This is a genomic window from Paraburkholderia sp. MM5496-R1, assembly GCF_050436205.1.
Lineage (GTDB): Bacteria > Pseudomonadota > Gammaproteobacteria > Burkholderiales > Burkholderiaceae > Paraburkholderia > Paraburkholderia tuberum.
In genome coordinates this window covers 3104053-3217495 of sequence record NZ_JBNDLT010000002.1, presented here as the reverse complement: position 1 = coordinate 3217495, position 113443 = coordinate 3104053, and the positions used below count along the sequence as shown (strand labels likewise).

Sequence of the window (113443 nt, the reverse complement as noted above, 5' to 3'; positions counted from 1 at the left end):
CAGGATCGCGCACAGCTCGGTGAGATGCGTGCAACCGGCCGTGCCGGCCAGCAAACGGGCAGCATCGCGACGGAAGTTGTGGAACAGATTGAGCCCGATGAGGGCACGGTAGGCGGGATTGCTGGCCTGGCACAACCCTGGATAGGGGACCCAGTCGGACGACGCCTCGGCGTTGACGACATTGAGCTTGCGATCGATGGTGATGCGAAGCCAGAGTTCATGGATCGGCTGACCATTGGGCCGGACACCCGACGCAAGCGCCACATCGCGTGGCTTTTCGTCGGTCAGGCACGCTTCCACATCCCACAGGCCATCGGCTCGCTCGTAAGCTTCCGCTCTGATTGCGCGACGATGGCGCAACTGACGGGACACTGGCGGGGAGAGCGACATGCGGGAAGGAAAGGCCGGATTGGGAAAACTTCTGGAGTTTAGCATAACGGGTATTTGGGACAGCCCCGATTGCGCACGGCCTGGCGCCAGGTTACGGCGCGGTAATTGCCCTACCCGTCGAGACTGGCGTGTTAGTCGCCGTCCCCGATGTCGTCGATACCCTTCAGGATCTTGCCGATCGTCGCGCCGGAGAAGCCGCGCGACGCGAGAAAGCGCGCCTGCTTCGCGCGCTCGGCCGGCGTTTGCGGCAACTGGCCGAACTTCTTGCGCCAGACCGCCTGGGCGCGCGCGAGTTCGGTTTCGCGCAATTGCGCGCTCGCCTCTTCGACGAGCGCCGGGTTGAGCGCGTGTTGCTTCAGTTCGCCGAGAATGCGGCTCGTGCCGAGCCGCGATGCGCGCCGATGGATCAGGCTTTCCGCGAAGCGCGAGTCGGATAGCCAGTTTTCGGCCTGCAGCGCGTCGAGCACCGTGTCGAGCGAATCGGTTTCCTCGACGTAAGGCTTCAGCTTGCGGGCGAGGTCGGCGCGGCTATATTCGCGGCGCGACAGATAGCCGAGCGCGCGCGCTTTCAGCGAACGGGCGGGGCGTTGGGATTTTCTGCTGTCGTCTTTGTCGGACTGGCCCGGCTTCTCTTCGCCGGGTTGGCGACGCGAGCGGGTGTAGGTGACCTCGGAGGGGATTGGGGAATCGAGTCCGGAGGAATCCCGGCTGGACGACGCTGCAGCGGGCGCAGACCGCGTACGCTGCGGGCCGCGGCCCGCAGCACGGTCATGTGCGTCGAACGGTTCGAACGGGTCGCCGGACTCAGGCGATCCGTCCGCCACGTCGCGCGGGCCGTCCGGATAGCGTCCGGAGTCGAAACCGGACAGCGGCCGGCCTTTGCGTATCACTTGATGCTTACTCTTCTTCGCCCGCGACTTCAGCGTCCGCGCCGGTCACGGCGTTCGCCATCGCGGTGACGCCCAGCGATTCGCGGATACGGTTCTCGATTTCCCGAGCGATATCCGGATTTTCGCGCAGGAATTCACGCGCGTTGTCCTTGCCCTGACCGATCCGCTCGCCGCTGTAGCTGTACCATGCGCCGGCCTTGTCGACGATCTTCGCCTGCACGCCGAGGTCGATGATTTCGCCCTGACGCGAGATGCCCTCGCCGTACAGGATGTCGAAAATCGCTTCACGGAACGGCGGCGCCACCTTGTTCTTGACGACCTTCACGCGGGTTTCGTTGCCGATCACTTCGTCGTTCTTCTTGATCGAGCCGATGCGGCGAATGTCGAGACGCACCGACGCGTAGAACTTCAGCGCATTACCGCCCGTGGTGGTTTCCGGGTTGCCGAACATCACGCCGATCTTCATGCGGATCTGGTTGATGAAGATCACGAGGCAGTTCGTGCGCTTGATCGTGCCGGTCAGCTTGCGCAGCGCCTGCGACATCAGACGCGCCTGCAGACCCGGCAGCGAGTCGCCCATTTCGCCTTCGATTTCCGCCTTCGGCACCAGCGCCGCGACCGAGTCGATCACGATCATGTCGATCGAGCCCGAGCGCACCAGCGCGTCGGCGATTTCGAGCGCCTGTTCGCCGGTGTCCGGCTGCGAGACCAGCAGGTCGGCGACGTTCACGCCGAGCTTGCCCGCGTATTGAATGTCCAGCGCGTGTTCCGCGTCGATGAACGCCGCGGTGCCGCCGAGCTTCTGCATTTCGGCGACGACCTGCAGCGTCAGCGTGGTTTTACCGGACGATTCCGGACCGTAGATTTCGACCACGCGGCCGCGCGGCAAACCGCCTACGCCCAGTGCGATGTCGAGGCCGAGCGATCCGGTGGAGACCACCTGGATGTCTTCGACTGCCTCACCTGCGCCGAGCCGCATGACCGACCCTTTGCCGAACTGCTTTTCGATCTGCGCGAGCGCGGCGGCGAGAGCCTTGCTCTTTTCAGCAGTCAGTCCAGCCGAGCCTTTCTTGCTTTCTTCCATGAATCGTCCTTTGCTATGATGAACGGCGTCTGAGGCAGGTGTGCACCCGTGGTTCCACTCGAATTGAGCGGAGTCTCCAGGACATCACACGAAACGCAGACACTGTATAAAAAAACAGTAGTTTTGGCAAGCGCGATTGTGATGCGAACGCGCATCTTTTACTGTCGCATCGCCCCAACTACCCACAAAATGTTCGGAGACCGCTGCGCGCCGGGGCCCCCCCCCACGGTGCCGGCAAAGCCAGGCTGGCGCATCATGCGAATTCTGATTGCCGAAGACGACAGCATACTCGCGGATGGTCTGGTTCGATCACTCCGCCAATCGGCCTATGCGGTCGATCACGTGAAAAGCGGCGTAGAAGCCGATACCGCGTTGTCAATGCAGACGTTCGACCTATTGATCCTCGATCTGGGCCTGCCGCGCATGTCCGGGCTCGAGGTGCTGCGCCGCCTGCGCGCGCGCAATTCGAACCTGCCCGTGCTGATCCTGACCGCCGCCGATAGCGTCGACGAACGCGTCAAAGGCCTCGACCTCGGCGCCGACGATTACATGGCCAAGCCCTTCGCGCTGAACGAACTCGAAGCGCGCGTGCGCGCGCTGACACGGCGCGGCGCGGGCGGCGGCCCGACCGTCGTGCGGCATGGCTCGCTGTCGTTCGATCAGGTGGGCCGCATCGCCTACGTCAACGACCAGGCGATCGATCTGTCCGCGCGCGAACTCGGGCTGCTCGAAGTGCTGCTGCAACGGATCGGCCGGCTGGTCTCGAAAGAGCAGCTCGTCGACCATCTATGCGAATGGGGCGAGGAAGTCAGCAACAACGCGATCGAAGTCTACGTGCACCGGCTGCGCAAGAAGATCGAACCGAGCGGCGTGCGCATCATCACCGTGCGCGGGCTCGGCTACTGTCTCGAAAAAGCGGCGCCGCCGGCGAATGCGGGCGCGCCCGCCACCCCGGCCGGCTCCGAGCCGCAGACGGCACAAGCGGCACAATCGTCCACCGCGCCGTCGTCCACCGCGATGCCGGCGAGCCACCACTACAAATAGAGGCCAGCGATGTCCGCACGCGCTGATCGCGCCACGGCGCACGCTGCGGACCTCGACGAGGCGCGCGACGCGCGCTACGCCAATCCGTTCGCCCCGCCCGACGAAACCGAAGCCGCGGCCGAAGCGCGTCCGCGCTCGCTGTTCGGCGAAATTCTCGACTGGATGCTCGCGCCGCTGCTGCTGCTGTGGCCGATGAGCCTCGCGGTCACCTATCTGGTCGCGAAGTCGATCGCGAACGGGCCGTTCGACCGCGCGCTCGAAACCGATGCCTACGTCCTCGCGCGCCAGATCCATCCGGTCAACGGCGTCGCGGAGCTGTCGCTGCCCGAGTCGACGCGCGATTTCCTGCGTGCCGACAACGTCGACAGCGTGTTCTTTCAGGTGCTCGGCACGCGCGGCGAGCTCGTGGCCGGCGAGCGTGACATGCCGCTGCCGCACGAGGAAGACCGCCCGCCACCGGGCCTCGTCGAATTCCGCGACGACGTGCTGCGCGGCAACGACATCCGCGTCGCCTACACGACCGTCGAGTTTCCGCAGACGCCGGGCGCGCAGGCCGTGCTCGTGCAGGTCGCCGAAACGCTCGACAAGCGCAGCCAGCTCGCCAACGACATCATCAAGGGCGTGATCCTGCCGCAGTTCGTGATCCTGCCGCTCGCGATCCTGCTCGTGTGGTTCGGACTGTCGCGCGGGCTCGAGCCGCTGCATGCGCTGCAGGCGCATATCCGCGCGCGCCGGCCGGACGATCTGTCGCCGCTCGAAGCGCGCCGCGCGCCGCCGGAAATCGAGCCGCTCGTCACGTCGTTCAACGATCTGCTCACGCGCCTCGAACAGAACATGGAGCTGCAGAAGCGCTTCATCGCCGACGCCGCGCATCAGATGAAAACGCCGCTGGCCGGCCTGCGCACCCAGGCCGAGCTCGCGCTGCGCCAGAACGCGTCGGCCGAGGTTCGTCGCTCGCTCGAACAGATCGCGACGAGCTCCGAGCAGGCCGCGCGGCTCGTCACGCAATTGCTCGCGCTGGCGCGCGCGGAGAACCGTCGATCGGGGCAGATCTTCACGCCGCTCGAACTGGGCGAACTCGCGCGCAGCGCGGTGCGCGAATGGGTGCAGGCCGCGCTCGCGAAGCAGATGGACATCGGCTACGAAGCGCCCGACGAGCCGGTCGAAGTCGCCGGCAATCCGGTGATGCTGCGTGAAATGCTGTCGAACCTGATCGACAACGCGATCCGCTATACGCCGACGGGCGGCCGCATCACCGTGCGCGTGCGGCACGACGCCCCCGCGCGGCTCGTGCACCTGGAAGTCGAGGACACCGGGCTCGGCATTCCGGCCAGCGAGCGCTCGCGTGTGGTCGAGCGCTTTTACCGGATTCTGGGCCGCGAGGGCGACGGCAGCGGCCTCGGCCTCGCGATCGTGCGCGAGATTGCGGCAATGCACGGCGGCGAGCTCGCCATCGACGACAACGTCTACCAGGAGTCACCGCGGCTCGCCGGCACACTGGTGCGCGTCAGCCTGCACGTGCTCGAACGGGACGGGACTTACCCTAACGCGCCTCGATCGTCAGCTTGACGGTCAGCGTTTTTTGAGATATTTCAGCGTGGATTGCGGGAACATACCAGCACATTGACGGAAATTGAACGCCTATTCGTCGGCTTACCGGACTACCCCCAGGTTCAGCGCCGAGTCAGAACGCCGTAAGTTTCCACTCCAATAATCGGTTGCACGGGAACGCCTGTGCCGGCGATCCGCGTGTATATCAATATTGGAGACGACAATATGGCTACCGTTGGCGGGCAAATCTCGCACGTGCCGATGACGCGCGATGAGAAGCGGGTGATCTTCGCATCGTCGCTGGGTACGGTTTTCGAGTGGTACGACTTTTATCTGGCCGGCTCGCTTGCGGCCTTCATCAGCAAGAGCTTCTTCTCCGGCGTCAATCCGACCGCGGCGTTCATCTTCACGCTGCTCAGCTTCGCGGCGGGCTTCGCGGTGCGGCCGTTCGGCGCGATCGTATTCGGGCGGCTCGGCGACATGGTCGGGCGCAAGTACACGTTCCTGATCACGATCATCATCATGGGCCTGTCGACGTTCCTCGTCGGCTTCCTGCCGGGCTACGCGGCGATCGGCATCGCTTCGCCGGTGCTCTTCATCGCGATGCGCCTGCTGCAGGGTCTCGCGCTCGGCGGCGAGTATGGCGGCGCCGCGACCTACGTGGCCGAACACGCGCCGGCGAACCGCCGCGGCTTCTACACCGCATGGATCCAGACCACCGCCACGCTCGGTCTGTTTCTGTCGCTGCTCGTGATTCTCGGCATTCGCACGTTCATGGGCGAAGACGCCTTCGGCGCCTGGGGCTGGCGCATTCCGTTCGTCGTGTCGATCCTGCTGCTCGCGGTGTCGGTGTGGATTCGCCTGCAACTGCATGAGTCGCCGGTGTTCGCGCGCATCAAGGCCGAGGGCAAGACCTCGAAGGCGCCGCTTTCCGAAGCGTTCGGCCAATGGAAGAACCTGAAGGTCGTGATTATCGCGCTGCTCGGCCTGACGGCCGGCCAGGCTGTCGTCTGGTACACGGGCCAGTTCTACACGCTGTTCTTCCTCACGCAGACGCTGAGGGTCGACGGTTCGAGCGCCAACATCATGATCGCGCTCGCGCTGCTGATCGGCACGCCGTTCTTCCTGTTCTTCGGCTCGCTGTCGGATCGCATCGGCCGCAAGCCGATCATCATGGCCGGCCTGCTGATCGCCGCACTCACCTACTTCCCGCTGTTCAAGGCGCTCACACACTACACGAACCCGGCGCTCGAAGCGGCAACCGCGAAGTCGCCGATCGTCGTGATCGCCGATCCGGCCGAGTGCTCGTTCCAGTTCAACCCGGTGGGCACGGCGAAGTTCACGAGCTCATGCGACATCGCGAAGGGCGCGCTGTCGCGAGCCGGCCTGAACTACGACAACGTCGCGGCGCCTGCCGGCACGATCGCGCAGATCCGCGTGGGCGATACGGTCGTCAACACGTTCGACGGCCGCGCCGGCGACGCGAAGGAGCAAGCCAAGACGTTCGAGAAGACGCTCGCCGCGACGCTGAAGGCCGCCGGCTACCCGCCGAAGGCCGATCCGGCTCAGATCAACTGGCCGATGAGCATCGTGATCCTGACGATCCTCGTGATCTACGTGACGATGGTCTACGGGCCGATCGCGGCGATGCTGGTCGAGATGTTCCCGACGCGCATCCGTTATACGTCGATGTCGCTGCCGTATCACATCGGCAATGGCTGGTTCGGCGGCTTCCTGCCGGCCACCGCGTTCGCGATCGTCGCGGCGAAGGGCAACATCTACTCGGGGCTCTGGTATCCGATCATCGTCGCATTGGTCACCTTCGTGATCGGCATGCTGTTCGTGCGCGAAACCAAGGACTCGGATATCTACGCGAAGGATTGAGTGGACCGACAGCCGGAGCTATCTGAAAAAGTTGTGAGCCGGGGGTTGACAGCCTCCGGTGGCCCCAGCATAATCTCGCTTCTTTCGGCGAATTAGCTCAGTCGGTTAGAGCGACGGAATCATAATCCGCAGGTCCGGGGTTCGAATCCCTGATTCGCCACCAAATGCGAAAGCCCTGTAAATCTTTGATTTACAGGGCTTTTTCACTAAGGGCTCTGCGGCCTCGCTGCGAGCCCTTTTCTTTTACCGGCCTCTCGCGGTGCAAATTCGGTGCAATACGCGGTGCAGACCTCAAGGAAGGAGCACCATGGCAGCACTGACAAAAACCCCCTCTGGCACGTGGAAGGCAACCATCCGACGCGTTGGTTGGCCGACCGTCGCCAAGACGTTCCGCACGAAGCGCGATGCCGAGGATTGGGCGCGGCGCACCGAGGACGAGATGGTACGCGGCGTGTTCATCCAGCGCGCGCCCTCGGAAAAGACCACGGTAGCCGATGCGCTCGACCGCTACGAGCGAGAAATCGTCCCCACCAAGAAAGCCAGCACGCAGCGCCGCGAAGGCGCGCGCATCCGCGAGCTTAAAGAGCACTTCGGCAAGTATTCGCTTGCGGCGGTCACGCCGGACCTCGTGGGCCGGTATCGAGACGACAGATTGGCTCAGGGCAAGGCGAACAACACTGTCCGCCTCGAGCTCGCCCTGCTCGGCCACCTATTCAACGTAGCGATTAAGGAATGGCACATCGGGTTGATCTTCAACCCTGTCTCGAACATCCGTAAGCCCAGGCCCGGCGAGGGGCGAAATCGGCGTCTGTCCGGCCGCGAACAAGCCACCTTGCTTGCAGCCGTCGATGAGCACACCAACCCGATGCTGGGCTGGATCGTGCGCCTGGCGATCGAAACCGGCATGCGGCAATCCGAGATACTTGGTCTGCGCCGTGGTCAGGTCGATTTGGAGCGCCGCGTCGTACGACTGACGGACACCAAGAACAATGCTGCTCGCACGGTGCCGCTGACCAAAGTCGCGGCATCAGTCCTGGAAAGCGCGCTCGCCAACCCCATTCGGCCAATCGACACCGACTTGGTGTTTTTCGGAGAGCCAGGCCGCGACAAGAAACGGCGCGCGTACCAGTTCACGAAGGTCTGGAACGGGATCAAGAAACGTACAGGGCTGGTCGATTTCCGTTTTCATGATCTGCGTCACGAGGCCGTGAGTCGGCTTGTTGAAGCCGGCCTCAGCGACCAGGAAGTAGCCTCGATCAGCGGGCACAAGTCGATGCAGATGCTCCGGCGATATACACACCTACGCGCCGAAGACCTAGTCGAGAAGCTGGACCGGCTTCACGCGATACGTTGAAAGGTCGCTCAGCAAACGATAGTGGTCTGCCAACCACGTATCTTCGCGTGACCTTTCCCACATTAGGAGGAATGGATCTTCGACGAAACTCGGGAGTTCGTCCGACCACTGGCCATTGAAGTAACGCTCTTCAATGAGCCTCGCATAGTGAGGATCGGTCCAGACCCGTTCACTCTCTAAACTGACCACGTATGTCGTCAGCTCATCCCATACGCCGAGCCATCGGAACGTTGGCGACAACTCAGCCATAGCCAGCCGAACGCACAGATAGAGTGCCAAGCCATCTTCTGGCCGCCCAGCCATTCCGGCCTGCTCAAGCCGATACAGCATGATTGCGCGACCAAGGTCTTCCTCTTCAATCTCGACCTCGCATCGCGAATTGCTCCACAGCTTCATTTCCAGCTGAGCCACCACATCGGAGAAGTCCGAGTCGCGCCCCCAACCATCAAGTCCCTCATCGGAATAGTGGCTCCATAGGTCAAGAAGCGCATCCTCGCCACCCCAGAGGGCCTGCCAGAGCCGCCCAGGGCCAACCTCGAACAGTTCGCTCACGCTTTGCTTACACGGCGAGCGACGCAAACTATATTCGACCTGGATTTCACGGGCATGCCTGCGAGTATCCGACGCGCTGTAGTAGCGATCGTCCGGAAAAAGCTCCCCCAAGTGCGCGATGGACTCCGCAGCCAATCCCACAGTGCCGGCAAAGTTCTTCCGCCACTTCCCGGATTCCTCGGTATCCCACCCCCTCAGCGGATGCCGCTTGCGCATCGCCTCATCGAACCAACGTGCAAATTGACTTGCGTTTTCAGCGCATGTGACGCGCACCAGCAGCTTGTTCAGCGTTGCGACAGTTCGGATGCGGTCGCGCACGCGCGCTCTGCGGTCCTTCACCGATCCTGGCGGCCGACCGCGTCTCGGTCGGACAGGTACAGCACTCAGCTGGGTCGAAAAAGCTTTGGGCATCGGCGGACTCGCGGCGAATTTCTTTTACCGCCCAATATAGCTGAGTTCAGCGAAAACTAGCGATACCAAACGTAACTTGCAGATGTCCCCGGAGCTACCGTGACAACGACGCTTGCCGCATTGAAGGAACGATATTCCGTATTGCTAACGCTGGATCAGCTCGCGGAGATTCTCGACCGCAGCCCGGAAGGCCTGCGCATCAGCTTGAGCACGTCGCGCGCCGATTGGGCACGCCACATCAACGCGACGAAGGTTCATATCGGACGGCGGATTTACTTCCGCACCGAAGCGATCGCGAAGTTGATCGACGAGCAGTTCTCGGTGCAGCCATGAAAGCCAACGTCATGCACGAGCAAGGCGACCTGTTTCGCGCGGAGACGACGTGGTTCCACGTGTTCCACTCCATGATCGAAACCGGCGATATAGCTCGCATGGGACCGTATGCGGTAACGGTCTATCTCGTCATCAAGGCTCACACCAATTTCAAGACCGGACGCTCGTTCCCGGCAATCGACACGATTTCTGCGGAGTCAGGCATCAGCCGCAGCCAAGTGATCCGCGAGCTGAAGACGCTTGAGGCATTCGGATACATCACCAAGACCCGCGACGGCCGGCGCAACGAATATCGGCTGCGCGAGAAAATTTGCATTCAGGACGGAGCCGGGCAGCCGGCCGCGGTGGCGACATGGGATTACCTCCCCTCGACGGTTCAGGCTGCGACGGCCGACCTGAGAAATGTCTTATTTTCGGGCGACTTCGCAGGGGCGAGGATTGTTCAAATCGAGCGGCTACAGGTCAACGTCACACACGCGAGCGGCAACGCCGTCGTGTTCAACGCTCAGGACATCGCCTGCCTGCCGCAGGACATGCGAGACATCCTGATGTCGCTGCGAACGAAGATCGAGGCTCGACGGCAGGAGGAAGTTGTACACAGCTCAGGCTGATACGTGTCTGCCTGACACCTGACATATCCACATTGGTGTCCGGCAGATACCGATTGGCCGCGAATCAGTGTCAGCCGGACACCCTAACAAGATAGATAAATCTATTTAACAAGAAGCGCAGCGGCCAGCAGCAGGCTGTGGACAACCTGCGAAACCTGAATTGAGGGACGCTCATGAAACGACTCACCGTCACCGTGAGTGACAAGACGGCAACCGAGCTCGACGAGCTCGTGAGGCTACTCAACGATCACCAAGAATCCGTCGACCAGTACAGCAGTCACGGCCGCCTCACCCGAGCGAGCCTTCTTGCCATGCTGGCTGAGGATGCCGGCCTGGTAGTCAGTCGGCCGGGAAGCTGGGAGGGGGCCACGTCTCACGGGTATACGGTCTGATGCCATGAAAACACTATCCGAGCGCATAGCAGAGAGGGCGCTGAAGCGCGCCGTTGGTCGCAACGCAAGAAACCGCGCAGCGTTTCTTCTCATGCGCACCGAAATTCAGGCAGCCATCGATGACGGACATTCGCTGATGAGCATCTGGGAAGCACTGGTGGAGGAAGGACACATCCACTACGGCTACCAAGCTTTCCGCAGATACGCCGACGAGCTGACGCGCAATCAGGAAGTGTCTCGGTAATGGTCAACAACCTTGCTGCACTCGGCCATTGCCTTCCTGGAGTCGAACAAAGCAGGTCTTTTTTCGACCAATGCGGCATTCGCACGTTGCTCTTTCGATTGATCGAAATGGATATGGCAAATCAACACCGGCATGTCAATCGCGGAAATGTCTGGTCTCAATTCGAAAGCGGTTGCATACCGGGCAGGATAGGTGAAGTTAGCTAACCGGCAAGCCGGCTATCTATCTTCACTCCCCTTATTCGCGCCCTCGGCGCTCAACGGGAATCCTGCTCTGCGAGGCAGCGGCTACCGCCGCTCAGTGCCGGTTCACACCGGCTTGGAGAAGCGATGAATGACGAGAAAAAGATGACAACGCGCAAGCATGGTCGTCACCTCCGCGTGCCCGTCTTGCCCGACGAGGAGGCAGCAATAAAGCGCAATGCGGCGGCCACTGGCTTGAGCATCGCCGCCTACTTGCGCAACGTGGGTGTGGGCTATGAGGTTCGCGGCATCCTCGATCTCGTTCAGGTCCAGGATTTAGCCCGAGTCAATGGCGACCTCGGTCGCCTCGGTGGCCTGTTGAAGCTCTGGCTGACGAACGATGAGCGGACGGCCGGGTTCACGCCCGCAACCATCCGTGCGCTGCTGGCGAAGATCGAAGCCACACAGGACGAATTGCGAGCTGTCATGAAGCGAATAGTGCTCGGATGATTTTTTTTAGCCGCTAAAACGAGCATCCCATCGCTACTGATGTTCGGTTCGCGGCGCGGCGTCTCACAAATCGAAGGAGAAGCAAGATGCGTAGAGCAACGCGCCAGGCCACCAAGATGGCACTGGCTATCGGAATCACCGCAGCATTCGGTGGCCCGGTACAGGCCGGCATCCCCGTTATCGACGCGACGAACGTTGTTCAAACGACCATCAGTGCCATGCAAAACGTGGCGGCGGTCACGAAACAGATTCAGCAGTACGAGACGCAGTTGCAGCAATACCAAAACATGCTGCAAAACACGCTCGCGCCGGCTGCCTACGTGTGGGATCAGGCAAACCAGACCATCAGCAAGCTCCTACAAGCACAGGACACGCTGAACTACTACAAGAACCAGGCTGGAAGCATCGACGGGTATCTGTCGCGTTACCAAGACGTGGCCTATTACCGCTCGTCGCCGTGCTTCACCTCGACTGGTTGCACAGACGCACAGCGGCAAGCATTGCTTGATGCGCAAGCGAACGGCTCTGAGGCGCAAAAAAAGGCAAACGATGCCGTATTGAAGGGCGTCGATCAGCAGCAACAAACGCTTGCGACAGACGCCGCGAACCTTCGCCAGTTGCAGTCACAAGCGACGAGTGCGCAGGGACAAATGCAGGCGCTGCAGGCTGCGAACCAGCTCGCTAGCGCGCAGACAAACCAGCTCCTGCAAATCCGGGGCATGCTGACAGCTCAGGCAACAGCGGCCGCCACCCGCGCACAGGTGATTGCAGATCGAGAGGCCCAGCAGGCGGCATCGGCAAAGCAGCTTCGTGATGGCAGCAACATCACCACCCCGACACCGAAAAACTGGAGCTTTCAATAAGGGGGCGACGATGAAATTCATTATCTCGCTCTCACTGATCGGGCTCCTTGCAGGCTGCAATGACAAGAGCACCCAGACCGATTCCCAGCGGGCTGCCGCAGCGAAACAACTGCATGATGGCAGCAACATCGTCATCCCGTCTCCAAAAAACTGGTCATGGGGCGATACGCCGTCACAACCGCAGAAAAACGATCAATGACGAAGGACAGCACTATGAAAACGATGTTTTCCAACGGCGGCAAACTCTCAGTGCTCGGCTTGATGGCCGTCGCGTACTCGGCGACTGTGACGGCCGCGCCGATGAATGCCGATGTGGTCGATTCGGTGATGGGGAAATACCAGGCCGCAGCCAGCGCGTGGGGCAGCGTCATGGTCAATTACGCATCGTGGCTCTTTTGGGGCCTCGCGCTGATAAGCATGGTGTGGACCTTCGGAATGATGGCGTTGCGAAACGCCGGCATTCAAGAGGCGTTTGCCGAAATCGTTCGCTTCTTCGCCGTGCTCGGCTTCTTCTGGTGGATTCTGTTCAATGGCCCCGCGATTGCCGACTCCATCGTCAAGTCGATGTGGATGATCGGTGCCAAGGCCATCGGCCAGTCAACCGATTTTACGCCAGGAGGTATCGTGCAAATCGGCTACGACGTTTTCACCAAGGCGCTCGATCAGTCGTCGGTCTGGTCGCCAACGGACAGCGTGGTAGGCCTTCTCATGGCGTTGGTGGTGATGATTGTCCTCACGATTGTCGGTGTGAACCTGCTGCTGGTCTTCGTGTCGGCCTGGATCATGATCTACGGCGGAGTGTTCTTCCTAGGCTTTGGCGGGGCGCGCTGGACGTCGGACATCGCAATCAGCTACTACAAGCATGTCCTGGCGATCGGTGCCGAGATGATGGTGATGCTGCTGCTCATCGGCATCGGCAGAACGTTCATCAACGAGTACTACGCCAGCATGCGAGCCGGCATCGACCTCAAGGAAATGGCGATCATGCTCATCGCCGCATTCGTGCTGATGTATCTCACGAACAAGGTGCCGCCGAGGATCGCAGGCATCGTTGGGGTTGGCGGCGCTGGGTCCATAGGTGGCGTAGGGGTTGGTTCGGTGATGGGTGCTGCCGCCATGACTGCGAGCGCGGCGGCTTCGGTCGGTTCTGCTGCGATGGCTGACGCGACAAGCGCGGCCGGTGGGGCGTCGGCGCTCAAGGCAGCGTTTCAGTCAGCGCAGCAGAACATGGCCGAGGGTCGCGGCATGTTCTCGGACGGCGGCAGCTCGAGCGGTATCAGCGGTGGTTCGGGCGGTGCTTCGCTTGGTGGTTCGAGTGGCAGCGGTGGCTTCGCATCGGCGATGAGCACGGCCGGTCGATTCGCCGCTGACATGGGTGGGAATCTCGCCAAGGGTGCAGGCGAAATCGCCAAGGGCAAGGCCGCGAACATCGCGGATACCGCCAAGGAACGAGTCGCGCTGACGACGGGCGGCAAAATCGCATCGGCAATTTCGAGCAAGAGCGGCGCCGGCATCGACGCCGGACCGAGTTTCGCCGGCGACAGTCTCGGTGGAGGTCAGCAAAATGCGACGGCCGGCACCACCACGAACGACGAGGTAGCCGCGTTCGTGAACAGGCAACGCCCAACGCAAGACGATGCTTAGAAAGCGCACCGACCGGCGGCAACCGGCCGGCACTTCCACGTATCAACACCTGCAAGAGAGGTGAAGCATGGCAACTACGCATAATACCGAAGCGCAGCAAGTTATCCATCACGCCGCAACGCAACTCGCTGACCTGGACTTCATGGACCAGTGCACCGCTCGGGAGCTATCGAAAATGGCCGAGGCAGTTGCGAACTTGTTCATGGTCGTTTTCTACCAGGCCGAAACTGGACGAGCGACGCGCCTGGATTTCAGTGAGGCAATGGCTGCTGTCCGCGAAACCTTGCAGCCCCAATGAGTAGCGGGCTAGCGGCATGCTATCGGCACGAGGAGTTTTCATGAAACACACCGATTTTCATATCGGCCTGACCTTCATGGATTGCACCGGATGGTGGCGTTGCACCGATGTCGGGGCGCGAACCATCTTGGCGATCCGGTTGGACCACGACGATCCGCACTGGTATGAAGGGCCGCCCTATATCGTCAAAGAAGAGGTGTTCGATGAAGAGGATATTGCACGTTGCCACCTTGCAGTCGAGGAATCGATTCGTGCGGCGGTCCACGCCGCGCATACTTCTGCGCACCCCGGCTTTCCCCACGAAGTCGTCATACGGATGATGGAGATTCGGCACGCACACCCGTACCCGCACGAAGGGGTTCTGCGATTTGACCGCAAGCGTCCAGATGGCGAAGTCCTTCACCCTTTTGCAGGGCGAAAAGAGGCCGATTCGTGGGTTGTGGAACTGTACCTACCCTTTCGAGGCACCTACGAGACAATGGCGGAGCGCGACTTCATCTCATTACCGAGAGCTACGCCCGATGACCTCCGAGCCAGAGCAAGTAGTTCGGTCGGCATGTGACGCGCGGGCTTCGGCCAGGAATGCCAGCGAGTCCAAGGTGGTACTGCGCATCAAGGTGATGTAAAGTGATGCATCCGACGAAACTGGCGGTTATCATGGGAAAATCTGTCCGAACCACTGTCTCTTTGCCCGCCGAACAGCTTACCGAGCTTGAGAAGATCGCCCGGGAAAGCCATGTTTCCACTTCGTGGGTGGTGCGGGAGGCGGTTCGGCAATATCTAGCCGGGCGATATCCACTTTTGCCCGAGCATAAGGCCCCCGAGCCGAAGATAAATAGCATTCAGGAAAACGAGAAAAGGCGCCATTGATGCAGCCCAACACTACTGCTTCTGTCAAGAAGGTGCTCCCCAATTCGTATATTCAATCTAGCACCTCGAAGCCAGAGCTTCCGCAAATTATCAGCCTCTTCTGTGGTGCTGGCGGCTTGGATTGGGGCTTTCACGCAGAAGGGTTTTGCATTCCCTTGGCGATCGATCTTTCTGAGGCCGCAATCCGCACCCATAAGAGAAATTTCGCCTGCACACATAGCGTAGCCGCGGATCTCATTGAACTGGGTCCGCAAGGCGTGCTGCGTCTAGCCAAAGAGCGGATTCCCGCAAAATCTAGTATTGGATTGATTGGTGGGCCACCGTGCCAAGGATTTTCTCGCGCCAACACTGGCTCTCAGCCGGATGACCCACGGAACGAGCTTCCCGCGCTGTATCTTGAAATCGTCCGGCAGTTGAAAAAGCACTATTCCGTCGAATTTGTTGTTTTTGAGAACGTTCTGGGCATCCGAGACAAGAAGCATGCTGACACGTATCAATCCATTTTGGACGGATTGGATGAGCTGGGCTTAGACGTTACAGAAAAAGAACTCTGTTCGCTAGACTTCGGTGTGCCGCAGAATAGGCGCCGTATTGTGCTTTCCGCTATGAGAAAGCGGCGCGGATACGCAAAAGTCGTGCCTCAAAAAAAGCGGGGATTGACTACGGTAAGAGAGGCGATTGGCCACTTGGCTCCCCCTGCTTACTTTGCTCGTGGTTTGGACCCCGCCGACATTCCCGTTCACCAGAACCATTGGACGATGCGACCGAAATCGCCGCGGTTCCTGAATCCGAGTGGACCACGTATCGACGGTAGAAGTTTTAAGCAGCTTGATTGGGATGAACCGAGCCCAACTATCGCTTTTGGCCATCGAGAGATATACGTCCACCCGACGGGAACGCGTCGGCTCAGCATCTATGAAGCTATGCTCCTGCAGGGATTTCCGAAGGGATTCGTCTTGGAGGGTAATCTGTCCGAGCAGGTTGAGCAGGTTTCGAATGCAGTTCCTCCTCCATTGGGCCGAAGCATTGCTGCGGCCGTAAAGCAGGCCTTATCAGGCATCTAGTCGCACATGGCCAACAGCTCCCAGACCATACCTGAGGTTCATACCGACGCCGAACTTGTGGCGCATATTCGGCAGAGCCAGGACAGTGAACACGTCGTCTCGACCACATTGAAGACGGACGAACGTGTTATCGCGCGGGTCACGGATGGCATATATCGCCAACCCGCGTCGGCGATAAGGGAACTTATCTCCAACGCGTACGACGCCGACGCAACTCGTGTTGTGGTCAAGACCGACGCACCGCGCTTCAGCCGTATTTCGGTTGAAGACGACGGACATGGAATGACTCCCGAGGTGCTCGCGCATCTCTTGCTCCACATCGGTGGCAGCGCAAAGCGCAGCGATGCCGGGAGAGAGTTGGGCGTCACAGCTCAGCATGATCCATCGAAAACACCAGGTGGGCGCAAGCTCATTGGCAAGATCGGAATTGGCCTGTTCTCTGTTTCTCAGCTGACCCACACGTTCCAGATAATTACGAAGGTAAAGGGTGACGCATTCCGAACAATTGCGACCGTCGCTCTAAAACAATACATCGATGAAGAAGTTTCCGCCGCGGAGCCGGACGAAAAAAAAAGATTCGAGTCCGGCAAAGTTAATATCTGGCGCGAAAAAGCGGCGGACCAGGATACTCACGGCACAACGGTTGTACTTACAGCAATCCGGCCTCAGGCGAGGGATACGCTGCGCAGCAGAGAAATATGGTCAGCAATCGCTCAGAACGAAAAAAATCCTGATCCGGAGGAACGCCAGTCGATCGAACCGCCTCGTTTTCATATCGGAAGAGTGGATGACGAAACTGGCGAGCTGCTCCAAAAGACCTCTGGCAAGTATTTCGTGCTCCCCTGGGAAAAGGCTGATGGCCCGGAGGAAGCATTCGGAAAATTAGTCCAATCGGTATGGGACGAGGCTGAACACTCGAACCCTAATCCTCAGCTTGATCGAATATTCGACTACTACTTAAGAATGGTGTGGCAATTAAGCCTTGCCGTACCGTTGCCGTATGTGGACGGGCATCTTTTCGACATGCCGCAAACCGAATGGGCAGATATATTCGCGCTAGCCAATTCACCGAAAGGTGCAGCCCGGCGTGTCGTGCCGGAAGAAGGGAAACGAATTCGCGATGCAATGGAACTCGCCGACCCCGTTGAGGACGTTGGCCGGTTCGACGTTTACTTTGACAATTTAAAGCTATCCCGGCCGATCAAGTATCGGGGACTGCCAACATCCAACAATGCGCTAAAAAGGCCATTGGTTTTTCTCGGGAAATGCCAAGAGCGATTCGAAAAACTTCCGAGGGAATTGAGCGGTGGCCCATTGGCCTTCGAAGCTTATCTTTTCTGGACGCCGAAGGTTGCCCCAACCGAACACCAAGGTGCGCTTGTGCGAATCCATGGATCCAGCGGCACGCTGTTCGATCCGACATTCATGCGTTACCAAGTTTCTGAGCAGACGAGGCTGAGGCAAATTACCTGCGAAATATTCGTCAGCGAGGGTCTTGACAGTGCACTGAACATAGACCGGGAATCGTTTAACAATGCGCATCCGCATGCGGTTTATATAACAAAATGGTTATATAGCGCATTGCGGCAACTCGCAACTGCGCAAAAGCGCCTTGCGAGCGAAGTCCGAGGGCAAATCCGCGACGAAAATAAGGGTGCTACGGTTTCGGAAATCCAAAGGGTTGCAGTCAACACCTGGAAACAGGAAACTGACGATCCAGCTTCTGAGCCACCCGCAATCGAGCTTTCTGACACCGGCCGAAAATCTACCGCGACAGCAGGTGATGCCTACGTATTCAGCCGTGCTTTAGTCGTCCCTGAGCGGACACGAGCCAAGACATCAAAATCCCGCGCACGCGATGCAATCCTCGAAGCGAAGCTGAAGGCTATCGCGCAGGTACTTGCTTCCTTCGGATTGCTCGATGCCGTTCCTAAACGAAAGCAGGAAAAGCTGCTGAAGGCTATTTTCGAGATACTTGAGGCCTCCGAAGAATAATGCAAAATCCGCCGCCTGACGAAGAGGGATTTGCTGACGGTATTGTAGCGACCGTCGCCTACGAGGCCCCGCTGCCCCAAAAAAAGGATTTCCTACCCTGGCATCGGCCGAGGAAGCAATTCGTGCGGCATCACCAGTGGTGCGAGCAAATTGAGGCGTTGCTTTCAGAAATCCAAGCAAATACCACCGCTCTGCGGTATCTGGGGCTACCCGGCGTTGATCTGCTGGACTTGCGCTATTTCCACGATCAAGTATGCCAGCCTAGACAGATCCCGCTCAAGTTTCTGGGTTTCAATAGCGGCGCGAATCCGCTAAGCAACGCTCAAACCGAACTCAACATATCGTTACACGAAGTGCGCAAGCTTCAATTTGTTGACCCGATTTCAGAGGTCATCGGCGACAATTTTTGTCTTATGGCAAATGAGAGTTCTTTTGCGTGGGACAGAACAAAGGAGTTTGGTCCATACGACGTAATCAACCTCGACCTTTGCGATGGTTTCGGTATTCACGCGCCGGGCGTTCTTGAAGACACGCACTACAACGCCGTCAGCCGCCTGCTATCGCTACAAGCGAAGAACAAGAATCCTTGGCTGATGCTTATCACCACGCGGACTGGACAGGAACATGTTCATGCGGATGTACTGCAAATCTTCTTGCAGAAATTCCTCGACAATCTGCAAGTCTGCCAGACGTTCCAGCAAGCATCGGCGGAAAAATTTGCGATTTCGGATGAGGCTGCGTTACGAGCTGCCGCCGACAGCTCTCGTGGCGTGGCCACGATTTTTCTAACTGGCCTGTGCAAATGGCTAGCGGGCCTCGCAATTGGCCACGCCTCAAAAATCGAAGTGAAAAGTGTGATCGGCTATCGCGTGTTGCCGGAGGCGGAACATGAAGACCTTGTGTCCATCGCGCTGAAGTTTGAACCGACTTTTGTGCCGGCGCCGGATGCACTTGGCCTCGCTAACCAACAACCCAATCCGCCCGATGAATGCACGCTAGCCACTCGAGCGATCAAACGTCTCGCCAAGTGCGTTGACGCAGACGCGGTGCTTGCAGCAAACGCGGACCTTAACAAAGCAATGACTGATGGGACCGCCCGACTTCTCGAACTGGCGCGATATGACGTGCAGGAATTCTATGCTTGGCTCGCAAATCCGGCTACGCCTGCATGAAATCCACGAGACGCTCAATCAGGCCCCTTCCAGCACGTATCTCGCACTCCCAAAGTTCGAGAACAGACCAGCCGGCGTCCTTGAGGGACGCCAGCGTACGTCTATCGCGCTCCTGATTCGATAGTATTTTTCGCGCCCAGTAGACTTGATTCGATTTGGGCTTCGAGGCCAAGCGGCATGTGTGGCCGTGCCAAAAACAGCCTTGGACCAAAATAATTTTGCGATATTTTGGCAAGACAATATCTGGCCGGCCAGGCAGATCCTTACGATGAAGCCTGAATCTGAAGCCCAATCGGTGAAGAATCGATCGCACAGCCAACTCAGGCTTTGTATCCTTGGAGCGGATGCGGGCCATTAGCTCGGATCGAGCTTCAACGGAGATCTTATCCACGATAGCAGCGGAGCCATGCACCGGTTCTGGATGCTTACGGAGGCTAGCGAGGCGCGCGCTCTGCCCCTTGTTATCCCTCAAGAGTCAACGAATCGCAACTTCGTAACCCAGCGATCAAATTGTAGCTGTTGAATCTGCCAGGTCGCAGCTCAGCAACGGCAGTACGGCTTAGAGCGTGTTAGGCACTTTCTGTCAGACCTGGTAACCTGGCGGGATGATAGAACGCAAGCCATACCCGACAGATGTTTCGGACGAGGAATGGAGCTTCGCCGCTCCGTATCTGACCTTGATGAACGAAGATGCACCGCAGCGCCGATACGAACTGCGCGAAATGTTCAACGCGCTTCGTTGGATGGCGCGCGCGGGTGCATCGTGGCGCATGCTGCCGACCAACTTTCCGCCGTGGGAAATGGTCTACCAGCAAACGCAGCGCTGGCTGAACGCGGGTTGTTTCGAGGCGATGGTCAACGATTTGCGCTCGGTGCTGCGCGTGGCGCAACAGCGTCAGGGCCAGCCCAGCGCGGTCATTCTCGATGGACGCACATTGCAGTCCACGTGTGAAAGCGGGCCACGTGCGGGCTACGACGGTTACAAGCGCAAGCGGGGCAGCAAGGTTCACATGGCTGTCGACACACTGGGGATGCTGCTCGCGGTGCACATTACGCCGGCCCACGAGCAGGAGCGCGCGCAGGTGGCCGAGCTTGCGCGTCAGGTTCAGCACGTCACCGGTCAGACGGTGAAACTTGCGTTTGCTGACCAGGGCTATACGGGCGACACTGCTGCACAGGCCGCACGTGATGAAGGCATTGAGCTGCAGGTCATCAAGCTGCCTGAGGCGAAGAAGGGCTTCGTGCTGCTGCCCCGCCGCTGGGTGGTCGAGCGCAGTTTCGGCTGGCTCAACCGCTTCCGGCGGTTGGCACGCGACTACGAGCGCCTGCCCGAAACCCTGGCAGGCCTGCACTTCGTCGTCTTCGCCATGCTCATGCTCGTTCATGCTGCACCGATTATGAAAAGTACCTAACACGCTCTAACCAGTCGTCCAGAACCGATGCCCCTAGACGGCAGATCTCATCGGATAAGGCTTGCGACGCGAATTCATTGACACATGAGGGATGGGTCGTCTGAGACCTCTGGCAATCGAAATTGCAGTGGCGCAGAGCGGCCCGCAAGCGGCCGCCGGTGCATCCTCGGTGCACCGCTCAGCTTTTCTGCTGTAGCTGAAATTACGCTAAACTACTGAGGCTAAACAACTTTCAGTTTCGGTTGTTTACTTGGATATTGCGTTTATTTTCAGCAACTTATCGCGTCACACGCCGAATCATAATCCGCAGGTCCGGGGTTCGAGTCCCTGATTCGCCACCAGTAAAATCAAAGGGTTAGCTTCGGCTAACCCTTTGTCATTTCTGCGCTCTGTCAACGACAGTGTCAACGGCGTTTTCGTCTCCTGCTAGGGTTTTGAGCACAAGCCGTTCGTAGTCGCCGTCCGGTATGATTTCGTACCGGACCCGAAGCGTCGTCTGGCCCGCACAAGCCCAAGACGAGAACAAGACCGAGTCGAAGCGACCGATACGAATCATGGCCGAGGCACAGATCAATCCCGCGATACTGACTTGGGCGCTCCAGCGCTCCGGTATAGACGCACTCGCGTTGGCCGACAAGTTGGGAACAGCCACTGCGCGGGTGGTATCTTGGGAAACTGGCGAACGGAAGCCAACCTTCCGCCAGGCTAAGCGCATTGCCGAGATCACTCACATTCCCTTCGGCTACTTCTACCTCCCTGAGCCGCCCGAGGAAGCCCTACCGATTGCCGATTTCCGAACGGTGGGGGACGATCCAGTGCGTCCGCTGAGTGCCGACTTCCGCGACATATTCAACGATGTTATGCGGAAGCAAACTTGGTTCAGAGAATATCGACGGCTGCAGGGCCAAGAGCCGTTGGCGTTTATCGGACGATTTAACGTTCGCGGTGCGCCAACCGACATTGCGGCTGATATTGGTCGCACGTTACAAGTCACGGCAGAGGACCGCATTAACTGCGCCAACTGGGAGGACTACCTTCGACTGTTGATCGCTCGGATCGAGGACGCGGGGATTCTAGTAATGCGATCTGGAATCGTGGGCAACAATACTCATCGTCCGTTGTCGGTCGATGAGTTTCGGGGTTTCGTGGTCGCAGATCAATATGCTCCGGTCGTATTTCTTAATGGCAAGGATGCGAAGGCCGCACAGATTTTCACGCTGATTCACGAGATCGCGCACTTGTGGCTTGGTGAGAGCGGAGTCTCTAACGAGAGGATTGGTATCGCTCAGCAGCACGGCGGCGACGTCGAGCGGCTGTGCAATGCCACGGCAGCAGAGTTTTTGGTTCCGGCGGCGGAGTTTCGAGCTCGGTGGAACGATCGAGCTGGGTTCGTGGCGCAAGTCCGCGAACTCGCTCGTACCTTTAAGGTTAGTGGCGTCGTTGTCGGCAGACGGGCCGTGGAACTCAGACTCGCGCCCTGGAATGAGTTCGCCGCTTTCTATCAAGCTGAACGCGAGGCATGGGCTGCGGCCGCTGCGCGGCAATCTAGTGGTGGAAATCCATATAAAACTTCGGCGGTGAGGAACGGAAAGCTGCTGACGAAGGCCGTTCTAGAAACCGCATTTGAGGGCCGAATGCTGCTGCGTGATGCGGGCAGCTTGCTCGGAGTCGCCCCTGCAAACTTGAAGAAGCTCGCAAGTAGCGTGTACGGGGAATAATAAGAATGTACCTGCTGGATACCAACATCTTTATTGAGGCGCAAAATCGTTACGATGCAAACGATATTTGCCCGGGCTTTTGGGACTGGCTGGATAACGCTAATGCGCAAGGGGTTATCGCGAGTATCGGAGAGGTGTACGACGAACTCGCGGGTCGTGGCGATCACCTTGCACAGTGGATAGAAGCCCGACGTGGTACCGGTTGGTTTCTCGACGTTGCCGATGTGCCGACCCAAGCCGCATTTGGTGAGGTTGTTCAACACGTTGAATCGGTCGCGCGCTACAGCCGCCCGAATAAAGATCTTTTCCTTGGTGGAGCAGATCCTTGGCTCATCGCGAAGGCCAGAACAATGGGATGGGGTATTGCAACTCATGAGCAATTCAGTGAGAACTCGACAAAAGTAAAAATTCCCAACGTTTGCCGAAATTTTGGCGTAGCTAGCCGCGATACGTTTGATGTTTTGCGTCAACTTCAGGCTTCGTTCGGGTGGGCAGCCAGAAACTGAGAAGCATGAGGTTCGCGTAGCGATATCTCTCAACAATCTATTTCTTCCAATTGGCGTAGGGATTTAAGCGTTTAGCCTCCTGCAAATGCTCTGGAGCAAGATGCGCATACCCGTCCTCTCACGCCCGAATCGAGTGCACTCCCTGACACACATCAGTGCACACCTTCCCCGCCCCAGGGCAAAAACTTGCCCTTCTCCGCACAAAGCTAGCGACCAACCCGCGGTATGGCCCCTGGCACACTTCCCGCTTTAAAGAGCGCGCAAGGAGCCGGCGCAACCTCCGGTTCGACAGACAATCTGGAAATGGACGGCTAGGGTTCCGGCCTGCTTCACGCAGGTGCTGGTCCGAGAGCTGTCGACCTCAGGCGAGGTTACACGGCGGGACAAAAGCCCGGGAGAGAACGCGATGTTTGCGCTGCTCCCTGCCGTCGCTAACCGTCCCCTCCGAGGTCAACCCATGTTCAAGCTCGTTCGCTGTCTTGGTATTGCCGCCGTCTCCCTCGCCACCTTCGCCTCGAGCCCCACGTTCGCCGCGGGCCGCAACGACTTCAAGGTCTGCTGGACCATCTACGCCGGCTGGATGCCATGGGGTGAGGCGAAAACCCAGGGCATCGTGTCCAAATGGGCCAGGAAATACGGCATCAATGTCGACGTCGTGCAGCTGAACGACTACGTCGAGTCCATCAATCAGTACACGGCCGGCAAGTTCGACGGCTGCGCGATGACCAACATGGACGCGCTCACGATTCCCGCCTCCGGCGGCGTGGATTCGACGGCACTGATCGTCAGCGACTATTCGAACGGCAACGACGGCGTGCTGATGAAGGGCAAGGGCAAGCAGATCGCCGACCTGAAGGGGCAGCAGGTCAACCTCGTGCAGTTTTCCGTCTCCCACTACCTGCTCGCACGCGCGCTCGAAAGCGCTCACATGAGCGAGCGCGACCTCAAGGTCGTGAACACCTCGGATGCCGACATCTCGGGCGCATTCGCGACCCCCACGGTTCACAACGCGGTCACCTGGAATCCGATGCTCGCCGATCTGAAGTCGCAGCCGAACGTCAGCGAAGTCTTCGACTCCAGCAAGATCCCCGGCGAAATCATGGACATGATGGTCGTCAACACGAAGACGTTGCAGCAGAACCCCGCCCTCGGCAAAGCGCTGACCGGTGCATGGTTCGAAATGGTCGCGCTGATGCACACCGACTCCGCGGCCAGCACGTCCGCGCTGAGCGCGATGGCGAAGGCCTCGGGCACCGATCTCGCCAACTTCAAGGGCCAACTGGCGACGACCGCCCTCTTCTATTCGCCGCAAGCCGCGCTCGACTTCGTCACCAGCGCCGACATGCCGAAGATCATGACGCGCGTCGCGAAGTTCTCTTTCGATCACGGCCTGCTCGGACAGGACGCGAAGAGCGCGGACGCGGTCGGCATGGCGTTCGACAAGGGCGTCGTCGTCGGCAACAAGAACAACGTCAAGCTGCGTTTCGATCCGACCTACGTCGCGATGGCGGCCGCGGGCAAGCTCTGACACGGACCGTCCAGGCACTCGCCGGGGGCTCGCCATGGCGGGCTCGCATCCCAGCTTTCCAACCAGGCGCTCACCATGCGACTCATCAATCGACATCCGAGCCGGATCGGCGGCTTGATGCTGCTTCTGCTGCCGTTCGTCGTGCTGTTCGCGGTCTACTTCACCGGGTCCTCGATGCGACTCTCGCTCAATCCCGATGACAAGCTGCTGCCGAGCGCGGCGCAAATGAGCGACGCGGTGAAGTCGGCCGCCTTCACCGAGGACAAGCGCACCGGCGAGTACCTGTTGTGGACCGACACGCTGTCGAGCTTGCGGCGGCTCGGCATCGGCCTTGTCGTCAGTGCCGTGATCGCACTGGTGGCCGCGATCGCGACCGGTTCGTTTCCGCTCGTCAGCGCGACGCTGTCGCCTTTCATCACCGTGATCTCAATGGTGCCGCCGCTGGCGGTGCTGCCGGTCCTGTTCATCGTGTTCGGGCTCGACGAGTTGTCGAAGGTCGTGCTGATCGTCGTCGGCATCACGCCGGTGATCATTCGCGATCTGCATGCTCGCGCCCGCGAGATTCCGGTCGAGCTGTGGGTCAAGGCGCAGACGCTCGGCGCCACCAGCTGGACGCTGATTCTGCGTCTGGTGCTGCCGCAACTGCTGCCGCGTCTGCTGGCGGCGACGCGTCTTTCTCTCGGCGCGGCGTGGCTCTTTCTGATCGCAGCCGAAGCGATCGCGTCGACCGATGGCCTCGGCTACCGCATCTTTCTCGTGCGCCGCTATCTGTCGATGGATCTGATCCTGCCGTACGTCGCGTGGATCACGCTGCTCGCATGGCTCACCGACGAGCTGCTGCGCCGGATCACGCAATGGTGCTTCCCGTGGTACGGAGGCGCGCGATGATCGAGGTCCGCAACGTCTGGAAAGAGTACGGCGACCAGGTCGTGCTCGAGCGTTTGAATCTGACCGTCAAGGAAGGCGAGTTCTGTTCGATGGTCGGCGCGTCCGGCTGCGGCAAGTCGACGTTTCTGCGCCTGCTGCTGGGTCAGGAGCGCGCGACGCGCGGCGAGATCCTGCTGGACGGCAAGCCGCTGCCCGGCGAACCGGACCGGCATCGCGGCGTCGTGTTTCAACGCTACTCGGTGTTCGACCATCTGAGTGTGTTGCGCAACGTGATGCTGGGGCTGGAGCTTCCACAGGCGAAGTTCACCGGCCGGCTATTCGGTGCCCGTCGGCGCGTGGCGCGAGACGAGGCAGCGGCCATGCTCGAGCGCGTCGGTCTGGGCGCTGCCTTGAACAAGTTTCCGCAGCAGCTGTCGGGCGGCATGCAGCAACGCCTCGCGATCGCGCAGGCGCTGATGATGAAGCCTCGCGTGCTGCTGCTCGACGAACCGTTCGGCGCGCTCGACCCCGGCATCCGCAAGGACATGCATGAGCTGCTCTCCGACCTGTGGCGCGAAGCGAAGCTCACGATCTTCATGGTCACGCATGACCTGAAAGAAGGCTTCACGTTGGGAAGCCGCGTGCTGGTTTTCGACAAGGTGCGCGTCGACCCGCAGGCGCCGGGCGCCTATGGCGCGCGCATCACCTACAACATTGCGCTCGACCGTAGCCGCGATTCCATGTCCGCCGTGCATATCGCCGAGGCTGCCGTGCGAGGCGCATCGCATATCGAACTGGTCTCCGACTGAAGGGAACTCAGGTATGAACTCAGATACGACCTTATTGCTTGAAGAAACCGTCCCAGGCGGCGGCCATACGTCGCTGATCGTCAAGCGTGGTCGATCACTGCGCATTACCGACCTGCGCGGCGGTGCGAACGTCAGCGTGATGATGGTCAACGCGACGGAAAAGAGCGAACGGCTCAATCTGCCGGATTCGTTGAAGTGCCAGCACACGGCCAGGCTCACGGTCGGGCACTGCCTGTACTCCGACATGGGCCGCGTGCTTGCCGCGATCGTTGCGGATACCTGTGGCTGGCACGACAGCATCGGCGGTGTGTCGAATGCCGACGAGGTTCGCGAACGATACGGCGCGGGCCGCTACCAGGAGCTGCGCAACGCGTTCTATCGCAACGGCACGGACAACCTGCTCGTCGAAATGGGCAAGTGGGGACTCGGCATCACTGACCTGCTGATGACGCTCAATCTGTTCAGCCGTGTCGATGTCAGTGACGACGGCGTTCTCAGTTTCGTGCCAGGAAACTCAAAAGCCGGCAACTACATCGAGCTCTACGCACCGATGAACACGCTCGTCGTGCTCACCGCGATCCAGCACCCGCTCGACCCGAACCCCGAGTACGCGCCGAGGCCCGTCAAGCTCGAGTTGAGCGACGCGCGGCCCGAGGTCGGCGAAGTTTGCCGCACCGCATGCGAAGAGAACGCACGCGGTTTCATCAACACAGAACGCTTCTTTCTTTGAGCGAAGGCCACGCTTATGACCAGCACGCTTATCGTCAGCGACAAACGTCCGGAAACCACGGTCTATCGCGAGACACTCGCCGCCGGCGACCCGTGGCTTCACGAGGTGAAGGCCGGGCAAACGCTGCGCATCGTCGATCTCGAAGGCAACCAGGCGGTCGACACGCTGTTCTACAGCCTCGCCGATCCGCGCGAGCGCTTCGACCCGCAACGCACGTTGCGCCGGCAAAAGAGCCTCTACCTGACGACGGGCTCGGTGCTGTACTCGAACCTCGGCAAGCCGATGCTGACGATCGTCGCCGACACGTGCGGCCGCCACGATACGCTCGGCGGCGCCTGCGCGCAGGAAAGCAACACGGTGCGCTACGCACTGGAGAAGCGCTACATGCACAGCTGCCGCGACAACTTCCTGCGTGCCTGCGCACATGACGGCCGCCTGTCGAAGCAGGACATCGGCGCGAACGTCAACTTCTTCATGAACGTGCCGGTCACGGCCACGGGCGGGCTCAGCTTCGAAGACGGCATTTCCGCGCCGGGCAAATACGTCGAATTGCGCGCGGAGATGGACGTGATCGTACTGATCTCCAACTGCCCGCAGCTGAACAATCCGTGCAACGCCTACAACCCGACGCCCGCGGAGCTGCTGATATGGAATTGAAGCGCATCCGCCACTGGCTTTTTCTCCTCATGCTGGTTCGCTCGGGCCGGTACTTCAGCCGTACGCGCGAAGAACTGACCCAGACGCATCGCTGACGCGACTTCGGCCGTGGACGACCACGGCCGGCCATTCCCACGGCGGGACGGCCCGCCTTCGAATCAACACACCTTCCATGTTCGAGAAGATTCTGATCGCCAATCGCGGCGCTATCGCGTGCCGTATTCTCAGGACGTTGCGCGAACTCGACGTCACCGGCGTCGCCATCTATGCGCAAGCCGACCGAGCGAGCCGCCACGTCAGCGAAGCGCCTGTCGCGCATGCGCTCGGCGAGGGTCCGGCCGCGCTGACTTATCTCGACGTGGCCAAGATCCTCGCGATTGCGCGTCGCGAAGGCGTGCAGGCGATCCATCCCGGCTACGGCTTCTTATCGGAGAACGCGGCGTTCGGCGAAGCCTGCGAAGCGGCCGGCATCGCGTTCATCGGACCGACACCCGCGCAGCTTCGCGCGTTCGGCCTCAAGCACACGGCCCGCGAAATCGCGGCCAACGAAGGGGTGCCGATGCTCGAAGGCACCGGGCTGCTCGCGGACTTGCCGGCGGCGCTCGCGGCGGCACAGGCCATCGGCTATCCGGTGATGCTGAAGAGCACCGCGGGCGGCGGCGGCATCGGCATGCGGGTGTGCTGGAACGCCGACGAACTCGGCGCCCATTTCGATGCCGTGAAGCGCCTCGGCGAAAACAATTTCAGCGATGCCGGCGTGTTTCTGGAGAAGTACATCGAACGGGCGCGGCATCTGGAAGTGCAGGTATTCGGCGATGGCAAAGGCGACGCGCTCGCGCTTGGCGTGCGTGACTGCTCGGTGCAGCGGCGCAATCAGAAGGTGCTCGAGGAAACGCCCGCCCCCTGCCTGCCGGACGGCATTCAGGCCGCGCTCTGCGAGGCAGCGGTCAAGCTCGCGAAAGCCGTCGACTATCGCTCCGCCGGCACCGTCGAATTCGTGTACGACAGCGCGGCCGAACAGTTCTACTTCCTCGAAGTCAATACGCGTCTGCAGGTCGAGCACGGCGTCACCGAACAGGTGTGGGGCGTCGACCTCGTGCGTTGGATGATCGAACTGGCGGCCGGCACGCTCGCGCCGCTGAAGGAGCTGGCGGCGAGTCTAACGCCGCGAGGGCACGCGATCCAGGCGCGACTCTACGCGGAAGATCCGGGGCGTGATTTCAAACCGAGTCCGGGCCTCTTGACCGAGGTCGCGTTCCCGCACGCTGACGGGCGCGCATTGCGCATCGATACATGGATCGAGGCCGGTTGCGAAGTGCCGCCGTACTTCGACCCGATGCTCGCGAAAGTGATCGCGTGGTCGCCGACTCGCGATGAAGCGCGCGATGCGCTCGACGATGCGCTGCGCAACACCCGACTCTACGGCGTCGAGACCAATCGCGACTATCTGCGCCAGATTCTGCGCGACCGGCCGTTTGCGTCGGGCGAACCGTGGACTCGATGTCTCGAAGGGCTCAGGTATCGGGCCAGCACGGTCGACGTCGTCAGCGGCGGCACGCAGACGACGGTGCAGGACTATCCCGGCCGCCTGGGCTACTGGGCAGTCGGCATCCCGCCGTCGGGGCCGATGGATGACCGGGCGATGCGGCTCGGCAATCGCCTGCTCGGCAATGCGGCCGACGCCGCCGCTCTCGAAGTCACGATGAGCGGGCCGACGCTGCGCTTCAACACGGATGCCGTGGTCGCCATCACCGGCGCGCAGATTCCGGTGCTGCTCGACGATGTCGCTCAGCCGCTGAACACGAGCCTCCATGTGCCGGCGGGTTCGACGCTCGCGCTCGGCACGATACGCGGCGCGGGCGCGCGCGCTTATCTGTGCGTGCGCGGCGGCTTCGACGTCGCACTGTATCTCGGCAGCCGCAGCACCTTTACGCTCGGCCAGTTCGGCGGACATGGCGGCCGCGCGATCCGCGCGGGCGACGTGCTGCATCTTTATCCGCTCGGCGATGCGCAAGCCGGCGCGGCGCTCGTCGACGCGCCGACGCTCGACGGCGTGCGCACCGTTCGCGTGATCTATGGCCCGCACGGCGCACCCGAATACTTCAGCGCCCGCTATATCGCGCAGCTGCTCGACACCGAGTGGGAGGTTCACTTCAACTCCAGCCGTACCGGCGTGCGCCTGATCGGACCGAAACCCGAGTGGGCGCGCGAGGACGGCGGCGAGGCTGGACTGCATCCGTCGAACATTCACGATAATCCGTACGCGGTCGGCGCCGTCGACTTCACCGGCGACATGCCCGTGATTCTCGGACCCGACGGCCCGAGTCTCGGCGGCTTCGTCTGTCCGGTGACGATCATCGAGGCGGACCTCTGGCAGATCGGCCAGCTGAAAGCAGGCGACAAGATCCGCTTCGCGCCCGTCGAAGTCGACGAAGCGCGTGAGGCTGCGCGTGAGCGTCGTCGGGAACTGGAGAGCCTCGAGATTGCACCGGGTGCGCCGAGCGAAAGAAGAGCATCGCTGACGTCGCCGATCGTGCTCGATACCGGGGCGGACCGCGACAGACTCGTCGCGCGTGTATCCGGCGACACACATCTGCTGCTCGAAATCGGTCCAGCGGAGCTCGACCTCGTGGCACGGTTTCGCGGACATGCGCTGATGCAGTCCCTCGAAGCGCAGCATCTGACTGGCGTCATCGATCTCACGCCGGGCATCCGTTCGCTGCAGATCCACTACCGGCCCGAGGATCTGCCGCTCGCCAGGTTGCTCGACATCGTCGCGCGGGCGTGGGACGAGGTCTTGTTGCACAAGGATCTGCGCGTGCCGTCGCGCGTCGTTCATCTGCCGCTGTCATGGGACGACCCCGCGTGCCAGCTCGCGATCGAAAAATATATGACCACCGTGCGCAAGAACGCGCCGTGGTGCCCGAGCAACCTCGAATTCATTCGCCGCATCAACGACCTCGACTCCATCGACGCGGTCAGGCAAATCGTCTTCGATGCGAGCTATCTGGTGATGGGCCTCGGCGACGTGTACCTCGGCGCACCCGTCGCGACACCGCTCGACCCTCGTCACCGGCTGGTCACGACGAAATACAACCCGGCCCGTACGTGGACCGCGGAGAACTCGGTCGGCATCGGCGGCGCGTATCTGTGCGTGTATGGCATGGAAGGGCCTGGCGGCTATCAATTCGTCGGCCGCACGTTGCAGATGTGGAATCGCTACCGCGAAGTCGTGGATTTCGCCGGACAGCATTATTTGCTGCGCTTCTTCGACCAGATTCGTTTCTACGAAGTATCGGCCGACGAACTGTTGCGCATCCGCGCGGACTTTCCGCTTGGGCGTTTTCCGTTGCGGATTGAAGAGTCCGAGCTTTCGTTGCCGGACTATCAGGCGTTTCTCGCTAGCGAATCCGCCAGCATCGAGCAGTTCCGTTCAAGGCAGCAGGCGGCCTTCCAGGCCGAGCGCGAGCGGTGGCGTGAAGCGGGCACCTCGGAAATCACGTTCGAGACGCCGGTCACCGAAGACACTCAGTTAGCTCCGCTTCACGACGGTGAAGTCGCCGTGGACAGCGAGATCGCCGGCAGCCTCTGGCAAGTCAAGGTGAAAACCGGCGACGCCGTCGACGCGGGCGACGTGCTGCTCATCATCGAGTCGATGAAGATGGAAATCCCGGTGTGTGCGCCGTGCGCCGGAACGGTCGGCGAGATCTACGTGGCGCCGGGTTCGCCCGTGCGCGCGGGGCAACGCGTCGCCGTCGTCGAACGTCACTAATTATCTGGACGCAAACCATGTCTTCATTCTCGTCATTCGATCTTCGCCTCCCAACGCTTCGTTCCGCATACCGTGCAGGAACGCTCACTCCGCGCGGGCTCGTCGCTGAACTGCTCGAAAAAGCTGCGGTGCTCAATCCGTCGTTCAATCTGTTCATCCATCTTCTGACCGAAGATGAAGTCGCGCCCTACCTCGACTGGCTCGACACCCAGGACGTCGAAAGCCTGCCGCTCTATGGCGTTCCCTTCGTGATCAAGGACAACATCGATCTCGCCGGCATTCAGACGACCGCCGCGTGCCCCGCGTTCGCGTACACGCCGTCGCGATCGGCGAGCGTCGTTGCGCAATTGATCGCGCTCGGCGCTGTGCCGCTCGGCAAAGCCAATCTCGACCAGTTTGCGACCGGTCTGAACGGCACCCGGTCGCCGTATGGCAAGTGTCGCAATAGCGTGCATCCCGACTATCCGTCGGGCGGCTCGAGCGCGGGGTCGTCACTCGCGGTCGCGCTCGGCGTCGCCAGTTTCGCGCTCGGGACCGACACGGCCGGTTCCGGTCGCGTGCCTGCCGCGCTGAACAATCTCGTCGGTCTCAAGCCGACTAAAGGCCTGCTGTCCACCGCGGGTGTGGTGCCCGCGTGCCGCACGCTCGATTGCGTCACGTTCTTCACGGCGACGGCGGAAGAAGCGAGCGAGTTGCTTGCGTTGAGCGCGCGCCCCGATCCTCGCGATGCATACAGCCGCGCGAATCCGCAATGGAATACGGCACGCGCGTTTGGCGAGCCCACGGCGTTCAGGTTCGGCGTGCCGGCGCAACTGGATTTCGCCGGCTGTTCCGAGAGCCCCGGGCTGTTCGCGAAGGTGCGCGCGTTGCTCGAAGAAGCAGGTGGTGAAGCTGTCGAAATCGACTTCACGCCGTTTGTCGAAACCGCCAATCTGCTCTATCAGGGGCCGTGGGTGGCCGAGCGTTACAGCGTGGCGGGCGAGTTGATGACGGAGAAACCCGCTGCGGTTTTGCCCGTCATTCGCGATGTGTTGGCGAAGGCACCCGGCGCGAGCGCGGTCGAACTGTTTCGCGCGCAGTACCGCTTGCAGGAATTGAAGGCCCTCTGCGATGCGTCGATCGATTCACTCGATTTCGTTCTGACGCCGACGTATCCGCGTGCCGTGACGCTCGACGAGTTGGAGCGCGACCCCATTGGTCCGAACTCCCTGCTCGGCTATTACACGAATTTCATGAATCTGCTGGACTATGCCGCCGTCGCTACGCCGACCGGTTTCATGAAGAATGGTCTGCCCTGGGGCGTGACCGTCTTTGGCCGCGCGTTCACCGACCAGTATCTGTTGGGTGTGGCCGACCTGCTGCAACGAAAGAGCGGCGTGCACTGCGTCGGAGGTCTAACCGTCGAGCCGGAGCCGCGCGGCGAACGATGCGCGGCGAGCCACGATCGCATGCGGATCGCGGTCTGCGGCGCACACATGCAAGGTTTGCCCCTCAACCGCGATCTGCTTGCCCGACGCGGGCGGCTCTTGCAGGCCACTCAGACTGCCGCGCAATACCGGTTGTCGGCGCTGCCTGCGTCGGCGGACGGCACGAGGCGTCCAGGCCTGTGGCGCGTCACCGATGGCGGCGCAAAAATTGCTGTCGAAGTGTGGGAAATGCCGAGCGCGGAGTTCGGCTCGTTTATTTCGACCGTTCCGTCTCCGCTGGTTCTGGGGAAGGTCGAACTCGTCGACGGTTCGTGGGTTACCGGTTTCCTCTGCGAGCCGTATGGCGTGCAGTCGGGAACCGATATCTCGGAGTTTGGCGGATGGCGAGGATGGCTTGCCAGCGAGCATTGCGCGAGTTTCTGATGGAACGAACGATGAGCAGCGGCGTCGCAGGGTATGGGCAGTGAAGCGCCGCGGGTTTGGTTGGCACCTCCGGCTTCCTTCCGCAATTCCGTCGCAACTTCGAGAGGTTCCTTAATGACGCTCCGCACCGTCGCGCTCGCCGCAACCACCGCTGCGCTCACGCTCGCCGGCACGACCGCCGCCCTCACCGCACAAGCTCAAACGCCGAGCACCGCCGACAGTCAATGGCGCGCCAGTTCCACCATGCTCGCGACGCTGCTGCAGGACGGCTACAAGATCGTCGCCGTGGTCAACAACGGTCCCGCCGACACGATCTTCGTGCAGCGCGATCAGAGCGCGTTCAAATGCATCGATACGCAGCATCCGGATGCAAAAGCAAAAACGTCGGTGGCGCCGGGCTGTTACGAGCTGGTACCGCCGAGCGGCGCCACGCCGGCGTCGGAATCCAGATAACGTGATTTGAAGCGCGAGCTCAACGTAACCCCGGCTCGGGCGAAAGACTTCGGCGTCGCGCCAACACCGCGACGCTTCAGCGATCCACGAGCCGGCTCAGATTGCCGCGCACCCGCTGCAGCAGCGCGATCAACCGCGCCGCTTCTTCATCGCTGAAACCATTGAGCGCTTCGAGCGCGACCTCGTCGCCGACCTTGCGCGCCTTGCCGAGCGTGCGCTCAGCCTTCGGCGTCATGCGCACCTGGCGCTCGCGGCGATCCTGCGGATTCGCGGTCCGCTCGATCCAGCCGCCCTCCTCCATCCGGTCGAGCAGCCGGCCCGCCGAGATCGGCGCGACCTCGAGCAGATCCGCCAGCCGGGCCTGATTGATGTCGCCGTAGTGGCCGAGATAGGCCAGCACACGACACTGCGCGCGCGTCAGATCGACCGACGACCTCGCGAGATCGTCGAACCGCTTGCCCGCCAGCCGGCCGACGTCGTAGATCAGAAAGCCGAAGCGCTCTTCGAATTGGGTTTTCATGCGCGGATTATACGGAAGCACTTCGGCGTACAGCGCGACTGCGTGTGCGTTCTATTCTCAGCACAACTCCCGATAGCGCCAACCCGTATCGTCGATATACTAAGCATGCTTACTATATCGAGCCTCCCCACCGTCCATGTCTTCCGCCTCCACGTCGGCGAGCGCCACTGAGCTGCTCAACCGGCCGATGATCACGATCTCGATCATGCTTGCGACGCTGATCCAGACGCTCGACAGCACGATCGCCAACGTGGCGCTGCCGCATATGCAAGGCACGCTGTCCGCGTCGCAGGACGAGATCACGTGGGTGCTGACCTCCTATATCGTCGCCGCCGCGATCGCCACGCCGCTCACCGGCTGGCTGGCGGATCGCCTCAGCGTCAAGCGGCTGCTGCTGATCGCGATCGGCGGCTTCACCGTGTCGTCCGCGTTGTGCGGACTCTCCGAGACGCTGTCGCAGATCGTCGTGTCGCGTCTGTTGCAAGGGATCTTCGGCGCGTCGCTGGTGCCGCTGTCGCAGTCGATCCTGCTCGACATCAACCCGCGCGAAAAGCAGGGCCAGGCGATGGCCGTGTGGGGCATGGGCGTGATGGTCGGGCCGATCCTCGGTCCGACGCTCGGCGGCTGGCTCACCGATAGCTACAACTGGCGCTGGGTGTTCTTCATCAACGTGCCGATCGGCGCGATCGCGCTGTTCGGCGTCGCGAGCTTCCTGCCGACTCGCGAGCCGAAACACGACGTGAAGTTCGACGCGTTCGGCTTCATCACGCTCGGCCTCGCGATCGGCGCATTGCAGGCGATGCTCGATCGCGGCGAGCAGCTCGACTGGTTTTCGTCGACCGAGATCGTGATCGAGGCGCTCGTCGCGGCAATCAGCTTCGCGTTTTTTCTCGTGCACACGGCGACGATCGGCGAGCGCTCGTTTTTCAAGTACAAGTTATTGAAGGACCCGAACTTCGCGACCGGCACGTTGTTCATCTTCGTGATCGGCGCGGTGATGTACGCGACCCGCGCGCTGCTGCCGCCGATGCTGCAAAACCTGATGGGCTATCCGGTCGCGACCACGGGCCTCGTCACCGCACCGAGCGGCGCCGGCACGATGGTCGCGATGCTGATCGCCGGCCGGCTGCTCAAGCGCGTCGATGCGCGGCTGTTGCTGCTCTGCGGTTTCCTGATATCGGCGTTCGCGCTGTGGCAGATGATGCAGTACACGATCGTGCTATCGGCATCGGACATCGTGTGGCCCGGCGTGATCCAGGGCTTCGGACTCGGCCTCGTGTTCGTGCCGCTGTCCACGCTGACGTTCTCGACGCTGTCGCCGGAGCTGCGCGCGGACGGCACCGCGACTTATAGCCTGATGCGCAACATCGGCAGCAGTATCGGCATTTCGATCGTGCAGACGCTGATGACGCGCAACACGCAGATCTCGCACGCGGACCTCGCTGCGAACGTCACCGCGTTCAATCCGGCGTTCCAGTCGATGCTCAACAGCGGCTCGAACTATGACATCGCGGCGCTGAACGCGTCGATCACGCAGCAGGCGGCGATGGTCGCGTATCTGAACGACTTCAAGCTGATGTTCGTGGCGACGCTGCTGGTCATCCCGCTGTTGCTGCTGATCCGGCCGTCGCACAAGGCACCGGATGCGTCGATCGCGCATGCGGCGATGGATTGAGACCGAATGCGCCGACGTCCGCCTCAGCCTTCGATTCGCCCGCGCGTCACGCCGAGCAATGACGCCATCGCCGCATACGCCGCGGCGGCATCGCGGGCGCGGATCGCCTCGAACACCGCCGTGTGCTCGGCGAGCGACGCGTTGAACACATCGGCGCGTTTCGCATTGAGCCGCAATTGTGCCTCGAGCGTGCGCTCGATCAGCGCGCCAAGCGGGATCAGCAGTTCGTTGCTGCACGCGGTGAGCACGCGCAGGTGGAACTGCAGATCCGCGCGCACCCATTCGTCGACGTTGCGCGCCGCCACCATCGCGGTATGCGCGGCCGCAAGCGCACCCAACGTATCGTCGGTGTGCGCGGCGGCCGCGAGGCCGGCGGCATAAGGCTCGATCATCTCGCGCATTTCCTGCAGCTTGAGCGCGAACGCCATCGGCTCGGCGACGCGTGAATACCAGTCGAGCAGATCGGCATCGAGCAGATTCCACGCGGACTTGACCCGCACGCGCGTACCCACGCGCGGCCGCGATTCGATCAGCCCTTTCGACGTCAACGTGCGCAGCGCCTCGCGCAGCACCGTGCGGCTCACGCCGAACATCTCCATTAACTCGGCTTCACGAGGCAGGATCGACTCCGGCGCATAGTCGCCGCGCAGAATCGCGGTCGCCAGCAGTTGGGCGACTCGCCCGTGCAGATCGTGCGTAATGGTTTTCTCCTCGCGGTCGATGATCCCGTCGCGCAACGCGGCGGTAAGTCGGCAGATCTCACCACTATGTGGCAAATAGTACTATTAATAGTATTTTAATGCAGTTTTGTTGTAGCATGGAATTCCCCGAAATTTTGCATGCCCGCAGACCTGCTTTGCATGGGTTCGGAGTAAGCGCCAACTTCGATCGACACCGGAGACACACACCATGAAAATCACCAAGCTCGAAACCTTTATCGTCCCGCCGCGCTGGTGCTTCCTCAAGATCGAGACCGACGAGGGCATCGTCGGTTGGGGCGAGCCGGTGGTGGAAGGCCGCGCGCATACGGTCGCCGCGGCCGTCGAGGAGCTGTCCGATTATCTGATCGGCAAGGACCCGCTGTTGATCGAGGATCACTGGCAGGTGATGTACCGCGCGGGCTTCTATCGCGGCGGCCCGATCACGATGAGCGCGATCGCCGGCGTCGATCAGGCGCTGTGGGACATCAAGGGCAAGCATCACGGCGTACCGGTGCATGCGCTGCTCGGCGGCCAGGTGCGCGACAAAATCAAGGTGTACTCGTGGATCGGCGGCGACCGTCCGAGCGATGTCGCGAACAACGCACGCGCGGTGGTCGAGCGCGGCTTCAAGGCCGTCAAGATGAACGGCTCGGAAGAGCTGCAGATCATCGACACCTTCGACAAGGTGCAAGGCGTGATCAACAACGTCGCGGCGGTGCGCGAGGCGGTCGGGCCGAACATCGGAATCGGCGTGGACTTCCACGGCCGCGTGCACAAGCCGATGGCGAAGGTGCTCGCCAAGGAACTCGACCCGTACAAGCTGCTGTTCATCGAAGAGCCGGTGCTGTCGGAAAACGCCGAGGCGCTGCGCGACATCGTCAATCAGACCAACACGCCGATCGCGCTCGGCGAGCGTCTCTATTCGCGCTGGGACTTCAAGCACATCCTGTCGGGCGGCTACGTCGACATCATCCAGCCGGACGCGTCGCACGCGGGCGGCATCACCGAGTGCCGCAAGATCGCCGCGATGGCGGAAGCCTACGACGTCGCGCTCGCGCTGCATTGCCCGCTCGGCCCGATCGCGCTCGCAACCTGTCTGCAGATCGACGCGGTCAGCTACAACGCGTTCATCCAGGAACAGAGCCTCGGCATCCACTACAACCAGGGCAATGACCTGCTCGACTACATCAAGAATCCGCAAGTCTTCAAGTACGAAGACGGCTTCGTGTCGATTCCGCAGGGCCCCGGACTCGGCATCGAGGTCAACGAAGAGAAAGTGCGCGAGATGGCGAAGGTCGGTCACCGCTGGCGCAATCCGGTGTGGCGTCACGCGGACGGCAGCGTCGCCGAATGGTGATCTGAACACCTGAGCGAAGCAGGCGGAACGCCGCCGGCGGGCCACGTGACGCGCGGGCCGTCGCAGTAACGTAACTTCCCGGACCAGCCGGCTCGAACCGGCGTTCGAGCGGTGCCCCCCGACCTGCATCACTCCGCGCCGAGCCTTATCCCGCCCCGCTTTCGCGACGTTTGTTCGGTATCGGACATACGTATGTCCTGCTCCTTGCTGAAATGCATGCCAACAACGCATGCAGCGAGGAGCACCATGGGCGAATTCCTTCCTGACTATCTGATCCGCGAACAGGCGGCGGTCGGCGCGCTGGTTGCGTTCGGCGTGCTGCGCATCATCGGCGCGATGCTCGCGTACGAGCGCGGATGGAACATCTCGGTAGTCGGGAAATGCTTTATCGCCGCGGCGGTGCTGTACTGCCTGCCGCAGGTCTTCGATCTGCTCACGCAGATGGTCGGCTCGCACGCGGCCGGCGCCGAACTCGAAGGCAAGGCCGCGGGCTGCGCGATCGCGTTGTTCTGCGCGCCGATTCTCGGTCATCGCCTCGGCTTCGAGTAAGCGGGCTTCGCAGTGCGGCGCTTTTTTACGCGGCGCGCATCCATCGCCGATTGGTCAATCGCCTATGCCGCGCCGCGCGTTCAACCGAGCGCAGCGAACGCCGGCACGGTGTGTGACAACGCGGCCGCGACGACGAACACGCCGATCATCACGAGCGCTTCCAAATACATCACGTTGACGAAGGTGTGCGCATCCATCGTCGATGCGGTGCGACGCAGGCGTGGCAGCGCCGATGTGCGGTTCAGCGCGCCGAGCACCAGCGCGAGCGCGACCAGCACGAGCTTCAACGTCAGCACATGACCCCACGTGCTCGCCTGAATCGCTTCGAACGAACTGCCCGAGTCGCGCACCGCATTGAAGACGCCCGACAGCAACACCAACGCGACCGCGACGATCGACACGTTCGACACCTGGGTCGCCGTGCGGATCAGCATGCCCCGCGCGGTGGATGCCCCGAGCGCCGGCAGCACCGCCAGGCCGGAGGCCATCGCGAGTCCGCCCCATACGCTCGTTGCGAGCACGTGCAGCGTCTGCATGCCGATCGCGGCCGACACCACGCCGGCATCGGCCGCATGACCGAGCGACGCCTTACCCGCCGCGATCGCGAGCACCGCGAGCCACAGCAGCGTATTGCGCAGCATGCCCGTGCCATGGCTCAGCGCGGTGCCGAGCAGCACCAGCGCGCCGCCGAACGCGACGCTCCAGCCATAGCCGACATGCGTTTGCGTCAGCACCGTCGGCACCACGCCGAACGCCGCGGACAATCCGACACCGCTCATCGACGCCGCCTGATACAGGAGCCAGCCGAGATCCGCGAGCACCAGCACGATGGTGGCCGCGAGCATCGAGCGTTGCGCGCGCATCCAGCCGGGACGCGCCGGTGAAGTGCGCTGGAGCCCGTCCCTCGCGAGCCATGCGCCGAGTAGCGCCGAGCCGACGGCGAAGCCGAACGAGACGTTCATGAGCGTGGCCATTGCGACCTGCCCGATCCACAGTCCGTCGAAGTTCATTTGACGTTGAACGCGAAGTCGCCATGGGTACGATGGCCGTCGGTGGCCACCGCGATCCAGTGCACCGCATAGCGGCCGCTCGTCAACTGAGGCAGCGCGAGGTGCATCACGCGGGCGTCCGCGCTATCGACCGTCGACGCGCCCGGCGTCGCGGGCTTGCCGCTTGCATCGGCGAGTGTGATCTTGCTGAATGCGGGCTCGAGCGGCTCGGTGAAATGGATCGTCAGGTCGGTAGGCGCGACGGCGTCGGCGTTCGCGGCCGGCACGCTCGAGATCAGATGCGCATGCGCGAACGCGGTGGACGACATGGCCAGCGCCACCGCGCCGGACATCAACGCTCGCAGCGTCGACGAGGAGAAATCGAATAGCTTCATGTAAGGCCGATAGCGGATGAGAACGAACGGAACATAGGCGGGCCGGCGAGGCGCATCGTCTGCACGACGGCCGGCGAGCCCGGAAGTGTACGCTTCGATGGCGCGCGCGGGGATCGGTTCAACCTGGCTTGATCGAATGCGTCACGCGGCATCACGCTTGCGGCGGCGACGCCGTGATTATTTTTGAGGCAAAGACGTCGACCACGATCCGTGACGCAACCAAAGTCCGAAACCGGCATAACGCGACATACTGTCGCATGGCGGTCACACCTGGAACCGTCTCTAATGCGGCAAATAGTCACGATTACCCTTCGATGATAGAATGCTGCGTCGCCGCAGCGACGGCTGTCCTTCACACCGAGCCGCCCGAAGTTCGGTCAGGTCCCCGATTCCGATGGAGTTACGCGTGTCTTCAAGACGCCTCTTCCGCCCGTTGCTCGCCCTTCTGTTGATCGGCGCCGCGGGCGTCTATAGCGCAGCGAAAGCGCAGACTCAACCGAAGGCCCCCGACACGATGGAAGCGCGCGTGCAAGCCTGCACGGCCTGCCACGGCTCGCATGGGCAAGGTACCGACAACGACTACTTCCCGCGCCTCGCCGGCAAGCCGGCGGAATATCTGTTCAATCAGTTGCAGAACTTCCGTGAGGGGCGCCGCAGGTACCCGCCGATGAACTACCTCGTCACGTATCTCTCCGACGACTACCTGCATCAGATCGCCACCTTCTTCTCGCAACAACGCCCGCCGTATCCGACGCCGGCCAAGCCGACGGTCTCGGCCGCCACGCTCGCGCGCGGTGAGCAGATCGTGCTGCACGGTGATGCATCGAAGCAGGTGCCCGCTTGCGCGGCCTGCCACGGCAAGGCACTGACCGGTATGGAACCGGCAATTCCGGGTCTCGTCGGTCTGCACGCCGACTACATCAGCGCGCAGCTCGGTTCATGGCGCTCGGGCACGCGTCACGCGATCGCGCCGGACTGCATGCACACCATCGCCACGCGCCTCAGCGACGAAGACGTGAACGCCGTCGCGGCCTGGCTTTCCACGCAGCAGGCTCCGCCAAACCCCGTGCCGGCTCCGGCCCGCTCCTTGAAGACTCCGCTTGCCTGCGGCAGCGAACCGCAATAAGGCGCCGGGAGAGACATTCAAATGAAACACAAGTCTTTGTTCGCCCTCTCGGCAGTCGTCGTGGTCGCGGCCGCCGCACTCGTTCCCGTCCTCTGGTCGGGCGGCGACAATCTGCATAGCAGCGGCGCAGCCGTGGCGGCAACGCCCGCGGACCAGGCCGACCTGATCAAGAAGGGCGAGTACCTCGCCCGCGCCGGCGACTGTATCGCCTGCCACACGGTGCGCGGCGGCAAGCAGTTCGCCGGCGGCCTGCCGATGGCCACGCCGTTCGGCACGATGTTCACGCCGAACATCACGCCGGACGACCAGTACGGCATCGGCAAGTGGACCCAGGACGACTTCTATCGCGCGATGCACACCGGCCGCTCGAAAGATGGCAGCCTGCTTTATCCGGGCTTCCCGTTCACGAGCTACACGAAGGTCACGCGCGCCGACTCGGACGCGATCTACGCGTACCTGCGCTCGGTCGCGCCGGTCAACGTGCCGAGCCGTCCGCACGAACTGAAATTCCCGTTCAACCAGCGCAACATGCTGATCGGCTGGCGCACGCTGTTCTTCCGTGAAGGCGAGTTCAAGCCGGATCCGACCAAGTCGGTCGAATGGAACCGCGGTGCGTATCTGGTCGAAGGCCTTGGTCACTGCGGCATGTGCCACACGTCGATCAATGCGATGGGCGCCCCGGTCAGCTCGGCCGCGTTCGCGGGCGGCCTGATTCCGCTGCAGAACTGGTATGCGCCGTCGCTGACGTCGAACCGCGAAGCCGGCCTCGGCGACTGGGACCTCAAGGACATCGCCGACCTGCTCAAGACCGGCGTGTCGAGCCGCGGTGCGGTGTTCGGTCCGATGGCCGAAGTGGTTCACAACAGCCTGCAGTATCTGTCGACCGAAGACATCAACGCGATGGCGACGTACCTGAAGACGATTCCGCAGAAGAGCGAAGCACCGGAACCGCTGCAGCTCGAAACCTCGGAAAAATTCGGCGGCGAACTGCTGAAGCAAGGTCAGAAGATCTACGCTGACAACTGCGCGAAGTGCCACGAGGATAACGGTCTCGGCCGGCCGCCGGCATTCCCGCCGCTCGCGAATAACCAGTCGATCCAGATGCCGTCCGCGGTCAACCCGATCCGCATGGTGCTGAACGGTGGTTATCCGCCGAGCACGGAAGGGAACCCGCGTCCGTATGGCATGCCGCCGTTCGCGCAGGCTCTGTCGAATCAGGAAGTCGCAGCGGTCGTGACGTACATCCGTATGTCCTGGGGCAACCACGGCACGGCCGTGTCGCCGCAGCAGGTGGCCGAACTGCGTTCGGCGCCGCTCGACTAAGCAGGGTTCGACGCACCCCGGGCGCGGCCTGCGAAATTCGCGGCCGCGCCCTTCGTTTTTTCAGGACCGGTATCATGTGGGCCTGTTTGTGTTGGTGGTCGCCCTCGCGGGACCGTGCAGGAGGAAAGAGTTGTGCCCTTCGGTGAGCGTTTGAACAGCATCACCCATCTCGTCGGCGCCGTGCTGTCGGTGGTGGGGCTGGCGGCGCTCGTCACGATGGGCGCGCTCGCCGGCGACGCGTACAAGGTCGTCAGCTTCGCCGTATATGGTGCGATGCTGTTCGTGCTGTACGCGATCTCTACGCTGTATCACAGCGTCAGCCATCCGCGTCTGAAGGCGATTCTGCAGAAATGCGATCATTCGGCGATCTACCTGCTGATTGCCGGCAGCTACACGCCGTTCACGCTCGTCACGTTGCGTGGACCGTGGGGCTGGTCGTTATTCGGCGTGAGCTGGGGGCTCGCTGCCCTCGGCATCGTGCAGGAACTCACGCTCGGGCGACGCACCCGCAGCGTGTCGATGGTGCTGTATGTGTTGATGGGATGGCTCGCGCTCGTAGCCGTCCACCCGCTGGTGCAGGCGTTGCCGGCCGCGGGGACCGCGTGGCTCGTGGCCGGCGGCGTCATCTATAGCGTCGGCATCTATTTCTTCATCAACGACGAGCGCATCCGCCACGGACATGGTATCTGGCACCTGTTCGTACTGGCGGGCAGTCTGTGTCAATTCGTCAGTGTCGCGCGCTATGTCGCGTGACATTCCACGGCGACGAATTGCAACTTAAGGCCAGTCGACGTGTCTGCATAGCGCGTTGAAACATTCGGCACATCTGTGAGCGTGCCGCCGATTTCTCCGTGAACGGAACCGGGCCTCGGCCTCGAACACGCCATGCGGGCGTGTCGATGCCGCGCTGGTTTTTCCGCGTTGGGGTCCTTTGGGCCCAGCGGGGCCGTTCGCGACACTGCATTGCAAAGAGCTTTTATGTCTTTTGATTCCCTCGGCTTGTCCGAACCGCTGGTCCGCGCTGTCAATGAACTCGGCTACACCAGCCCGACTCCGATCCAGACTCAGGCGATCCCGGCCGTGCTCAACGGCGGCGATCTGCTCGCCGGCGCGCAAACCGGCACCGGCAAGACCGCCGGCTTTACGCTGCCGATCCTGCAGCGCCTGAATTCGATGCCGCCGGCCGCCGGCGGCAAGCGCGTGGTGCGCGCGCTGATCCTCACGCCGACGCGCGAACTTGCCGCGCAGGTCGAAGAAAGCGTGCGCGCCTACGGCAAGTATCTGAAGCTGAAGTCGACCGTGATGTTCGGCGGCGTCGGCATCAATCCGCAGATCGATGCGCTCAGGCGCGGCATCGATATCGTCGTCGCGACGCCGGGCCGTCTGCTCGATCACATGCAGCAGAAGACCATCGACCTGTCGCATCTCGAGATCCTCGTGCTCGACGAAGCGGACCGCATGCTCGACATGGGCTTCATCCACGACATCAAGCGCGTGCTCGCGAAGCTGCCGCCGAAGCGCCAGAACCTGCTGTTCTCGGCGACCTTCTCCGACGAGATCAAGACACTCGCCGATGGCCTGCTCGACTCGCCGGCGCTGATCGAAGTCGCGCGCCGCAACACGACGGCAGAAACGGTCGCGCAGAAGATTCACCCCGTCGATCGCGACCGCAAGCGCGAGTTGCTCACGCATCTGATCCGTCAGCACAGCTGGTTCCAGGTGCTCGTGTTCACGCGCACCAAGCACGGCGCGAATCGCCTCGCCGAGCAGCTGGCGAAGGACGGCATCAGCGCACTCGCGATTCACGGCAACAAGAGCCAGTCGGCACGCACGCGCGCGCTCGCCGAGTTCAAGGACGGTACGCTGCAGGTGCTGGTGGCGACCGACATCGCCGCACGCGGCATCGATATCGATCAGTTGCCGCACGTGGTCAACTTCGATCTGCCGAACGTGCCGGAAGACTACGTGCATCGCATCGGCCGCACGGGTCGCGCGGGTGCGACCGGCGAGGCGGTGTCGCTCGTGTGCGTCGATGAACTGCAGTTGCTGAAGGACATCGAGAAGCTGATCAAGCGTCCGGTCCCGCAGGAAGTGATCGCCGGTTTCGAGCCGGACCCGACCGCGAAGCCGGAGCCGATCCTGCGACGCGGGCAGGGCGGCGGCGGGCGCTCGCCGCGCCAGGGACAAGGTGCGGTGCGTCGTGACGGCGGTGCTGGTGGTGGCGCACCGGCCAAGCCGGCTCAAGGCTCCGGTCAGCGTTCGGCCCAGCGTGCGTCGAACGCTCAGCCCACGCCGCGGCCACAAGGTGCGAAGCCGGCCGGCAATGGCAATCAGCCGCGTCGCGATACGCAGCGTCACGACGATCGGCCGCGTACCGCCGCGCATGATGGCGCTCCCGCGCCCCATGCGCCGCGCAAGCCGCAGGGCAATCGTTCGCGCAACGGCAATCCGGGCGCGTTGCTCGGCGGCGGCGCGAAGCGCAACGATGCGCCGCGTGGTGCGCAACCGTCGCGCAACGGCGACCGTGGCCGTTAAGCGTCGCGCGGCCTAAAGGCTGCCCGCGCATCAGCCGTTAGCGCTTCCCTGCTCGAAGACTAACGGCTGCTCGCGGCGGCAGCCTGCTTCAAATGCTCGACCTGCCGTTCCCATCGCTCGAGCACCACACTCCCCTCTCCTTGCAATTCGAACGTGATGCCGCCCGTGAGGCGCGCATAACGGACGCTTTGCGCTTCTGCTGTGTCGATCGAGCCGAGCAGATAGACGAGGCCGCTGTCGTCGCCAGCAACACCGGGCAGCGGCGCGACACGCAACTGCACCTGATAGAACGCCGCATCGCAGACGAAGCTCAGCGCCGCGCGCCCGCTTTGCGCGATCGCGCGCGTCGCGCGCGCCTGCGGCCATAGCGCGATGCACAGCGTGCGCGAGTCGGGCGCATAGAGTTCGCCGACGCTCAGCAGAGATGTGCGCACGTGGCCGTTCGCATCGACGCTCAGTAGCGACGCGGTGAAGCCCTGCTTGTCCGCAAGCGACGAACCGTCGAACAACGCGCGCACGTTGGCCGGCCATTCGTCGAACACGATCTGTTCGAGCGGACGCGCGGACGTAGATGCGGAAGAGGAAGCGCTCATGCCATCGATCCAGTCGAAGTAGTCGGTAAAGCTCCATCATGCCTCGGAAAAACCAAAGCCCGCATGAGCGGGCTCCGGTTCGCTTCGTCAGGTCGTTGCAGCTGCATTCAGCCGATGCCTCGCGCAACGTTCGATAGCTCAGCGAAAGAATACGTGCTGCGTGATCTTCGCGAGCGGATAATGCACGCCCGGCTGAATGCGCGCCGGCAGATCGAGCGGCTTGAGCAGCATCTTCACGCACATGTCGGCGGACAGATTACGGCGCACCAGCTTGTTGATGCGCGCCGCGCGCTCGCGGTTATACGCGGAGTCGTGCACGCGCTCCGGATAGCGAATCGCGAACACGTGCCGCAACGCGATCTCCGAATCTTCGTTCTTGATTTCCATCACGCGACGCATCAACGCGCCCAGCACCGCGAGCCGACCGTTGCCCTCGATCCGGTTGTACTTCTTGAAGTACCTGAAAAAGTGCTTGTAGTGACGGACCTCGTCGGTGCGGATGTTGTCGGTGATCTGCTTGAGGACCGCTTCGTCCGAGCACTCGTTGATCGCGCGGTACAGCGTCGCGGTACCCGTTTCGACTACGCAACGCGCGACCATCTCCAGCGCGCGGGTCTTTTCGAAATCCTCGACCGAGCACGTGAGCGAATACTCGTCCATGAAATTGCGGAACGCGGTGTCCCAGTCGAACTCGGGCCATACATACGCGATATAGGTCTTCAGCGCCCGGCCGTGCTGCATTTCCTCGGGCTCCCACTCGTGGTTGAGCCAGGCCGAGACCTCGGGATCGTCGTTGAAAAACGTACTCAGATTGCTGGTGTAGAGATCGGTGCCGCTTTCGATAAACGAAGCCGCGCACAACAACAGCAGCAGGTCCTCGTTGGCCGCGGCCTTCTGACGGTCAATGCGCGTCAGATCGATGTCTTCGATCCGCCAGGGCATGACATGGTTCAGCTCTGTATGCATCGTGTCTTGCTCCCATGCTGTACCGACCCGTGGAGTTCTTCGCAACTGCCACCGCGCTCGCCGTGATGTTTCTGCGTGTCGGATACAACACCGTGAATTAGAGTTGGGCCCTTGTACTCTGCATCTTAGCCGGAGATATCCGACCTTGCAGATCACACAGCACAGACCATGCCGCATCGACGCAGTTCCGATTTCAAGATAGTCGAAATCTTCCAACGTGTTAAAACATGTGCGCAAGGCAAAAAAAGCCAGCCCAAAAGGCTGGCTTTTCGGACAGACATCAGACTCGGCGGGGTTGGGGCACGGGCGGGGCGCCCTAGGCGAGCCCCCTTGGGCGGCCCCCTGGGCGGGCTCCCTCTTCCTCAGGCAGGTTGGACGTCGCCCGGGATGGGACGCACGCGACGCATGCGCAGCGCGACGATGATCAGCGATACGCCCGATAGTACCGCCGCAAGCAGGACGTAATAACTTGGCGCGAGTTTGTCGCCGGTCAAATGAATGAAGGTTTCGACGATGGTCGGCGCGAAGCCGCCGAAGATCGTCACGCCGATGCTGTAACCGATTGAAAGGCCAGTCGAGCGCACCTGGGTCGGGAAGATCTCCGACATCAGCGCGGGCATCGGCCCCGAGTACGAGGCCTTGAAAATACCGGCGACGCCTTGCAGCACGAGCAGCCAGCCAATCGTCGGATGTGTCTGCAGCCATGCGAACATCGGATAGATCAGCAGGCCCATCAGGATCGACGTGCTCAGCATGATGCGAATTCGGCCGATGCGATCGGACAGCGCGCCCATGATCGGCGAGAAGATGAACTGCATGCCGCCGTTCAGCACGACCACGCCGAACGACGCGGCCGCCGCCATATGCAGCTGCTTGACCGCGTAAAGCGGCATGTAGAGCTGCAGCACGTACACGCCGACCGTCGACTGCGCAACCATGCCGATCGCGAGCAGCAGGTTGACCCACTGATTCGAGAACGACGCGTCCTTCGTTCCGCTGACGACCTTGTGCTCGCCAGCCGCCTCGCGAGCCGCGCGTTCTTCACGCAATGCCAGGAATTCGGGCGTCTCGTCGAGATGCGAGCGGATGTAGTAGCCGACCGGCCCGACCAGCAGACCGAACACGAACGGCACACGCCAGCCCCAGCTGTTCAGATGCTCGGCCGGCAAGCCACGCGGTCAGCAGCGAACCGAAGGCCGCCGCGGTGATCGCCGCGAGACCCTGGCTCGCGAACTGCCAGCTCGCGTAGTAGCCGCGCCGAGTCGCGCTGTGCTCGACCATGAACGCCGTCGCGCTGCCGAACTCGCCGCCGACCGCGAAGCCCTGCACGAGCCGCGCCAGCAGCACCAGCAGCGGCGCCGCGAGACCGATCGTCGAAAACGGCGGCATCACGGCCATCGTGAAAGTACCGACCATCATCAGCGCGATCGCGAGCGTGAGCGCCGCCTTGCGGCCCTTGCGGTCGCCGTACACGCCGAGCACGACCGCGCCGAGCGGGCGCATCAGGAACGAGAGGCCGAAAGTGGCGATCGCGAGCAGCGTCGACAGCCACTCGTCCTGCATCGGGAAGAACTCTTTCGCGATGATCGTCGCGAAGTAGCCGTAGACCAGGAAGTCGAACCACTCGAGCGCGTTACCGATCGACGACGAGAAAACGATCCGCCGCACCATCGCTTTCGAAAGCGGCGCGGCGTGGGGGAAAGCGGTCGTCGAGTGCGACGCGGGGGTATTCATGATGGTCTTCTGCCTGTCTGCTGCGTGATAGCTGTGGTAGGTGCGGCACCGTCTGGGTCAGCGAGGCGGCTGGCGGGCGCGCAATAGCGCGGCATATGCCATGCCGCGCGTTCGTTACGTGTTACCCGGGTATCGGACCTGAGTCCCGGTGCGGACCTCGGCCCCGGGCGTCGCCTCGTTATGGCCTAGAAGCCGGCGGCGAGACCGTCGCGGCGGCTGTCGCTGGCCGCCACGTAGCCGCGCTCCGGCTCGTTGCGATCGAGTTTCCAGATGAACTGGCCGGAGCCGAAGTCCATGTACGGATCGTCGACCGACTTGATCGTGTGGCCGAGCTTCTGCAGGCCCTCGGTGGTCTTCGGATCGAGCGTCGACTCGATATCGACCGTGAAGTCGCGGTTGACCTTCCAGCGCGGCGCGTCGCACGCGGCCTGCGGCTGCTGAGCGTAGTCGAGCATGCGCACCACCGTTTGCAGATGGCCTTGCGGCTGCATGTCGCCGCCCATCACGCCGAAGCTCATCACCGCTTCCTGCTGGCCGTTCACCTGCTGCGTGAGGAACGCCGGGATGATCGTGTGGAACGGCCGCTTGCCGCCCTCGACGACGTTCGGCGACTTCGGATCCATCGAGAAGCCGCAGCCGCGGTTCTGCAGCGCGATGCCGCTGTCCGGCACCACCACACCCGAGCCGAAGCCCATGTAGTTCGACTGGATGAAGCTGACCATCATGCCGCTCTCGTCCGCGGCCGACATGTAGATGGTGCCGCCCGCCTTCGGCATGCCGAAGTCGAAATGCGTCGCCCGCTTCGGATCGATCAGCTTCGCGCGCGAGCTCAGGTACGCGTCGTCGAGCATCTGCTCGGGCGTGACTTCCATCGACCGCGGATCGGCCACATAGCGATACAGGTCGGCAAACGCGAGCTTCATCGCTTCGATCTGCAGATGCTGCGACTCGACGCTGTCGACCTTCAGCGACTTCACGTCGAACTTCTCGAGGATGCCGAGCGCAACCAGCGCCGCGATGCCCTGGCCGTTCGGCGGAATCTCATGCACGGTGTAGCCGCGATAGTCCTTGCCGATCGGCTCGACCCAGTCCGCGCGGTAGTTGCGGAGATCGTCGGCGCTCAGCGCGGCGCCGCCTTCGCGTGCGAACGCGGCGATCCGCTCGGCGATCTCGCCTTCGTAGTACGCGCGCGGGCCCTGCTCGGCGATCAGGCGCAGCGTCTTCGCGTGACCGGGCAAGCGCACCAGCTCGCTGACCTCAGGCGCGCGGCCGCGCGGCATGAAGGTCTGCGCGAAGCCCGGCTGATCCTTCAGTTCCGGCACCGCGGCCGCCCATTTGTAGGCGACGATGCTCGCCACCGCGTGACCGCGCTCGGCGATCTCGATGGCCGGCTCCATCAGGTCGGCGAACGGCAGCTTGCCGAACTTCTGGTGCAGCGCTTCCCAACCGGCGATCACGCCCGGCACCGTGACGGCGTCCCAGCCACGCTTCGGCTGTTTCGCGAAGCCGTTTTCCTCGCCGTATTTGCGCTTGAAGTAATCGACGTTCCACGCAGCCGGCGACACGCCCGACGCGTTCAGACCATGCAGCTTCTTGCCGTCCCACACGAGCGCGAACGCGTCGCCGCCCAGGCCGCACGACACCGGTTCGACCACTGTCATCGCTGCGGCCGCCGCGATGGCCGCGTCGACGGCATTGCCGCCCTTCCACAACATGCGCAGCCCGGCCTGCGCCGCGAGCGGATGCGAGGTCGAAACGATATTGCGTGCGAATACGGGCAGACGTTGCGTCGGATAAGGGTTTTGCCAGTTGCTAAAGCCAGTCATGTCGAACACTCTCGAAAGCGCGGGCCGGCACGAAAAAGTCGCCGGACATCATGGGAAAGGTTGTAAGGCAGGTAAATCGCGGAACCCAGAATTGCATCGCGAAGCGCACCAAAAAACAAATTCATTTATCAAATGAATAAATGCGTATTGCACCTGAATAAAGGTTCGAGCAGGTTCGGCGCATTCGCGGCCAGTTGGCGGACAAGGGGCACGATGGTTTTACAATAGCCGCAATCGCGTTCGTCGACGGCGGGCTTTCTGCCAGCCGCTCGATGATCGCGACGGACCACGCCGACACGACAGCCACCACCCGAGACACATGACACGAGACCCCCGCCTGACTCTCAACGCCCGGCAACAGGAATTGCTGGAATGGGTGCAACGCGACGGCTTCGTGACCGTGGACGACCTCGCGAGCCACTTCGACGTCACCCCGCAGACGATCCGCCGCGACGTCAACTGGCTCGCCGATATGAATCTGCTGCGCCGCTATCACGGCGGCGCCAGTCTGCCGACCAGTTCCGAGAACGTCTCCTACACCGCGCGCCAGCGCATGTTTCATGAAGAGAAAAGACGCATCGCGGCGCTAGTCGCCACTCACATTCCCGATCAGGCATCGCTTTTCATCAACCTCGGCACGACCACCGAGGAAGTGGCACGCGCGCTGAACCGCCACCGTGGACTGCGCGTGATCACGAACAATCTGAACGTCGCGAGCATGATGAGCGGCTACCCGGATTGCGAAGTGCTGGTGACGGGGGGCATCGTGCGGCCGTGGGATAAGGGCATCGTCGGTGAACTGGCGATCGACTTCATCCGGCAGTTCAAAGTCGATTTCGCGATCATCGGCACGTCGAGCATCGAAACGGACGGTACGCTGCGCGATTTCGACACGCGCGAAGTGCGTGTCGCCGAGGCGATCATCGAGCACGCACGCACCGTGTTCCTCGCCGCGGATCACTCCAAGTTTGGCCGCCCGGCGCTAGTTCGCCAGGGACATCTGGAGCAGATCGACGCATTGTTCACCGACGCCGCGCCGACCGCCGAGATGGCCGAGGCGCTGAACGCCGCGAATTGTCAAATCTATATCGCCGGATAATTCCAGGCGATCTCCGCCATGCTGCGGTGCACGCAAAACCTCGCGTGAAATCAAGAATCTGGCTGCGGGGCCGGACCGCCTATCGCGCGACCAATTGTCAAATGGAAAATTTACGGGGACCAGGTTGGCGTTTCATCGGTGCTCGCCTACACTCCAGTTCCCCAACGTGCGTTGCGAGTTTCGCACGGCGTCGGTTTGTGAATCTGTCGTGTAAGCCGTACCTCCCGCCCTGATCCTTAGCGGACCCCGCCCCGGCCTGCCGGTCGACGGCAAGGCTGTCCGCAATTTGCTGACATGGAGAGAACGATGCTGAGTCCGCATGAATTCGCCACGTTGTTACTCGTCAAGGACGCCCCCAACCAGGTCGAAATGGACCGAGAAGAACTCGATGCGTTGCTCGAACGCCAACTGGTGCAACTCGAGCGCCTCGCATCGGGCAACGAAGAATGGCGCGTGACCGAAACCGGCGACACCGCATTGCGGGCCATCAAACGTTTTTCCTGAGATTCCCTGTCGTTCGATCCGAGAGCCGTTGGCGGCGTATCCGCGCCGCCCTGGCGGATGCGCCGCGCGCTTCGCTCGCGACTGCCGGGCTCGTATCGTTCAATTCCCTGACAGCGGGCCGCCTTCGCGGCCCTTTGTTGTGCGCATCTCATTTACACAGTAAATTCACGCGACGGACTTCCCCGCCCTCGCGCATGCCCAAGACGCTCTCCGCCGACGACATCCAGCAGTTTCGCGAAGCCATGCGACGCGTCGCCGAAAACGCATTTGCGACCCGCGGCGCGCAAGGCGTGACGATGCGCGAGCTGGCGAAGGAGCTCGGCTGCAGTGCGATGACACCGTATCGCTATTTCCGCGACAAGGAAGAAATTCTGGCGATGGTCCGCGCCGCCGCGTTCAACCGCTTCGCCGCGCGCCTCGAAGCGGCCGCGCGCGGCATCCCCGCGAACGCCCCCGCCATCGATCACAGCGCCGTCGGCCGGGCCTACGTCGACTTCGCGCTCGATGAACCGCACGCCTACCGTTTGATGTTCGATCAGACGCCGCAACAGCGAGGCGCTTACCCTGAACTGGCCGCGGCGTCGCAGCGCGCGTGGCGTCTGCTGGAAGCGCACTTCGAGCGGCTCGTCGAGGCGGGTATTCTCGAAGGCAATCCGCGCCTGATCGGCTATGCGTACTGGACGAGCCTGCACGGCTTCACGATGCTCGCGCTCGCGAACCAGCTACCGCCGTCGGCCGCGCAACAGGCGGATTCCGCCGGCGACGGAGCGCCGCAGCCATCACGTGAAGCCGTGTTCGCGCAGCTTTTGCGCATGCTGTGGCGCGGAGCGTTGGCGCCGCACAAGTGAACCGGCTCGCCGGTCAACCCGTTGCTGCTTAACCGTTACGCAAGGTCGGATCGGCACTCGCACGCCAGCTGATCGCCCTTGCGCGTTGCTCGTTGAAAAACTCGACCCACTGGTTGCGCACCTTCGTATCGCTGCTCGTCGCCTCGCTCGCATGGCGCTGCGCGATCGATGCCTGGAACGCGCAGAAGTCGTCGTTCGACAGCCGGCCGCGCCGGTTCGCCACATAGGCATCGAAGAACGTCTCATAGACGTTCTGCGCGTCGCTGCCGTAGTCGACGGTTTGCGGCGAGCACATCTTCTGTAACGCCTCGAACGACGTTGCGCCCCTCGTCCCTTCCAGACTCGGCGTACTCACGCATCCCGCCAGCAGCGCCGCCGCGCCGATCATCAAAAGTCCACGCATACATCACCTCGAAATGGCTGCTACCCAGAGTATCGTCCGCGGTCGCGCGTTGTGCCACTCCGTGCCATTCGACCCAGGCTCGCTCGGGTCGAAGCGAACTTTACTTTTTCGAATATGTTCATTAAAGTTCGAAAACGAACATGCTTCATTCAATTTGCTTTCCAACTTACTCCCAGATTCGATGCAGAGGCTCACCAGGTGACGCAAGGCACGAAATACGATTTGCTCGTCGTCGGTGGCGGGATCAACGGCGCCGGCATCGCCCGCGACGCGGCCGGCCGCGGCCTGGCGGTGCTGCTGTGCGAGCAGGACGATCTGGCCGCGCACACCTCGTCGGCGAGTACCAAGCTGATCCACGGCGGCCTGCGCTACCTCGAGTACCGCGAGTTCGGGCTCGTGCGCAAGGCGCTGCAGGAGCGCGAGACGCTGCTGCGCGCGGCGCCGCACATCATCTGGCCGCTGCGCTTCGTGATGCCGCATATGCCGGATCTGCGCCCCGCCTGGCTGATCCGCGCGGGTCTGTTCCTGTACGACCATCTGGCCAAACGTGAGCTGCTGCCGGGCTCGCGCGGCATCGTGATGAGCCGGCATCCGGCCGGCGCGCCGCTCGTCGAAACGATCAAGCGCGGCTTCGTTTATTCGGACGGCTGGGTCAACGACGCGCGCCTCGTCGTCCTGAACGCGCTCGACGCGCACGAGCGCGGCGCGACGATCCTCACGCGCACGAAGCTGGTCAACGCAGAGCGCGCCGGCGGCGAGTGGCGCGCGCAACTGCAACGCGCGGACGGCACGACGCTCGACGTGCGCGCCGCCGCGATCGCGAACGCGGCGGGCCCGTGGGTCGGCGAGCTGCTGAAGGGCGCGCTCGGCCGGCCATCGGCGCATAGCGTGCGGCTCGTCAAGGGCAGCCACATCGTCACGCGGCGCCTGTTCGAACACGACCACGCGTACATCTTCCAGAACGCCGATAAGCGGATCATCTTCGCGACTCCCTACGAGCACGACTACACGCTGATCGGCACCACCGACCTCGAATATCGCGGCGACCCGTCGCAAGTCGCGATCGACGCCAACGAAACGCAGTATCTGTGCGATTCGATCAACCGCTACTTCAGGCAGAAGATCTCGCCGGCCGACGTGCGCTGGAGCTATTCGGGCGTACGCCCGCTGCTGGAGGACGAGAACGCGGACAATCCGTCGGCGGTCACGCGCGACTACTCGCTCGAACTCGACGCGCCCGCGGAACAGGCGCCGCTGCTGTCGGTATTCGGCGGCAAGATCACGACGTTTCGCAAGCTCGCCGAGCAGGCCGTCGATACGCTCACCGACGCGCTGCGCCACGGCGGGTCCGCGTGGACCGTCGACGCGCCGCTGCCGGGCGGCGACATCGCACAGGCGAACTTCAATCGCTTCCTCGGTGAGTTCTCGCGCGAGCATGCGTGGCTGCCGGCGTCGCTCGCGCATCGGCTCGCGCGCGCGTATGGCACGCGCGCGAATCGCGTGATCGGCCTCGCGCGCTCGCGCGCCGAGCTCGGTCGCGAGTTCGCGCCGGGACTGCACGAAGCCGAGCTGGTTTATCTGCGCGATACCGAATGGGCGCGCACCGCGCAGGACGTGCTGTGGCGGCGCTCGAAGCTCGGCCTGCACGTCGAGCCGGGCACGCTCGATGAGGTTACGCGCGATATCGACGCGTGGTTCGCGCGCGAACCGGCCCGGCAGAGCGCGTAGGCGGCCCGGCCGGGCAAACTGGCATGCCCCGACAAAAGCGGCGGCAAACACAACGCGGCGCCAATGCGGGGTGAAGCAAACGGCGCGGGCCCGTAGAAACGGCGCACACCATCCGCGCGCCCCGGGCCGGCCCCACCGCAGCTTCGGCTGGACGACACCGGCACGCGCCCTCACACTATGGCGGCCCGCTCACGACAACACGCCGCTCGCATCGCCGGCCAGCAATCCGGCGATCCGTAACATGCATGGAGAAGAGACAATGCTGGATCAGTACGTTCTCGCGCTTGACCAAGGCACCACCAGCTCGCGCGCGATGCTGTTCGACCGGCGCGGCAACGTCGTGTCGACCGCACAAAAGGAATTCCAGCAGATCTACCCGCACCCGGGCTGGGTCGAGCACGATCCGCAGCAAATCTGGTCGACGCAGGCCGGCGTCGCCGCCGAGGCGGTCACGCGAGCCGGCATGAACGGCACGTCGATCGCGGCGATCGGCATCACGAACCAGCGCGAAACCACGATCGTGTGGGATCGCGAAACCGGCCACCCGATCTACAACGCGATCGTCTGGCAGGACCGCCGCACCGCCGACTTCTGCGACGACCTGAAAGCGCAGGGTCTCGAAGCGAGCGTGCGCGCGAAGACCGGCTTGCCGATCGACTCGTATTTCTCGGCGACCAAAATCCGCTGGATTCTCGACAACGTCGAAGGCGCGCGCGAAAAAGCGCGTCAGGGCCGGCTCGCGTTCGGCACCGTCGACAGCTGGCTGATGTGGAATTTCACGAAGGGCGCGCTGCACGTCACCGACGTCACCAACGCGTCGCGCACGATGCTGTTCAACATCCACACCCTGAAGTGGGACGACGAACTGCTCGCCGCGCTCGACATTCCGCGCAGCATGCTGCCGGAAGTACGGCCGTCGTCGGAGGTGTACGGGCCGACGGTGACCACCGTGTTCGCGTCGAAGATTCCACTCGCGGGCATCGCCGGCGATCAGCACGCCGCGCTGTTCGGCCAGATGTGCACCGAGTCCGGCATGGTCAAGAACACCTACGGCACCGGCTGCTTCCTCGTGATGAACACGGGCGCCAAACCGATCGAATCGAACAACAATCTCGTCACGACGATCGCCTGGCAGATCGGCGAGCGTATCGACTACGCGCTCGAAGGCAGCATCTTCATCGGCGGCGCCGTGGTGCAGTGGCTGCGCGACGGCCTCGGCATCATCAGGAACGCGGCGGAAATCGAAACGCTCGCGCGCGGCGTGCCGCATTGCGACGGCGTATATCTCGTGCCCGCGTTCGCCGGCCTCGGTGCGCCGCACTGGAACGCGCATGCGCGCGGCACGCTGTTCGGCGTCACGCGCGGCACGACTTCCGCGCATCTCGCGCGCGCGGCGCTCGATTCGATCGCCTATCAATCGCTCGATGTGCTGAAGGCGATGGAAGCCGACTCGGGCATTCGCATCGGCGAGTTGCGCGTGGATGGCGGCGCCTGCGCGAACAATCTGCTGATGCAGTTCCAGGCCGACATCCTCGGCGTCGACACGGTGCGCCCCCAGGTGTCCGAGACCACCGCACTCGGCGCCGCCTATCTGGCCGGTCTTGCGGTGGGCTACTGGAAGGACATCGACGAGTTGAAAAGCCAGTGGAAGCTCGAGCACCGCTTCACGCCGGCGCTACCGCATGCGGAGGTCAGGACCTGCCTCGATGGCTGGCAGCGCGCGATCCGCGCGGCGAAGGCCTGGGCCGATACGCCGTAAGGACGCGGTCCGAAAGTACGTATGATGACGCTTTTCATCCCGGCGCGCGGGCCCGCAACCCGCCGCCCGCGCGCTTTGCGCTTACCGTTTTTCAGGCATGATCGACCACCTCATCTGTGACTGCGACGGCGTGCTCGTCGACAGTGAAGTCATCGCCGATCGCGTGATGTTCGACACGCTGACGGCCACCTTCCCCGGCATCGATTTCGCCCGCGTCGTCAAAACCGCGTTCGGCCAGCAAACCTCGCGCTTTCTCGCCGGCCTCGAAACGCGGTTCGACATCACGCTGCCGGTGAACTTCCTCGACACGATCGAGCACCATGTCGAGCTCGCGCTCGCCTCGTCGCTCGGTCCGATCCACGGCGTGCGCGACGCGCTGCAACGCGTGACGCTGCCGGCTGCGGTCGTGTCGAACAGCCGTATGTCGCGCGTCGCCGCATCGGTACGGCGCGCGGGTCTGCAGCAGATTTTCGGCGAGCGCGTGTTCAGCGCCGAGCAGGTCGCGCGGCCGAAGCCGTATCCGGACGTCTATCTGTTCGCGGCCACGACGCTTGGCGTCGTGCCGGCGCGTTGCCTCGTCGTCGAGGACAGCGTCGCGGGGTTGAACGCGGCGCGCGCGGCCGGCATGAAGACGATCGCGTTCGTCGGCGCGAGCCATATTCCGGACGGCTACGCGGATGCGCTGCGCGCGATGGGTATCACGCGAATCATCAAGCATATGGATGAACTGCCGGCGCTCATCGAGGCGGGCGTGCGCGGCGAATTCGGCGACGTGCAGTCGTAGCGGTTTTGCGCAACGCCGATAAAAAAGCCGGTTCTTCGGACGAAGAACCGGCTTTTTTGCGTCATGGCGTCGCGTGCCGCTCGATGGATGGCCCGTCAAGCCTCGGCCATCGCGCCCTCGCGCACCTGCGCGAGCGACTCGCGAAACTCGACCAGCTCGGCGATCGTCAGCATCGGCAGATCATGTTGCGCGGCGAAGCGCTCGACGTCCGCGCCACGCGTCATCGTGCCGTCGGCGTTCATCAGTTCGCACAGCACGCCGGCCGGCTTCAGGCCCGCGAGAATCGCCAGATCGACGGTGCCTTCGGTGTGGCCGCGCCGCGCCAGCACGCCGGCCGGCATCGCGCGCAGCGGGAACACGTGGCCGGGGCGCACGATGTCGGCGGGTTTGGCGGTATCGGCGATCGCGGCGCGGATCGTGGTCACGCGATCCTGCGCGGACACGCCGGTGCTGACGCCTTCGCGCGCTTCGATCGACACCGTGAACGCGGTGCGGTGACGGCTTTCGTTGTTGACGGCCATCGGCGGCAGTTCGAGCGCGCGGATCTTGTCGTCGGGCAGGCACAGGCAGACGATGCCGCTGCATTCCCGGATCAGCAGCGCCATCGTTTCGACCGACAGGCGCTCGGCCGCGACGATCAGATCGGCTTCGTTCTCGCGGTCGTGGTCGTCCTGCAGCACCACGGCACGGCCCTCGCGCAGCGCCTGCAAGGCGGCGGCGATACGCGGCGGAACAGCTTCGGTGGCAAGCAGCGGGAGATCGGCGAAGGCATCGTCTGCAATCGTCGACGGAGCAGGAAAAGTAGCAAAGGACATAGTTGAAACGCTCATCGCAAAAGTTGGGCGAGAAACGTTTCAGGGCATTGCAAACAGACTGACACGCGCCGCCCAGGCGCCGCGCGAAAGCGGACGCTGATACGCCACCCAGGCTACAGGTGGCGTCGCGGAACGCACATGACTATCTGCACATCTTCTTCCATCCGGACTATGACCGTCGGCTCTGGCTTCTGACCAGATCTGCTGACCCCGCTCCTGTCTCCGCTATTCCGAAGGCTAAGCGATGCGGGCGCTCGCGGGCTTGCCGGCTCACGCTGTCGCGCTGCCGGCCCACCGCCGGTGGGGAATTTCACCCCGCCCTGAAGACGCACTGATTGCCGGTTCGACCGGCGGGCGAAGCATACAACAGTCGCGCGAGCGCTGCAGCGCGACGAACAAAGACCCTACTCACTGCATTGGACCTGCATCGACGCCCTGACCCGCGCTTGAACCTCGGACGCCGTCCTCGATTCTCAACCCGGCGCACCTTCGCGTGCGGCTTCGTCGCGTGCGGCGCCCGCGGCCGGCACTTCCCAGCGCGGCGGCGTCTCAGCCCGCAACGTCACGCGAAACGCGCGCGCCTCGGTGTCGCCGGGATTGCGCAGGCTGTGCGGCTGGTCGGCGTCGAACACGATCGCGTCGCCGGTCGCGAGCAGTTGACGCTGGTCGTGCACGCTGACTTCGAGCGTACCGTCGCTGACCACCAGATTCACCGTCGTGCCAGGCGCGCGGCGTACGCCCGCTTCGGTATGCAGCGGGGCGATCCGCAGTTCGTGAGACTCGGCGGCGATCGACTCGTCGTCGGGATAGAGCGGCCGCACCGAGTAGCGACCGTTCGCGCTGACCACGCGGGCCGAGCGCTCGGCCGGCAGATGCTCGAAGCCGTTGGTCGCGTGACGCCGCAGGAACGCCGCCACCGACACCTTCAGCGCCGCCGCCACCTTGCACAGCACCTTGATCGACGGCACGCTGCGCGCCGACTCGATCTGCGCGAGCATGGCGCGCGACACGCCTGATGCGCGCGCCAGCGCATCGAGCGAAAGCTGCCGTTCGGCGCGCAACCGCGCCAGATTCACGCCGACCAGCTGTTCGAGCGCATCGAAGGGTTCGGCGGAGCGCGGCGCCGCGTCGGTGTCGGCATCGGCATCGGCAGAGGGATCGCGGACCAGCGCGAGCGGGGAATGCATATTGGCCTCCAGAGCGCCGCCAGGCGGCGCAAGAGCAGTAAGTGGAAGCAAGATAGCATCGGCTTTCGCCGCGCCCAACGAAGTTATCTTCACACTGTTATCAGCATGGCGGAGGCAAGCAACTGACGACTCACGCGCTTTGCGCGAGCGCGCGCGCCGGCGCATCCATGCGCGCCGCGAACCACGTCAGCAGCAGCGCGGCGACGCTGACCGCGGCCGCGACCCACGGCAAGGTATCGAGCGCGTGACCGTGATTGATCACGAGACCGCCGAGCCACGCACCCGCCGCATTGCCGACGTTGAACGCGCCGATGTTCAGCGTCGACGCGAGATTCGGCGCGGCGGCCGCCTTCTCGACCACGCGCATCTGCAACGGGGGCACCGTCGCGAACGCCGCGATGCCCCACACGAACACCGTGATCGCGGCAGCCGCTTGCGAATGGCCGGTGCGCGCGAAGATCGCCATCACGACCGCGAGCGCGGCGAGAATGCCCATCAGCGACGGCATCAGCGCGCGGTCCGCAAGCTTGCCGCCGACCATGTTGCCGACCGTCAGGCCCACGCCGAACAGCACGAGGATCAGCGTCACGCCGCGCGGCGAAAAACCGCTCACCTGCTCGAGGATCGGTGCGATATAGGTGAACACGACGAACACACCCCCGAAGCCGAGCACCGTCATCGCGAGGGCGCTCCACACTTGCGGGTCTTGCAGCACGCGCACTTCGTGGGCGAGGCCGGCCGGGCCGGTGTCGTGGCGGTTCGGCACCAGCGCGCTGATGCCCGCGAGCGACAGCACGCCGCAACCTGCTGATGCACTGGCTCGACGAGTTCAACGCGCTGTACCCGGACGTGACGTTCGCGTTGACGCTGTCGGATGCGCTGGCCAATCTCGTGCAGGAGGACATCGATCTGGCGATCCGCTTCGGCGTGCCGCAGGACAGCTCGCTGGTCGCGCGCCGGCTCGCGCCGAACCGGCGGGTGCTGTGCGCATCACCGGCATACGTCGGGCGTCGCGGCGAGCCGAAGGACCCGCTCGACCTCGCCAATTTCGACTGCATCGTGCTCGGCACCGCATCGGGGCCGGCCAGCGAATGGCGCTTCACGCGCGGTGACGAGGTGCAGCACTACAGCGTGCCGTTCGAAGCGGCGCGCGAAACCAACGACGGCGCGGTCGCGCGCGAATGGGCGCTGCGCGGCTACGGCATCGCGATCAAATCGATGTGGGACGTGGAAGCGGACCTGCGCGCCGGCCGCCTGAAGATCCTGCTGCCGGAATGGCGCTACCCCGATGCGCCGCTGCACGCGCTGTATCACCGCAATCGCTTCATGGCGCCGCGCGTGCGCGTGCTGCTCGATTTCCTCGCCGAGCGCTTCGCGCAGGTGTCGGATGAACTGGAAAGCCTGCTGGGACTGCCGCCGGACCGGCCAATGAGCGCCGAAACCCCCGTTGCGTGAAGGGCTATAATATGCAGTTACGCTGCAAAGACACGCTCAAGCTGGCCATCACGCGCCGCGCTGCCCCGCGCCGCGGCCTCCTTCACCTTTTTACGACGCCCCCAGGTTAACCACTGCGACCGGCGAAATTCGATGACCAAGAAAGTTTATGTAAAGACCTTTGGCTGCCAGATGAACGAGTACGACTCCGACAAGATGGTCGACGTGCTCGGTGCCGCTGAAGGACTCGTCAAGACCGACACGCCGGAAGACGCCGACGTGATCCTGTTCAATACCTGCTCGGTGCGCGAAAAAGCGCAGGAAAAAGTCTTCTCCGACCTCGGCCGCGTACGCGAGCTGAAGGACGCGAATCCGAATCTGATCATTGGCGTGGGTGGCTGCGTCGCGAGTCAGGAAGGCGCATCGATCATCGCGCGCGCGCCGTACGTCGATATCGTGTTTGGTCCGCAAACGCTGCACCGCCTGCCGCAGATGATCGACGAGCGCCGCGCAAGCGGCCGCGCGCAGGTCGATATTTCGTTTCCCGAAATCGAGAAGTTCGATCACCTGCCGCCGGCGCGCGTCGAAGGTCCGAGCGCGTTCGTGTCGATCATGGAAGGCTGCAGCAAGTACTGCAGCTACTGCGTCGTGCCGTACACGCGCGGCGAGGAAGTGTCGCGTCCGCTCGACGACGTGCTGACCGAAATCGCCGGCCTCGCCGACCAGGGCGTGCGCGAAGTCACGCTGCTCGGTCAGAACGTGAACGCTTATCGTGGAAAATTCGGCGGCGCGCCGACCGTGGGTTCGACCGAGATCGCCGACTTCGCGACGCTGATCGAATACGTCGCGGACCTCCCCGGCATCGAACGGATCCGCTACACGACGTCGCATCCGAAGGAGTTCACGCAGCGCCTGATCGACACCTACGCGAAGGTGCCGAAGCTCGTCAGCCACCTGCATCTGCCGGTGCAGCACGGCTCCGACCGCATCCTGATGGCGATGAAGCGCGGCTACACCGTGCTCGAGTACAAGTCGGTGATCCGCAAGCTGCGCGCGATTCGCCCGGACCTGTCGCTGTCGACGGACATGATCGTCGGCTTCCCCGGCGAGACCGAGGAAGACTTCGCGAAGATGATGGCGCTCGTCGAAGAGATGAAGTACGACACGAGCTTCTCGTTCATCTACAGCCCGCGTCCCGGTACGCCGGCCGCGAACCTGCACGACGACACGCCGCGCGAGGTGAAGCTCAAGCGCCTGCAACATCTGCAGGCCACGATCGAAGAGAACGTGCAGCGCATCAGCGACGCGATGGTCGGCAAGGTCGAACGCATTCTGGTCGAGCGCCCGGCGCGCAAGGACCCGAACGAGCTCGCGGGCCGCACCGGGAACAACCGCGTCGTCAATTTCCCGGCGCCGGTCGCGTCGCATGCACGGCTGATCGGTCAGATGGTCGACGTGAAGATCGTGCACGCGTATCCGCACTCGCTGCGTGGTGAACTCGTGATGGTTCACGACGACAGCGCCGCGACGACGCATTGAACGACATTCTGAGTACCGCAACCGACAGGATCGACTCACCGCCTTGAAGACCACTCAGCAGCCTCTGGAATTCACCGCACCGCGCGAAGATAATGCGCGGCTCGCCAACCTCTGCGGACCGCTCGACGAAAATCTGCGGCAGATCGAGCAGGCGCTCGACGTGACCCTGCAGCGCCGCGGCCACCGCATCGCGATCCGCGGGCGCGGCGCGAAGCTCGCGCTCACCGCGCTCGAAAACTTCTACAACAACGCGCGCGAGCCTTTGTCGGTCGACGACATCCAGCTCGCGCTCATCGAAGTGCGTCATCCGGTGCGTCATCGTTCGAATGGCAACGGCAATGGCAATGGCGACACCGTCGACGCGCACTTCGCCGGCAATCCCGATCACCCGTTCGACCAGCCCGCCGACGCCACTGCGAGCGAGGACGACTTCGAGGAATACGGCCCGAAGCTGTACACGCGACGCGCGGATCTGCGCGGCCGCACGCCGGCGCAGCGCGAGTACCTGAAGCAGATCGTGTCGCACGACGTCACGTTCGGCGTCGGCCCCGCCGGCACCGGCAAGACCTATCTCGCGGTGGCCTGCGCGGTCGACGCGCTCGAGCGCGACCAGGTCAAACGCATCGTGCTGACGCGCCCGGCCGTCGAGGCGGGCGAGCGGCTCGGCTTTTTGCCGGGCGATCTCGCGCAGAAAGTCGATCCGTATCTGCGCCCGCTCTACGACGCGCTGTACGACCTGCTCGGCTTCGACAAAACCGCGAAGATGTTCGAGCGGCAGATGATCGAAATCGCGCCGCTCGCATACATGCGCGGCCGCACGCTGAATCACGCGTTCATCATCCTCGACGAGGCGCAGAACACCACGCCCGAGCAGATGAAGATGTTCCTCACGCGAATCGGCTTCGGCTCGAAGGCGGTCGTCACCGGCGACACGACCCAGGTCGATCTGCCGCGCGGCCAGAAGAGCGGGCTGATCGAAGCGCAGCAGGTGCTCGCGAACGTGCGCGGCATCGCGCTCACGCGTTTCACGAGCGCGGACGTGGTGCGGCATCCGCTGGTCGCGCGAATTGTGGAGGCGTACGATGCGCATGCGCAGAAGTCGCCGGCCGCGGTCGATCCGCGCTAAAGCGATGCGCTTCGCAGCGCGAGGCCCGCGTCGCCTCGCCGCAAAAAAAAGACTGAGCCAGGAATGCCACGCATAGAAACCGCATGAGCCGCACCCCGAAGCTGACGTTGAGCCTGCAATTCCCCGCCGCCAAAGCCTGGCCGGAACACAAGGCGCTGCTGCCGCGCGCGACGGTGGCCGGCTGGATCAAGGCGGCGCTGTTCGCGGACGGCGAACTGGCGGTTCGGTTCGTCGACGCCGCAGAAGGCCGCACGCTGAATCGCACCTATCGCGGCAAGGATTACGCGACCAACGTGCTGACCTTCGCCTATGCCGAATCGGAAGATGATCCGGTCACGGGCGATCTGATTCTGTGCTGCCCGGTGGTCGAGAAGGAAGCCGCCGAGCAGGGCAAGCCGCTCGCCGCGCATTACGCGCACCTGCTCGTGCACGGCACGCTGCATGCACAGGGCTACGACCACGAGGTCGAAGAAGAAGCCGAGGAAATGGAAGCGATCGAAACCGAAATCCTCGGCAAGCTCGGCTTTCCGGACCCTTACCAATAGGCGTTCCGCCCCTCCTCGACGCCAGCCCGCCCGAACCCACCGTGAGCACTCCGTCCCCCGAAGCCGATATCCCCGTGCGCTGTCCGGACTACCCGCCGGTGCTCGGCGACTCGCGGCTCCTGACGGACGACGAACTGCGCGCGTCGCTCGAATCCACGTTGCGCGGCTGGGACCGCCAAAGCGATCTGTGGCTGTTCGGCTATGGCTCGCTGATCTGGAACCCGGGCCTGCCGACCGTCGAGGCGATGCGCTCGAAGGTGCACGGCTATCACCGCGGACTCTATCTGTGGTCGCGAGTCAATCGCGGCACGCCAGAGCAGCCCGGCCTCGTGCTCGCGCTCGATCGCGGCGGCTCGTGCACCGGCATGGCTTTCCGGCTCGCGGCCGATGGCTCGAGGCCGCATCTCGAAGCACTGTGGCGCCGCGAAATGCCGATGGGCTCGTACCGTCCCGCGTGGCTGCCGTGCGTGCTCGCGGACGGCCGGCGCGTCGACGCGCTCGCATTCGTGATGCGCCGCGACGTGCCGAGCTACACCGGCAAGCTGCGCGACGACATCATCCAGACCGTGCTGGGCTGTGCGAGCGGCCGCTACGGCACGACCTTCGACTACGTGAGCCGCACCGTGCACGCGCTGCGCGAAAGCGGCATGCCGGACCGCGCGCTCGAAGCGCTGCTCGCGCGCTGCAAGCCGGCCGTGTGACCGCCGCATCTCGGCGAAAACCCCACCCGCGACTTTTTTGCCAGCGAGCGCTTTTGCCCGCGTAATCGGTTAGGATGATTCCACGCTCCGCCGTCGCGGCGGGGCCGTTTCACCCTGGCTTCGCTCATCGCCGGGCCCGGCGGGACACGGTTCCGCCATGCGCCTGGTGTATCCTTAACGCTCTGCAACAGCGCGCCCAGTCTCGCCGGGCGCACTACCATGAACGACACGTATCCCAGTCGACGCCATACCGGACGTCAACTCGACAAACCGCAGGAAAAGCGCACGCTGCTCGAGCGCCTGACCGACTTCATCTCGCCCGAGCCCGACTCGCGCGCCGAACTTCTGGAAATTCTGCAGGACGCGCACGAACGCAACCTGATCGACGCCGACTCGCTGTCGATGATCGAAGGCGTGTTCCAGGTGTCGGAACTGAGCGCACGCGACATCATGGTGCCGCGCGCGCAAATGGACGCGATCAACATCGCGGACAATCCCGCTGAATTCATCCCCTACGTGCTGGACAAGGCGCATTCGCGCTATCCGGTCTACGAGGGCAATCGCGACAACATCATCGGCGTGCTGCTCGCGAAAGATCTGCTGCGCTACTACGCCGAAGAAGAGTTCGACGTGCGCGGCATGCTGCGCCCTGCCGTGTTCATCCCCGAGTCGAAGCGGCTGAACGTGCTGCTGCACGACTTTCGCGTGAACCGCAACCACCTCGCGGTGGTCGTCGACGAGTACGGCGGCGTCGCGGGCCTGATCACGATTGAAGACGTACTGGAGCAGATCGTCGGCGACATCGAGGACGAATACGATTTCGACGAGGAGAGCGGCAACATCATCGCTTCGCCGGACGGACGCTTCCGCGTGCGCGCGCTGACCGAGATCGAGCAGTTCAACGACACCTTCGGCACGCATTATTCGGACGACGAGGTCGACACGATCGGCGGGCTGGTCACGCATCACTTCGGCCGGGTGCCGCATCGGGGCGAGAAAGTCCGCCTCGACGACCTGATCTTCGAGATCCTGCGCGGCGACGCCCGCCAGATCCACATGCTGCTGGTGCGCCGCGACCCGCTCGCGGGCGAGCGCGAGCGCGAGTCACAGCACGCGCAGACCTGAGCCGGCGGCTCGGGCCGATGCACGGCCTGAGCGCCCGCGCGCTTTCATTGCCGACGCATTTGCCAACTCGTTTGCCTACTGAGTTGCCCTTTCAACTACCGACGCCGACCGCGCAACAATGGCCGACCCGATCACTTCCCGTTCGCACCGCGGCGTGAGCGCCCCCGCTCCCGCTCCCACCGAAGACGGCACACGCAGCCGCGCGCTGCCGCGCTGGCACTACCTCGTCGCCCTGGCCGCGGGCGCGGCCAATACGCTGTCGTTCGCGCCGACGCCGCATGGCGGCTGGCTGCAACTCGCGATCTTCGTGTTGTTCTTCGCGTGGCTCACGCGCAGCACCGGCTGGAAAAGCGCCGCGCTGACGGGCGGCGCGTTCGGCTTCGGCAACTTCGTGAGCGGGGTCTGGTGGCTGTATGTGAGCATGCACTACTACGGCGGCATGCCGGCACCGCTCGCCGGCACGGCGCTCGTGCTGTTCTGCCTGTATCTCGCGGTCTATCCGGCGCTCGCCGCGGGGGTGTGGTCGTTCTGCGCGGGCCATGCGCGCAACGGCGCGGCCGACGAGCGCGCACCATTCTCGCCGACCTGGCACGGCGCGCTCGCCTTTGCGAGCGCGTGGGCGATCGGCGAATGGCTGCGCGGCACGGTGTTCACCGGCTTTCCGTGGCTCGCCAGCGGTTATGCGCAGGTCGACGGCCCGTTGGCGGGGTTTGCGCCGGTGGTCGGCGTATATGGCGTCGGTTGGATGGTTGCGCTGACGGCCGCGTTGATCGTGCAGGCGTTGCTGGCGCTGCTGCCGTCGTGGCGCTCCGGGCGTGCGAATGAATCGCTCGAGCCGAACGCCAGCGCCGCTGATGCCGCCGGCGGTCGCGCCGCGCGGGGCCGCGGCACGCGCATCGCCCCCATCGTCGTGCCTGCTGGCGTCGCGCTCGCGCTGCTCGTGATCGGCCTGCTGCTGCCGCTCGTGCAGTGGACCACGCCCGCCAACGCGGCGCTGTCGGTGCGGCTGTTGCAAGGCAACGTGAAGCAGGAGATGAAGTTCGAGGAAGCCGGCTTGCGCGCGGCGGTCGACGAGTATCAGCAGATGATCACGTCGAAGCCGGCCGATCTGATCGTCACGCCGGAAACCGCAATCCCCGTGCTCGCGCAGCAGCTTCCGCCGAACTTCGCGGCCGCGATCCGCCAGTTCACGGATTCGACCGGCAGCGCGCTGCTGTTCGGCGCGATCGGCGGCACGATCACGCCGGACGGCCGGGTGGTCGACTACACCAACAGCCTGTTCGGCGTCACGCCCGGCTCGCACGAGATTTATCGCTACGACAAGCACCATCTGGTACCGTTCGGCGAATTCGTGCCGTGGGGCTTCCGCTGGTTCGTGAACCTGATGAACATTCCGCTCGGCGATTTCTTCCGCGGCCCGCCGGTACAAAAGCCGTTCATGGTGCATAACCAGCCGGTCGCGGTGAACATCTGCTACGAGGACATCTTCGGCGAGGAGATCGCGCGCACGCTGCGCGAGAATGCGACGCCCGCCGGCGTGCTGATCAACTCGACCAATCTCGCGTGGTTCGGCGACACGATCGCGCTCGACCAGCATCTGCAGATCGCGCGCATGCGCTCGCTCGAAACCGGCCGGCCGATGCTGCGCGCAACCAACACCGGCATCACCGCCGCGATCGACGCGAACGGCCGCGTGATCGGGCGCCTGACGCCCTACACGGTCGGTTCGCTCGACGTGCGCGTGCAAGGCACCTCAGGCTACACGCCTTACGTGACGAGCGGCAACAACACGGTGCTCGCGGTGTCGGCGCTGCTGCTCGCGTTCGGTTTCGCGTTCGGACCGGGGCTCGCGCGACGACGCAACGGCAAGCGGTAACGCCGACGCCAAAGGCACGACACCCGCAAAAAAATGCGCCTGACATGCAGGCGCATTTTTTTCATGCTCGTTCGAGCTTCATCAATCCTTCGGCACCGTATCGATGAACGACTGCCGCAGCGACAGCTTCTGGAAGTGCTTGTCCAGATTCGGATGCGATTCGCGCCAGTTCAGTTCCGGCATACGGAAGTCCAGATAGCCGAGCGCGCAGCCCACCGCGATGTCGGCCAGCGTGTAGTGATTGCTCGCGCACCACGGCTTGCTGCCGAGCCCTTGCGACATCGCGATCAGCGCTTCGTCGATCTTGCGCTGCTGCCGCGCGAGCCACGCGTCCACGCGCTGCTCGGGCGCGCGTTGCGTGCCTTCGAGACGGATCAGCACGGCCGCGTCGAGCATGCCGTCGGCGAGCGCTTCCCAGCAGCGCACTGCGACGCGCTCGCGCCCCGACGGCGGAATCAGCTTGCCGACCGGCGACAGCGTATCGACGTACTCGCAGATCACGCGTGAATCGAACACGGCCTCGCCGTCTTCCATCACGAGGCACGGCACCTTGCCGAGCGGATTGAAGGTGTGAATCCGGGTATCCGGCGCCCAGACGTTCTCGGGCACCAGTTCGTAGTCGATCTTCTTATCGGCGAGCACGATGCGTGCTTTGCGCACGAACGGGCTGCCGAACGAACCGATGAGTTTCATCATGACCTTCTGCCTTTTTCTGAATCCGGCGAAAGTATAAGTGGTCTAAGGCTTCCGCGAGCGTGCTGGCGCCATCTTCGCGAACCGCCCGCCGAGCCGCTGTGGACGGATTGCAACATGACGGCGTCCGCCGCGCCGTCCGGAGCCGCACAAAGCGAGTCAATGTCGTGCGCGGAGAATGGGGCCAGGAGAATCGCGGCGCTACAATCGCACGATGAACCAGCCGACCGAACCCACCATCGCCATCGACGTCTACCGCACGCGCCGCGAGCGCGTTCTCGCCGCGCTGCGCGCCGCGGGCGGCGGCGTCGCCATCGTCCCGACCGCGCCGGAAGCGCTGCGCAACCGCGACACTGACTACCCGTACCGCCACGACAGCTACTTCTATTATCTGACCGGCTTCACCGAGCCCGAAGCGCTGCTGGTGCTCGATGCCAGCGCCGCGCCCGGCGCGCCCGCGTCGATGCTGTTCTGCCGCGAGAAAAGCGTCGAGCGCGAGACATGGGAAGGCTTCCGCTTCGGCCCCGAGGGCGCGCGCGAAGCATTCGGGCTCGACGCCGCGTTCCCGATCGGCGAACTCGACACGCAGCTGCCGCGCATCATCGCCGACAAGCCGGCGCTGCACTACGCGTTCGGCACCTCGGCGCATTTCGACGAGCAGGTGCGCGGCTGGCTCGACGCGGTGCGCGCGCAAAGCCGTGGCGGCACCGTCGCGCCCACGGCCGCGCGCGACCTGCTGCCGTTGCTCGACGAGATGCGGCTCGTCAAGGACGACCACGAACTCGCGATCATGCGCCGCGCCGGACAGATTTCGGCGGCCGCGCATCGTCGCGCGATGGCGCTGTGCCGGCCCGGTATCCGCGAGTACGAACTCGAGGCCGAACTGCTCTACACGTTCCGCAAGTTTGGCGCGCAGGCGCCGGCCTATACGTCGATCGTCGCGGCTGGCGCGAACGCGTGCGTGCTGCACTACCCGGCCGGCAACGCGATCGCGCGCGACGGCGACCTGATCCTGATCGACGCGGCCTGCGAACTCGACGGCTACGCGTCCGACATCACGCGCACGTTTCCGGCGAGCGGGCGTTTCACGCCGGCGCAGCGCGAGCTGTACGACATCGTGCTGGCAGCGCAGCAGGCCGCCGCCGATGCGACGCGCGCCGGTGCGAGCTTCGACGATCCGCATCAGGCCGCGCTGCGCGTGCTGTCGCAGGGGCTGCTCGACACCGGCATCGTGCCGCGCGCGAAGTTCGCCTCGGTCGACGACGTGATCGCCGAGCGCGCCTACGTGCCGTTCTACATGCACCGCACCGGCCACTGGCTCGGCATGGACGTGCACGACTGCGGCGACTACCGCGAGCGCGGCGCGCCGCGCGACGAAGCGGGCGTGCTGCCGTGGCGCACGCTGCGCGCGTCGATGACGCTGACGATCGAGCCGGGCTTGTACGTCCGCCCGGCCGAGGGTGTGCCCGAACGCTACTGGAACATCGGCATCCGCATCGAGGACGACGCGATCGTGACGCCGACCGGCTGTGAGCTGATCACGCGCAACGTGCCGGTCGCCGCCGACGAGATCGAGGCGCTGATGCAGGAAGCACGAGCCCTCCATCAAGCGTCGCATCAACAGAGGACCTGATCCGCGATGAACGAAGCATCTCCCTCGGCGGTGATCCTGAGGCCCGCCTCCCACCAGCAGGGGTTCGATTTCGACGTGACGATCGTCGGCGCCGGGCCGGTCGGCCTCGCGCTCGCCGGCTGGCTCGCGCGCCGCAGCGTGACGCGCGAGCTGAAGATCGCGCTCGTCGACGCGCGCGAGCCGGAAGACTCGATCGCCGATCCGCGCGCGATCGCGGTCTCGCACGGCAGCCGGATGATCCTCGAGCCGCTGCGCTGGCCCGCCGACGCCACCGCGATCGAGCGCATCCACGTGTCGCAACGCGGTCATTTCGGCCGCACGCTGATCGATCATCGCGAGCACGGCCTGCCCGCGCTCGGCTACGTGCTGCGCTATGGCTCGATCGTGCACGGCCTCGCCGACGCCGTGCATGCGACGCCGGTCCACTGGTTCCGCTCGACCTCGGCCGGCGCGCCGGTTCAGGAGCTCGACGGCGTCACGCTGCCGATCGAAACCGCGGGCGTCGCGCGCCGGTTGCGCACGCGGATTCTGGTCAACGCCGAGGGCGGCCTGTTCGGTGACCAGAAGCACGCGAAAAATCCGAGCCGCGCCACGGACGAATACGCCGGCGCACGCGACATCGGTAAAAACAGCGCCGGCTCGCGCGACTATGGCCAGACCGCGCTGGTCGGCACGGTCACCGTGTCCGCGCCGCAGCCGCACGTCGCATGGGAGCGCTTCACGTCGCAAGGTCCGATCGCGCTACTGCCGATGGGTGGCGTGCGTGGTGCCGACTACGCGCTCGTCTGGTGCTGCGCGCCCGACGAAGCCGCGCGCCGCGCGGAGCTTTCCGACGAAGCGTTCCTGCGCGAGCTCGACGCCGCGTTCGGCAACCGCATGGGCCGCTTTACGGACATCAAGGGTCGCGCGTCGTTCCCGCTTGGTCTCAACACGGTCGATACGCTGGTGAACGGCCACATCGTCGCGATCGGCAATGCGGCGCAGACGTTGCATCCAGTAGCCGGCCAGGGCCTCAATCTGGGCTTGCGCGATGCGCACGCGCTCGTCGACGCGCTGTCGGCCGAAGGCCCGACCCCGCTCGCGCTCGCCACCTTCGCGCAACGCCGCGCGCTCGACCGGCGCCTGACGATCGGCTCGACCGACACGCTCGCGCGCCTCTTTACCGTCGACTTCGCGCCGCTCGCGGTACTGCGCGGCCTCGCCCTGACCGCACTCGAATTCGTGCCGCCGGTCAAAACCGCGCTCGCCCGGCAGATGATGTTCGGCCAGCGCCGTTAAGCGCGAGAAATCGCTGCGCGGTTCTATGAGCCGGGCGACTTTCATAGAAGATTTAACGGGTTACGAGACTCGGTTCGCGAGTCCCGGCAACCCGTTAACGCTAAAATAGCGGTTTTCCCTCGCATTTCGCGCTGCGCCGGCTGTCACGATTGTCAAATCCTGGCCCGTCGTCGGCGCGCGCTCACGCCATGCCCCCTCTCGGCCCCCACAATCTGCGTAACAACCTGTTCGTCGCCCCGATGGCCGGCGTGACCGACCGACCGTTCCGCCAGCTGTGCAAACGGCTCGGCGCGGGCTATGCGGTGTCGGAAATGGTCGCGTCGAACGCGCAGCTGTGGAAGAGCGAAAAGACCATGCGCCGCGCGAACCACGAAGGCGAGGTCGAGCCGATCGCGGTGCAGATCGCCGGCGCGGACCCGGAGATGATGGCCGAAGCCGCCCGCTACAACGTCGCGAACGGCGCGCAGATCATCGACATCAACATGGGCTGCCCAGCCAAGAAGGTCTGCAACGTCGCGGCCGGCTCGGCGCTGCTGCAAAACGAACCGCTCGTGCAGCGCATCGTCGAGGCCGTCGTGAACGCGGTCGGCGTCGGGCCCGACGCGGTGCCCGTCACGCTGAAAATCCGCACCGGCTGGAATCGCGAGAACAAAAACGCGCTGAACGTCGCGCGTCTCGCGCAAGCAGCGGGCATTTCGATGCTGACCGTGCACGGCCGCACGCGCGCGGACCTGTACCACGGCGACGCCGAGTACGAAACCATCGCCGCGGTAAAGGCGGCGGTGCGCATTCCGGTCGTCGCGAACGGCGACATCACGTCGCCGCAAAAAGCGCGCGAGGTGCTCGCCGCGACCGGCGCGGACGCGATCATGATCGGGCGCGCCGCGCAGGGGCGTCCGTGGCTGTTCCGCGAGATCGAGCATTTCCTGCAAACGGGCGAGTTGCTGCCGCCGCCGCGCATCGACGAAATCCAGCAGGTGATGAACGAACATCTCGAAGATCACTACGCTTTTTACGGGGAATTTACCGGTGTCCGCACTGCGCGCAAGCACATCGGCTGGTACACTCGCGGCCTTTCCGGCGCCAACCTGTTCCGGCATCGCATGAATACGCTGGACACCACGCGCGAACAACTCCTCGCCGTCAACGAGTTCTTTGACGCGCAAAAGGCGATCTCAGACCGCCTCGTCTACGTCGACGAAGCGCCCGGCAACCCCGGGCTCGACAGCGAGAGCGAGGACAACTCCGACCGACTGGCAGCATGAGCAAGAACAACATCGAACAATCTGTCCGCGACAGCCTGGACGTGTATTTCCAGGATCTCGACGGCTCCAATCCGCACGACGTCTACGACATGGTCATTTCATGCGTGGAAAAACCCTTGCTCGAAGTGGTGCTCGAGCAGGCCGGCGGCAACCAGTCGCTGGCCGCCGAGTATCTCGGCATCAACCGCAATACGCTGCGCAAGAAGCTGCAACAACACGGTTTGCTGTAGCGCGTCGTAGTTTCTCGCGCCCTGCCACGTTTCCCTTCGGCTTTTCGTCTTCATCATGATCAAGCAAGCGCTCATCTCCGTTTCCGACAAGTCCGGCATCGTCGACTTCGCCAAATCGCTGTCGGACCTCGGCATCAAGATCCTGTCGACCGGCGGCACCGCGAAACTGCTCGCGGACGCGGGCCTGTCCGTCACCGAAGTCGCCGACTACACGGGTTTCCCGGAAATGCTCGACGGGCGCGTGAAAACGCTGCATCCGAAGGTGCACGGCGGCATCCTCGCGCGCCGCGACCTGCCCGAGCACATGGCCGCGCTCGAGAAGCACGACATTCCGACCATCGACCTGCTGGTCGTGAACCTGTACCCGTTCGTGCAGACCGTGTCGAAGGAAGAATGCTCGCTCGAGGACGCGATCGAGAACATCGACATCGGCGGCCCGACGATGCTGCGCTCGGCCGCGAAGAATCACCGCGACGTGACGGTGGTGGTCGATCCGGCCGACTACGCGGTCGTGCTCGACGAAATGCGCTCGAACGGCAACACGGTGTCGTACAAGACGAACTTCCGCCTCGCGACCAAGGTGTACGCGCACACCGCGCAATACGACGGCGCGATCACGAACTACCTGACGAGCCTGACCGACGAGTTGCAGCATTCGTCGCGCAACGAGTACCCGGCTACCTTCAACATGGCGTTCGACAAGGTGCAGGACCTGCGCTACGGCGAAAACCCGCATCAGAGCGCGGCGTTCTACCGCGACCTGGCGGTGCCGGCCGGCGCGCTCGCGAATTACAACCAGTTGCAGGGCAAGGAACTGTCGTACAACAACATCGCCGACTCCGACGCTGCGTGGGAATGCGTGAAGACCTTCGACGTGCCGGCCTGCGTGATCGTCAAACACGCGAATCCGTGCGGCGTCGCGGTCGGCGCGGACGCTCACGAAGCGTATTCGAAAGCATTCCAGACCGATCCGACCTCGGCGTTCGGCGGCATCATCGCGTTCAACCGTGAAGTCGACGAAGCGACCGCGCAAGCGGTGGCGAAGCAGTTCGTCGAAGTGCTGATCGCGCCGTCGTTCAGCGCCGAAGCGCGTCAGGTGTTCGCGGCGAAGCAGAACGTGCGTCTGCTCGAAATCACGCTGGGCGAAGGCCATAACACGTTCGATCTGAAGCGCGTCGGCGGCGGTCTGCTCGTGCAGTCGCTCGACTCGAAGAACGTGCAGCCGCGCGAACTGCGCGTCGTCACGAAGCGTCATCCGACGCCGAAGGAAATGGACGACCTGCTGTTCGCATGGCGAGTCGCGAAGTACGTGAAGTCGAACGCGATCGTGTTCTGCGCGAACGGTATGACGCTCGGCGTCGGCGCGGGTCAGATGAGCCGCGTGGACTCGGCGCGCATCGCGAGCATCAAGGCGCAGAACGCCGGTCTGAGGCTGGCCGGTTCGGCGGTCGCATCGGACGCGTTCTTCCCGTTCCGCGACGGTCTCGACGTGGTCGTCGCGGCAGGCGCGACCTGCGTGATCCAGCCGGGCGGCTCGGTGCGCGACGACGAAGTGGTCAGCGCCGCCGACGAGCACAACATCGCGATGGTGCTGACTGGCGTGCGTCACTTCCGTCATTGATCGGCTGAAGTTCGGTAGCCGCAAGACAGGCCCGGCGGGTTGTCCCGCCGGGCCTTTTGTTTCGCGGCGACGCGTTCAATCGTCCGGCTCTTTGCGCGCATAACCGTCCCGCACCTGCGCATGCTGGCTGATGTACGTGCCCAAACCCCGGCCCCGCCGCGCGAGACGCTTCAGCACCGCGACATGTTCGGCGCCGACACTTGCCTCTGTGTACCAATACACGACGCCCGGCCGAAAGCGCACCTTGATGAAATCGTCGCCGATTTCGTAAGCGTCGACACCCGAGTCGCCGCTGAGATTGCGGTAGCGCTCCATTCCCGATCGCCCTCCTTGCGCAAAGCCTTTAGCAGCTTTTATTCCGCTAAGCATGCTGCCAGCGGGTCGCCGCGCGCCGCGTTCGTTGTAGTATCGCAGGCACCTGGTTTTTATCGCTTGTGCGGCACCTCATGAGAATTCTCGGCATCGACCCCGGCCTGCGCGTGACCGGCTTTGGCGTGATCGAACAACACGGCCATACACTGAGCTACGTCGCGAGCGGCGTGATCCGCACCGCCGACGCCGATCTGCCGTCGCGGCTCGGCACCATCTTCGCGGGCATCTCGACGCTGATCCGCGAGCACGCGCCGGATCAGGCGGCCATCGAAAAAGTCTTCGTCAACGTCAATCCGCAGTCGACGCTGCTGCTCGGCCAGGCGCGCGGCGCCGCGATCTGCGGGCTCGTCGCGGGCGGCGTGCCGGTCGCCGAATACACCGCGCTGCAGCTGAAGCAGTCGGTGGTCGGCTATGGCCGCGCGACCAAGGAGCAAATGCAGCAGATGGTCGTGCGGCTGCTGAGCCTGGCGGGCGTGCCCGGCACCGACGCCGCCGACGCGCTCGGCATGGCCATCTGCCACGCGCACGGCGGCTCGACGCTGAGCACGCTTGGCGGCATCGCACCGGCGCTCGCGAAGAAGGGGTTGCGCGTGCGGCGCGGGCGTCTGGTCGGCTAGCGCAACTATGCCCCGCGCCGCCGATCCGCTGCGCTACACTCGCGCTTTCCCATCCGACTCTGAAAACTAATCCGCCATGATCGGTCGCATTGCCGGCGTTCTGCTGGAAAAAAATCCGCCGCATCTGCTCGTCGACTGCAACGGCGTCGGCTATGAAGTGGACGTGCCGATGAACACCTTCTACAACCTGCCGTCGACCGGCGAGCGCATCGTGCTGCTCACGCAGATGATCGTTCGCGAGGACGCGCATCTGCTGTACGGCTTCGGCACCGCGCAGGAACGCTCGACGTTCCGCGAGCTGCTGAAGATTTCCGGCATCGGCGCGCGCATGGCGCTCGCGGTGCTGTCGGGCATGAGCGTCGCGGAACTCGCGCAGACCGTCACGATGCAGGACGCCGCGCGCCTCACGCGTGTACCGGGCATCGGCAAGAAGACCGCCGAGCGGCTGCTGCTCGAACTGAAGGGCAAGCTCGGCGCCGACCTCGGCGCGATGGCGGGCGCCGCGTCGCCATCCGACCACGCCTCCGACATCCTCAATGCGCTGCTCGCGCTCGGCTACTCGGAAAAAGAAGCGCTCGCGGCAATCAAGAACGTGCCGGCCGGTACGGGCGTGTCCGAGGGCATCAAGCTCGCGTTGAAGGCGCTGTCGAAGGGCTAAGCGCCAAGCCGCGCGCGGTACAATGACCGCATGATCGAAACCGACAAACTCGCCGCCGAGCGCATCATTGCGGCCACGCCCGTGTCGCCGAACGAAGAAGCGTTCGAGCGCGCGCTGCGCCCGCGTCAGCTCGACGAATATGTCGGGCAGGAGAAAGTGCGCGGCCAGCTCGAAATCTTCATCGAGGCCGCGAAGCGCCGTTCCGAATCGCTGGACCACGTGCTGCTGTTCGGGCCGCCGGGCCTCGGCAAGACCACGCTCGCGCACATCATCGCGCGCGAGATGGGCGTCAATCTGCGGCAAACGTCGGGGCCGGTGCTCGAACGCGCCGGCGACCTCGCCGCGCTGCTGACCAATCTCGAAGCCAACGACGTTCTTTTCATCGACGAAATCCACCGGCTCTCGCCGGTCGTCGAGGAAATCCTGTATCCAGCGCTCGAGGATTATCAGATCGACATCATGATCGGCGAAGGGCCGGCCGCGCGCAGCGTGAAGCTCGATCTGCAGCCGTTCACGCTGGTCGGCGCGACCACGCGCGCGGGTATGCTGACCAATCCGCTGCGCGACCGCTTCGGCATCGTCGCGCGACTCGAGTTCTATAACGCCGAGGAGCTCACGCGCATCGTCACGCGTTCGGCCGCGCTGCTCGGCGCGCAGATCCATCCGGACGGCGCGTTCGAAATCGCCCGTCGCGCGCGCGGCACGCCGCGTATCGCGAACCGCTTGCTGCGGCGCGTGCGCGACTTCGCCGAAGTGAAGGCCGACGGCAACATCACCGCGCAGGTGGCCGACGCCGCGCTCAGCATGCTCGACGTCGACGCGGTCGGCTTCGACCTCATGGACCGCAAGCTGCTCGAAGCGATCCTGTACAAGTTCGACGGCGGCCCGGTTGGTGTCGACAATCTCGCGGCGGCAATCGGCGAGGAGCGCGACACGATCGAAGACGTGCTCGAGCCGTATCTGATCCAGCAGGGCTTCCTGCAGCGCACGCCGCGCGGCCGCATCGCCACGCTGCTCACGTACCGGCATTTCGGACTGGCCGCGCCGGATTCGGCGAGCGCGCGGCCGGGTCTGTGGGATTCCACGAACTGAGTCACGCGACGAGGCCGACCAGGATGTCAGACCAGACCCAGCAACCCGGCCCTTCCAACCGTTCACCTGTCAATCCCGCCGGCGACCCGTCCGGCAATGTCACGCAGCGCCTCACCCACCGCCTGCGCTCGAAGCTCGCCGCCGGCGTCACGCATCTGACGACCGGCAGCGGACCGGTGCTCGACTACACGTCGCCGCCGGGCGACCCCGGTCTGTTCGGGCCGGACTCCGTCTGCTGGAAGGTCCACGCCGACTTCGCGTCGATGATGACCGGCGGCATCAGCGCGCTGCTGCTTCAGGCGCTGCATCCGCTCGCGCTCGCGGGCGTCTGGGATCACTCGAGCTTTCGCACCGACATCCTGGGCCGGCTGCGTCGCACGGCGACGTTCATCGCCGGCACAACGTACGGCAGCAAGAACGATGCGCTCGCGCTGATCGAGCGCGTGAAGCGCATTCATCTCGACGTGACCGGCGTCGCACCGGACGGCCAGTCGTATCGCGCGAGCGAGCCCGCGCTGCTGACGTGGGTGCACGTCGCGGAAGTGTCGAGCTTCATGACCGCGCATCTGCGCTATGTGAATCCGGTGCTGTCCGTCGCGGCGCAGGATCAATACTTCGCGGAAACCGCGCGCATCGCGGAAATGCTCGGCGCCGTCGATATTCCGCGCTCGCGCGCCGAGATCGAGGCGTACCTGCTCGCGATGCGGCCCGCGCTCGTCGCGAGCGAGCGCACGCGCGAAGTCGTGAGGATTCTGATGAACGCGCCGGCACCGAGCTTCGCGATGCGGCCCGCTGGCACGCTAATGCTCAACGCGGGGGTCGATCTGTTGCCCGACTGGGCGCAGACGATGCTCGGCTTGAATCGCCACGCGGCGCTGCGTCGAACCTTCGCGCGGCCTGGCGTGCGGTTCGTCGCGCCGGTGATCCGCTGGGCGCTGGTCAATGGGGTATCGAAGCGGGCTCGGCGCCGCGCGGCGGCGGCGGTGCGGGAGCAGGATTGATTGCGGCACGCGTCTCGGGCCATAGCCCGCCTTTGCTTACCGCCCCGGTCCCTTCCTGAAACCATCATCGTCGGCGCTGCCCGCGTCGAGATGCGTTACGTCCGCCCACGACACGATCGTCGCGCGACCGTCCCCGTAATCCACGACGTTCAGGCTGGTGTTCAGCAGGGGGTAGTCGCGCGGTGCGTCGAGCCGCATGCCGGTTGCAAAGCGGCGCACGCAGTCGAGCACCCCGCCATGCGTGACACAGGCGATGCGCCCGCCCGGATGCGCGGCGACGAGCGGCTCGATCGCATGCACGATGCGGTGGTAGAACACGCGGTGCGACTCGCCCTCGGGCGGCGCGAAGCCAGGATCGCGGGTTTGCCACTGCGCGTATTCGTCGGGGAAACGCAGCGCGATCTCGTCGCTGTCATGGCCCTGGAACGCGCCGTACGAGCGCTCGCGCAAGTTCTCGCGCGGCTGCAGCGGCAGGCCGAGCGCCTCGCCGATCGGCTGCGCGGTCTGCTGCGCGCGCTGCAAGTCGCTCGAATAGATCGCGTCGAGCCGCGCGCCCTGCTTCGCCTCGTCGGCGAGGCGCCGCGCGAGACGTCGCGCCTGCGCGACGCCGGTCGTCGCGAGCGGAATGTCGATGTGGCCTTGAATGCGCTTGATGCGGTTCCAGTCGGTCTCGCCGTGCCGGATAAACAGGATCTGCGTCGTCATGAGAGAGAGGTGCCGTTCGCGGTTGTGTCGAGCGACTATTGTCGCAAAAAGCAGCGGCACGGCCCGCCTGCGGCGACGGCGGGCTCGAACGTTTGCGTTCTTTTACGCGTTGGTCTGCAACCAGAACGTGACCGGCCCGTCGTTGACGAGCGACACCTGCATATCCGCGCCGAACTCGCCAGTCTCGACGATCGGATGCTTCGCGCGCGCGGCCGCGACGAAGTAGTCGAACAGGCGCTTGCCCTCGTCGGGCGGCGCGGCCGGCGTGAAGCTCGGGCGCAGGCCGCTGTTGGTATCGGCAGCGAGCGTGAACTGCGACACGAGCAGCAGCCCGCCCGCGCGTCCGGCGCCGTCGAGATTCTGCACTGACAGGTTCATCTTGCCGGCCGCGTCGCTGAACACGCGGTAACCGAGCACCTTGGCGAGCAGCTTGTCGGCCGTGGCCTCGGTGTCGCCGCGCTCCGCGCAGACGAGCGCGAGCAGGCCCGCGTCGATCGCGCCGGTCACGCGATCGGCGACGCGCACTTCGGCGCGCCGCACGCGTTGGATCAGCGCGATCACGCCGTCAGCGTCACGCGCGCGAAACGGCGCTTGCCGACCTGCACGACGTACTCGCCCGCTTCGACCTTCAGGCCCTTGTCGGACACCGCGGTGCCGTCGATCTTCACGCCGCCTTGCTCGATGTTGCGCAGCGCCTCGCTCGTCGACGGTACGAGGTTCGCCTGCTTCAGCAACTGGCCGATCGCGAGCGGTGCGCCCGCGAGCGTCACGGCCGGGATGTCGTCGGGCACGCCGCCCTTCGCGCGATGGTTGAAGTCCTCGAGCGCGCGTTCGGCGTCCGCCTGCGAGTGGAAACGCGCGACGATTTCCTGGCCGAGCATCACCTTGAAATCGCGCGGATTACGGCCCGCGTCGGCCTCGCGCTTGAAGCCGGCGATTTCGTCCATCGGACGGAACGACAGCAGTTCGAAGTACCGCCACATCAGCGTGTCGGAGATGCTCATCAGCTTGCCGAACATGTCGGTCGGCTTTTCGCTGATGCCGATGTAGTTGTTCTTCGACTTCGACATCTTCTCGACGCCGTCGAGCCCTTCGAGCAGCGGCATCGTCAGGATGCACTGCTGCTCCTGGCCGTACTGCTTCTGCAACTCGCGACCCACCAGCAGGTTGAACTTCTGATCCGTGCCGCCGAGCTCCAGGTCCGCGTTCAGCGCGACCGAGTCGTAGCCCTGCATCAGCGGGTACAGGAATTCGTGGATCGAGATCGGCACGCCGCCCTGGAAGCGCTTCGTGAAGTCCTCGCGCTCGAGAATGCGTGCGACCGTGTAGCGCGACGCAAGCTTGATCATGCCGTCGGCGCCTAGCGGCATTGACCATTCGCTGTTGTAGCGAATCTCGGTCTTGTCGCGATCGAGCACGAGCGCGGCTTGCTCGAAATAGGTCTTCGCGTTCGATTCGATCTGCTCGCGCGTGAGCGGCGGGCGGGTCGCGTTGCGCCCGGACGGGTCGCCGATCAGCGACGTGAAGTCGCCGATCAGGAAAATCACCGTGTGGCCGAGGTCCTGCAACTGGCGCATCTTGTTCAGCACGACCGTGTGGCCGATGTGGATGTCGGGCGCAGTCGGATCGAGCCCGAGCTTGATGCGCAGCGGCTTGGCCGTCGCCGCGCTGCGCGCGAGCTTTTGCGCGAATTCGTCTTCGATCAGCAGTTCGTCGACGCCGCGCCTGGTCACGGCGAGCGCGTGACGGACTTCGTCGGTGATCGGGAAGGCGGAAGCGGGATTGGGCTGGGTGGACTCGGTGCTCATGCTGGAAACGTGAAGTCGCGAAAAAACAGGATTGTCCCATAGATGCGCGCCGCCGCGCCCTCTCACGCGCCCCGCACGGCCCCGCGACGGGCCAATTCGTTGCGGCTCGCGTCACCTTCGCCGTTTGCGCCGATAATCTGCTACAACAAATCGGAATGAACATCGACAGGAGCAGCGACGTGACGCAAGATCCCGCAGACGGCATCTATTTCGGACTGATGTCGGGAACCAGCATGGACGGTGTGGACGGCGTGGCCGTCCGGTTTGCCAATGGGAAGCCGCCCGAGGTGCTGGCCGAAGCGTTCGTCGGCTTTTCGGCCGGCATCCGCGAAGCGCTGTTCGCGCTGCAACAGCCGGGGGACAACGAGATCGAGCGCGAGGCGCTCGCCGCCAACGCGCTCGCGACGCGCTACACGGTGTGCTGCCACGATCTGCTGCGCGACAGCCGCGTATCGGCCGATAACGTCCGTGCGATCGGCGTGCATGGGCAGACCGTGCGGCATCGGCCGGAAAAGGGGTACACGCGACAGATCAACAACCCGGCGCTGCTCGCGGAAATGCTGCATATCGACGTGGTCGCCGATTTCCGCAGCCGCGACGTCGCGGCAGGCGGCCAGGGCGCGCCGCTCGTGCCCGCTTTTCACGCGACGATCTTCGGTGCGGAAGGACGAAACGCGCGTCGTCTGCAATCTTGGCGGAATCAGCAACATCACGATCCTGAACGCGACCGGCGGCGTGCGCGGCTTCGACTGCGGGCCGGCGAACGCGCTGCTCGACGCGTGGGCCGAGCGCCAGCTCGGCAAGCCATTCGACGAAAACGGTCATTTCGCGGCGAGTGGCCAGGTCGATCGCAAGCTGCTGAACGCGTTGCTCGACGAACCATTCTTCGCAGAGCAGCCGCCCAAGAGCACCGGCCGCGATCTGTTCAACACCGCATGGCTCGATGCGAAGCTCGAGCCGTTCTCCGCGCTCGCAGCAGCCGACGTACAGGCGACGCTCGTCGCGCTGACCGCGGTGACGGTCGCGCGCGAGATTGAGCGGCATGCATCCGATGCGCGGGCCGTGTACGTGTGCGGCGGCGGCGCGCGCAATCCGGAGATCATGAAGGCGTTGCAGCAGGCGCTCGAAGACAGCGGCGTAAGCGGCGTGCCCGTGATGACGACCGACGCGCTCGGCGTGCCGCCGAGCCAGGTCGAGCCGCTCGCGTTCGCGTGGCTCGCGATGCGCTGCATCGCGCGTCTGCCGGGCAGTCTGCCAAGCGTGACCGGGGCATCCGCGGAGCGGGTGTTGGGGGCTATTTATCCGCGCTGAGAAAAGGCAGATGCGAACAAACCCACGCCTCTTGACGTCGCGGGTTGCCTCTGCGGCGCGAAAACAATAAAAAAACGGCGCCGAGGCACCGTTTTCACTGTGGCACGAAGAGCCTGTCCGCTCAGACCGAGAACGACGAACCGCAACCGCAGGTCGTGCTCGCGTTCGGGTTTTTGATGACGAACTGCGCGCCGTTGATGTCGTCCTTGTAGTCGATCTCTGCGCCGACCAGGTACTGGTAGCTCATCGAGTCGATCAGCAGCTGGACGCCGCTCTTGTTCATCACGGTGTCGTCTTCGTTGATCGCTTCGTCAAACGTGAAGCCGTACTGGAAGCCCGAGCAGCCGCCGCCCTGCACGAACACGCGCAGCTTGAGCTCCGGGTTGCCTTCCTCATCGATCAGTTGCTTGACCTTGTCAGCCGCTGCGTCGGTGAAGACGAAGGGGGCCGGCATCTCGGTCACGGGGGTGTCGGTGACTGCGTTCATTCGAACTCTCCAAATAGCTTTAGCCGATATTGTAGGGCTGTTCCGGATATCGTGCTGAAGCCCACAAAATCAATGGGTTCTTGCTGCAAGGTCGATGCAAGGCGAGCCGATGCCGCTTGAGCGAACGAGACCGGCCCGCGAACCCCGGCAAACCATAAAAAAAGCCGCCTTCGCGCGTGGCGTTGGCGGCTTTTGCTGCAAACCGGCGTGAAGGCCGGTTCGCGCCCGAAACGATTAACGCTTCGAGAATTGCTTGCGGCGACGTGCCTTGTGGAAGCCGACCTTCTTACGTTCGACTTCACGAGCGTCACGCGTGACGAAGCCAGCCTTCGACAGTTCCGGCTTCAGCGTTGCGTCATAGTCCATCAGCGCGCGGGTGATGCCGTGGCGAACCGCACCGGCTTGACCCGTTTCACCGCCGCCGGTCACGTTGACCTTGATGTCGAACGTGACACCGTGGTTCGTCAGCTCCAGCGGTTGACGCACGATCATCAGCGACGTTTCGCGCGAGAAGTAGTCGGCGATGGGCTTGCCGTTCACAACGATGTCGCCCTTGCCTGCCTTGATGAACACGCGAGCGACGGCACTCTTGCGGCGGCCCGTGCCGTAATTCCAGTTACCGATCATGTGGGCTCCCCTTAGATCTCGATCTCGAGCGCCTTCGGCTGTTGTGCCGAATGCGGATGCGTTGCGTCAGCGTAGACCTTCAGCTTCTTGATCATCGCGTAGCCGAGCGGACCCTTCGGCAGCATGCCCTTGACCGCTTTCTCGAGCGCACGGCCCGGGAAGCGTTCCTGCATCTTGCCGAACGTCGTTTCATAGATACCGCCCGGGTAGCCCGAGTGACGGTAGTACTTCTTGTCGGTAACCTTGTTGCCCGTGACCTTCAGCTTGCCGGCGTTGATGACGATGATGAAATCACCGGTGTCGACGTGGGGAGTGAATTCAGGCTTGTGCTTGCCGCGAAGACGGTGTGCCACTTCGCTGGCGACACGCCCGAGAACCTTATCCGTCGCGTCAATCACGTACCATTCGCGCGTCACCTCATGGGCTTTTGCGGAAAACGTCTTCATGATCGATCCAAAAAAATTGCTGCGCCCAATGTGTTCTTTCCTGCTTGTAGTGTGCGCATCGAGGCGCGTGCAGGCTCTCCCTGGTTCTTCTTCCGCGGGCGCGGATGCGGAAAAGCCCTGAATTATAAAGGAATTTGTGCTGGCAAGTCAAAACGTGCGATGCGCTCGCCGCGAGCGGCCAGGAAACGGGGCGAAACGCCTGACAAACGGGGGCGAAAAAAAACCCGAACGAGCGGCTCGGGTTTAATCCACCAAAGGAGGAGGTGGAGGAGACAGCGGAGGTTGCAGAACTGCTGCAACGATGGAGTAAATTATAAGAGTCACCCTTGTGCAACGCAAGAAGATTTGCATTGTGAAATTGGTTTTCACAATGTGACAGATTCGATGCGGGGAGGACATTTGACGAAACTCCTTTTGGCTCAAGCACTAAAGGCCAAAAAATTCGAATCGCATCAGACATGCCTTAGAGTGAATGGCACTTACTTAAGCCCGTGGAGCGTGCCCATATTTTTGGACGCGCTCACGTGCGATGTGACGAGGCTCTTTCAGCCATGGGTAGGACTTCGGTCTTCGTTTGCGCATTCGTGGTTCGATGCGACCGGGGCGACTCCCAACGCAAGAGTGCGTGATCAGGTTGAACAGGAGACTCTGGTTGTGAGTTGCCGTCAGACCTCTGGCCAGCCATTCAGTCCATAACTGCACCGTGTGTTTGAAACTCAGTGTTCTCGGGTCAGTGGCATGGTGACTGGCGGCCTGAGCCATCAGCAGCCGAATCACGTTGTAGGCCAGCAGATGGACCCAGATCTCCTTTTCGTTCATGTGGGCAGTCTGGCAATGCAGCACATCCATGCCCATCGTCGTCTTGATGTTACGTAGATCCAGTTCCACGTTCCAGCGCCTGGCGTACAACTGCGAGAGGTCCTGTTTGCTGGTCTTGCGTGCATCAAGCATCGTGGTGACCAGCACCCGGTGATGCAGCCTGGACTCGCGCACCATCAGTTCATCGGGGAAGGCCTGGTACTGCTCATGCGTCATCCAGTCGGGACGCTGCCGGGGTTTGGGCCACGTCACAATGTGATCGCGCGTGCCCAGGGACCGGCCTCGCCGAAAGTCGGTGCGGCGTGCCCCATGCTGTTCCATCACGACGTCCACCCCGGCGGCGATCATTGAGGCCATCAGAAAGTAGTGGCAGTACAAGGCATCGGCGACGATCACGTCACCTTTGCGAAACGTGCCTTGCAGCATGCGAAACGCCGTCAGCTCCCCGCTGCCTTTGCCCGCGTAAGTTCCGACCGCCGACTCCAGTACTGCGCCGCTTGCCAGACAGATCACCGCAACCAGATAGGCCAATGGAAAGCCCACTCCTTCGGCCTGAGCACTGGACTGCGGGAAACGGGCCTGGTTCGACGGCGTATCGGGCATCGAGATCCCGGTGCCGTCAACCAGCTTGACCGGGCGCCCGCGCCACTTCCAGGCAGGCTCGGCCTGCTCATGCAGTTGGCGCCCCGTCTCGCGCGCCAACTCCCGCACCATCGTCAGCGGCAGTCTCTGGCGAGCGCGGCAGTAGCCTCCCGTACGCACACTCATGGGCCGCAGCCCGTCGGCAGCTCGCTGCGCCGCCCACCCGTTGACTGCCTTCTGACAGGAGGCGTCCTCTTCCAGCGCCTGGCGCATGAACATCGACAGTGTCACCGTCGGCGGATACAGCCGTTCCCGATGTTCTGGCAAATACGCTTCCGTTATGCCCAACAGCCCCGGGCTCGTCAGTATGTTGAAGTAGTCTACCGCCTGGGCCCTGCACGCCCGGCTTTGAACCCTGCTTCGTGTTTGCCTGTGATGACTTCGTGCATTACGATCCATGGGGGCTGATCTTTGGAATGAGACGGTGTTTGCCTGGTAACAATCATCGTATCAATCCCTGGATCAGCCCCCTCCCTTTCTCTTCAAGCACTTACCCGCGTCTTCTCCTCCATGTAGGCTTAAGTAAGTGCCATTCGCCTTAGAGTAAGTACCCTAAACTGTCCGAGGAATTCTGGAACCCCCCGCCCATTCCGCACCGCAACAAGAAAGCAATCACCGTGCATGGACGCGGGATGCGCTCAGCGTGCGCCAATCGTCAGACACCGGGCTACAATGCCGTCTCGACAAAGCGATGCGCGGTGGGAGTGACAGCATGGAATGCAAAGTAAGCTGGATGGGACAAGACGGGATGGCGTTCGCGGCCGAGACGGGCAGCGGTCATCTGGTCGCGATGGACGGCGCACCCGAGGGTGGCGGACGCAACCTCGCGCCGCGCCCGATGGAAATGGTGCTGCTCGGCACCGGCGGCTGCACCGCCTACGACGTCGTGATGATCCTGAAGAAGAGCCGCCAGGAGATCGCCGGCTGCTCGGTGACACTGAAGGCCGAGCGCGCGAGCGAAGATCCGAAGGTGTTCACGAAGATCCACTTCCACTTCACGGTGACGGGCAAGAATCTGAACCCGGCGACCGTCGAGCGCGCGATCAACCTCTCGCACGACAAATACTGCTCGGCGTCGATCATGATCGCGAAGACCGCCGAGCTCACGCATTCGTTCGACATCGTCGCGCTCTGAGCGCGAAAGCGATGGCGGCCACGGCCGCCACCCCGCCCCAAATGAAAAAGCCGGCGTCCCAACGGACGCCGGCTTTCCTTATACAGCGGCAAAGCAGGCCGATAAGCCGGATTCTGTGCACGCGCCGCGCCCGAAGACTCGACCCGCGTGGCAGCCATTCCTCTAGGCGCGCCATTACTGACGCGCTCAAGCTTCCTACCCGCAGACGAGACGGGGGCCCCGTCCTGCATCGCGAAGATGCGCGCCTGCCTACTTGGAATTGCTCCGGGTGGAGGTTACCGTGCCGGTCTGCCTTGCGACAGCCGCGGTGCGCTCTTACCGCACCGTTTCACCCTTACCTGATCCCGGCTTGCGCCGGGCCATCGGCGGTTTGCTTTCTGTTGCCCTGTTCCGCGTGTCGCCACGGATGGCCGTTAGCCATCACCCTGCCCTGTGGAGTCCGGACTTTCCTCGCCCTCGTTGGCCGAAGCCGTCGAGGCCGCGACTGCCTGGCCTGCTTTGCTGGCGCGAATTTTAACACCGAACTTGGAAGCGCCTAGCGCTTGCGCCGCCCCGTGCGGAACACGGACGTGTCGTCGTAGAACGCCGGCGATTCGTTCTCGGGCCACCAGCCCGGAATGCCGAGCACCGGCAGCGGCGCGAACATGCGGCTCGTCAAAGCGTCGGGGCCGAGCAGCGCCGCGCTGACGGCTTCATCGAGCCATGCGTCGCGCGGCGGGGTGTCCCATTCGAAATACTCTGCCGGAACGTCGACGATCCATGCATGGCCGGTGCAGCCCTTGAACGGCGCGATCAGCTTTTCGAGCAGCGCATGGCCGAAGCACCGCACTTCGCAGCGCCGCCCCCACGCATCGCGCCACGCGACAAACAGCGTCTGCCACTCGAAGCCGCGTAGCGCGGCGTTCAGCGAAGAATCGGCGCAAGCGAACAGCAGCGCGTTTTCGTCGAAGAGGGTCAGCATATCGCGCACACCGCCACGCGTCGGGCCGACGCCGAGCACGTCGAGTTCCGCCGACTGGCGCGCGTTCAGCGCCGCCTTGATGCGCGGAAACGCGAACCACATTGAACCGTTGAAGAAGTCGTGCAGATTGTGGCGCGTCGGCACGCAACCGGTCGACGCTATATGCCCCTCGTACGCGGCACCCGGTGGCAGGTCGTCCTGCGCGATGAACGCAAGAGGCTGGCCGCGGCCGGTGGTCTGTTGCATTTGGGCGGCGTCGGCGTTCATCGCGGCGAGAAGGTCCGCGTAGCCGGTCAGCGCGGCTTGCTGCCAACGCTGACCGCGTGTGGCGAATTGCGCGAACCACGGCTTCGACCAGTCGATTGCGGCGAAGCACGGTGGCAGAGGCTCGGGTGCCATGCCACGCGCAGCTTTGGTCGCCGCGGCTTCATGCGCTACCGCGGAGCCCGCTTTCGCCGCCTTATCAATCTTGGCAGCGCGCTGCCCCGCCTCACGCTCCCGCATCTACCGCAGCCTCAAACGAGACGCCAGCCAATCGACTCCCCGCCTCGCAGCGGCACGACCGGCGTATCGCCGGCCGGCAGCTCGGCCGGCAGCGTCCATTCCTCGCGACGCAGCGTGACCTTCTCCGTATTGCGCGGCAGACGGTAGAAGTCCGGACCATGGAAGCTCGCGAAGCCTTCGAGCTTGTCGAGCGCGCCGGCCTTGTCGAATGCTTCGGTATAGAGCTCGAGCGCGTGCAGCGCGGTGTAGCAGCCTGCGCAACCGCACGCGTGTTCCTTCAGCCCCTTCGGATGCGGCGCGCTGTCGGTGCCGAGGAAGAAGCGCGGATCGCCCGAGGTCGCCGCCTCGACCAGCGCGACGCGATGCGTCTCGCGTTTGAGCACCGGCAGGCAGTAGTAATGCGGACGGATGCCCCCCTGGAAAATCGCGTTGCGGTTGTACAGCAGATGGTGCGCGGTGATCGTAGCGCCAAGCAGTTGCGGCGCGACGCCCGCTTCGCGGACGTAGTCGGCCGCGTCCTTCGTCGTGATGTGCTCGAACACGACTTTCAGCGCCGGAAATGCGCGGCGCAGCGGCATCATCACGCGATCGATGAAGACCTTTTCGCGATCGAACAGATCGATGTCCGAATCGGTCACCTCGCCATGCACGAGCAGCGGCATGCCGACTTCCTGCATCACTTCCAGCGTCTTCGCGCACTTCATCAGATCGGTGACGCCCGCGTCGGAGTTCGTCGTCGCGCCCGCCGGGTACAGCTTCACGCCGTGCACGAAGCCGCTCCCGCGCGCGCGGCGGATCTCGTCGGGCGGCGTGTTGTCGGTCAGGTACAGCGTCATCAGCGGCTCGAATTGCGCGCCCTCGGGAATCGCGGCGATGATGCGCTCGCGATATGCCTTCGCCATCGCGGTCGTCGCGACCGGCGGCTTCAGGTTCGGCATGATGATCGCGCGACCGAACTGGCGCGCGGTGTCAGGCAGCACGGCCGCGAGCATCGCGCCGTCGCGCACGTGCAGATGCCAGTCGTCCGGGCGGACCAGTGTGACGGAATCGGGGGAAACGTTGGAAGCAGTCATGGCAGGAATACGAGACTTCGCGCGCCTCGCTGATCGACCGGTCAAACCGCGTTGTAGCGGCCCAAACACATGTCAATTTTGCTATTTGGCGTCTCCGGCTCGGTGATATGCTTGGGAAATCATCATTGTAACGGCTCACTCCGTTCACAGGCTCACCTGCAACATGTGCCAACTTCTCGGAATGAACTGCGCCGCGCCGACGGACGTCACGTTTTCCTTTACCGGCTTTGCGGCGCGTGGCGGCGTCACCGATCACCACGCCGACGGCTGGGGCATCGCTTTCTTTGAAGACAAGGCGTGCCGCTTGTTCATCGATCATCAATCGTCGGCCACGTCGCCGATCGCCGAGATGGTCAAGCGCTATCCGATCAAATCGAAAAACACGATCGCGCACATCCGCAAGGCGACGCAAGGGCACATCCTGCTCGAAAACTGCCACCCGTTCATGCGCGAACTGTGGGGGCGTCACTGGATCTTCGCGCATAACGGCGACCTGCAGGCTTACGCGCCGGAACTGAACGGCGTGTATCAGCCGGTCGGCACGACCGACAGCGAACTCTCGTTCTGCGCGCTGCTGGAAGGTTTGCGTAAGGCTTTTCCGGGCGCGCTGCAGCCGCCGCTTCACGAGCTGTTCGCCGCGCTCGAGACGCTCACGCGTGAAATCACGCAGTACGGCGTGTTCAATTTCCTGATGTCTAACGGCCAGGCCCTGTTCGCGCATTGCTCGACGCATCTGCATTACGTCGTGCGTCGCTGGCCGTTTTCGACCGCGCATCTGGTCGACGCGGACGTGTCGATCGATTTCGCCAAATACACGACACCCGAAGACCGCGTCGCGGTGATCGCGACCAAGCCGCTGACCGACAACGAAGTGTGGACCGCGTTCAAGCCCGGCGATCTGCTGATGTTCCAGCATGGCGACGTGATCGGCCGCGCCAATATCCCGGTGCCGCAGTCGGTGCTCGAAAAGTTGCGCAATCCGGCACTCGACGCATCGGCGTCGGCCACGACGATCGCGGCGTCGAACGGCGCGCACGCGGTGGGCACGAGCGCAACCACGCTTTCACCCGACAGCGAAACCGATCTCGAAGCCGCCGATGACACGGCAGCGTTCGAGTCGTAAGCCGCCGCGTCACCTTACGCCTGCGAAACAAAAAGCCGCTCCACGGAGCGGCTTTTTTTCGTCCCGCGCGAGCCCCGAAACGAGGCCTGCGCACCCACCCTCAGTGCAGAATCTTCGCGAGAAAATCCTTCGCGCGATCCGACTTCGGATTCGCGAAGAAGTCTTCCTTGCGGTCGTCTTCGACGATCAAACCCTTGTCCATGAAAATCACGCGATGCGCGACCTTCTTCGCGAAGCCCATTTCGTGCGTCACGCACATCATGGTCATGCCTTCCTGCGCGAGTTCGACCATCACGTCGAGCACTTCGTTGATCATCTCCGGATCGAGCGCCGAGGTCGGCTCGTCGAACAGCATCGCGATCGGGTCCATGGAGAGCGCACGCGCAATCGCCACGCGCTGCTGCTGACCACCGGACAGCTGCCCCGGATACTTGTCCGCATGTGCGCGCAGGCCGACGCGATCGAGCAGCTTCAGGGCCTTCGCGGTCGCCTCGTCGTTCGAGCGGCCGAGCACCTTGACCTGCGCGAGCGTCAGGTTCTGCACGATCGACAGATGCGGAAACAGTTCGAAGTGCTGGAACACCATGCCGACCTTCGAGCGCAGCTTCGACAGATTGGTTTTCTTGTCGGTCAGCGACTGGCCGTTGATGACGATCTCGCCCTTCTGGAACGGCTCGAGTCCGTTGACGGTCTTGATCAGCGTGGACTTGCCCGAACCGGACGGCCCGCACACCACGACCACTTCGCCCTTTTTGACTTCCGTCGTGCAGTCGGTCAGCACCTGGAAATGGCCGTACCACTTCGAAACATTCTTGATAGAGATCATCTTGCGACCTTTTTCTGAAGACCTTTGACGAGGCTCGACGCGATCACGCAGATCACGAAATAACACGCGCCCGCGAACAGTACCATCTCGACGTTCGTGCCGTCACGATCGCCAATATTCGTAGCCGTGCGGAAGAAGTCGGCGAGGCTGATCACGTAGACGAGCGACGTATCCTGAAACAGCACGATACCCTGCGTGAGCAGCAGCGGCACCATTGCGCGGAACGCCTGCGGCAGCACGATCAGGCGCATCGCCTGCCCATAGGTCATGCCGAGCGCGAACGACGCGTTGACCTGACCACGCGGCACCGCCTGAATGCCGGCGCGGATGATCTCCGAATAATACGCGGCCTCGAACAGCGAGAACGCGACCATCGCCGAGGCGAGCCGGATGTCGATGTCGGCCGACAGACCGAGCACGCTTTGCAGCACCTGCGGCACGATCAGGAAGAACCACAGCAGCACCATCACGAGCGGGATCGAACGGAAGAGCGTCACGTAAGCCTGCGCGAACCATCCGAGCGGCTTGATCGGCGACAGTCGAAACATCGCGAGAATGGTGCCCCAGATGATGCCGAATACGATCGCGATCAGCGTGATCTTGAACGTGATGATCGCGCCGGTCCATAGCGTAGGCAGCGCGCCCGGAATACCGCTCCAGTCGAAATGATGCATCACTTTCCTCCGATATAGCCGGGCAGCCGGGCCTTCACTTCGACCCAGCGCATCAGTTGCATCACGATCAGATTGATCAGCATGTATGCAACCGTGACCGCGATGAACGATTCGTAAGTTTGCGACGTGTAGTCGACGAGCTGGCGCGCCTGCGCGGACAGATCGAGCAGACCGATCGTCGAGGCAACCGCGGAGTTCTTGAAGATGTTCAGAAACTCGGAGGTGAGCGGCGGCACGATGATGCGGTACGCGACCGGCAGCAGCACATAGCGATACGTCTGCCACTGCGTGAAGCCTACCGCCAGACCGGCCGCGCGCTGCCCGCGCGGCAACGCGTTGATGCCCGAGCGCACCTGCTCGCACACGCGCGCGGCGGTGAAGAGGCCCAGACACACGATCGACGATGAGAAGAACTGCGCGCCCGGCGGCAATTGCTTGAACCAGTTGCCGATCGACACGGGCAGCAGCTCCGGTATCACCAGATACCAGATGAAGAACTGCACGATCAGCGGAATGTTACGGAAAATCGCAACGTAGACGGTGCCGACGCCCGACGCCCATTTGTTGGGCACCGTGCGCAGCACACCGAAGAGCGAGCCGACGATCAGCGCGATCACCCATGCCGACAGCGACACGGTGACCGTCACCCACAGCCCCGAGAGCAGCCAGCCCAGGTAGGTGGTCGGCTCGCCCGTGGAGACGGGACTCAGCAGAATGCCCCAGTTCCAGTGATATGACATGACCAAGACTCCGGCAAAAAGAAACGGAAGAAGCGCGCGGCCCCTTCCGTTCCTTTCAGCGTTTTGAAAGTGTCGAAAAAGCAGCTAGTTTAGTCGATTGCCTTGTCGTTCGGGTTCTTGAACAGCGCACGCATATCGTCGCTCATCGGGAAGTTCAGGTTCAGGCCCTTCGGCGGGATCGGCGATTCGAACCAGCGCTTGTAGATCTGTTCGCCTTCGCCCGACGTTTGCACCTTCGCGATGGCGTCGTCGGCGACCTTCTTGAAGTCGGGGTCGTTCTTGCGCAGCATGCAGCCGTACGCCTCCCGCGATTGCGGCGTGCCGACGATCACGAAATCGCCCGGGTTGCTCGACTTCGCGCGCTCGCCGGCGAGCAGCGCGTCGTCCATCATGAACGCGGCGGCACGGCCCGTCGACAGCGTCAGGAACGATTCGCCGTGATCCTTCGCGCTGATGATGTTCATGCCCATGTTCTTGTCCTGGTTCATCTTGCGAAGCAGGCGCTCGGACGTGGTGCCGGCGGTCGTGACGACCGTCTTGCCCTTCAGGTCCGGGAAGTCCTTGATGCCGGAATCTTTCTTGGTCATCAGGCGCGTGCCGATCACGAAGATCGTGTTCGTGAAGGCAGCCTGCTGCTGACGCTCGAGGTTATTCGTGGTTGAACCGCACTCGATGTCGACCGTGCCGTTCTGCACGAGCGGAATGCGGTTCTGCGACGTAACCGGCACGAGCTTCACCTTCAGGTTCGGCATGTTCAGCTTCTGCTTGACGGCCTCGACGATCTTCATCGCGTAATCCTGCGAGTAGCCGATCACGTTCTGCTTTTCGTCGTAATAGGAGAACGGGATCGACGATTCGCGATGGCCCAGCGAAATGACGCCCGTATCCTTGATCTTTTTCAGCGTGCCCGAGTCTTGCGCATGCGCGCCAACCGTAAACAGTCCGAGAGTCGCGAGCAGCAGCGCAGCTTCTTTAATCTTCATCTAGATCTCCTTGGCAAGAACCGGCGCCAGTGTAACAAAGTAATTTTTCTGAAAGTATCGCTATTAACCATTCTGTTGCGCGCACGCCGCGATAGGCTCGCGGCGCCGTGGCACGGCCGTTTCGTGCATATGAGAAGGCGGGCGGCATCGATAGGATGCCGCCCGCCGGTCAAACACGCCGTCTTGTGGACCGCGTTGATGCACGAAGTTTCGGCGGTGTGCGCCTCCCGGCCCGGATACCGGGCCGCGTCACCGCCGTTTCAAACAAGATAGGACACGGTCCATCAGGGATACAAGCCGCGCATCTCGCGCGCCTGCAAAATCCGCTTACACGCGACGATGAACGCAGCCGTGCGCACCGACACGTTCTGCTCGCTCGACACCTGCCACACCGCCGCGAACGCTTCGCGCATCACGCGCTCGAGGCGCTCGTTGATCTCGTCCTCGGTCCAGAAGAAGCTCGAGAAGTCCTGGACCCATTCGAAATATGACACTGTCACACCGCCGGCATTCGCGACCACGTCCGGAATCACGAGGATGCCGCGATCGTGCAGGATGTCGTCCGCCGCCGTGGTGGTCGGGCCGTTCGCGCCCTCGACGATGATCCTGGTGTTGATCTTGCCGGCGTTTTTTTCGGTGATCTGATTTTCCAGCGCCGCCGGAATCAGGATGTCCGACTCGACGGTCCAGAACTCCTCACCGGTGATCGCGTCGGCTTCGGGGAAACCGCCGACGCCGCCCGTCTTCGCGACGTAGTCGAGCAGCGCGACCGCGTCGATGCCGGTGGACTTGTACACCGAGCCGGTGTGGTCCTGCACCGCGACGACCTTCGCGCCCGCCTCCTGGAACAGACGCGCGGCGATGCCGCCGACGTTGCCGAAGCCCTGCACCGCAATACGCGCGCCTTCGATGTCGAAGCCGATGCGGCGAGCCGCTTCGCAGCCCACCACGAACACGCCGCGGCCGGTCGCCTCGCGACGGCCGAGCGAGCCGCCGAGCGTGATCGGCTTGCCAGTCACGACGCCGGTGGCCGTCTGGCCCTGATTCATCGAGTACGTGTCCATCATCCACGCCATGATCTGCTCGTTCGTGTTCACGTCCGGCGCGGGGATGTCGGTATTCGGTCCGATGATGATGCCGATCTCGCTCGTATAGCGGCGCGTCACGCGCTCGAGCTCGCCACGCGACAGCGTGCGCGGATCGACGCGGATGCCGCCCTTCGCGCCGCCGTACGGCACGTTCACCGCCGCATTCTTCACCGACATCCACGCGGACAGCGCCATCACTTCGGATAGCGTCACGTCCTGGTGATAACGCACGCCGCCCTTGCCCGGACCGCGCGACACGTTGTGTTGCACGCGATAACCCTCGAAGTGCGCGACCGTGCCGTTGTCGAGTTCGATGGGCACGTCGACGACGAGAATGCGCTTCGGGCGTTTCAGGGTTTCGAGCCAGCGGGACAGCGAACCGAGATACGGCGCGACGCGGTCGACCTGGCGCAGATAGTTGCCCCAAGGGCCGAGGTCTTCCTTATTGAGGTAGGAGGGAACGGCTTGCAACGTTGAGGCGGCTTGGACCGATTCTGCGGCTTGTTGCTGGGATGACATGAACGCTCCGGCGTTTGATCGAGTACGGGCATTGTGGAAAAACGCCGTATCGAAATCCAATGCCGTTTCCTTATCCCATTATGTTTTTTTTGCATAACGTTCGCAAAGCCGCAAATTCGCGTCGTCGCGACGCAGGTTCGAGTTTGAGTTTTATGCCGCGGCTCAGGCGGCGCTCTGCCGGAGTTCCTCCGACACCACGTCCCACAACCGGCGCACGAGAATCTGGCGCGCGTCGTCGCTTTTCGCGGCGAGCTTGTCGCGATACAGGCGAATCTCCATGCTGAGCGTCAGCTGCCCTTCCGGCGTGCCGCGCGTCGCGCGATCGAGGCGGATCAGCCGGCCTTCGGCCACCGCATCTTCGACCGCGCTATGCGGCAGAAACGCGATGCCGTGACCAGCGAGCGCCATCGCCTTGAGCCCCTCGGCCATGTCGGTTTCGTAGAGCCGGTCGAGGTACAGGCGCTCCGGCGCGTTCGCGAGAATCACCTCGGTCATGCGCCCGAGGTACGCGTTCGGCGTGTACGACAGATACGGCGCGGGCGCATCGGCCGAGCCTGGCAGCGTGTGACGCGGCCGGCCCGCCCGGGCCGGCGCCGAGAACGGGCTGATCGGCTCGTGGCCGAGCGTCAGCATGTCGTAGCGCGCCGGATCGAGCGCGACCGGATGGCTCGGATGGTGGTAGCCCATCATCAGATCGCAGCCGCCTTCCACCAGCGAGAGCGCCGCGTCGTGCACGTTCAGCGCGCGCAGCCGCGTGTGGATCGGGCCCATCTGCGCCTCGATGCGCTGCAGCCAGCGCGGGAAGTAAGTGAGCGACAGCGTGTGGGGGACCGCGAATTCGATCGTCGCCTGGGGCGTCGCCGTGTGGCCGCGCAGCAGCGCGCGCGCCTCGTGAAATTGCGACAGCATCGCGAGCGCCTGCTCGTTGAACACCTGACCGGCCGCCGTGAGCCGCGTCGGATAAACAGAACGGTCGATCAGTTCCGTGCCGAGCCACGCTTCGAGCGCCTGGATGCGGCGCGAGAAAGCCGGCTGCGTGACGTGGCGCAACTCGGCCGAGCGGCTGAAGCTACGCGTTTCCGCGAGCGAAATAAAGTCTTCGAGCCATTTCAGTTCCATGCGATTGCGCTTGCCGTCGAGAGGGAAGAAGTCTGCATTCTAGCGGCGCCGATTGCGACCGACGCATCCGGGCGGGCCGATCGCGTCACAGTGGTAAAATTCAGGGTTCCCTCCGTTCCCGACCCGCTCGCTGAGCGCTCAACCGCTTCAACCCGGTCCTCATCATGTCCGACACCCGCCCCGACACCCTGTTCGCGCTGAACGCGCTTTCCCCGCTCGACGGCCGCTACGCCGCCAAAACCGAAGCCCTGCGCGACTGGCTCTCGGAAGCCGCCTTCATGCGCAATCGCGTGACGGTCGAAATCCACTGGCTGATCGCGCTGTCGCGCGCCGGCTTCGCTGAAGTGCCGCGCTTCTCCGAGGCGTCCGAGCAATTCCTGCTGCAACTGGCCGAGCGCTTCACCGCGCACGATGCCGCGCGCATCAAGGAAATCGAGCGCGTGACGAACCACGACGTGAAGGCCGTCGAATACTGGTTGAAGGAATCGGTGAAGGGCCATGAAGAACTGGAGCGCGCGAGCGAGTTCATCCACTTCGCGTGCACGTCGGAAGACATCAACAACACGTCGCACGGCCTGATGCTCGCCGGCGCGCGCGAACACGTGATCCTGCCGGCGCTGCGCTCGGTGCATCAACGCCTCGTTGCGCTCGCGCACGCGCACGCCGCCCAGCCGATGCTGTCGCGCACGCACGGCCAGCCGGCCAGCCCGACCACGCTCGGCAAGGAAATCGCCAACGTCGCCGCGCGGCTCGCGCGCGCGATCGAGCGGATCGCGAAGGTCGAACTGCTCGGCAAGATGAACGGCGCGGTCGGCAACTTCAACGCGCACCTGTCCGCGTATCCGGAGTTCGACTGGGAAGCATTCTCGAAGGACGTCGTCGAGAACCGTCTGAAGCTCGCGTTCAATCCGTACACGATCCAGATCGAGCCGCACGACTACATGGCCGAGCTGTTCGACGCGATCTCGCGAGCGAACACGATCCTGCTGGATCTGGACCGCGACGTGTGGGGCTACATCTCGGTCGGCTACTTCAAGCAGCGCACGAAAGCCGGCGAAATCGGTTCGTCGACGATGCCGCACAAGGTCAACCCGATCGACTTCGAAAACTCGGAAGGCAACCTCGGCCTCGCGAACGCGACGTTGCGTCACCTCGCCGACAAGCTGCCGGTGTCGCGCTGGCAGCGCGACCTGACCGACTCGACGGTGCTGCGCAACATCGGCGTCGCGTTCGGCTACTCGCTGCTCGCGTACGACTCGCTGATCCGCGGCCTCGACAAGCTCGAAGTGAATGCGCAGCGTCTGAACGAAGACCTCGACAACTGCTGGGAAGTGCTGGCCGAGCCGGTGCAGACCGTGATGCGCCGTTACGGCATCGAGAATCCGTACGAGCAGCTGAAGGAGCTCACGCGCGGCAAGGGCATCACGCGCGAGGCGCTGCAGAGCTTCATTGGCGGCCTGGCGATTGCGCAGGACGCGAAGGACCGCCTGCTCGCGATGACGCCCGGCTCGTACATCGGCCGGGCCGTCGAACTGGCGAAGCGGATCGGCTGATCGGCTGGCCCAGCTTCTTCAATGCATAAAAAAGCCGCTCCGAGGAGCGGCTTTTTTTTCGTCCCGAGTTCGAAGCTGGAACGCGAAGCAATCAACGACTCAGCGCGCTTCGACCTGCCTGAGCACCTCGTCGACGATCTGTTCCGGCGTCAGATCGATGCTGACCGTGATCGCTTCGTCGTCACCGGGCTCCTCGAGCGTATCGAGCTGGCTTTGCAGCAGCGACGGATCGAAGAAATGCCCGGTGCGATCCCCGAGACGCTCCGCGAGCACCTCGCGCGAACCCTTCAGGTAGACGAAGCACACGTCCTTGTCGCCGGCACGCAGAATGTCGCGATATGAGCGCTTCAGCGACGAACACGTGAACACCGCCGTCTCGCCCGCTTTCTGCTTTTCCTCGATCGCCGCGCGGATCGTCTTCAGCCACGGCCAGCGGTCTTCGTCGGTGAGCGGAATGCCGTGGTGCATCTTCTCCTTGTTCGCCGCGCTATGGAACGCGTCGCCGTCGGTGAACGCGCAATGCAGGCGCTCGGCCAGCATTTCGCCAATCCTCGTCTTGCCGGCGCCCGACACGCCCATTGCGATCAGAATCATTTGAAACTCCTTACAGGACCGCCGCGAGTGCGAAGGTCAGGCCCAGCCCCATCACCGAAATGATGGTTTCGAGGAGCGACCACGTCTTGAAGGTCTGCACCACCGTCATGCCGAAATATTCCTTGATCAGCCAGAAGCCGCCGTCGTTCACGTGCGAGAAGATCAGCGAGCCCGAGCCGGTCGCGAGCACCATCAGTTCCGGCTTCACCTGCACCGCGCCTGCAGCCGCGATCGGCGCGACGATGCCGCAGGCGGTCGTCATCGCGACGGTGGCCGAGCCGGTCGCGAGACGCATCATCGCCGCGACGAGCCAGCCGAACAGCAGCGGCGACAGATGCACCGCGGTCGCCACGCTGGTGATTTCCTTCGAAATGCCGCTATCCATCAGTACGCGGCCAAAACCGCCGCCCGCACCGACGATCAGTGTAATACCCGCGATCGGCGCGAGACATTCTCCGCAGAACTTCTGAATCTGCTCGCGGTTAAAGCCGCGGCTCGCGCCGAAGGTCCAGAAGCTGACCAGCACGGCCGTCAGCAGCGCGACGTCGGTGTTGCCGAAAAAGCGCAGCAGATCGTTCGGCAGCGTCTTCGGCTCGAAGACCAGGTCGGCCCAGCTGCCGACCAGCATCAGGACCACCGGCAACAGGATCGTGACCAGCGTGATGCCGAAGCCCGGCAGTTCGCGCTTCGGTGCAGCGGTCTTCGCGGCGTTACCACTTTGCACGCCGTTGGCGTCCTTCACGTCGCTGCCCAGAAATTGCGCGGCAAGCGGATTTTCCTTCGGCAACTGGACATGACGGCTCACCAGCAACGCGAACAGCGGACCGGCGACGATCGCGCACGGCACGCCGACGATCAGACCGTAGGCGATCGTCTTGCCGATGTCCGCGTGATACGCCTGCACGGCGAGCAGTGCGGCCGGGTGCGGCGGAATCAGCCCGTGCACGACGGACAGACCCGCGACCATCGGCAGGCCGACCAGCAGCAGTGATTTGTTGGTGCGCTTGGCGACGTTGAACGCGATCGGAATCAGCAGCACGAAGCCGACTTCGAAGAACACCGGCAAGCCGACGATGATCGCGACCACCATCATCGCCCAGTGAATGTGTTTCTCACCGAACCAGTTGATCAGCGTGGTCGCGATGCGCTCGGCGCCGCCCGATTCGGCCATCATCTTGCCGAGCATCGTACCGAGACCGACGACGACGGCAATGTGCCCGAGCGTGTTGCCGTTCCCCGTTTCGAACGATTTGACGATGGTCTGCATCGGCATGCCGGCCACGAGGCCCAGCAGCAACGACACGATGATCAGAACGAGAAACGGATAGACCTTGAAGCGCGTGATCAGCAAGATCAGCAGCGCGATCGCGATCAATGCGTAGACCAGCAGCAAGCTGCCGTGGGCAGATTCCATGAAGCCCCTCCTTTGGTTTATTGACTTCAGAGTGCGGATGCGGCCGGCACTTCGTCTCACGGCAACCTGCGCGATGCCTGAAAACCCGGCTAGCCGCGCGGACGCTGAATTCTACTGTTTGTTTCCAGAAAGCGCGCGCAAATCCAGCACGCATATCAGGTAAAAAAAGAGTCTCGCCGCGACAGCCTGATGCGGCTGTATCGACGAGACTCCTGGGCCCGGTTCAGTTGACCGATGCGCTATTGGGTTGTGGAGCTTAGTGCGCGGGTGCCGCCAGTTGGCTCGCGGCGCGCGCGAGGCGCGTGAGCTCGTCCCAGTTCTGCGCGGCGAGCGCGGCCTTCGGCGTGAGCCACGAACCGCCGACACAGACCACGTTCGGCAGCGACAGGAAGTGCGGCGCGCTTTCCGGCGTGATGCCGCCGGTCGGGCAGAACTTCAGCGCCGGGAACGGGCCGTGGAACGCCTGCAGCATCGGCACGCCGCCTGCCTGCTGTGCGGGGAAGAACTTGACTATCTCGTAGCCGAGTTCGAGCGCGAGGATGATGTCCGACGGCGTCATCACGCCGGGCAACAGCGGCAGACCCACATCCTGCGCGGCCTTGTGCATGTCCTTGGTCAGACCCGGCGACACGCCGAACTGCGCGCCCGCCTTCTTCGCCTGGGCGCAATGCTCGGGCTTCGTGATCGTGCCGACACCGACCACGATGTCGTCCGCGAGTTCGCACGCACGCTCGATCGCGCCGAGGCCCGCCGACGTGCGCAGCGTGATTTCGAGCACCTTCACGCCGCCCGCGTGCAACGCGCGCGACACGTGTTCGCCCTGTTCGACCGTGTCGAACGCGAGCACCGGAATCACCGGGCCGAGGCGCACGATATCGCTTACTGTTTTCGACGTCATAGTCAGACTCCTTGTTTCTGCAGCGCCGCGCCGGCTTGCGCGGTGCTCGTGTGATGATGGTCGCTGGGTTGATGGTCACCGTCGTGGCCGTGCTTGTGATGGCTGCCGTGGCCGTGCTGGCCATCGACCGTGCCGCCCTCGCCGACCAGCTTGCCGAACACCGACGCGCCCTGCTCCGCCGGCGCCGCCGCCGCACGGAACACGCCGAACAGCTCGCGGCCGAAGCCGACTTCGTTGTCCGCCTGATGCAGCGGCTCGGCGTTCGGACGCGCGGCCCACTCGGCTGCGTCGATCTCGATGTCGAGCACGCCCGCTTCGGCGTCGATCACCAGCATGTCGCCCGTGCGCACTTTGCCGATCGGGCCTTGCAGCAACGCTTCCGGCGACAGATGGATGACCGCCGGCACCTTGCCCGACGCGCCCGACATACGGCCATCGGTCACCAGCGCGACATGGAACCCCTGATCCTGCAGCACACCGAGCAGCGGCGTCAAACGATGCAACTCGGGCATGCCGTTGGCGCGTGCGCCCTGGAAGCGCACCACCGCGATGAAGTCGCGCTTGAGCTCGCCCTTGTCGAACGCTTCCTGCACCGCTTCCTGCGAATCGAACACGATTGCCGGCGCCTTCACCTTGCGATGCTGCGCCGCGACCGCCGAAATCTTGATTACGCCGCGGCCGAGCTTGCCCTGCATCAGACGCAGGCCGCCGTCCGGCTGGAACGGCTCCTTGATGCCGCGCAGCACCGCTGTGTCCGCGCTTGCCTCGACACCTGCCACCCATTGCAGCTTGCCGTCGAGCAGCTTCGGCTCCTCGGTGTAGCGCTTCAGACCCTTGCCCGCGACCGTGTTCACGTCTTCATGAAGCAGACCGCCTTCGAGCAGATTGCGCACGAGGAACGCGACGCCGCCCGCCGCGTGGAAGTGGTTCACGTCGGCCTTGCCGTTCGGATAGATCTTCGCAAGCAGCGGTACCGCCTGCGACAGCGTGTCGAAGTCGTCCCAGTCGATCACGATGCCGGCCGCGCGCGCGATTGCGACGAGGTGCAGCGTGTGATTGGTCGAGCCGCCCGTCGCCAGCAGCGCGACGATGCCGTTGACGATCGCCTTCTCGTCGACCACATGGCCGATCGGCATGTAGTGGCCGCGCTCGACCGTCAGATCGAGCACGCGGCGCGCGGCCTGCGCGGTCAGCGCGTCGCGCAACGGCGTGTGCGGATGCACGAAGGCCGAGCCCGGCAGATGCAGGCCCATCACTTCCATCAGCATCTGATTACTGTTCGCGGTGCCGTAGAACGTGCAGGTGCCGTGGCTGTGATAGGCGGCCGCTTCCGCTTCGAGCAGCGCGTCGCGGCCGCACTGGCCGGTCGCGAACTGCTGACGCGTCCTGGCTTTGTCGTCGTTCGACAGGCCGCTTGCCATCGGGCCGGCCGGCACGAAGATGGTCGGCAAATGGCCGAACTGCAGCGCGCCGATCAGCAGGCCCGGCACGATCTTGTCGCAGATGCCGAGGCACAGCGCCGCGTCGAACATGTTGTGGGTGAGCGCGACGGCCGTGCTCATCGCGATCACTTCGCGCGAGAACAGCGACAGCTCCATGCCCGCGTTGCCCTGCGTGACGCCGTCGCACATCGCCGGCACGCCGCCCGCGAATTGCGCGACGCCGCCGTTTTCGCGCGCGGCCTGCTTGATGATGTCCGGGTAGTTTTTGTACGGCGCGTGCGCCGACAGCATCTCGTTGTACGACGACACGATGCCGATATTCGGCTCGCGAATCTGCTTGATCACGAGCTTGTCGTTGCCCTCGAGGCCGGCGAAACCGTGAGCGAGGTTCGCGCACGACAACGCGCCGCGCGCCGGAAAGCGCCCCTGCGCATGCTCGATGCGGGCCAGATACGCTGCGCGCGTGGGCTTGCTGCGCTCGATCACGCGTTGCGTGACCTTCAACAATTGCGAATGCGGGGAAACCATCGGAGCTCCTTCGTCGCTGGCGGCAGGTGCACGCATGACACCTGGCGGTATCGCGGGGTTGTGATATCGAACGACGCCATCTTAGTAGAAAAACTACACGATCGCAATGACGAACTCTGTTGCAGCGCCGCATGGCGCGGATCGCCAAGTCGCCCTACTGGCAGCGCCTTAGCGCTTTACAGCAGAAACCCAGGGAATACACTTACTCGCCGATATGTAGTTTTTGTACCTAGCTTTTGTGCGTCAACGATCAATCGGATATAGTCCACACGTTCTTCAGCATAGTGCGAGTTTTCCGATGATGCTGTCCCAGGTGGAAGAGATGCGCGACCAGTTGCGCCCGTCCGAGCGCAAGCTGGCCGATTACGTGATCGAGGCGCCGCGCGAGGTGCTCGATCTGTCGATGACCGAGGTCGCCGCGCGCGCGGGCGTGAGTCAGCCGACGATCGCGCGCTTCTGCCACGCGCTCGGTTTCTCCGGCTTTCGCGAATTCAAGATCCGTCTCGCGCAGGGCATCGCCAGCGAAGTGCCCGCCGTCTATCGCGACGTGCGGCCCGACGAGCCGACGCCGGGCGTCGCCGCGAAGGTGCTCGACCGGACGATCGGCGCGCTGATTCAGGTGCGCAACAATCTGTCGTCGGATAGCGTCGCCGCGGCGATCGACATGCTCGCGCAAGCGAAGCGCATCGAGTTCTACGGGGCGGGCGGCTCAGGCATCGCCGCGCTCGACGTGCAGCACAAGTTCTTTCGGCTCGGCATGCCGAGCGTCGCGTATTCGGACCCGCATACGTTTCTGATGTCGGCCGCGCTGCTCGGACCTGGGGACGTGGTCGTCGCGATTTCCAATACGGGCCGCACGCGCGACATCATCGATGCCGCGAAGGCCGCGCTGAACGCGGGCGCGAAGGTGATCGCGATCACGCACGGCAACTCGCCGCTCGCGCGGCTCGCAACCGTGGGCCTCTTTGCGAACGTCGACGAAGACACCGACATCTTCTCCCCGATGACCTCGCGCGTGTCACATCTGGCGATCGGCGACATTCTGGCGGTCGGCGTCGCGCTGAGCCGCGGGCCCGAACTGCTGGAGAAGCTCGCGCAAACGAAGGAAGTGATCCACCGGCGGCGGGTGGATTCGCAGGGGTGATCCGCTGCGATGTAACGCGGAACGACGGGGTAACGCAAAAGGGCGGTGTGCCATTCAGCCGGCATACCGCCCTTTGGTCTATTCCAGCGCCCTGCTTAACGCCGTCAGCCGCTCAGAACGGCTTGATCACTACCAGCGCGACCGCCGCGAGCATACCGAGCACCGGCAGCTCGTTGAACATCCGATACCACTTGTCCGAGTGGCGATTCTCGCCGCGCTCGAACCTGCGCAACAGCACGCCGCAATACGCGTGATAGATGACGAGGAGCACGACCACGCCGACCTTCGCGTGAATCCAGCCCTGCCCGCTGCCGATGCCGATCACGAGCCACAACCACAGGCCGCACGCGATCGCGGGCACGGCGATGAAGCTCATGAAGCGGAACAGCTTGCGCGCCATCAGCAGAAGACGCGCCGTCGCGGCGGGTTCCGTTTCCATCGCCAGATTGACGAAGATGCGCGGCAGATAGAACAGGCCGGCAAACCAGGAGGCAATCAATACGATGTGAAACGTCTTTACCCAAAGCATCGGCGGGGGTCCTTGTGGTCCTTGTTGTTGTGGCGCTTCGACTCGTGCTTTATTGACGGCCTTCGCCATGACCCAGCACGACGTATTTCAGCGACGTCAGCCCTTCGAGGCCGACCGGGCCGCGCGCGTGCAGCTTGTCGTTGGAAATGCCGATCTCGGCGCCGAGGCCGAACTCGAAGCCGTCCGCGAAACGCGTCGACGCGTTGACCATCACGCTCGCCGAATCGACTTCGCGCAGGAAGCGCATCGCGCGGTCGTGGTCTTCGGTGACGATCGCGTCGGTGTGCTGGGAGCTATACGTGTTGATGTGCTCGATCGCCGCGTCGATGCCGTCGACCACCTTGATCGCGAGCACCGGCGCGAGATATTCGGTGCGCCAGTCTTCCTCGCTCGCATCGACGAGCGGACCGACGCCCGCATCGGCCAGCACCGCGCGCGCCGCCGCATCGACGCGCAGTTCGACGTCCTTGCCGCGATACAGCATGCCCAGCGGCGGTAGCACTTCGGCCGCAATGCCGCGCGCGACCAGCAGCGTCTCCATCGTGTTGCAGGTCCCGTAGCGGTGCGTCTTCGCGTTGTCGCAAACGTTGAGCGCCTTCGTCAAGTCCGCGCGATCGTCGACATAAACGTGGCAGATGCCGTCGAGGTGCTTGATCATCGGCACGCGCGCTTCGTTCATCAAACGCTCGATCAGGCTCTTGCCGCCGCGCGGCACGATCACATCGACGTACTCGGTCATCGTGATGAGCTTGCCGACCGCCGCGCGGTCCGACGTCGCGACCACCTGCACCGCGTCCTGCGGCAGACCGGCCGCTTCGAGGCCCTCGCCGATCAGCTTCGCGAGCGCGGTATTGCATTCGAGCGCTTCCGAGCCGCCGCGCAAAATGGTCGCGTTGCCGGACTTCAGGCACAGCGCCGCCGCGTCGATCGTCACGTTCGGGCGCGATTCGTAGATGATGCCGATCACCCCGAGCGGCACACGCATCTGGCCGACCTGGATGCCGCTCGGCCGGTACTTCAGATTGCTGATCTCGCCGATCGGGTCGGCCAGCGCCGCGACCTGGCGCAGGCCTTCGACCATCGTTTTCAGCGCCTTGTCGGACAGCGTCAACCGGTCGATGAACGCGGCATCGTGGCCCTTGCCGCGGGCGCGTTCGAGGTCGCGCGCGTTGGCGGCCTTCAGCAGATCGGCATCGCGCTCGATCGCCTCGGCAACGGCCGCAAGCGCCGCATTCTTCGCGGCGGTCGACGCCCGCGCCATCGCGCGCGAAGCCTGACGGGCGCGTTGGCCGAGGTCGGTCATGTACTGGTCGATATCCATGGTCATTCTCGTGATGCCCCGCACGTTGGCATGCGGTGGTCGGGCAGGATTAGCGAAAGATCAAACGATTGTAAGTCGGGTACCGGGGCTTTGCTCGCACGCGGGCGGCGGGTGCACTGGGCTGTCGCAGGTTCGCCGATGCGTTTCGTTCGGCGCGTGGCACGCGAAACACGCTGGTCTGTATGTGTGGAACGACTGGCAGTTGGTACACGATTGCTCGCGTCAGCCACTGCTTCGACGCTCGCGCGAATCAGCTGTGCCGCTTCAGACTGGCCGCCGCACCGGCGCCGCAGTTGGCACCCTAGGTCGCGGCGGCGGCACTGGCGAAGCTGCCGACGGTTTCGGCGCCGCCACCGTCATCGCGAGTTCGAACAGGCCGTCCCACGGATCGGGCGGCGGATCGTTGCGATGATTACCCGGCGTGCCGCCCGACAGCCCCTTCACCTGCCGGTCGAGCCGCGCCGCCAGCGCGAGTGCCTTCTCGAGCGCCGCTTCGCTGACGCGCGACAGCGCAGGTCCGATCAGCCGTTCGCGCGGACCCCACACGCGGTTCTCGCGCGTGAGCATCGCGAGCGGCTTGCCGGCCGCGACGCCGCGCTTGATCCGCAGCAGCGTGCGCACTTCTTCGACGACCGCCCACAGCACGAGCACCGCGGCCTCGCCTTCACCGCGCAGCCCGTCGAGCATGCGCGCGAGACGGCCGACGTCGCCCGCGAGCATCGCCTCGTTGAGCTTGAACACGTCGTAGCGCGCGACGTTGAGCACCGCGTCCTGAACCTGATCGAAGCTCAGCGAGCCGTTCGGATACAGCAGCCCGAGCTTCTGGATTTCCTGATGCGCGGCCAGCAGATTGCCCTCGACGCGCTCGGCGATGAACGCGAGCGCACGCCGCCCCTCCTCGCCGGCTGCGACGCGCTGACCCTGGGCCGCGAGCCGCTGCCCGACCCAGTTCGGCAGCTGCGCGCGCTCGACCGGATCGATCTTCAGCGCGACGCCGGCGTCGGCGAGCGCGGTGAACCATGCCGACTTTTGCGTGGCCGCATCGAGGCGCGGCAGCGTAATCATCGTCAGCACGTCGTCGTTGACGGTGGATGCGAGCACCTTCAGCGCATCGGCGCCTTCCTTACCGGGTTTGCCCGACGGAATGCGCAACTCGACCAGTTGACGGTCGCCGAACAGCGACATCGACTGGCTCGCGCCGAGCAGCGAGCTCCAGTCGAAACCGCGCTCGACCGTGAACACCGAGCGGTCGGTGAAGCCGGCCGCGCGCGCCGCCGCGCGGATGCGATCGCATGCTTCCTGCGCGAGCAGATGCTCGTCGCCGTATACGACGTACAGTCCGGCGAGGCCGCGGGCGAGATGCGCTTCGAGCGCGTCAGGTCGCAGTTGCATGGCTGGCGGTTGACGGGATGAATGAGATTCGACGAATCACGAACGGCGCGATGCTCACAGCGGCGGCGGCGGCAGCGGTGCGCGCGGCACGATGGCCGGCACGGCCTCGGCCGGCGTCGGATGCAGCGAGCGCACCACGCCGAGACGGCGGACGAGCTGATCGACCGCGTCGTTTTCCATGTCGGCGAACAGGATGTCGGACTCGGCGGCCTTCGCCTGCGAGAACTGGTCGCTATAGGTCATCGCGCGGTTCAGCGCGATCACGCTGCCTGGAATCAACACGGTGCCGTCCTTGCCGGTCAGCGTGTAGGTCATCTGCAGATTCAGCTGATACTCGGCGACGACGCCCAGCGAATTCAGCGTCAGCGTGCTGACGTTGCGGTTCTGCGTGATCTGCAGCAGCGCATCGGCATTGGCGGGCGAGCTGACCACCACGGTGTCGCTGCCGCCCTGCACGATGCGCGTGAAGCGCGCCATGGCCGCGGGCGAGCCGCCGGCCACATAGAGGCGCTTGAACGCGAAGTCCTGCTGGCCGCGCAACTGGAAGCCGCAGGCCGACAACATCATTACGCTGCAAGCGAGCGTCAAAAACGATCTGCGAGTCACATTCGCTCCCGGTTCGCAGTGGATTCGCGGTGCCGAGGAACGCCGCCGGGCGGGCGGCGCTCCGTCTGCCGGATGAGGGCCTGGAACGTCAAACGACCACGTTCACGAGGCGGCCCGGCACCACGATGATCTTCTTAGGCGCCTTGCCTTCGCTGAACTTCACGACCATTGCGTGCTCGGCCGAGAGCTGCTCGATCGCTTCGCGCGACGCGTCTTTCGCGACCGTGATCGCGCCGCGCACCTTACCGTTCACCTGCAGCACGAGTTCGATCTCGGCCTGTTCGAGCGCCTTCTCGTCGACCTTCGGCCACGGCGCGTCGAGCAGTGGGCCGAATTCGTCGGCATAGCCGAGCTCCTGCCACAGCTGGAACGTCAGGTGCGGCACGACCGGGTACAGCACGCGCAGCATCACACCGTAGGTTTCACGCAGCACGGCGGTCTGCGCGCCCTTCGCGCCGTCGAGCGCGTTGAGCATCTTCATCGCGGCCGATACCACCGTGTTGTACTGAAGACGCTGATAGTCGAAATCGGCCTGCTTCAGCACGCTATAGATCTCACGACGCAGCGCCTTGTCGGCGTCGTTGAATCGTGCGGCGTCCAACTGGCCGCCCGCGCGCAGCGCGGCTTCGTTCGAATAGCCGAAGTTCCACACGCGACGCAGGAAGCGGCTCGCGCCTTCGACGCCCGAACCCGACCACTCGAGCTGCTGCTCGGGCGGAGCCGCGAACATCACGAACAGACGCGCGGTGTCCGCGCCGTGCTGATCGATCAGCATCTGCGGGTCGACGCCGTTGTTCTTCGACTTCGACATCTTTTCGATGCCGCCGAGCACGACCGGCTGGCCGTCAGCGTTCAGCACCGCGCCGACCGGGCGGCCCTTGTCGTCGAAAGACACGGTCACTTCCGCCGGGTTGTACCAGGTCTTCTTGCCCGCTTCGTTTTCGCGGTAATAGGTTTCGTTGAGCACCATGCCCTGCGTGAGCAGGTTCTTCGCCGGTTCGCCGAACTTCACGAGACCGAGGTCGCGCATCACCTTCGCCCAGAAACGCGAGTACAGCAGGTGCAGGATCGCGTGTTCGATACCGCCGATGTATTGGTCCATCGGCGCCCAGTAGTCGGTGCGCTCGTCGACCATCGTCTTCGCATCCGGCGACGCGTAGCGGTAGAAGTACCACGACGAATCGACGAAGGTGTCCATCGTGTCGGTTTCGCGCTTTGCCGCGCCGCCGCAGCTCGGGCACGTGCAGTTCAGGAACGCTTCGGACTTCGCGAGCGGATTGCCCGTGCCGTCCGGCACCAGGTCTTCCGGCAGCACGACCGGCAGGTCTTTTTCCGGCACCGGCACGTCGCCGCACTTCGGGCAGTGGATGATCGGGATCGGCGTGCCCCAGTAACGCTGGCGCGACACGCCCCAGTCACGCAGACGCCACGTGATCTGCTTGTCGCCGAGGCCCAGTTCCTTGAGATCGGCGGCGATGCGGTCTACGGCTTCGTCGTAGGCGAGGCCGTCGTACTTGCCGCTGTTCACCAGCGTGCCGGTCTTCTCGCCGTACCACTCCGCCCACGCTTCGGTCGAGAATTCCTTGCCCTCGACCGCGACGACCTGCCTGACCGGCAGACCGTACTTCTTCACGAACGCGAAGTCGCGCTCGTCGTGCGCCGGCACGCCCATCACCGCGCCTTCGCCGTAAGTCATCAGCACGTAGTTGCCGATCCACACCTCGACCTTCGCCCGCGTCAGCGGATGCGTGACGTAGAAGCCGGTGGCCATGCCTTTCTTTTCCATCGTCGCGACGTCGGCTTCGGCGACGCCGCCGCGCTTGCATTCGTCGATGAACGGCTGCAGTTCCGGCTTGTCTTGCGCGAGACGCGTGGCGAGCGGATGCTCGGCGGCGATCGCGCAGAACGTGACGCCCATGATCGTGTCGGCGCGCGTCGTGAACACGCGCAGCAGCTTCTGTTCGCCGTCGATTTCATACGGGAAGCCGAAGTTCACGCCGAAGCTCTTGCCGATCCAGTTCTGCTGCATGATCTTCACGCGCTCGGGCCAGCCGAGGCCTTCGAGATCGTTCAGCAGTTCATCCGCGTACTGCGTGATGCGCATGTAGTACATCGGGATTTCGCGCTTTTCGACGAGCGCGCCCGAGCGCCAGCCGCGCCCGTCGATCACCTGCTCGTTCGCGAGCACGGTCTGGTCGACCGGGTCCCAGTTCACGGTGCCGGTTTTCTTGTACGCGATGCCCTTTTCGAGCATCTTCAGGAACAGCCACTGGTTCCACTTGTAGTAGTCAGGGCTGCAGGTCGCGACTTCGCGCGACCAGTCGATCGCGAGGCCCATCGACTGCATCTGCTTCTTCATGTAAGCGATGTTGTCGTAGGTCCACTGCGCGGGCGGCACGTTGTTGGCCATCGCGGCGTTCTCCGCCGGCATGCCGAAGGCGTCCCAACCCATCGGCATCAGCACGTTGTAGCCGTTCATCCGCAGATAGCGGTACATCACGTCGTTGATCGTGTAGTTGCGCACGTGCCCCATGTGCAGCTTGCCCGACGGATACGGCAGCATCGAGACGCAGTAGAACTTGGGCTTGTCGGTGGTTTCCGTCGTCTTGTAGGCGTCGATCGCGCGCCATTGCCCTTGCGCGGCGGCTTCGACGTCGGAGGGAACGTATTTTTCGTGCATGGTGTGATGGGATCGCCAGGTTCGGTGCTTTCGCACCGGCCCGGTGCTCTGCAGAATGTCGTTGCGTCGTGTCCCCTTCGGCGGGGAAAGGGCTGATTATACCGTTCGCGGACGGGTGCGCCGCGCGGCGTGGTGCGGGACTGGGTATGCCGGATTCGTGAACGCGGTGCGCACCCGGTGGCGCTCAGTGCTGCGCGGCGGGCGGCGGCGGGTCCGTCACGAAGCCGATCCGCTCGAGCCCCGCCTGCTGCGCGGCGCCCATCACCTGCGCAATCACTTCGTAGCGCGTCGAGCGCTCCGCGCGCAACTGGAGGTCCGGCTGGTCCGCCCGCTTGCCGGCCTCGGCGAACTGCGCGCGCATCTGCGCGAGCGTGATCGGCTTGCCGTTCCAGTAGAGCTTGCCGGCGCCGTCGATCGAAAGGGAGATGGTTTGCGGGGTCTGGCGCGCGGGCGCCGCCGCGACCTTCGGCAGATCGAGCCGAATCGCGTGCGAGAACAGCGGCGCGGTGATGATGAAAATCACCAGCAGCACCAGCATCACGTCGATCAGCGGCGTCATGTTGATCTCGGCCATCGGCGCGGCCGTCTGCTTCTTCTCGAGTCCGCCGAATGCCATGTCGCCTCCTTGCGTCTGAGCTTGCCCGTGCGATGGGCGGTGTGTCGTGCGAGAAAGGTCGCGATGTGCCGAGCCCGCCGCGCGTGACAAGTCAGCGGTGCGCCTCGCGCGCCGCCTGCTGCGCGCGCGGAGGCGTCGGCGCGTGCTCGGTTGGGGAGCACACGTACGCATGCAGATCGTGCGCGAATCCGTCCAACTCCTCGGACAACTGCCGCACGAGACGGCCCAGCACGTTGTACGCGAGCACCGCCGGAATCGCCACCACCAGACCGAACGCGGTCATGATCAGCGCTTCGCCCACCGGTCCCGCGACGTTCTCGATCTGCGCCTGCCCGCTCGCCGCGATGCTGCCGAGCGCGTGATAGATACCCCATACGGTGCCGAGCAGACCGACGAACGGCGCGGTGCTGCCAACCGACGCAAGCAGCACCTGACCGAACTCGAGCCGCCGCTGCGACGCATTGAGCGCCTGGCGCAGCGCGCGCAGCACCCGTTCGCTGCGCTCGACGCGCGCGAGCAGCGCGCCCGGAATGTCGACCTCGGCCGCATTCAGCGCCGCTTCGGCGAGCGGCGCGAACACGCGCTCACGATCAGTGCGGCGCAGGATGGCGACGCCTTCGGCGAGCGTCGGCGCCTGCCAGAAGCGCGCGATCGCCCGGTCGGCCTGGTGTTTCGCGCGCGTCAGAATCCAGCTCTTGACGATCAGAAAACACCAGCTCGCAATCGACATGGCCAGCAGCACATAGGCGACGCCATGCGTGATTGCGTCGCTCGTTTGCAGGTAATGGATGATGCCGCTGCTGCCTGCCATCTGACCTCGCCTTGGGAAAGTGACTTCGGGAGGGCGCACTCGGGATGCGCTACTCCGCCTCTGCGCAACGGGCTTCGCTCAACGCAGGCCGAGCACGTCCTGCATGTCGAAGAAGCCGTTGTCGTAGCCTTCGAGGAAGCGTACAGCACGAAGCGCGCCTTGTGCATATGACAGGCGGCTTGCCGATTTGTGCGTGATCTCGATGCGCTCGCCGATGCCCGCGAACAGCACCGTATGATCGCCGACGATATCGCCGCCGCGAATCGCCGAGAAGCCGATCGTCGACGGATCGCGCTCGCCGGTCACGCCTTCGCGGCCGTAGATCGCGCAGTCGTCGAGGTTGCGGCCGAGCGCGTTGGCGATCACTTCGCCCATCGTCAGCGCGGTGCCGGACGGCGCGTCGACCTTGTGACGATGATGCGCCTCGATGATCTCGATGTCGTAGCCGGTCGAGAAGTGCCGCGCCGCGTATTCGAGCAGCTTCAGCGTGACGTTCACGCCGACGCTCATGTTCGACGCGAACACGACGCCGATCCTCTGCGCCGCCGCGTGCAACTGCGCTTTTTGCGCGTTGTCGAAGCCGGTCGTGCCGATCACCATTTTCACGTCGTGGCGCTGCGCGGCTTCGAGATGCGCGAGCGTCGCGTCGGGACGCGTGAAGTCGATCAGGTAGTCGGATTCGGCGAACACACGCTCGATGTCGTCGGACAGCAGCACGCCGGTCTCTTTGCCGAGGAACGCGCCGGCGTCCTGGCCAAGCTGCGCAGCGCCCGTGCGGCAGAGCGCGCCGGACAGCGTCGCGTCGGCATCGTCGAGGACGGTTTCGATGAGCATGCGGCCCATCCGGCCCGATGCGCCTGCAATGGCAATTTTCATGACGATGAGGATTCGAAAAGAGTCAACCGGTATGGAGCCCGGCAAACGCGGCCCGGCGAATGCCCGGACCAGTGTGCCGGGGAATGCGCCCGGCCGATATAGGGACACGCGGCGGCAGGGAGCAAAGTCACCCGGCTCGCTGCTGGAGCCAATGCGGGCGGCCAACCGGGACGGCTCGCTCAGGTGACTGACCGATACGGCCCGCTGCGGCGACCCACTGTCGCGGCAACCGCGGCAACACATTCATGCGGCCCAAGCGGCGCATTTCCGACCTCGCCTGGTGCCGGACAAACACACATCTGGCGGGCGCCGCACATGTGGCGCGCAGCCCGCCTCACAACACCGACGAGCAAATCAGTTGCTCGTTCCCGGCGTCGCCGGCGAAGTGTTCAGCGTCGGGCTGCCGCTGCTTTGCGAGCCCGTCGGGCCGACCGGGTTGCTTTCGTTCTCCTGAGCGGGCGGCGGCGGACGCTTGAACTGGAACTGCGGCTGACCGCCGGACGTCGGGCCTTGCGTCGGGATCCCGCCAGCGTTCGCTCGCGGCACGGCCGACCGCACGGACGGCGCGCGGCTCGGCGTCGGCACCGCGCTCGTTGCGCGATTGGCCGCCTGAGCGGCTTCCGCGTTGGCGTCCATGGACGGCGTGGCGGCCTGCTGGGCGCCTTCGACCGACGGCGAGCGCGTCGTATCCACGGTAGCCGGTGCCGCGGCGGCGGCCGCTGCGTCGCTGGCTGCCACGGCGTTGGCGGCCTCGGCCGCGCTCGTCGCGCGCGGCGGCGTCGCGTTCGGGCGGCGGCCACGGCGATCACCGTCGATTTCGGCCAGCAATTCGAGATTGGTCGGCAGATCCTCGCCGCCCGTCCAGTGGGTCACGAGGTCGCCGGAGAAGTACACGACGAAGTCACGCTGCTGCACGATCGACGTCGAGCCGCGCTTGAAATAGAACACGTAATCCCAGCGATTCGCGTGGAACATGTCGGTCAGCAGCGGCGTGCCGAGCAACTGACGCACCTGCGCGCGCGTCATGCCGACCTTCATCTGGTCGGCCATTTCCTGCGACACAAAATTACCTTGCACAACCGTAATCCGATACGGCGTAATGCGTTGGGCAATGCGCTGGGTCAGGCTGTCGTATGTGGAACATCCGGCAAGAACCGCGACAGTCGCAACAGCGATCAAGGTACCCCGCATGCGGCTCCCCCGGTAGATCAATTGAGATTTAGAAATCATTTCACTCACCGTGCGGGCCCGCTTGCGGGCCGCGCTCATTCCATCGAAGATGACCAGAACGGCAAAAACACATTACTATGAGAGCCCAGCATTGTACTCTAGGGATCCCTTGTCATGACCAATCCAACCGATCTCAAGAATATCGGGCTCAAGGCGACCCTTCCGCGCCTCAAAATCCTTGAGATTTTTCAGCATAGTCCGGTACGTCACCTGACCGCCGAAGACGTGTACCGCAACCTCCTGCACGAGGAACTCGATATCGGTCTTGCCACCGTGTATCGCGTGCTGACGCAATTCGAGCAGGCCGGCCTGCTCTCGCGCAGCAATTTCGAATCGGGCAAGGCGGTGTTCGAACTG

The 113443-nt window shown here is 63.7% G+C and carries 107 protein-coding genes, 1 tRNA gene, 1 other RNA gene, 4 pseudogenes and 2 riboswitches (2 of these 115 running past the window's edge); of the genes and pseudogenes, 65 read left to right on the top strand and 48 right to left on the bottom strand.

Annotation, left to right across the window (positions count from 1 at the left end):
* The 3 genes from OKW38_RS21955 to recA form a co-directional block, all read right to left on the bottom strand.
* Nucleotides 1–390, bottom strand: the 5' portion of a protein-coding gene (locus OKW38_RS21955; RefSeq protein WP_429293887.1) for a DUF2889 domain-containing protein. Its footprint begins 285 nt before the window's first position; 390 of the gene's 675 nt are visible here — the first part of the coding sequence; the start codon lies at nt 388–390; the stop codon falls past the left edge of the window.
* Nucleotides 391–521: 131 nt separating this feature from the next.
* Complete coding sequence (gene recX, locus OKW38_RS21950; RefSeq protein WP_429363030.1) at nt 522–1280, bottom strand: recombination regulator RecX; 759 nt, start codon at nt 1278–1280, stop codon at nt 522–524.
* Nucleotides 1281–1287: 7 nt separating this feature from the next.
* Nucleotides 1288–2364 (bottom strand): recombinase RecA, encoded by a 1077-nt coding sequence (recA, locus tag OKW38_RS21945; RefSeq protein WP_018421721.1) that lies wholly within the window; start codon nt 2362–2364, stop codon nt 1288–1290.
* A gap of 255 nt (nt 2365–2619) precedes the next feature.
* On the opposite strand from recA, the gene OKW38_RS21940 reads away from it, so the two are divergent.
* The 5 genes from OKW38_RS21940 to OKW38_RS21920 all read left to right on the top strand — a co-directional run bounded on the left by OKW38_RS21940 (nt 2620) and on the right by OKW38_RS21920 (nt 8197).
* On the top strand, nt 2620–3408 hold the full coding sequence (locus tag OKW38_RS21940) for a response regulator (protein ID WP_429363028.1): 789 nt from the start codon (nt 2620–2622) through the stop codon (nt 3406–3408).
* A gap of 9 nt (nt 3409–3417) precedes the next feature.
* Nucleotides 3418–4977: a sensor histidine kinase N-terminal domain-containing protein gene (locus tag OKW38_RS21935; RefSeq protein WP_429363027.1), complete on the top strand. Its 1560-nt coding sequence runs from the start codon at nt 3418–3420 to the stop codon at nt 4975–4977.
* A gap of 207 nt (nt 4978–5184) precedes the next feature.
* Nucleotides 5185–6843 carry an MFS transporter gene (locus OKW38_RS21930; protein ID WP_429335287.1) on the top strand — a complete coding sequence of 553 codons (1659 nt, stop codon included), beginning with the start codon at nt 5185–5187 and terminating at the stop codon, nt 6841–6843.
* A gap of 86 nt (nt 6844–6929) precedes the next feature.
* Nucleotides 6930–7006, top strand: a tRNA-Met gene (locus tag OKW38_RS21925).
* A gap of 144 nt (nt 7007–7150) precedes the next feature.
* A complete protein-coding gene (locus OKW38_RS21920; RefSeq protein ID WP_429363025.1) occupies nt 7151–8197 on the top strand; it encodes a tyrosine-type recombinase/integrase in 1047 nt (348 codons plus the stop codon).
* On the opposite strand, the gene OKW38_RS21915 is transcribed toward OKW38_RS21920, so the two are convergent.
* Nucleotides 8159–9067, bottom strand: a complete 909-nt coding sequence (locus tag OKW38_RS21915) for a hypothetical protein (protein ID WP_429363023.1) — start codon at nt 9065–9067, stop codon at nt 8159–8161. The two genes, OKW38_RS21920 and OKW38_RS21915, sit on opposite strands and share 39 nt — an antisense overlap.
* A 192-nt stretch (nt 9068–9259) precedes the next feature.
* Between OKW38_RS21915 and OKW38_RS21910 the strand changes: the two genes are divergently transcribed.
* The 14 genes from OKW38_RS21910 (at nt 9260) to OKW38_RS21845 (ending at nt 19338) form a co-directional block, all read left to right on the top strand.
* Nucleotides 9260–9493, top strand: coding sequence for a hypothetical protein (locus tag OKW38_RS21910; RefSeq protein WP_004548065.1), 234 nt, complete (start codon nt 9260–9262; stop codon nt 9491–9493).
* Nucleotides 9490–10104, top strand: a complete 615-nt coding sequence (locus OKW38_RS21905) for a helix-turn-helix domain-containing protein (RefSeq protein ID WP_421043124.1) — start codon at nt 9490–9492, stop codon at nt 10102–10104. Before OKW38_RS21910 ends, OKW38_RS21905 begins: the two co-directional genes overlap by 4 nt.
* Nucleotides 10105–10277: 173 nt before the next feature.
* Entirely contained in the window at nt 10278–10496 is a 219-nt protein-coding gene (locus tag OKW38_RS21900; protein WP_429363021.1) for a hypothetical protein, read from the top strand.
* 4 nt (nt 10497–10500) lie between these two features.
* A complete protein-coding gene (locus OKW38_RS21895; RefSeq protein ID WP_179095920.1) occupies nt 10501–10740 on the top strand; it encodes a TraK family protein in 240 nt (79 codons plus the stop codon).
* A gap of 329 nt (nt 10741–11069) precedes the next feature.
* Nucleotides 11070–11432, top strand: a complete 363-nt coding sequence (gene traJ, locus OKW38_RS21890) for a conjugal transfer transcriptional regulator TraJ (RefSeq protein ID WP_017423590.1) — start codon at nt 11070–11072, stop codon at nt 11430–11432.
* An 86-nt stretch (nt 11433–11518) separates the two neighbouring features.
* Nucleotides 11519–12295: a P-type conjugative transfer protein TrbJ gene (gene trbJ, locus OKW38_RS21885; protein WP_429363020.1), complete on the top strand. Its 777-nt coding sequence runs from the start codon at nt 11519–11521 to the stop codon at nt 12293–12295.
* A gap of 10 nt (nt 12296–12305) precedes the next feature.
* On the top strand, nt 12306–12494 hold the full coding sequence (locus tag OKW38_RS21880) for a hypothetical protein (protein WP_081082787.1): 189 nt from the start codon (nt 12306–12308) through the stop codon (nt 12492–12494).
* 23 nt (nt 12495–12517) lie between these two features.
* A complete protein-coding gene (gene trbL / locus OKW38_RS21875) occupies nt 12518–13939 on the top strand; it encodes a P-type conjugative transfer protein TrbL (protein WP_429363793.1) in 1422 nt (473 codons plus the stop codon).
* A 67-nt stretch (nt 13940–14006) separates the two neighbouring features.
* Entirely contained in the window at nt 14007–14237 is a 231-nt protein-coding gene (locus tag OKW38_RS21870) for a type I toxin-antitoxin system ptaRNA1 family toxin (RefSeq protein ID WP_429363018.1), read from the top strand.
* Nucleotides 14238–14277: 40 nt separating this feature from the next.
* A complete protein-coding gene (locus tag OKW38_RS21865; RefSeq protein WP_429363016.1) occupies nt 14278–14799 on the top strand; it encodes a hypothetical protein in 522 nt (173 codons plus the stop codon).
* 68 nt (nt 14800–14867) lie between these two features.
* The gene (locus tag OKW38_RS21860) at nt 14868–15107 is read left to right on the top strand and encodes a CopG family transcriptional regulator (RefSeq protein WP_082721626.1); all 240 of its coding nucleotides are present in this window, start codon (nt 14868–14870) and stop codon (nt 15105–15107) included.
* The gene (locus OKW38_RS21855) at nt 15107–16171 is read left to right on the top strand and encodes a DNA cytosine methyltransferase (RefSeq protein WP_429363014.1); all 1065 of its coding nucleotides are present in this window, start codon (nt 15107–15109) and stop codon (nt 16169–16171) included. The genes OKW38_RS21860 and OKW38_RS21855 overlap by 1 nt, the downstream gene beginning before the upstream one ends.
* Nucleotides 16172–16177: 6 nt before the next feature.
* Nucleotides 16178–18166 carry an ATP-binding protein gene (locus OKW38_RS21850; RefSeq protein WP_429363013.1) on the top strand — a complete coding sequence of 663 codons (1989 nt, stop codon included), beginning with the start codon at nt 16178–16180 and terminating at the stop codon, nt 18164–18166.
* A complete protein-coding gene (locus OKW38_RS21845) occupies nt 18166–19338 on the top strand; it encodes a PP_RS20740 family protein (protein WP_429363011.1) in 1173 nt (390 codons plus the stop codon). The genes OKW38_RS21850 and OKW38_RS21845 overlap by 1 nt, the downstream gene beginning before the upstream one ends.
* On the opposite strand, the gene OKW38_RS21840 is transcribed toward OKW38_RS21845, so the two are convergent.
* A complete protein-coding gene (locus OKW38_RS21840) occupies nt 19325–19729 on the bottom strand; it encodes a very short patch repair endonuclease (RefSeq protein WP_429363009.1) in 405 nt (134 codons plus the stop codon). The two genes, OKW38_RS21845 and OKW38_RS21840, sit on opposite strands and share 14 nt — an antisense overlap.
* 217 nt (nt 19730–19946) lie before the next feature.
* Between OKW38_RS21840 and OKW38_RS21835 the strand changes: the two genes are divergently transcribed.
* From OKW38_RS21835 to OKW38_RS21785, 11 genes are all read left to right on the top strand, one after another.
* Nucleotides 19947–20750, top strand: a complete 804-nt coding sequence (locus OKW38_RS21835) for an IS5 family transposase (RefSeq protein WP_429363759.1) — start codon at nt 19947–19949, stop codon at nt 20748–20750.
* A gap of 554 nt (nt 20751–21304) precedes the next feature.
* Nucleotides 21305–22468 (top strand): ImmA/IrrE family metallo-endopeptidase, encoded by a 1164-nt coding sequence (locus OKW38_RS21830; RefSeq protein ID WP_429363007.1) that lies wholly within the window; start codon nt 21305–21307, stop codon nt 22466–22468.
* A 5-nt stretch (nt 22469–22473) separates the two neighbouring features.
* Nucleotides 22474–22974 carry a DUF4411 family protein gene (locus tag OKW38_RS21825; RefSeq protein WP_429363005.1) on the top strand — a complete coding sequence of 167 codons (501 nt, stop codon included), beginning with the start codon at nt 22474–22476 and terminating at the stop codon, nt 22972–22974.
* 300 nt (nt 22975–23274) lie between these two features.
* Nucleotides 23275–23374, top strand: a riboswitch (guanidine-I (ykkC/yxkD leader).
* Nucleotides 23375–23431: 57 nt separating this feature from the next.
* On the top strand, nt 23432–24502 hold the full coding sequence (locus OKW38_RS21820; RefSeq protein ID WP_090801749.1) for a putative urea ABC transporter substrate-binding protein: 1071 nt from the start codon (nt 23432–23434) through the stop codon (nt 24500–24502).
* A 75-nt stretch (nt 24503–24577) separates the two neighbouring features.
* Complete coding sequence (locus OKW38_RS21815; RefSeq protein WP_187609933.1) at nt 24578–25390, top strand: ABC transporter permease; 813 nt, start codon at nt 24578–24580, stop codon at nt 25388–25390.
* Nucleotides 25387–26178, top strand: coding sequence for an ABC transporter ATP-binding protein (locus OKW38_RS21810; protein WP_187616419.1), 792 nt, complete (start codon nt 25387–25389; stop codon nt 26176–26178). The genes OKW38_RS21815 and OKW38_RS21810 overlap by 4 nt, the downstream gene beginning before the upstream one ends.
* A gap of 13 nt (nt 26179–26191) precedes the next feature.
* Nucleotides 26192–26908, top strand: a complete 717-nt coding sequence (locus OKW38_RS21805; protein ID WP_429363003.1) for an urea amidolyase associated protein UAAP1 — start codon at nt 26192–26194, stop codon at nt 26906–26908.
* 15 nt (nt 26909–26923) lie between these two features.
* Nucleotides 26924–27565: an urea amidolyase associated protein UAAP2 gene (locus tag OKW38_RS21800; protein ID WP_429363001.1), complete on the top strand. Its 642-nt coding sequence runs from the start codon at nt 26924–26926 to the stop codon at nt 27563–27565.
* A 172-nt stretch (nt 27566–27737) separates the two neighbouring features.
* Nucleotides 27738–31337 carry an urea carboxylase gene (uca, locus tag OKW38_RS21795; RefSeq protein ID WP_429362999.1) on the top strand — a complete coding sequence of 1200 codons (3600 nt, stop codon included), beginning with the start codon at nt 27738–27740 and terminating at the stop codon, nt 31335–31337.
* A 17-nt stretch (nt 31338–31354) separates the two neighbouring features.
* On the top strand, nt 31355–33187 hold the full coding sequence (gene atzF / locus OKW38_RS21790) for an allophanate hydrolase (protein ID WP_429362997.1): 1833 nt from the start codon (nt 31355–31357) through the stop codon (nt 33185–33187).
* Nucleotides 33188–33301: 114 nt separating this feature from the next.
* The gene (locus OKW38_RS21785; protein ID WP_429362995.1) at nt 33302–33640 is read left to right on the top strand and encodes a hypothetical protein; all 339 of its coding nucleotides are present in this window, start codon (nt 33302–33304) and stop codon (nt 33638–33640) included.
* 76 nt (nt 33641–33716) lie between these two features.
* Here OKW38_RS21785 and OKW38_RS21780 read toward each other — a convergent pair whose 3' ends face one another.
* The gene (locus OKW38_RS21780; protein ID WP_090801762.1) at nt 33717–34160 is read right to left on the bottom strand and encodes a MarR family winged helix-turn-helix transcriptional regulator; all 444 of its coding nucleotides are present in this window, start codon (nt 34158–34160) and stop codon (nt 33717–33719) included.
* Between the two features lie 187 nt (nt 34161–34347).
* Between OKW38_RS21780 and OKW38_RS21775 the strand changes: the two genes are divergently transcribed.
* Entirely contained in the window at nt 34348–35835 is a 1488-nt protein-coding gene (locus tag OKW38_RS21775) for a DHA2 family efflux MFS transporter permease subunit (protein WP_429363792.1), read from the top strand.
* Nucleotides 35836–35858: 23 nt separating this feature from the next.
* On the opposite strand, the gene OKW38_RS21770 is transcribed toward OKW38_RS21775, so the two are convergent.
* Entirely contained in the window at nt 35859–36572 is a 714-nt protein-coding gene (locus OKW38_RS21770) for a FadR/GntR family transcriptional regulator (protein ID WP_429362994.1), read from the bottom strand.
* A 172-nt stretch (nt 36573–36744) separates the two neighbouring features.
* Between OKW38_RS21770 and dgoD the strand changes: the two genes are divergently transcribed.
* Complete coding sequence (dgoD, locus tag OKW38_RS21765) at nt 36745–37893, top strand: galactonate dehydratase (RefSeq protein WP_090801766.1); 1149 nt, start codon at nt 36745–36747, stop codon at nt 37891–37893.
* Nucleotides 37894–38139: 246 nt separating this feature from the next.
* A complete protein-coding gene (locus tag OKW38_RS21760; RefSeq protein ID WP_184006488.1) occupies nt 38140–38442 on the top strand; it encodes a hypothetical protein in 303 nt (100 codons plus the stop codon).
* A gap of 80 nt (nt 38443–38522) precedes the next feature.
* Here OKW38_RS21760 and OKW38_RS21755 read toward each other — a convergent pair whose 3' ends face one another.
* Entirely contained in the window at nt 38523–39452 is a 930-nt protein-coding gene (locus OKW38_RS21755) for a CopD family protein (protein ID WP_090801769.1), read from the bottom strand.
* On the bottom strand, nt 39449–39826 hold the full coding sequence (gene copC, locus OKW38_RS21750; protein ID WP_090801770.1) for a copper homeostasis periplasmic binding protein CopC: 378 nt from the start codon (nt 39824–39826) through the stop codon (nt 39449–39451). Before copC ends, OKW38_RS21755 begins: the two co-directional genes overlap by 4 nt.
* 394 nt (nt 39827–40220) lie before the next feature.
* Between copC and OKW38_RS21745 the strand changes: the two genes are divergently transcribed.
* From OKW38_RS21745 to OKW38_RS21730, 4 genes are all read left to right on the top strand, one after another.
* Nucleotides 40221–40952, top strand: coding sequence for a c-type cytochrome (locus tag OKW38_RS21745; protein ID WP_429335296.1), 732 nt, complete (start codon nt 40221–40223; stop codon nt 40950–40952).
* A 21-nt stretch (nt 40953–40973) separates the two neighbouring features.
* Nucleotides 40974–42275: a c-type cytochrome gene (locus OKW38_RS21740; RefSeq protein ID WP_090801774.1), complete on the top strand. Its 1302-nt coding sequence runs from the start codon at nt 40974–40976 to the stop codon at nt 42273–42275.
* Between the two features lie 132 nt (nt 42276–42407).
* Nucleotides 42408–43028 (top strand): PAQR family membrane homeostasis protein TrhA, encoded by a 621-nt coding sequence (gene trhA / locus OKW38_RS21735; protein WP_035471054.1) that lies wholly within the window; start codon nt 42408–42410, stop codon nt 43026–43028.
* A 225-nt stretch (nt 43029–43253) separates the two neighbouring features.
* Complete coding sequence (locus tag OKW38_RS21730) at nt 43254–44810, top strand: DEAD/DEAH box helicase (RefSeq protein WP_429335297.1); 1557 nt, start codon at nt 43254–43256, stop codon at nt 44808–44810.
* 59 nt (nt 44811–44869) lie between these two features.
* On the opposite strand, the gene OKW38_RS21725 is transcribed toward OKW38_RS21730, so the two are convergent.
* The 4 genes and pseudogenes from OKW38_RS21725 to ggt all read right to left on the bottom strand — a co-directional run bounded on the left by OKW38_RS21725 (nt 44870) and on the right by ggt (nt 49929).
* Nucleotides 44870–45403 (bottom strand): hypothetical protein, encoded by a 534-nt coding sequence (locus OKW38_RS21725; RefSeq protein ID WP_429335298.1) that lies wholly within the window; start codon nt 45401–45403, stop codon nt 44870–44872.
* A gap of 138 nt (nt 45404–45541) precedes the next feature.
* Nucleotides 45542–46369, bottom strand: a complete 828-nt coding sequence (locus tag OKW38_RS21720; RefSeq protein ID WP_090801780.1) for a ferritin-like domain-containing protein — start codon at nt 46367–46369, stop codon at nt 45542–45544.
* A 362-nt stretch (nt 46370–46731) separates the two neighbouring features.
* Nucleotides 46732–48103, bottom strand: a pseudogene (locus OKW38_RS21715) (MFS transporter).
* A gap of 185 nt (nt 48104–48288) precedes the next feature.
* On the bottom strand, nt 48289–49929 hold the full coding sequence (gene ggt / locus OKW38_RS21710; protein ID WP_429362992.1) for a gamma-glutamyltransferase: 1641 nt from the start codon (nt 49927–49929) through the stop codon (nt 48289–48291).
* Nucleotides 49930–50248: 319 nt separating this feature from the next.
* Between ggt and OKW38_RS21705 the strand changes: the two genes are divergently transcribed.
* From OKW38_RS21705 to OKW38_RS21695, 3 genes are all read left to right on the top strand, one after another.
* Nucleotides 50249–51028 carry a DeoR/GlpR family DNA-binding transcription regulator gene (locus OKW38_RS21705; RefSeq protein WP_090801783.1) on the top strand — a complete coding sequence of 260 codons (780 nt, stop codon included), beginning with the start codon at nt 50249–50251 and terminating at the stop codon, nt 51026–51028.
* 306 nt (nt 51029–51334) lie between these two features.
* Complete coding sequence (locus OKW38_RS21700) at nt 51335–51532, top strand: hypothetical protein (RefSeq protein ID WP_167368606.1); 198 nt, start codon at nt 51335–51337, stop codon at nt 51530–51532.
* 194 nt (nt 51533–51726) lie between these two features.
* Nucleotides 51727–52380 carry a TetR/AcrR family transcriptional regulator gene (locus tag OKW38_RS21695; protein WP_429362990.1) on the top strand — a complete coding sequence of 218 codons (654 nt, stop codon included), beginning with the start codon at nt 51727–51729 and terminating at the stop codon, nt 52378–52380.
* A gap of 28 nt (nt 52381–52408) precedes the next feature.
* On the opposite strand, the gene OKW38_RS21690 is transcribed toward OKW38_RS21695, so the two are convergent.
* Nucleotides 52409–52783: a hypothetical protein gene (locus OKW38_RS21690; RefSeq protein ID WP_429362988.1), complete on the bottom strand. Its 375-nt coding sequence runs from the start codon at nt 52781–52783 to the stop codon at nt 52409–52411.
* 198 nt (nt 52784–52981) lie between these two features.
* Between OKW38_RS21690 and glpD the strand changes: the two genes are divergently transcribed.
* The 3 genes from glpD (at nt 52982) to OKW38_RS21675 (ending at nt 57054) form a co-directional block, all read left to right on the top strand.
* A complete protein-coding gene (glpD, locus tag OKW38_RS21685; RefSeq protein ID WP_429362987.1) occupies nt 52982–54511 on the top strand; it encodes a glycerol-3-phosphate dehydrogenase in 1530 nt (509 codons plus the stop codon).
* Between the two features lie 259 nt (nt 54512–54770).
* Entirely contained in the window at nt 54771–56270 is a 1500-nt protein-coding gene (gene glpK, locus OKW38_RS21680) for a glycerol kinase GlpK (protein WP_429362985.1), read from the top strand.
* A gap of 97 nt (nt 56271–56367) precedes the next feature.
* Nucleotides 56368–57054 (top strand): HAD family hydrolase, encoded by a 687-nt coding sequence (locus OKW38_RS21675; protein ID WP_429362983.1) that lies wholly within the window; start codon nt 56368–56370, stop codon nt 57052–57054.
* Nucleotides 57055–57149: 95 nt separating this feature from the next.
* On the opposite strand, the gene ribB is transcribed toward OKW38_RS21675, so the two are convergent.
* The 3 genes and pseudogenes from ribB to OKW38_RS21660 form a co-directional block, all read right to left on the bottom strand.
* Nucleotides 57150–57869: a 3,4-dihydroxy-2-butanone-4-phosphate synthase gene (gene ribB / locus OKW38_RS21670; RefSeq protein WP_429362981.1), complete on the bottom strand. Its 720-nt coding sequence runs from the start codon at nt 57867–57869 to the stop codon at nt 57150–57152.
* Between the two features lie 148 nt (nt 57870–58017).
* Nucleotides 58018–58201, bottom strand: a riboswitch (FMN riboswitch).
* A 141-nt stretch (nt 58202–58342) separates the two neighbouring features.
* Complete coding sequence (locus tag OKW38_RS21665; protein ID WP_429362980.1) at nt 58343–59056, bottom strand: helix-turn-helix domain-containing protein; 714 nt, start codon at nt 59054–59056, stop codon at nt 58343–58345.
* Nucleotides 59057–59186: 130 nt separating this feature from the next.
* Nucleotides 59187–59864: pseudogene (locus tag OKW38_RS21660) on the bottom strand (MFS transporter); the annotation flags it as partial.
* On the opposite strand from OKW38_RS21660, the pseudogene OKW38_RS21655 reads away from it, so the two are divergent.
* The 7 genes and pseudogenes from OKW38_RS21655 to lnt form a co-directional block, all read left to right on the top strand.
* A pseudogene (locus OKW38_RS21655) lies at nt 59855–60511 on the top strand (substrate binding domain-containing protein); the annotation flags it as partial. The pseudogenes OKW38_RS21660 and OKW38_RS21655 overlap by 10 nt on opposite strands.
* 132 nt (nt 60512–60643) lie before the next feature.
* Complete coding sequence (gene miaB, locus OKW38_RS21650) at nt 60644–62029, top strand: tRNA (N6-isopentenyl adenosine(37)-C2)-methylthiotransferase MiaB (RefSeq protein ID WP_429362979.1); 1386 nt, start codon at nt 60644–60646, stop codon at nt 62027–62029.
* Between the two features lie 43 nt (nt 62030–62072).
* The gene (locus OKW38_RS21645; RefSeq protein WP_090801798.1) at nt 62073–63155 is read left to right on the top strand and encodes a PhoH family protein; all 1083 of its coding nucleotides are present in this window, start codon (nt 62073–62075) and stop codon (nt 63153–63155) included.
* Nucleotides 63156–63238: 83 nt separating this feature from the next.
* Nucleotides 63239–63700, top strand: coding sequence for an rRNA maturation RNase YbeY (gene ybeY / locus OKW38_RS21640; RefSeq protein ID WP_429335303.1), 462 nt, complete (start codon nt 63239–63241; stop codon nt 63698–63700).
* Nucleotides 63701–63741: 41 nt separating this feature from the next.
* On the top strand, nt 63742–64401 hold the full coding sequence (locus tag OKW38_RS21635) for a gamma-glutamylcyclotransferase (protein WP_090801802.1): 660 nt from the start codon (nt 63742–63744) through the stop codon (nt 64399–64401).
* Between the two features lie 219 nt (nt 64402–64620).
* Nucleotides 64621–65526, top strand: a complete 906-nt coding sequence (locus OKW38_RS21630) for an HlyC/CorC family transporter (protein ID WP_090801803.1) — start codon at nt 64621–64623, stop codon at nt 65524–65526.
* A gap of 118 nt (nt 65527–65644) precedes the next feature.
* Nucleotides 65645–67402 carry an apolipoprotein N-acyltransferase gene (gene lnt / locus OKW38_RS21625; RefSeq protein ID WP_429362977.1) on the top strand — a complete coding sequence of 586 codons (1758 nt, stop codon included), beginning with the start codon at nt 65645–65647 and terminating at the stop codon, nt 67400–67402.
* Between the two features lie 81 nt (nt 67403–67483).
* Here the strand turns inward: lnt and OKW38_RS21620 are convergent, their stop codons facing one another.
* Complete coding sequence (locus OKW38_RS21620) at nt 67484–68098, bottom strand: glutathione S-transferase C-terminal domain-containing protein (protein ID WP_018421769.1); 615 nt, start codon at nt 68096–68098, stop codon at nt 67484–67486.
* A gap of 211 nt (nt 68099–68309) precedes the next feature.
* On the opposite strand from OKW38_RS21620, the gene OKW38_RS21615 reads away from it, so the two are divergent.
* The 5 genes from OKW38_RS21615 to purH all read left to right on the top strand — a co-directional run bounded on the left by OKW38_RS21615 (nt 68310) and on the right by purH (nt 74122).
* Nucleotides 68310–69728, top strand: coding sequence for an aminopeptidase P N-terminal domain-containing protein (locus OKW38_RS21615; protein WP_429362976.1), 1419 nt, complete (start codon nt 68310–68312; stop codon nt 69726–69728).
* A 6-nt stretch (nt 69729–69734) separates the two neighbouring features.
* A complete protein-coding gene (locus OKW38_RS21610; protein ID WP_429362975.1) occupies nt 69735–71006 on the top strand; it encodes a UbiH/UbiF/VisC/COQ6 family ubiquinone biosynthesis hydroxylase in 1272 nt (423 codons plus the stop codon).
* A gap of 188 nt (nt 71007–71194) precedes the next feature.
* Nucleotides 71195–72271: a tRNA dihydrouridine synthase DusB gene (gene dusB, locus OKW38_RS21605; protein ID WP_090801809.1), complete on the top strand. Its 1077-nt coding sequence runs from the start codon at nt 71195–71197 to the stop codon at nt 72269–72271.
* Nucleotides 72268–72501: a Fis family transcriptional regulator gene (locus OKW38_RS21600; RefSeq protein WP_008919619.1), complete on the top strand. Its 234-nt coding sequence runs from the start codon at nt 72268–72270 to the stop codon at nt 72499–72501. The genes dusB and OKW38_RS21600 overlap by 4 nt, the downstream gene beginning before the upstream one ends.
* Before the next feature lie 55 nt (nt 72502–72556).
* A complete protein-coding gene (gene purH, locus OKW38_RS21595) occupies nt 72557–74122 on the top strand; it encodes a bifunctional phosphoribosylaminoimidazolecarboxamide formyltransferase/IMP cyclohydrolase (protein ID WP_429362974.1) in 1566 nt (521 codons plus the stop codon).
* 75 nt (nt 74123–74197) lie between these two features.
* On the opposite strand, the gene OKW38_RS21590 is transcribed toward purH, so the two are convergent.
* On the bottom strand, nt 74198–74437 hold the full coding sequence (locus OKW38_RS21590; protein ID WP_018421774.1) for a hypothetical protein: 240 nt from the start codon (nt 74435–74437) through the stop codon (nt 74198–74200).
* A 131-nt stretch (nt 74438–74568) separates the two neighbouring features.
* On the opposite strand from OKW38_RS21590, the gene ruvC reads away from it, so the two are divergent.
* The 4 genes from ruvC (at nt 74569) to OKW38_RS21570 (ending at nt 77862) form a co-directional block, all read left to right on the top strand.
* Nucleotides 74569–75111, top strand: a complete 543-nt coding sequence (gene ruvC / locus OKW38_RS21585) for a crossover junction endodeoxyribonuclease RuvC (protein ID WP_090801813.1) — start codon at nt 74569–74571, stop codon at nt 75109–75111.
* 76 nt (nt 75112–75187) lie between these two features.
* Nucleotides 75188–75769 (top strand): Holliday junction branch migration protein RuvA, encoded by a 582-nt coding sequence (gene ruvA / locus OKW38_RS21580; protein ID WP_429362972.1) that lies wholly within the window; start codon nt 75188–75190, stop codon nt 75767–75769.
* Between the two features lie 30 nt (nt 75770–75799).
* Nucleotides 75800–76861, top strand: coding sequence for a Holliday junction branch migration DNA helicase RuvB (gene ruvB / locus OKW38_RS21575; RefSeq protein WP_184022944.1), 1062 nt, complete (start codon nt 75800–75802; stop codon nt 76859–76861).
* Between the two features lie 23 nt (nt 76862–76884).
* The gene (locus OKW38_RS21570) at nt 76885–77862 is read left to right on the top strand and encodes an oxygenase MpaB family protein (RefSeq protein WP_429362970.1); all 978 of its coding nucleotides are present in this window, start codon (nt 76885–76887) and stop codon (nt 77860–77862) included.
* A gap of 36 nt (nt 77863–77898) precedes the next feature.
* Here the strand turns inward: OKW38_RS21570 and OKW38_RS21565 are convergent, their stop codons facing one another.
* The 3 genes from OKW38_RS21565 to tyrS all read right to left on the bottom strand — a co-directional run bounded on the left by OKW38_RS21565 (nt 77899) and on the right by tyrS (nt 80375).
* Nucleotides 77899–78567: a histidine phosphatase family protein gene (locus tag OKW38_RS21565; RefSeq protein ID WP_090801818.1), complete on the bottom strand. Its 669-nt coding sequence runs from the start codon at nt 78565–78567 to the stop codon at nt 77899–77901.
* A gap of 102 nt (nt 78568–78669) precedes the next feature.
* A complete protein-coding gene (gene dtd / locus OKW38_RS21560) occupies nt 78670–79128 on the bottom strand; it encodes a D-aminoacyl-tRNA deacylase (RefSeq protein WP_184022941.1) in 459 nt (152 codons plus the stop codon).
* Nucleotides 79125–80375 carry a tyrosine--tRNA ligase gene (gene tyrS / locus OKW38_RS21555; protein ID WP_187609963.1) on the bottom strand — a complete coding sequence of 417 codons (1251 nt, stop codon included), beginning with the start codon at nt 80373–80375 and terminating at the stop codon, nt 79125–79127. The genes dtd and tyrS overlap by 4 nt, the downstream gene beginning before the upstream one ends.
* A gap of 179 nt (nt 80376–80554) precedes the next feature.
* On the opposite strand from tyrS, the pseudogene OKW38_RS21550 reads away from it, so the two are divergent.
* Nucleotides 80555–81686 (top strand): annotated as a pseudogene (locus OKW38_RS21550) (anhydro-N-acetylmuramic acid kinase).
* A gap of 121 nt (nt 81687–81807) precedes the next feature.
* Here the strand turns inward: OKW38_RS21550 and erpA are convergent.
* The 4 genes from erpA to OKW38_RS21530 all read right to left on the bottom strand — a co-directional run bounded on the left by erpA (nt 81808) and on the right by OKW38_RS21530 (nt 85106).
* A complete protein-coding gene (gene erpA, locus OKW38_RS21545; protein WP_027198818.1) occupies nt 81808–82173 on the bottom strand; it encodes an iron-sulfur cluster insertion protein ErpA in 366 nt (121 codons plus the stop codon).
* A gap of 234 nt (nt 82174–82407) precedes the next feature.
* Nucleotides 82408–82800, bottom strand: coding sequence for a 30S ribosomal protein S9 (rpsI, locus tag OKW38_RS21540; RefSeq protein WP_011489810.1), 393 nt, complete (start codon nt 82798–82800; stop codon nt 82408–82410).
* Nucleotides 82801–82811: 11 nt separating this feature from the next.
* Nucleotides 82812–83246 carry a 50S ribosomal protein L13 gene (gene rplM, locus OKW38_RS21535; protein ID WP_090801822.1) on the bottom strand — a complete coding sequence of 145 codons (435 nt, stop codon included), beginning with the start codon at nt 83244–83246 and terminating at the stop codon, nt 82812–82814.
* A gap of 483 nt (nt 83247–83729) precedes the next feature.
* Nucleotides 83730–85106 (bottom strand): IS4 family transposase, encoded by a 1377-nt coding sequence (locus tag OKW38_RS21530; protein WP_429362969.1) that lies wholly within the window; start codon nt 85104–85106, stop codon nt 83730–83732.
* 313 nt (nt 85107–85419) lie between these two features.
* Here OKW38_RS21530 and OKW38_RS21525 point away from each other — a divergent pair, with 313 nt between their 5' ends.
* Nucleotides 85420–85842, top strand: coding sequence for an OsmC family protein (locus OKW38_RS21525; protein WP_026226035.1), 423 nt, complete (start codon nt 85420–85422; stop codon nt 85840–85842).
* 86 nt (nt 85843–85928) lie between these two features.
* Here OKW38_RS21525 and rnpB read toward each other — a convergent pair.
* From rnpB to pyrC, 3 genes are all read right to left on the bottom strand, one after another.
* Nucleotides 85929–86342, bottom strand: an RNA gene (rnpB, locus tag OKW38_RS21520) — RNase P RNA component class A.
* Nucleotides 86343–86377: 35 nt separating this feature from the next.
* The gene (locus tag OKW38_RS21515) at nt 86378–87307 is read right to left on the bottom strand and encodes a DUF3025 domain-containing protein (RefSeq protein WP_429335311.1); all 930 of its coding nucleotides are present in this window, start codon (nt 87305–87307) and stop codon (nt 86378–86380) included.
* A gap of 11 nt (nt 87308–87318) precedes the next feature.
* On the bottom strand, nt 87319–88380 hold the full coding sequence (gene pyrC, locus OKW38_RS21510) for a dihydroorotase (RefSeq protein ID WP_429362968.1): 1062 nt from the start codon (nt 88378–88380) through the stop codon (nt 87319–87321).
* A gap of 163 nt (nt 88381–88543) precedes the next feature.
* Here pyrC and OKW38_RS21505 point away from each other — a divergent pair, with 163 nt between their 5' ends.
* Nucleotides 88544–89503 (top strand): class II glutamine amidotransferase, encoded by a 960-nt coding sequence (locus OKW38_RS21505; RefSeq protein WP_090801825.1) that lies wholly within the window; start codon nt 88544–88546, stop codon nt 89501–89503.
* A gap of 100 nt (nt 89504–89603) precedes the next feature.
* On the opposite strand, the gene OKW38_RS21500 is transcribed toward OKW38_RS21505, so the two are convergent.
* From OKW38_RS21500 to OKW38_RS21475, 6 genes are all read right to left on the bottom strand, one after another.
* A complete protein-coding gene (locus OKW38_RS21500) occupies nt 89604–90329 on the bottom strand; it encodes an amino acid ABC transporter ATP-binding protein (RefSeq protein WP_090801826.1) in 726 nt (241 codons plus the stop codon).
* A complete protein-coding gene (gltK, locus tag OKW38_RS21495) occupies nt 90326–91003 on the bottom strand; it encodes a glutamate/aspartate ABC transporter permease GltK (RefSeq protein WP_018421788.1) in 678 nt (225 codons plus the stop codon). Before gltK ends, OKW38_RS21500 begins: the two co-directional genes overlap by 4 nt.
* The gene (locus tag OKW38_RS21490; protein WP_090801827.1) at nt 91003–91743 is read right to left on the bottom strand and encodes an amino acid ABC transporter permease; all 741 of its coding nucleotides are present in this window, start codon (nt 91741–91743) and stop codon (nt 91003–91005) included. The genes gltK and OKW38_RS21490 overlap by 1 nt, the downstream gene beginning before the upstream one ends.
* A gap of 89 nt (nt 91744–91832) precedes the next feature.
* A complete protein-coding gene (locus OKW38_RS21485) occupies nt 91833–92726 on the bottom strand; it encodes a glutamate/aspartate ABC transporter substrate-binding protein (RefSeq protein WP_429335312.1) in 894 nt (297 codons plus the stop codon).
* A 284-nt stretch (nt 92727–93010) separates the two neighbouring features.
* A complete protein-coding gene (locus OKW38_RS21480; RefSeq protein WP_429335313.1) occupies nt 93011–94333 on the bottom strand; it encodes a Glu/Leu/Phe/Val family dehydrogenase in 1323 nt (440 codons plus the stop codon).
* A 162-nt stretch (nt 94334–94495) separates the two neighbouring features.
* Nucleotides 94496–95452 carry a LysR family transcriptional regulator gene (locus tag OKW38_RS21475; protein WP_184050911.1) on the bottom strand — a complete coding sequence of 319 codons (957 nt, stop codon included), beginning with the start codon at nt 95450–95452 and terminating at the stop codon, nt 94496–94498.
* A 164-nt stretch (nt 95453–95616) separates the two neighbouring features.
* Here OKW38_RS21475 and purB point away from each other — a divergent pair, with 164 nt between their 5' ends.
* Nucleotides 95617–97005 (top strand): adenylosuccinate lyase, encoded by a 1389-nt coding sequence (purB, locus tag OKW38_RS21470; RefSeq protein WP_429362966.1) that lies wholly within the window; start codon nt 95617–95619, stop codon nt 97003–97005.
* A gap of 99 nt (nt 97006–97104) precedes the next feature.
* On the opposite strand, the gene OKW38_RS21465 is transcribed toward purB, so the two are convergent.
* From OKW38_RS21465 to edd, 4 genes are all read right to left on the bottom strand, one after another.
* Nucleotides 97105–97599, bottom strand: coding sequence for a gluconokinase (locus OKW38_RS21465; protein ID WP_090801834.1), 495 nt, complete (start codon nt 97597–97599; stop codon nt 97105–97107).
* Nucleotides 97600–97609: 10 nt separating this feature from the next.
* Nucleotides 97610–99013 (bottom strand): gluconate:H+ symporter, encoded by a 1404-nt coding sequence (locus OKW38_RS21460; RefSeq protein WP_090801835.1) that lies wholly within the window; start codon nt 99011–99013, stop codon nt 97610–97612.
* A gap of 256 nt (nt 99014–99269) precedes the next feature.
* Nucleotides 99270–99911, bottom strand: coding sequence for a bifunctional 4-hydroxy-2-oxoglutarate aldolase/2-dehydro-3-deoxy-phosphogluconate aldolase (gene eda / locus OKW38_RS21455; protein WP_429362965.1), 642 nt, complete (start codon nt 99909–99911; stop codon nt 99270–99272).
* Nucleotides 99912–99913: 2 nt separating this feature from the next.
* On the bottom strand, nt 99914–101881 hold the full coding sequence (edd, locus tag OKW38_RS21450) for a phosphogluconate dehydratase (protein WP_429362964.1): 1968 nt from the start codon (nt 101879–101881) through the stop codon (nt 99914–99916).
* A gap of 298 nt (nt 101882–102179) precedes the next feature.
* On the opposite strand from edd, the gene OKW38_RS21445 reads away from it, so the two are divergent.
* Nucleotides 102180–103025 carry a MurR/RpiR family transcriptional regulator gene (locus OKW38_RS21445; RefSeq protein WP_090801838.1) on the top strand — a complete coding sequence of 282 codons (846 nt, stop codon included), beginning with the start codon at nt 102180–102182 and terminating at the stop codon, nt 103023–103025.
* A 112-nt stretch (nt 103026–103137) separates the two neighbouring features.
* Here OKW38_RS21445 and OKW38_RS21440 read toward each other — a convergent pair whose 3' ends face one another.
* The 9 genes from OKW38_RS21440 to OKW38_RS21400 all read right to left on the bottom strand — a co-directional run bounded on the left by OKW38_RS21440 (nt 103138) and on the right by OKW38_RS21400 (nt 113047).
* A complete protein-coding gene (locus OKW38_RS21440) occupies nt 103138–103554 on the bottom strand; it encodes a CopD family protein (RefSeq protein WP_090801840.1) in 417 nt (138 codons plus the stop codon).
* Nucleotides 103555–103603: 49 nt separating this feature from the next.
* On the bottom strand, nt 103604–104875 hold the full coding sequence (locus tag OKW38_RS21435) for a glutamate-5-semialdehyde dehydrogenase (protein ID WP_429362962.1): 1272 nt from the start codon (nt 104873–104875) through the stop codon (nt 103604–103606).
* 264 nt (nt 104876–105139) lie between these two features.
* Complete coding sequence (holA, locus tag OKW38_RS21430; protein WP_090801843.1) at nt 105140–106267, bottom strand: DNA polymerase III subunit delta; 1128 nt, start codon at nt 106265–106267, stop codon at nt 105140–105142.
* Nucleotides 106268–106321: 54 nt separating this feature from the next.
* On the bottom strand, nt 106322–106873 hold the full coding sequence (gene lptE / locus OKW38_RS21425) for an LPS assembly lipoprotein LptE (protein ID WP_176078962.1): 552 nt from the start codon (nt 106871–106873) through the stop codon (nt 106322–106324).
* Between the two features lie 88 nt (nt 106874–106961).
* On the bottom strand, nt 106962–109553 hold the full coding sequence (gene leuS / locus OKW38_RS21420; RefSeq protein ID WP_429362961.1) for a leucine--tRNA ligase: 2592 nt from the start codon (nt 109551–109553) through the stop codon (nt 106962–106964).
* A gap of 184 nt (nt 109554–109737) precedes the next feature.
* On the bottom strand, nt 109738–110169 hold the full coding sequence (locus OKW38_RS21415; RefSeq protein WP_090801848.1) for an ExbD/TolR family protein: 432 nt from the start codon (nt 110167–110169) through the stop codon (nt 109738–109740).
* Nucleotides 110170–110260: 91 nt separating this feature from the next.
* On the bottom strand, nt 110261–110980 hold the full coding sequence (locus tag OKW38_RS21410) for a MotA/TolQ/ExbB proton channel family protein (RefSeq protein ID WP_090801849.1): 720 nt from the start codon (nt 110978–110980) through the stop codon (nt 110261–110263).
* Nucleotides 110981–111058: 78 nt separating this feature from the next.
* Nucleotides 111059–111856: a 4-hydroxy-tetrahydrodipicolinate reductase gene (gene dapB / locus OKW38_RS21405; RefSeq protein WP_429335317.1), complete on the bottom strand. Its 798-nt coding sequence runs from the start codon at nt 111854–111856 to the stop codon at nt 111059–111061.
* Between the two features lie 354 nt (nt 111857–112210).
* On the bottom strand, nt 112211–113047 hold the full coding sequence (locus OKW38_RS21400) for an outer membrane protein assembly factor BamE (protein WP_090801852.1): 837 nt from the start codon (nt 113045–113047) through the stop codon (nt 112211–112213).
* Between the two features lie 153 nt (nt 113048–113200).
* Between OKW38_RS21400 and fur the strand changes: the two genes are divergently transcribed.
* Nucleotides 113201–113443: the 5' portion of a ferric iron uptake transcriptional regulator gene (gene fur / locus OKW38_RS21395; RefSeq protein WP_013090534.1), read on the top strand. Its footprint extends 186 nt past the window's final position; only the first 243 of its 429 coding nucleotides appear in the window; it begins with the start codon at nt 113201–113203; its stop codon lies beyond the right edge, outside the window.

Bases quoted from the DNA above. Each gene is read 5' to 3' on its own strand.
- OKW38_RS21695 (WP_429362990.1), top strand. From the start codon at position 51,727: ATGCCCAAGACGCTCTCCGCCGACGACATCCAGCAGTTTCGCGAAGCC.
- OKW38_RS21825 (WP_429363005.1), top strand. From the start codon at position 22,474: ATGTACCTGCTGGATACCAACATCTTTATTGAGGCGCAAAATCGTTAC.
- OKW38_RS21475 (WP_184050911.1), bottom strand. From the start codon at position 95,452: ATGGAACTGAAATGGCTCGAAGACTTTATTTCGCTCGCGGAAACGCGT.
- pyrC (WP_429362968.1), bottom strand. From the start codon at position 88,380: ATGACTGCTTCCAACGTTTCCCCCGATTCCGTCACACTGGTCCGCCCG.
- recA (WP_018421721.1), bottom strand. From the start codon at position 2,364: ATGGAAGAAAGCAAGAAAGGCTCGGCTGGACTGACTGCTGAAAAGAGC.
- OKW38_RS21815 (WP_187609933.1), top strand. From the start codon at position 24,578: ATGCGACTCATCAATCGACATCCGAGCCGGATCGGCGGCTTGATGCTG.
- OKW38_RS21600 (WP_008919619.1), top strand. From the start codon at position 72,268: ATGAGCAAGAACAACATCGAACAATCTGTCCGCGACAGCCTGGACGTG.
- OKW38_RS21705 (WP_090801783.1), top strand. From the start codon at position 50,249: ATGACACGAGACCCCCGCCTGACTCTCAACGCCCGGCAACAGGAATTG.
- OKW38_RS21665 (WP_429362980.1), bottom strand. From the start codon at position 59,056: ATGCATTCCCCGCTCGCGCTGGTCCGCGATCCCTCTGCCGATGCCGAT.
- OKW38_RS21565 (WP_090801818.1), bottom strand. From the start codon at position 78,567: ATGACGACGCAGATCCTGTTTATCCGGCACGGCGAGACCGACTGGAAC.
- OKW38_RS21630 (WP_090801803.1), top strand. From the start codon at position 64,621: ATGAACGACACGTATCCCAGTCGACGCCATACCGGACGTCAACTCGAC.
- OKW38_RS21745 (WP_429335296.1), top strand. From the start codon at position 40,221: ATGGAGTTACGCGTGTCTTCAAGACGCCTCTTCCGCCCGTTGCTCGCC.
- copC (WP_090801770.1), bottom strand. From the start codon at position 39,826: ATGAAGCTATTCGATTTCTCCTCGTCGACGCTGCGAGCGTTGATGTCC.
- OKW38_RS21865 (WP_429363016.1), top strand. From the start codon at position 14,278: ATGAAACACACCGATTTTCATATCGGCCTGACCTTCATGGATTGCACC.
- OKW38_RS21525 (WP_026226035.1), top strand. From the start codon at position 85,420: ATGGAATGCAAAGTAAGCTGGATGGGACAAGACGGGATGGCGTTCGCG.
- OKW38_RS21860 (WP_082721626.1), top strand. From the start codon at position 14,868: ATGCATCCGACGAAACTGGCGGTTATCATGGGAAAATCTGTCCGAACC.
- eda (WP_429362965.1), bottom strand. From the start codon at position 99,911: ATGACGTCGAAAACAGTAAGCGATATCGTGCGCCTCGGCCCGGTGATT.
- OKW38_RS21880 (WP_081082787.1), top strand. From the start codon at position 12,306: ATGAAATTCATTATCTCGCTCTCACTGATCGGGCTCCTTGCAGGCTGC.
- OKW38_RS21500 (WP_090801826.1), bottom strand. From the start codon at position 90,329: ATGATCTCTATCAAGAATGTTTCGAAGTGGTACGGCCATTTCCAGGTG.
- glpK (WP_429362985.1), top strand. From the start codon at position 54,771: ATGCTGGATCAGTACGTTCTCGCGCTTGACCAAGGCACCACCAGCTCG.
- OKW38_RS21760 (WP_184006488.1), top strand. From the start codon at position 38,140: ATGGGCGAATTCCTTCCTGACTATCTGATCCGCGAACAGGCGGCGGTC.
- OKW38_RS21725 (WP_429335298.1), bottom strand. From the start codon at position 45,403: ATGAGCGCTTCCTCTTCCGCATCTACGTCCGCGCGTCCGCTCGAACAG.
- OKW38_RS21700 (WP_167368606.1), top strand. From the start codon at position 51,335: ATGCTGAGTCCGCATGAATTCGCCACGTTGTTACTCGTCAAGGACGCC.
- atzF (WP_429362997.1), top strand. From the start codon at position 31,355: ATGTCTTCATTCTCGTCATTCGATCTTCGCCTCCCAACGCTTCGTTCC.
- OKW38_RS21720 (WP_090801780.1), bottom strand. From the start codon at position 46,369: ATGCATACAGAGCTGAACCATGTCATGCCCTGGCGGATCGAAGACATC.
- OKW38_RS21530 (WP_429362969.1), bottom strand. From the start codon at position 85,106: ATGGATCGTAATGCACGAAGTCATCACAGGCAAACACGAAGCAGGGTT.
- OKW38_RS21505 (WP_090801825.1), top strand. From the start codon at position 88,544: ATGTGCCAACTTCTCGGAATGAACTGCGCCGCGCCGACGGACGTCACG.
- dgoD (WP_090801766.1), top strand. From the start codon at position 36,745: ATGAAAATCACCAAGCTCGAAACCTTTATCGTCCCGCCGCGCTGGTGC.
- OKW38_RS21895 (WP_179095920.1), top strand. From the start codon at position 10,501: ATGAAAACACTATCCGAGCGCATAGCAGAGAGGGCGCTGAAGCGCGCC.
- ruvA (WP_429362972.1), top strand. From the start codon at position 75,188: ATGATCGGTCGCATTGCCGGCGTTCTGCTGGAAAAAAATCCGCCGCAT.
- OKW38_RS21805 (WP_429363003.1), top strand. From the start codon at position 26,192: ATGAACTCAGATACGACCTTATTGCTTGAAGAAACCGTCCCAGGCGGC.
- traJ (WP_017423590.1), top strand. From the start codon at position 11,070: ATGAATGACGAGAAAAAGATGACAACGCGCAAGCATGGTCGTCACCTC.
- OKW38_RS21870 (WP_429363018.1), top strand. From the start codon at position 14,007: ATGGCAACTACGCATAATACCGAAGCGCAGCAAGTTATCCATCACGCC.
- OKW38_RS21590 (WP_018421774.1), bottom strand. From the start codon at position 74,437: ATGGAGCGCTACCGCAATCTCAGCGGCGACTCGGGTGTCGACGCTTAC.
- OKW38_RS21570 (WP_429362970.1), top strand. From the start codon at position 76,885: ATGTCAGACCAGACCCAGCAACCCGGCCCTTCCAACCGTTCACCTGTC.
- OKW38_RS21740 (WP_090801774.1), top strand. From the start codon at position 40,974: ATGAAACACAAGTCTTTGTTCGCCCTCTCGGCAGTCGTCGTGGTCGCG.
- OKW38_RS21755 (WP_090801769.1), bottom strand. From the start codon at position 39,452: ATGAACTTCGACGGACTGTGGATCGGGCAGGTCGCAATGGCCACGCTC.
- dusB (WP_090801809.1), top strand. From the start codon at position 71,195: ATGCCCCCTCTCGGCCCCCACAATCTGCGTAACAACCTGTTCGTCGCC.
- OKW38_RS21435 (WP_429362962.1), bottom strand. From the start codon at position 104,875: ATGGATATCGACCAGTACATGACCGACCTCGGCCAACGCGCCCGTCAG.
- trbL (WP_429363793.1), top strand. From the start codon at position 12,518: ATGTTTTCCAACGGCGGCAAACTCTCAGTGCTCGGCTTGATGGCCGTC.
- dapB (WP_429335317.1), bottom strand. From the start codon at position 111,856: ATGAAAATTGCCATTGCAGGCGCATCGGGCCGGATGGGCCGCATGCTC.
- OKW38_RS21855 (WP_429363014.1), top strand. From the start codon at position 15,107: ATGCAGCCCAACACTACTGCTTCTGTCAAGAAGGTGCTCCCCAATTCG.
- OKW38_RS21515 (WP_429335311.1), bottom strand. From the start codon at position 87,307: ATGCGGGAGCGTGAGGCGGGGCAGCGCGCTGCCAAGATTGATAAGGCG.
- OKW38_RS21620 (WP_018421769.1), bottom strand. From the start codon at position 68,098: ATGATGAAACTCATCGGTTCGTTCGGCAGCCCGTTCGTGCGCAAAGCA.
- gltK (WP_018421788.1), bottom strand. From the start codon at position 91,003: ATGCATCATTTCGACTGGAGCGGTATTCCGGGCGCGCTGCCTACGCTA.
- OKW38_RS21460 (WP_090801835.1), bottom strand. From the start codon at position 99,013: ATGGAATCTGCCCACGGCAGCTTGCTGCTGGTCTACGCATTGATCGCG.
- ribB (WP_429362981.1), bottom strand. From the start codon at position 57,869: ATGTCCTTTGCTACTTTTCCTGCTCCGTCGACGATTGCAGACGATGCC.
- OKW38_RS21800 (WP_429363001.1), top strand. From the start codon at position 26,924: ATGACCAGCACGCTTATCGTCAGCGACAAACGTCCGGAAACCACGGTC.
- OKW38_RS21775 (WP_429363792.1), top strand. From the start codon at position 34,348: ATGATCACGATCTCGATCATGCTTGCGACGCTGATCCAGACGCTCGAC.
- miaB (WP_429362979.1), top strand. From the start codon at position 60,644: ATGACCAAGAAAGTTTATGTAAAGACCTTTGGCTGCCAGATGAACGAG.
- OKW38_RS21920 (WP_429363025.1), top strand. From the start codon at position 7,151: ATGGCAGCACTGACAAAAACCCCCTCTGGCACGTGGAAGGCAACCATC.
- OKW38_RS21415 (WP_090801848.1), bottom strand. From the start codon at position 110,169: ATGGCATTCGGCGGACTCGAGAAGAAGCAGACGGCCGCGCCGATGGCC.
- OKW38_RS21445 (WP_090801838.1), top strand. From the start codon at position 102,180: ATGATGCTGTCCCAGGTGGAAGAGATGCGCGACCAGTTGCGCCCGTCC.
- OKW38_RS21810 (WP_187616419.1), top strand. From the start codon at position 25,387: ATGATCGAGGTCCGCAACGTCTGGAAAGAGTACGGCGACCAGGTCGTG.
- OKW38_RS21850 (WP_429363013.1), top strand. From the start codon at position 16,178: ATGGCCAACAGCTCCCAGACCATACCTGAGGTTCATACCGACGCCGAA.
- OKW38_RS21410 (WP_090801849.1), bottom strand. From the start codon at position 110,980: ATGGCAGGCAGCAGCGGCATCATCCATTACCTGCAAACGAGCGACGCA.
- purB (WP_429362966.1), top strand. From the start codon at position 95,617: ATGTCCGACACCCGCCCCGACACCCTGTTCGCGCTGAACGCGCTTTCC.
- tyrS (WP_187609963.1), bottom strand. From the start codon at position 80,375: ATGAGCACCGAGTCCACCCAGCCCAATCCCGCTTCCGCCTTCCCGATC.
- OKW38_RS21440 (WP_090801840.1), bottom strand. From the start codon at position 103,554: ATGCTTTGGGTAAAGACGTTTCACATCGTATTGATTGCCTCCTGGTTT.
- OKW38_RS21935 (WP_429363027.1), top strand. From the start codon at position 3,418: ATGTCCGCACGCGCTGATCGCGCCACGGCGCACGCTGCGGACCTCGAC.
- OKW38_RS21675 (WP_429362983.1), top strand. From the start codon at position 56,368: ATGATCGACCACCTCATCTGTGACTGCGACGGCGTGCTCGTCGACAGT.
- holA (WP_090801843.1), bottom strand. From the start codon at position 106,267: ATGCAACTGCGACCTGACGCGCTCGAAGCGCATCTCGCCCGCGGCCTC.
- OKW38_RS21490 (WP_090801827.1), bottom strand. From the start codon at position 91,743: ATGTCATATCACTGGAACTGGGGCATTCTGCTGAGTCCCGTCTCCACG.
- leuS (WP_429362961.1), bottom strand. From the start codon at position 109,553: ATGCACGAAAAATACGTTCCCTCCGACGTCGAAGCCGCCGCGCAAGGG.
- OKW38_RS21940 (WP_429363028.1), top strand. From the start codon at position 2,620: ATGCGAATTCTGATTGCCGAAGACGACAGCATACTCGCGGATGGTCTG.
- OKW38_RS21830 (WP_429363007.1), top strand. From the start codon at position 21,305: ATGGCCGAGGCACAGATCAATCCCGCGATACTGACTTGGGCGCTCCAG.
- erpA (WP_027198818.1), bottom strand. From the start codon at position 82,173: ATGAACGCAGTCACCGACACCCCCGTGACCGAGATGCCGGCCCCCTTC.
- ggt (WP_429362992.1), bottom strand. From the start codon at position 49,929: ATGACTGGCTTTAGCAACTGGCAAAACCCTTATCCGACGCAACGTCTG.
- OKW38_RS21780 (WP_090801762.1), bottom strand. From the start codon at position 34,160: ATGAAAACCCAATTCGAAGAGCGCTTCGGCTTTCTGATCTACGACGTC.
- lnt (WP_429362977.1), top strand. From the start codon at position 65,645: ATGGCCGACCCGATCACTTCCCGTTCGCACCGCGGCGTGAGCGCCCCC.
- ruvB (WP_184022944.1), top strand. From the start codon at position 75,800: ATGATCGAAACCGACAAACTCGCCGCCGAGCGCATCATTGCGGCCACG.
- OKW38_RS21905 (WP_421043124.1), top strand. From the start codon at position 9,490: ATGAAAGCCAACGTCATGCACGAGCAAGGCGACCTGTTTCGCGCGGAG.
- OKW38_RS21900 (WP_429363021.1), top strand. From the start codon at position 10,278: ATGAAACGACTCACCGTCACCGTGAGTGACAAGACGGCAACCGAGCTC.
- OKW38_RS21690 (WP_429362988.1), bottom strand. From the start codon at position 52,783: ATGCGTGGACTTTTGATGATCGGCGCGGCGGCGCTGCTGGCGGGATGC.
- rpsI (WP_011489810.1), bottom strand. From the start codon at position 82,800: ATGATCGGTAACTGGAATTACGGCACGGGCCGCCGCAAGAGTGCCGTC.
- OKW38_RS21730 (WP_429335297.1), top strand. From the start codon at position 43,254: ATGTCTTTTGATTCCCTCGGCTTGTCCGAACCGCTGGTCCGCGCTGTC.
- trbJ (WP_429363020.1), top strand. From the start codon at position 11,519: ATGCGTAGAGCAACGCGCCAGGCCACCAAGATGGCACTGGCTATCGGA.
- OKW38_RS21930 (WP_429335287.1), top strand. From the start codon at position 5,185: ATGGCTACCGTTGGCGGGCAAATCTCGCACGTGCCGATGACGCGCGAT.
- ybeY (WP_429335303.1), top strand. From the start codon at position 63,239: ATGAGCCGCACCCCGAAGCTGACGTTGAGCCTGCAATTCCCCGCCGCC.
- OKW38_RS21480 (WP_429335313.1), bottom strand. From the start codon at position 94,333: ATGTCATCCCAGCAACAAGCCGCAGAATCGGTCCAAGCCGCCTCAACG.
- purH (WP_429362974.1), top strand. From the start codon at position 72,557: ATGATCAAGCAAGCGCTCATCTCCGTTTCCGACAAGTCCGGCATCGTC.
- OKW38_RS21610 (WP_429362975.1), top strand. From the start codon at position 69,735: ATGAACGAAGCATCTCCCTCGGCGGTGATCCTGAGGCCCGCCTCCCAC.
- OKW38_RS21615 (WP_429362976.1), top strand. From the start codon at position 68,310: ATGAACCAGCCGACCGAACCCACCATCGCCATCGACGTCTACCGCACG.
- OKW38_RS21785 (WP_429362995.1), top strand. From the start codon at position 33,302: ATGACGCTCCGCACCGTCGCGCTCGCCGCAACCACCGCTGCGCTCACG.
- ruvC (WP_090801813.1), top strand. From the start codon at position 74,569: ATGAGAATTCTCGGCATCGACCCCGGCCTGCGCGTGACCGGCTTTGGC.
- OKW38_RS21485 (WP_429335312.1), bottom strand. From the start codon at position 92,726: ATGAAGATTAAAGAAGCTGCGCTGCTGCTCGCGACTCTCGGACTGTTT.
- edd (WP_429362964.1), bottom strand. From the start codon at position 101,881: ATGGTTTCCCCGCATTCGCAATTGTTGAAGGTCACGCAACGCGTGATC.
- OKW38_RS21465 (WP_090801834.1), bottom strand. From the start codon at position 97,599: ATGATTCTGATCGCAATGGGCGTGTCGGGCGCCGGCAAGACGAGGATT.
- OKW38_RS21845 (WP_429363011.1), top strand. From the start codon at position 18,166: ATGCAAAATCCGCCGCCTGACGAAGAGGGATTTGCTGACGGTATTGTA.
- OKW38_RS21400 (WP_090801852.1), bottom strand. From the start codon at position 113,047: ATGCGGGGTACCTTGATCGCTGTTGCGACTGTCGCGGTTCTTGCCGGA.
- OKW38_RS21820 (WP_090801749.1), top strand. From the start codon at position 23,432: ATGTTCAAGCTCGTTCGCTGTCTTGGTATTGCCGCCGTCTCCCTCGCC.
- rplM (WP_090801822.1), bottom strand. From the start codon at position 83,246: ATGAAGACGTTTTCCGCAAAAGCCCATGAGGTGACGCGCGAATGGTAC.
- uca (WP_429362999.1), top strand. From the start codon at position 27,738: ATGTTCGAGAAGATTCTGATCGCCAATCGCGGCGCTATCGCGTGCCGT.